At 73.8% G+C, this 111,385-nt stretch carries 98 protein-coding genes and 5 pseudogenes (1 of these 103 only partly in view); 46 read left to right on the forward strand and 57 right to left on the reverse strand.

Translation table 11 applies throughout. The features are described 5' to 3' along the window. Nucleotides 1–477, forward strand: the 3' portion of a protein-coding gene (locus ACF9IK_RS26680; protein ID WP_395296630.1) for an RNA polymerase sigma factor. The gene continues 111 nt to the left of window position 1, outside the view; the window shows 477 of its 588 coding nt (coding positions 112–588); its start codon lies beyond the left edge, outside the window; its stop codon occupies nt 475–477. A gap of 577 nt (nt 478–1,054) precedes the next feature. Here the strand turns inward: ACF9IK_RS26680 and ACF9IK_RS26685 are convergent. The 3 genes and pseudogenes from ACF9IK_RS26685 to ACF9IK_RS26695 form a co-directional block, all read right to left on the reverse strand. Continuing rightward, nucleotides 1,055–1,777: pseudogene (locus tag ACF9IK_RS26685) on the reverse strand (class I SAM-dependent methyltransferase); the annotation flags it as partial. Between the two features lie 434 nt (nt 1,778–2,211). Further along, entirely contained in the window at nt 2,212–2,415 is a 204-nt protein-coding gene (locus ACF9IK_RS26690) for a DUF397 domain-containing protein (RefSeq protein WP_395296631.1), read from the reverse strand. After that, nucleotides 2,412–3,266 carry a helix-turn-helix domain-containing protein gene (locus ACF9IK_RS26695; RefSeq protein ID WP_395296632.1) on the reverse strand — a complete coding sequence of 285 codons (855 nt, stop codon included), beginning with the start codon at nt 3,264–3,266 and terminating at the stop codon, nt 2,412–2,414. Before ACF9IK_RS26695 ends, ACF9IK_RS26690 begins: the two co-directional genes overlap by 4 nt. A 258-nt stretch (nt 3,267–3,524) precedes the next feature. On the opposite strand from ACF9IK_RS26695, the gene ACF9IK_RS26700 reads away from it, so the two are divergent. The 3 genes from ACF9IK_RS26700 to ACF9IK_RS26710 are packed head-to-tail and all read left to right on the forward strand — an operon-like array spanning nt 3,525 to nt 4,413. After that, entirely contained in the window at nt 3,525–3,977 is a 453-nt protein-coding gene (locus tag ACF9IK_RS26700) for an ATP-binding protein (RefSeq protein ID WP_395296633.1), read from the forward strand. After that, nucleotides 3,974–4,261: a hypothetical protein gene (locus ACF9IK_RS26705; protein WP_395296634.1), complete on the forward strand. Its 288-nt coding sequence runs from the start codon at nt 3,974–3,976 to the stop codon at nt 4,259–4,261. Before ACF9IK_RS26700 ends, ACF9IK_RS26705 begins: the two co-directional genes overlap by 4 nt. After that, nucleotides 4,261–4,413, forward strand: a complete 153-nt coding sequence (locus tag ACF9IK_RS26710; protein ID WP_395296635.1) for a hypothetical protein — start codon at nt 4,261–4,263, stop codon at nt 4,411–4,413. Before ACF9IK_RS26705 ends, ACF9IK_RS26710 begins: the two co-directional genes overlap by 1 nt. A 172-nt stretch (nt 4,414–4,585) precedes the next feature. Here ACF9IK_RS26710 and ACF9IK_RS26715 read toward each other — a convergent pair whose 3' ends face one another. Then, complete coding sequence (locus tag ACF9IK_RS26715) at nt 4,586–4,861, reverse strand: helix-turn-helix domain-containing protein (protein ID WP_395298692.1); 276 nt, start codon at nt 4,859–4,861, stop codon at nt 4,586–4,588. A gap of 61 nt (nt 4,862–4,922) precedes the next feature. Between ACF9IK_RS26715 and map the strand changes: the two genes are divergently transcribed. Beyond that, nucleotides 4,923–5,690 carry a type I methionyl aminopeptidase gene (map, locus tag ACF9IK_RS26720; protein ID WP_395296636.1) on the forward strand — a complete coding sequence of 256 codons (768 nt, stop codon included), beginning with the start codon at nt 4,923–4,925 and terminating at the stop codon, nt 5,688–5,690. Nucleotides 5,691–6,057: 367 nt separating this feature from the next. Further along, nucleotides 6,058–6,582 (forward strand): GNAT family N-acetyltransferase, encoded by a 525-nt coding sequence (locus ACF9IK_RS26725; protein ID WP_395296637.1) that lies wholly within the window; start codon nt 6,058–6,060, stop codon nt 6,580–6,582. A gap of 34 nt (nt 6,583–6,616) precedes the next feature. On the opposite strand, the gene ACF9IK_RS26730 is transcribed toward ACF9IK_RS26725, so the two are convergent. The 3 genes from ACF9IK_RS26730 to soxR form a co-directional block, all read right to left on the reverse strand. After that, nucleotides 6,617–7,120, reverse strand: coding sequence for a cupredoxin domain-containing protein (locus ACF9IK_RS26730; RefSeq protein WP_395296638.1), 504 nt, complete (start codon nt 7,118–7,120; stop codon nt 6,617–6,619). A gap of 129 nt (nt 7,121–7,249) precedes the next feature. Further along, complete coding sequence (locus tag ACF9IK_RS26735; protein WP_395296639.1) at nt 7,250–7,963, reverse strand: SDR family oxidoreductase; 714 nt, start codon at nt 7,961–7,963, stop codon at nt 7,250–7,252. 172 nt (nt 7,964–8,135) lie between these two features. Then, on the reverse strand, nt 8,136–8,672 hold the full coding sequence (soxR, locus tag ACF9IK_RS26740) for a redox-sensitive transcriptional activator SoxR (protein ID WP_395296640.1): 537 nt from the start codon (nt 8,670–8,672) through the stop codon (nt 8,136–8,138). Between the two features lie 56 nt (nt 8,673–8,728). Here soxR and ACF9IK_RS26745 point away from each other — a divergent pair, with 56 nt between their 5' ends. Both ACF9IK_RS26745 and ACF9IK_RS26750 read left to right on the forward strand, forming a co-directional pair. Then, the gene (locus tag ACF9IK_RS26745) at nt 8,729–9,430 is read left to right on the forward strand and encodes a transketolase (RefSeq protein ID WP_395296641.1); all 702 of its coding nucleotides are present in this window, start codon (nt 8,729–8,731) and stop codon (nt 9,428–9,430) included. 82 nt (nt 9,431–9,512) lie between these two features. Next, complete coding sequence (locus ACF9IK_RS26750; RefSeq protein WP_395296642.1) at nt 9,513–10,406, forward strand: transketolase family protein; 894 nt, start codon at nt 9,513–9,515, stop codon at nt 10,404–10,406. 112 nt (nt 10,407–10,518) lie between these two features. Here ACF9IK_RS26750 and treZ read toward each other — a convergent pair whose 3' ends face one another. The 3 genes from treZ to glgX all read right to left on the reverse strand — a co-directional run bounded on the left by treZ (nt 10,519) and on the right by glgX (nt 16,951). Beyond that, the gene (gene treZ / locus ACF9IK_RS26755) at nt 10,519–12,309 is read right to left on the reverse strand and encodes a malto-oligosyltrehalose trehalohydrolase (RefSeq protein WP_395296643.1); all 1,791 of its coding nucleotides are present in this window, start codon (nt 12,307–12,309) and stop codon (nt 10,519–10,521) included. Beyond that, nucleotides 12,306–14,744: a malto-oligosyltrehalose synthase gene (gene treY, locus ACF9IK_RS26760; protein ID WP_395296644.1), complete on the reverse strand. Its 2,439-nt coding sequence runs from the start codon at nt 14,742–14,744 to the stop codon at nt 12,306–12,308. The genes treZ and treY overlap by 4 nt, the downstream gene beginning before the upstream one ends. Nucleotides 14,745–14,815: 71 nt before the next feature. After that, nucleotides 14,816–16,951 carry a glycogen debranching protein GlgX gene (gene glgX / locus ACF9IK_RS26765; protein WP_395296645.1) on the reverse strand — a complete coding sequence of 712 codons (2,136 nt, stop codon included), beginning with the start codon at nt 16,949–16,951 and terminating at the stop codon, nt 14,816–14,818. Between the two features lie 474 nt (nt 16,952–17,425). Here glgX and ACF9IK_RS26770 point away from each other — a divergent pair, with 474 nt between their 5' ends. Continuing rightward, nucleotides 17,426–18,703, forward strand: a complete 1,278-nt coding sequence (locus ACF9IK_RS26770) for an SAV2148 family HEPN domain-containing protein (protein ID WP_395296646.1) — start codon at nt 17,426–17,428, stop codon at nt 18,701–18,703. A 125-nt stretch (nt 18,704–18,828) separates the two neighbouring features. Further along, entirely contained in the window at nt 18,829–19,530 is a 702-nt protein-coding gene (locus tag ACF9IK_RS26775; RefSeq protein WP_395296647.1) for an exonuclease domain-containing protein, read from the forward strand. 102 nt (nt 19,531–19,632) lie between these two features. On the opposite strand, the gene ACF9IK_RS26780 is transcribed toward ACF9IK_RS26775, so the two are convergent. The 3 genes from ACF9IK_RS26780 to ACF9IK_RS26790 form a co-directional block, all read right to left on the reverse strand. After that, complete coding sequence (locus ACF9IK_RS26780) at nt 19,633–20,697, reverse strand: polysaccharide deacetylase family protein (RefSeq protein WP_395296648.1); 1,065 nt, start codon at nt 20,695–20,697, stop codon at nt 19,633–19,635. Nucleotides 20,698–20,880: 183 nt separating this feature from the next. Further along, a complete protein-coding gene (locus ACF9IK_RS26785) occupies nt 20,881–21,774 on the reverse strand; it encodes a phosphotransferase enzyme family protein (RefSeq protein WP_395296649.1) in 894 nt (297 codons plus the stop codon). A gap of 130 nt (nt 21,775–21,904) precedes the next feature. After that, nucleotides 21,905–22,183: a hypothetical protein gene (locus tag ACF9IK_RS26790; RefSeq protein WP_395296650.1), complete on the reverse strand. Its 279-nt coding sequence runs from the start codon at nt 22,181–22,183 to the stop codon at nt 21,905–21,907. Between the two features lie 379 nt (nt 22,184–22,562). Between ACF9IK_RS26790 and ACF9IK_RS26795 the strand changes: the two genes are divergently transcribed. From ACF9IK_RS26795 to ACF9IK_RS26815, 5 genes are all read left to right on the forward strand, one after another. Continuing rightward, nucleotides 22,563–24,737, forward strand: coding sequence for an MMPL family transporter (locus ACF9IK_RS26795; protein WP_395296651.1), 2,175 nt, complete (start codon nt 22,563–22,565; stop codon nt 24,735–24,737). A 299-nt stretch (nt 24,738–25,036) separates the two neighbouring features. Beyond that, nucleotides 25,037–25,243 (forward strand): cold-shock protein, encoded by a 207-nt coding sequence (locus ACF9IK_RS26800; RefSeq protein ID WP_238740138.1) that lies wholly within the window; start codon nt 25,037–25,039, stop codon nt 25,241–25,243. A gap of 149 nt (nt 25,244–25,392) precedes the next feature. After that, on the forward strand, nt 25,393–27,039 hold the full coding sequence (locus ACF9IK_RS26805; protein WP_395296652.1) for a DEAD/DEAH box helicase: 1,647 nt from the start codon (nt 25,393–25,395) through the stop codon (nt 27,037–27,039). A 287-nt stretch (nt 27,040–27,326) separates the two neighbouring features. Next, nucleotides 27,327–28,052: a ricin-type beta-trefoil lectin domain protein gene (locus tag ACF9IK_RS26810; RefSeq protein ID WP_395296653.1), complete on the forward strand. Its 726-nt coding sequence runs from the start codon at nt 27,327–27,329 to the stop codon at nt 28,050–28,052. A 93-nt stretch (nt 28,053–28,145) separates the two neighbouring features. Next, on the forward strand, nt 28,146–28,910 hold the full coding sequence (locus tag ACF9IK_RS26815; RefSeq protein WP_395296654.1) for a ricin-type beta-trefoil lectin domain protein: 765 nt from the start codon (nt 28,146–28,148) through the stop codon (nt 28,908–28,910). Nucleotides 28,911–29,021: 111 nt separating this feature from the next. On the opposite strand, the gene ACF9IK_RS26820 is transcribed toward ACF9IK_RS26815, so the two are convergent. The 12 genes from ACF9IK_RS26820 to ACF9IK_RS26875 form a co-directional block, all read right to left on the reverse strand. Then, nucleotides 29,022–29,819, reverse strand: coding sequence for a sirohydrochlorin chelatase (locus ACF9IK_RS26820; protein WP_395296655.1), 798 nt, complete (start codon nt 29,817–29,819; stop codon nt 29,022–29,024). A gap of 10 nt (nt 29,820–29,829) precedes the next feature. Further along, nucleotides 29,830–30,738: an ABC transporter permease gene (locus ACF9IK_RS26825; RefSeq protein ID WP_395296656.1), complete on the reverse strand. Its 909-nt coding sequence runs from the start codon at nt 30,736–30,738 to the stop codon at nt 29,830–29,832. Continuing rightward, nucleotides 30,725–31,528 (reverse strand): ABC transporter ATP-binding protein, encoded by an 804-nt coding sequence (locus ACF9IK_RS26830; RefSeq protein WP_395296657.1) that lies wholly within the window; start codon nt 31,526–31,528, stop codon nt 30,725–30,727. The genes ACF9IK_RS26825 and ACF9IK_RS26830 overlap by 14 nt, the downstream gene beginning before the upstream one ends. A gap of 194 nt (nt 31,529–31,722) precedes the next feature. Further along, nucleotides 31,723–32,898, reverse strand: coding sequence for an aliphatic sulfonate ABC transporter substrate-binding protein (locus tag ACF9IK_RS26835; protein WP_395296658.1), 1,176 nt, complete (start codon nt 32,896–32,898; stop codon nt 31,723–31,725). A gap of 157 nt (nt 32,899–33,055) precedes the next feature. After that, complete coding sequence (locus ACF9IK_RS26840; protein WP_395296659.1) at nt 33,056–33,193, reverse strand: hypothetical protein; 138 nt, start codon at nt 33,191–33,193, stop codon at nt 33,056–33,058. Continuing rightward, a complete protein-coding gene (locus ACF9IK_RS26845) occupies nt 33,193–34,518 on the reverse strand; it encodes a sulfate adenylyltransferase subunit 1 (protein WP_395296660.1) in 1,326 nt (441 codons plus the stop codon). The genes ACF9IK_RS26840 and ACF9IK_RS26845 overlap by 1 nt, the downstream gene beginning before the upstream one ends. Then, nucleotides 34,519–35,457, reverse strand: a complete 939-nt coding sequence (cysD, locus tag ACF9IK_RS26850; RefSeq protein WP_395296661.1) for a sulfate adenylyltransferase subunit CysD — start codon at nt 35,455–35,457, stop codon at nt 34,519–34,521. Next, nucleotides 35,454–36,053, reverse strand: a complete 600-nt coding sequence (gene cysC, locus ACF9IK_RS26855) for an adenylyl-sulfate kinase (protein WP_395296662.1) — start codon at nt 36,051–36,053, stop codon at nt 35,454–35,456. The genes cysD and cysC overlap by 4 nt, the downstream gene beginning before the upstream one ends. A gap of 40 nt (nt 36,054–36,093) precedes the next feature. Then, nucleotides 36,094–36,795 carry a phosphoadenylyl-sulfate reductase gene (locus ACF9IK_RS26860; protein ID WP_395296663.1) on the reverse strand — a complete coding sequence of 234 codons (702 nt, stop codon included), beginning with the start codon at nt 36,793–36,795 and terminating at the stop codon, nt 36,094–36,096. Continuing rightward, nucleotides 36,776–36,955 carry a hypothetical protein gene (locus tag ACF9IK_RS26865; RefSeq protein WP_238740113.1) on the reverse strand — a complete coding sequence of 60 codons (180 nt, stop codon included), beginning with the start codon at nt 36,953–36,955 and terminating at the stop codon, nt 36,776–36,778. Before ACF9IK_RS26865 ends, ACF9IK_RS26860 begins: the two co-directional genes overlap by 20 nt. Further along, nucleotides 36,952–38,676 (reverse strand): nitrite/sulfite reductase, encoded by a 1,725-nt coding sequence (locus ACF9IK_RS26870; protein WP_395296664.1) that lies wholly within the window; start codon nt 38,674–38,676, stop codon nt 36,952–36,954. The genes ACF9IK_RS26865 and ACF9IK_RS26870 overlap by 4 nt, the downstream gene beginning before the upstream one ends. 198 nt (nt 38,677–38,874) lie before the next feature. After that, nucleotides 38,875–38,958 carry a putative leader peptide gene (locus ACF9IK_RS26875; RefSeq protein WP_310593185.1) on the reverse strand — a complete coding sequence of 28 codons (84 nt, stop codon included), beginning with the start codon at nt 38,956–38,958 and terminating at the stop codon, nt 38,875–38,877. Nucleotides 38,959–39,134: 176 nt separating this feature from the next. On the opposite strand from ACF9IK_RS26875, the gene ACF9IK_RS26880 reads away from it, so the two are divergent. After that, nucleotides 39,135–40,433: a YihY/virulence factor BrkB family protein gene (locus tag ACF9IK_RS26880; RefSeq protein WP_395296665.1), complete on the forward strand. Its 1,299-nt coding sequence runs from the start codon at nt 39,135–39,137 to the stop codon at nt 40,431–40,433. A gap of 348 nt (nt 40,434–40,781) precedes the next feature. Further along, nucleotides 40,782–41,921 (forward strand): ribosome small subunit-dependent GTPase A, encoded by a 1,140-nt coding sequence (gene rsgA, locus ACF9IK_RS26885; protein WP_395296666.1) that lies wholly within the window; start codon nt 40,782–40,784, stop codon nt 41,919–41,921. Between the two features lie 78 nt (nt 41,922–41,999). Here rsgA and ACF9IK_RS26890 read toward each other — a convergent pair whose 3' ends face one another. Next, on the reverse strand, nt 42,000–42,431 hold the full coding sequence (locus ACF9IK_RS26890; RefSeq protein ID WP_395298693.1) for an ASCH domain-containing protein: 432 nt from the start codon (nt 42,429–42,431) through the stop codon (nt 42,000–42,002). Nucleotides 42,432–42,723: 292 nt separating this feature from the next. Here ACF9IK_RS26890 and ACF9IK_RS26895 point away from each other — a divergent pair, with 292 nt between their 5' ends. Next, entirely contained in the window at nt 42,724–44,244 is a 1,521-nt protein-coding gene (locus tag ACF9IK_RS26895; protein WP_395296667.1) for a DNA-3-methyladenine glycosylase 2 family protein, read from the forward strand. Then, nucleotides 44,241–44,750, forward strand: coding sequence for a methylated-DNA--[protein]-cysteine S-methyltransferase (locus tag ACF9IK_RS26900; protein ID WP_395296668.1), 510 nt, complete (start codon nt 44,241–44,243; stop codon nt 44,748–44,750). Before ACF9IK_RS26895 ends, ACF9IK_RS26900 begins: the two co-directional genes overlap by 4 nt. A gap of 65 nt (nt 44,751–44,815) precedes the next feature. Here ACF9IK_RS26900 and ACF9IK_RS26905 read toward each other — a convergent pair whose 3' ends face one another. Next, nucleotides 44,816–45,331: a GNAT family N-acetyltransferase gene (locus ACF9IK_RS26905; RefSeq protein WP_395296669.1), complete on the reverse strand. Its 516-nt coding sequence runs from the start codon at nt 45,329–45,331 to the stop codon at nt 44,816–44,818. A 61-nt stretch (nt 45,332–45,392) separates the two neighbouring features. Then, nucleotides 45,393–45,941: a MarR family winged helix-turn-helix transcriptional regulator gene (locus tag ACF9IK_RS26910; protein WP_395296670.1), complete on the reverse strand. Its 549-nt coding sequence runs from the start codon at nt 45,939–45,941 to the stop codon at nt 45,393–45,395. 98 nt (nt 45,942–46,039) lie between these two features. Here ACF9IK_RS26910 and ACF9IK_RS26915 point away from each other — a divergent pair, with 98 nt between their 5' ends. Then, the gene (locus ACF9IK_RS26915) at nt 46,040–47,503 is read left to right on the forward strand and encodes an MFS transporter (protein WP_395296671.1); all 1,464 of its coding nucleotides are present in this window, start codon (nt 46,040–46,042) and stop codon (nt 47,501–47,503) included. A gap of 109 nt (nt 47,504–47,612) precedes the next feature. Here the strand turns inward: ACF9IK_RS26915 and ACF9IK_RS26920 are convergent, their stop codons facing one another. The 3 genes from ACF9IK_RS26920 to ACF9IK_RS26930 all read right to left on the reverse strand — a co-directional run bounded on the left by ACF9IK_RS26920 (nt 47,613) and on the right by ACF9IK_RS26930 (nt 49,625). Then, entirely contained in the window at nt 47,613–48,314 is a 702-nt protein-coding gene (locus tag ACF9IK_RS26920; protein WP_395296672.1) for a DUF305 domain-containing protein, read from the reverse strand. Next, nucleotides 48,311–48,973, reverse strand: a complete 663-nt coding sequence (locus ACF9IK_RS26925; protein ID WP_395296673.1) for a DUF3105 domain-containing protein — start codon at nt 48,971–48,973, stop codon at nt 48,311–48,313. Before ACF9IK_RS26925 ends, ACF9IK_RS26920 begins: the two co-directional genes overlap by 4 nt. A 133-nt stretch (nt 48,974–49,106) precedes the next feature. Further along, complete coding sequence (locus ACF9IK_RS26930) at nt 49,107–49,625, reverse strand: hypothetical protein (RefSeq protein WP_395296674.1); 519 nt, start codon at nt 49,623–49,625, stop codon at nt 49,107–49,109. Nucleotides 49,626–49,909: 284 nt separating this feature from the next. Here ACF9IK_RS26930 and ACF9IK_RS26935 point away from each other — a divergent pair, with 284 nt between their 5' ends. Next, nucleotides 49,910–51,466, forward strand: coding sequence for a hypothetical protein (locus ACF9IK_RS26935; protein ID WP_395296675.1), 1,557 nt, complete (start codon nt 49,910–49,912; stop codon nt 51,464–51,466). Nucleotides 51,467–51,500: 34 nt separating this feature from the next. Here the strand turns inward: ACF9IK_RS26935 and ACF9IK_RS26940 are convergent, their stop codons facing one another. The 4 genes from ACF9IK_RS26940 to ACF9IK_RS26955 all read right to left on the reverse strand — a co-directional run bounded on the left by ACF9IK_RS26940 (nt 51,501) and on the right by ACF9IK_RS26955 (nt 55,720). Beyond that, nucleotides 51,501–52,106, reverse strand: a complete 606-nt coding sequence (locus ACF9IK_RS26940; protein ID WP_395296676.1) for a TetR family transcriptional regulator C-terminal domain-containing protein — start codon at nt 52,104–52,106, stop codon at nt 51,501–51,503. 110 nt (nt 52,107–52,216) lie between these two features. Beyond that, a complete protein-coding gene (locus tag ACF9IK_RS26945; protein ID WP_395296677.1) occupies nt 52,217–53,260 on the reverse strand; it encodes an agmatine deiminase family protein in 1,044 nt (347 codons plus the stop codon). A 31-nt stretch (nt 53,261–53,291) separates the two neighbouring features. Next, entirely contained in the window at nt 53,292–55,013 is a 1,722-nt protein-coding gene (locus ACF9IK_RS26950) for an urease subunit alpha (RefSeq protein ID WP_395296678.1), read from the reverse strand. Beyond that, nucleotides 55,010–55,720 (reverse strand): urease subunit gamma, encoded by a 711-nt coding sequence (locus ACF9IK_RS26955; protein ID WP_395296679.1) that lies wholly within the window; start codon nt 55,718–55,720, stop codon nt 55,010–55,012. Before ACF9IK_RS26955 ends, ACF9IK_RS26950 begins: the two co-directional genes overlap by 4 nt. Nucleotides 55,721–56,228: 508 nt before the next feature. Between ACF9IK_RS26955 and ACF9IK_RS26960 the strand changes: the two genes are divergently transcribed. After that, a complete protein-coding gene (locus ACF9IK_RS26960; RefSeq protein ID WP_395296680.1) occupies nt 56,229–56,837 on the forward strand; it encodes an ATP-binding protein in 609 nt (202 codons plus the stop codon). Nucleotides 56,838–57,228: 391 nt separating this feature from the next. Continuing rightward, the gene (locus ACF9IK_RS26965; protein ID WP_395296681.1) at nt 57,229–59,409 is read left to right on the forward strand and encodes an ATP-binding SpoIIE family protein phosphatase; all 2,181 of its coding nucleotides are present in this window, start codon (nt 57,229–57,231) and stop codon (nt 59,407–59,409) included. 18 nt (nt 59,410–59,427) lie between these two features. Here the strand turns inward: ACF9IK_RS26965 and ACF9IK_RS26970 are convergent, their stop codons facing one another. The 5 genes from ACF9IK_RS26970 to ACF9IK_RS26990 form a co-directional block, all read right to left on the reverse strand. Continuing rightward, on the reverse strand, nt 59,428–60,462 hold the full coding sequence (locus ACF9IK_RS26970; protein WP_395296682.1) for a DUF2637 domain-containing protein: 1,035 nt from the start codon (nt 60,460–60,462) through the stop codon (nt 59,428–59,430). A 201-nt stretch (nt 60,463–60,663) separates the two neighbouring features. Continuing rightward, nucleotides 60,664–61,647: a (2Fe-2S)-binding protein gene (locus ACF9IK_RS26975; RefSeq protein ID WP_395296683.1), complete on the reverse strand. Its 984-nt coding sequence runs from the start codon at nt 61,645–61,647 to the stop codon at nt 60,664–60,666. A gap of 172 nt (nt 61,648–61,819) precedes the next feature. Beyond that, entirely contained in the window at nt 61,820–62,587 is a 768-nt protein-coding gene (locus ACF9IK_RS26980) for a hypothetical protein (RefSeq protein WP_395298694.1), read from the reverse strand. Between the two features lie 277 nt (nt 62,588–62,864). After that, a complete protein-coding gene (locus ACF9IK_RS26985; protein WP_395296684.1) occupies nt 62,865–63,734 on the reverse strand; it encodes a hypothetical protein in 870 nt (289 codons plus the stop codon). A gap of 189 nt (nt 63,735–63,923) precedes the next feature. Then, on the reverse strand, nt 63,924–64,565 hold the full coding sequence (locus ACF9IK_RS26990) for a nucleotidyltransferase family protein (RefSeq protein ID WP_395296685.1): 642 nt from the start codon (nt 64,563–64,565) through the stop codon (nt 63,924–63,926). A 145-nt stretch (nt 64,566–64,710) separates the two neighbouring features. On the opposite strand from ACF9IK_RS26990, the gene moaA reads away from it, so the two are divergent. Beyond that, a complete protein-coding gene (moaA, locus tag ACF9IK_RS26995) occupies nt 64,711–65,706 on the forward strand; it encodes a GTP 3',8-cyclase MoaA (RefSeq protein ID WP_395296686.1) in 996 nt (331 codons plus the stop codon). A 212-nt stretch (nt 65,707–65,918) separates the two neighbouring features. Further along, entirely contained in the window at nt 65,919–66,674 is a 756-nt protein-coding gene (locus ACF9IK_RS27000) for an HNH endonuclease family protein (RefSeq protein ID WP_395296687.1), read from the forward strand. Between the two features lie 263 nt (nt 66,675–66,937). Here ACF9IK_RS27000 and ACF9IK_RS27005 read toward each other — a convergent pair whose 3' ends face one another. Both ACF9IK_RS27005 and ACF9IK_RS27010 read right to left on the reverse strand, forming a co-directional pair. After that, nucleotides 66,938–69,334 carry a glycosyltransferase family 39 protein gene (locus tag ACF9IK_RS27005; protein ID WP_395296688.1) on the reverse strand — a complete coding sequence of 799 codons (2,397 nt, stop codon included), beginning with the start codon at nt 69,332–69,334 and terminating at the stop codon, nt 66,938–66,940. 130 nt (nt 69,335–69,464) lie between these two features. Further along, nucleotides 69,465–70,583 (reverse strand): alpha/beta hydrolase, encoded by a 1,119-nt coding sequence (locus tag ACF9IK_RS27010; RefSeq protein WP_395296689.1) that lies wholly within the window; start codon nt 70,581–70,583, stop codon nt 69,465–69,467. 166 nt (nt 70,584–70,749) lie between these two features. On the opposite strand from ACF9IK_RS27010, the gene ACF9IK_RS27015 reads away from it, so the two are divergent. The 6 genes and pseudogenes from ACF9IK_RS27015 to ACF9IK_RS27035 all read left to right on the forward strand — a co-directional run bounded on the left by ACF9IK_RS27015 (nt 70,750) and on the right by ACF9IK_RS27035 (nt 76,399). Continuing rightward, entirely contained in the window at nt 70,750–71,715 is a 966-nt protein-coding gene (locus ACF9IK_RS27015; RefSeq protein ID WP_395296690.1) for a hypothetical protein, read from the forward strand. Between the two features lie 561 nt (nt 71,716–72,276). After that, a pseudogene (locus ACF9IK_RS37070) lies at nt 72,277–72,714 on the forward strand (S1 family peptidase); the annotation flags it as partial. 204 nt (nt 72,715–72,918) lie between these two features. Beyond that, nucleotides 72,919–73,644: pseudogene (locus ACF9IK_RS37075) on the forward strand (putative Ig domain-containing protein); the annotation flags it as partial. 121 nt (nt 73,645–73,765) lie between these two features. After that, on the forward strand, nt 73,766–74,380 hold the full coding sequence (locus ACF9IK_RS27025; protein WP_395296692.1) for a SigE family RNA polymerase sigma factor: 615 nt from the start codon (nt 73,766–73,768) through the stop codon (nt 74,378–74,380). Continuing rightward, entirely contained in the window at nt 74,370–75,575 is a 1,206-nt protein-coding gene (locus tag ACF9IK_RS27030; protein ID WP_395296693.1) for a hypothetical protein, read from the forward strand. Before ACF9IK_RS27025 ends, ACF9IK_RS27030 begins: the two co-directional genes overlap by 11 nt. A 359-nt stretch (nt 75,576–75,934) precedes the next feature. Beyond that, on the forward strand, nt 75,935–76,399 hold the full coding sequence (locus ACF9IK_RS27035) for a WXG100 family type VII secretion target (RefSeq protein ID WP_395296694.1): 465 nt from the start codon (nt 75,935–75,937) through the stop codon (nt 76,397–76,399). Nucleotides 76,400–77,186: 787 nt separating this feature from the next. On the opposite strand, the gene ACF9IK_RS27040 is transcribed toward ACF9IK_RS27035, so the two are convergent. Together ACF9IK_RS27040 and ACF9IK_RS27045 are read right to left on the reverse strand one after the other, a co-directional pair. Beyond that, the gene (locus ACF9IK_RS27040; protein WP_395296695.1) at nt 77,187–79,115 is read right to left on the reverse strand and encodes a CocE/NonD family hydrolase; all 1,929 of its coding nucleotides are present in this window, start codon (nt 79,113–79,115) and stop codon (nt 77,187–77,189) included. A 158-nt stretch (nt 79,116–79,273) separates the two neighbouring features. After that, entirely contained in the window at nt 79,274–80,242 is a 969-nt protein-coding gene (locus ACF9IK_RS27045; RefSeq protein ID WP_395296696.1) for a hydrolase, read from the reverse strand. Between the two features lie 246 nt (nt 80,243–80,488). Here ACF9IK_RS27045 and ACF9IK_RS27050 point away from each other — a divergent pair, with 246 nt between their 5' ends. The 3 genes from ACF9IK_RS27050 (at nt 80,489) to ACF9IK_RS27060 (ending at nt 85,167) form a co-directional block, all read left to right on the forward strand. Next, entirely contained in the window at nt 80,489–81,589 is a 1,101-nt protein-coding gene (locus ACF9IK_RS27050; protein WP_395296697.1) for a HoxN/HupN/NixA family nickel/cobalt transporter, read from the forward strand. A gap of 713 nt (nt 81,590–82,302) precedes the next feature. Further along, nucleotides 82,303–82,989 (forward strand): helix-turn-helix transcriptional regulator, encoded by a 687-nt coding sequence (locus ACF9IK_RS27055; RefSeq protein ID WP_395298695.1) that lies wholly within the window; start codon nt 82,303–82,305, stop codon nt 82,987–82,989. Between the two features lie 312 nt (nt 82,990–83,301). Further along, nucleotides 83,302–85,167, forward strand: coding sequence for an endonuclease/exonuclease/phosphatase family protein (locus tag ACF9IK_RS27060; protein WP_395296698.1), 1,866 nt, complete (start codon nt 83,302–83,304; stop codon nt 85,165–85,167). A gap of 119 nt (nt 85,168–85,286) precedes the next feature. Here ACF9IK_RS27060 and ACF9IK_RS27065 read toward each other — a convergent pair whose 3' ends face one another. Continuing rightward, nucleotides 85,287–86,279: an SGNH/GDSL hydrolase family protein gene (locus ACF9IK_RS27065; protein WP_395296699.1), complete on the reverse strand. Its 993-nt coding sequence runs from the start codon at nt 86,277–86,279 to the stop codon at nt 85,287–85,289. Between the two features lie 316 nt (nt 86,280–86,595). Between ACF9IK_RS27065 and ACF9IK_RS27070 the strand changes: the two genes are divergently transcribed. Beyond that, on the forward strand, nt 86,596–88,251 hold the full coding sequence (locus tag ACF9IK_RS27070) for an FAD-binding dehydrogenase (RefSeq protein ID WP_395296700.1): 1,656 nt from the start codon (nt 86,596–86,598) through the stop codon (nt 88,249–88,251). A 63-nt stretch (nt 88,252–88,314) separates the two neighbouring features. On the opposite strand, the gene ACF9IK_RS27075 is transcribed toward ACF9IK_RS27070, so the two are convergent. Beyond that, the gene (locus tag ACF9IK_RS27075) at nt 88,315–88,665 is read right to left on the reverse strand and encodes an ArsR/SmtB family transcription factor (RefSeq protein ID WP_395296701.1); all 351 of its coding nucleotides are present in this window, start codon (nt 88,663–88,665) and stop codon (nt 88,315–88,317) included. A gap of 100 nt (nt 88,666–88,765) precedes the next feature. Here ACF9IK_RS27075 and ACF9IK_RS27080 point away from each other — a divergent pair, with 100 nt between their 5' ends. Beyond that, nucleotides 88,766–90,754: a heavy metal translocating P-type ATPase gene (locus tag ACF9IK_RS27080; RefSeq protein ID WP_395296702.1), complete on the forward strand. Its 1,989-nt coding sequence runs from the start codon at nt 88,766–88,768 to the stop codon at nt 90,752–90,754. 4 nt (nt 90,755–90,758) lie between these two features. Continuing rightward, entirely contained in the window at nt 90,759–91,178 is a 420-nt protein-coding gene (locus ACF9IK_RS27085; protein WP_395296703.1) for a (2Fe-2S) ferredoxin domain-containing protein, read from the forward strand. A 280-nt stretch (nt 91,179–91,458) separates the two neighbouring features. Here the strand turns inward: ACF9IK_RS27085 and ACF9IK_RS27090 are convergent, their stop codons facing one another. Further along, nucleotides 91,459–91,641 carry a helix-turn-helix domain-containing protein gene (locus tag ACF9IK_RS27090; protein ID WP_395296704.1) on the reverse strand — a complete coding sequence of 61 codons (183 nt, stop codon included), beginning with the start codon at nt 91,639–91,641 and terminating at the stop codon, nt 91,459–91,461. Between the two features lie 113 nt (nt 91,642–91,754). On the opposite strand from ACF9IK_RS27090, the gene ACF9IK_RS27095 reads away from it, so the two are divergent. Both ACF9IK_RS27095 and ACF9IK_RS27100 read left to right on the forward strand, forming a co-directional pair. Next, complete coding sequence (locus tag ACF9IK_RS27095) at nt 91,755–92,006, forward strand: hypothetical protein (RefSeq protein WP_395296705.1); 252 nt, start codon at nt 91,755–91,757, stop codon at nt 92,004–92,006. A 242-nt stretch (nt 92,007–92,248) separates the two neighbouring features. Next, entirely contained in the window at nt 92,249–93,916 is a 1,668-nt protein-coding gene (locus ACF9IK_RS27100; RefSeq protein ID WP_395296706.1) for a fibronectin type III domain-containing protein, read from the forward strand. Between the two features lie 54 nt (nt 93,917–93,970). On the opposite strand, the gene ACF9IK_RS27105 is transcribed toward ACF9IK_RS27100, so the two are convergent. Together ACF9IK_RS27105 and ACF9IK_RS27110 are read right to left on the reverse strand one after the other, a co-directional pair. After that, nucleotides 93,971–94,303 carry a YnfA family protein gene (locus ACF9IK_RS27105; RefSeq protein WP_395296707.1) on the reverse strand — a complete coding sequence of 111 codons (333 nt, stop codon included), beginning with the start codon at nt 94,301–94,303 and terminating at the stop codon, nt 93,971–93,973. Nucleotides 94,304–94,396: 93 nt separating this feature from the next. Next, nucleotides 94,397–95,611, reverse strand: a complete 1,215-nt coding sequence (locus ACF9IK_RS27110; protein ID WP_395296708.1) for a pyridoxal phosphate-dependent aminotransferase — start codon at nt 95,609–95,611, stop codon at nt 94,397–94,399. A gap of 121 nt (nt 95,612–95,732) precedes the next feature. On the opposite strand from ACF9IK_RS27110, the pseudogene ACF9IK_RS27115 reads away from it, so the two are divergent. Then, nucleotides 95,733–96,122 (forward strand): annotated as a pseudogene (locus ACF9IK_RS27115) (winged helix-turn-helix transcriptional regulator); the annotation flags it as partial. Between the two features lie 71 nt (nt 96,123–96,193). After that, a complete protein-coding gene (locus ACF9IK_RS27120; RefSeq protein WP_395296709.1) occupies nt 96,194–97,018 on the forward strand; it encodes an SGNH/GDSL hydrolase family protein in 825 nt (274 codons plus the stop codon). Nucleotides 97,019–97,257: 239 nt separating this feature from the next. Here the strand turns inward: ACF9IK_RS27120 and ACF9IK_RS27125 are convergent, their stop codons facing one another. Next, nucleotides 97,258–98,928 (reverse strand): DUF2079 domain-containing protein, encoded by a 1,671-nt coding sequence (locus tag ACF9IK_RS27125; protein ID WP_395296710.1) that lies wholly within the window; start codon nt 98,926–98,928, stop codon nt 97,258–97,260. Nucleotides 98,929–99,135: 207 nt separating this feature from the next. Here ACF9IK_RS27125 and ACF9IK_RS27130 point away from each other — a divergent pair. Further along, nucleotides 99,136–99,945, forward strand: a pseudogene (locus ACF9IK_RS27130) (pentapeptide repeat-containing protein); the annotation flags it as partial. Nucleotides 99,946–100,206: 261 nt separating this feature from the next. On the opposite strand, the gene ACF9IK_RS27135 reads toward ACF9IK_RS27130, so the two are convergent. Both ACF9IK_RS27135 and ACF9IK_RS27140 read right to left on the reverse strand, forming a co-directional pair. Then, nucleotides 100,207–100,938, reverse strand: coding sequence for a tyrosine-protein phosphatase (locus ACF9IK_RS27135; protein ID WP_395296711.1), 732 nt, complete (start codon nt 100,936–100,938; stop codon nt 100,207–100,209). A 79-nt stretch (nt 100,939–101,017) separates the two neighbouring features. Then, the gene (locus tag ACF9IK_RS27140) at nt 101,018–101,380 is read right to left on the reverse strand and encodes an ArsR/SmtB family transcription factor (RefSeq protein ID WP_395296712.1); all 363 of its coding nucleotides are present in this window, start codon (nt 101,378–101,380) and stop codon (nt 101,018–101,020) included. 213 nt (nt 101,381–101,593) lie between these two features. Here ACF9IK_RS27140 and ACF9IK_RS27145 point away from each other — a divergent pair, with 213 nt between their 5' ends. After that, nucleotides 101,594–102,589, forward strand: a complete 996-nt coding sequence (locus tag ACF9IK_RS27145) for a zinc-dependent alcohol dehydrogenase family protein (RefSeq protein ID WP_395296713.1) — start codon at nt 101,594–101,596, stop codon at nt 102,587–102,589. A 46-nt stretch (nt 102,590–102,635) separates the two neighbouring features. Here the strand turns inward: ACF9IK_RS27145 and ACF9IK_RS27150 are convergent, their stop codons facing one another. After that, nucleotides 102,636–103,532 (reverse strand): aminoglycoside phosphotransferase family protein, encoded by an 897-nt coding sequence (locus ACF9IK_RS27150; RefSeq protein WP_395296714.1) that lies wholly within the window; start codon nt 103,530–103,532, stop codon nt 102,636–102,638. Between the two features lie 63 nt (nt 103,533–103,595). Here ACF9IK_RS27150 and ACF9IK_RS27155 point away from each other — a divergent pair, with 63 nt between their 5' ends. Together ACF9IK_RS27155 and ACF9IK_RS27160 are read left to right on the forward strand one after the other, a co-directional pair. Further along, nucleotides 103,596–104,183, forward strand: a complete 588-nt coding sequence (locus ACF9IK_RS27155; RefSeq protein ID WP_395296715.1) for a hypothetical protein — start codon at nt 103,596–103,598, stop codon at nt 104,181–104,183. A gap of 107 nt (nt 104,184–104,290) precedes the next feature. Then, complete coding sequence (locus ACF9IK_RS27160; protein WP_395296716.1) at nt 104,291–106,732, forward strand: Tex family protein; 2,442 nt, start codon at nt 104,291–104,293, stop codon at nt 106,730–106,732. Nucleotides 106,733–106,810: 78 nt separating this feature from the next. Here the strand turns inward: ACF9IK_RS27160 and ACF9IK_RS27165 are convergent, their stop codons facing one another. The 4 genes from ACF9IK_RS27165 to ACF9IK_RS27180 form a co-directional block, all read right to left on the reverse strand. After that, nucleotides 106,811–107,239: an SHOCT domain-containing protein gene (locus tag ACF9IK_RS27165; RefSeq protein ID WP_395296717.1), complete on the reverse strand. Its 429-nt coding sequence runs from the start codon at nt 107,237–107,239 to the stop codon at nt 106,811–106,813. Between the two features lie 190 nt (nt 107,240–107,429). Beyond that, entirely contained in the window at nt 107,430–108,014 is a 585-nt protein-coding gene (locus ACF9IK_RS27170) for an NUDIX hydrolase (protein WP_395296718.1), read from the reverse strand. After that, the gene (locus ACF9IK_RS27175) at nt 108,011–109,171 is read right to left on the reverse strand and encodes a type III polyketide synthase (RefSeq protein ID WP_395296719.1); all 1,161 of its coding nucleotides are present in this window, start codon (nt 109,169–109,171) and stop codon (nt 108,011–108,013) included. Before ACF9IK_RS27175 ends, ACF9IK_RS27170 begins: the two co-directional genes overlap by 4 nt. A gap of 104 nt (nt 109,172–109,275) precedes the next feature. Continuing rightward, nucleotides 109,276–110,481: a cytochrome P450 gene (locus ACF9IK_RS27180; protein WP_395296720.1), complete on the reverse strand. Its 1,206-nt coding sequence runs from the start codon at nt 110,479–110,481 to the stop codon at nt 109,276–109,278. Between the two features lie 310 nt (nt 110,482–110,791). Here ACF9IK_RS27180 and ACF9IK_RS27185 point away from each other — a divergent pair, with 310 nt between their 5' ends. Beyond that, a complete protein-coding gene (locus ACF9IK_RS27185; RefSeq protein WP_395296721.1) occupies nt 110,792–111,355 on the forward strand; it encodes a hypothetical protein in 564 nt (187 codons plus the stop codon). Nucleotides 111,356–111,385 lie beyond the last annotated feature (30 nt).

Genomic DNA, 111,385 nt, shown 5'->3' on the forward strand with positions numbered 1-111,385 from the left:
CTCCGCGAGATGACGCCCGATGAGCAGGTGGCCGAGAACGTCGCGGCCAGGGCCTGCATGGTCGTGATCAACGAGGTCCGCAAGGGGACGGTGTTCCACCGGCCGGTGATCGCCTACGCCACCACCGTGGCGCGTCGGATGGCCATCGACCACTGGCGGTCGGCGGCCGTCCGCCGGGAGGAGCCCGTCGCCGAGGTCCCCGAGGGGAGCCGGCACGCGACGGCCCGCGACCCCGATCCCGACGCCGCGAACCCCGGTGCGCGGCTGGAGTTCGAGGAGCTGATGCGGATCGTCCGCAAGGCCATCGACGACGAGCGCCAGGCGCGGATCTGGGAGCTCCACCACATCTGGCTGTGGAAGGGCTCCGAGATCGCCGAGGCCCTCCGGATCTCCCCCTCCACGGTCTCCCGCGAGCTGAAGCGGGCGGACGAGAAGGCCCGGGCGGCTCCGATTCCGTTCCCCCGCAGAGAGCGCTGACTGGCTGGTCCGTGTCTAGGGTCCGCGGTCCGGCCGGGTGGCCGGCCCGCGGACCCAGGTCGGGGCCACAGCCTCGAATGCCGGCGGAGTGATGTGCGTTCGTCCGCTGCAACGGGCGAGCGTGGGAGGTTCTCGAACGCCGGCACATTCATGGGAAAGGACTGATTCATGCAGGACTTCGAGCGGCCGTCGCGGGGGATGCGGCCGCAGGACCAGTGGGGGAAGGAGGGGATCGACGTGCTCGACGACTGGGACGCGCGCTACGCCATGCTGTCCGCCGGTGCCGACGCGCTCGGCGACCCCCTCGGCGAACACGCCGGTGATCTCTCGATGTGGGACGTGCCGTGGTCCGCCACGGAGACGGGAGGGACTCCGTGAGGACCGTCGAGCGTCGAACGAGGTGCGGCCGGCGGAGGGCCGAGCCGAAGACCGGCCTACTGTTCGTGCTGCTGGTGTGCGAGGTGCTGCAACTCGCGGCGGTTGCCTCGGTGCTGTTCGGGCTGCGGGGCAGGCCGAGGTTCCCCGCCCGGCCGGAGGCGGGCCCGGCAGCTCCCGTGCCCCTACGGGTGTGAGCGCGAGGGCGTCGGAACAGCGCGGTGAGCAGCACCGGGATGCCGAAGAGCGGCGAGTCGGCCGGCTGCGGCTCCATCGGGCGGATCTCGATCTCGGTGAAGTCCGAGAAGAGGTGGCGCAGTTCGTCGGGCGAGTAGGCGAGGCCGCCGTCCAGCCGGCCGTTGCGGTAGAGCTCTTCGTCGGGGAGTTCGCTGCCCATCGCCCCGGTGGCGAAGGTGTTGACGACGAGGTGGCCGCCGGGCGCCAGGACGCGGTTCAGCAGGGCGAGGTAGCTGATCCGGCGGTGGGGCGGGAGGTGGTGGAGGCAGCCCGAGTCGTAGACCAGGTCGTAGTGGGCGTGCGGGAGTTCGACGTCGAAGATGTTCCCGCAGTGGAAGCGGACGGTGGCGCCGGCCTCCCGGGCCCGTTCCTCGGCCCAGGCGACGGCGGTGGGGGAGAGGTCGACGGCGTCGACGTCGAAGCCGAGCGAGGCGAGGTGGATCGCGTTGCGGCCGGGCCCGGCCCCGAGGTCCAGGGCACGGCCGGGGGAGGGGAGAAGGCCGCGGTCGAGGTAGGAGACGAGGTTCTCGTCGGGCTTGGGGACGAAGAACGGGCGGTCGGAGGACCGGTCGGCGTAGAAGGTGTCCCACCAGCCGGCGGCGTTCTCCGTCCAGCGGTCGGCTTCGGGGAGGAAGAGCCGGTCGAGGAGGTCGAGGACGTCCTCGGTGGTACGGATGTCGCGATGCATTCACAGCCCCCTGTACGGCGGACGGTCGGGGTGTCCGCTGATCTCAATGCTAGTGATCGGGAGCGGGGAAAGCGCTGGTCAGCGGCGGTGCTGAGTATCGCGACGGGGGGCCGTGGAGCCCCCTGTGTGGGGTGCGGGAGCCGCCCCTCCGAGGGGTGTACGGGGGAGCCGCCCGGCCCCCGTGCAGGCCCGGTCCGGGCCCCTTGCGGGTGGCGGCGGGGTCCTGGTCCCGGGCGTTCCGGATAACGCTTCCACTACGAAGGCCGCGGGACTTCACCGGAGGGGTCGACCAGTCGGCCGGCCGCGAGCAGGGTGTCGTGTTCGCCGGGGAGAGGGTGGTCCCGGTTGTGGTCATCGGTGCGTGGTTCTCGGCAACGGGCCGAGCTCGGGGTGGGCTTGGCCCCGTCGGGCGATCGCCTGACGGGGCCAAGAGGTCAGCCCGTGAGCTCCCCCGCGCGGATGGAAGCGACGAAGGAGCGCCAGGCATCCGCGGTGAAGGTGAGCGCGGGCCCGTTGGGGTCCTTGCTGTCTCGGACGGGGACTATCTCGGTGTATCCATCGGCCACTTCGATGCAGTCGCCGTCGCCATTGCTGTGGGTGCTCTTCCGCCAGTGGGCACCATGGAAGTCCTGCTTCATTTGCTGTACTCCTCCGCGACCTTCCTCAACCATGAGATCGACCTCTCCGGTTGAGCTGATGACGCCATGAGTCGATGGAATATGTCCTCATGGCGGGAAATCTCGGACTGCTGCTCGATGTAGGTCTTGCTGGTCGTCGACTCGGAGTAGACCACGCTGCCTGGGATGTCACTGAACGACAGGATCGAGAATGACGACCCCATGGCGGCATGCGCGCCGGCCGAGAACGGTAGGACTTGGACCGTGACGTTCGGGCGAGACTCGGCAACCGCTGCGATGTGATGCAACTGCTCGGCCATGCCGGACTGATCTCCTACCGGCCGACGCGCGACTGCCTCGCCGATGATCGCCCAGATCTGCGGCGCGTCAGGGCGATCGAGGATGCGCTGTCGCTCCATGCGGAGCGCCAATCTGAGCTCTACCTCCTCCGAGGACTCCGTTGGCTTCATGGCGCGGATGACGTTGCGCGCGTAGTTCTCGGTCTGAAGGAGTCCTGGCACCAGCTCACATTGGAAGGTTGCGATCCTCGTGGCGTCCGCCTCGAAGCCCACGTAGGCACGGAATCGCTCCGGAATGGCATCGCCGTATGCGTGCCACCAGCCTTGCTGGCGGCTCTGCCTGGTCAGGCTGAGGAAGTGCTTCACCTCTTCGGGTGAACTGACGCCGTAGTGAGCCAGCAGTTTGGCCGCGTCCCGCTCCTGAAGCGGGACCTGGCCGCTCTCAATCCGGCTCAGCTTGGAAGCGGACCAACCGAGCGCAGCTGCCACATCCTTGGCGTTCAGCTCGCGCGAGGTGCGCAACTTGCCGAGCTCGCCGCCGAGCCTACGCCGCAGCACGGTCGGACTGCCCACGCGTCACACCCCCTTGCTGGTTGGTTCCTTGCATAGTGTGCCACCCCCTCTGGGGGTCAACCCCCGCTAGAGATCATGCAATTGCTTGACGGAAGCGGTTGCATGCAATTGCCCGATGAGGGCATGCTACTCGCAGTAGCTCGACGGATCGTCTGAGTGATCGCGATGGCCACTCGCTGGGCACTCCCATGCCTCTGCCCGGCCGTCATCCCCCGCCAACTCGCCTTCTCCTCACTGCGCCTGGAAGGTGGCTCCCCCGTGCCCGAAATCGCCGACTCGGCCCCCGATCCCATCCCCGTCGTCCGGGTCGAACACTGGCTGTTGCGTAGCCGGAGATCGCCCGGTGAGGCCCGCCGACACCTCGGAGCACTCCTCGCGGGCGCCCCGGCCGCTCAGCAGTTCGCCGACATCGGACTCCTGCTCGTCTCCGAGCTCGTCACCAACGCCGTCGTGCACGGCACGCCCATCGGCAACAAGGTGCTCCTCGTGGTCGACCTCGCGCCCGCCCGCCTCCGGATCGAGGTGCACGACGCCCGGGGTGACCGGGAGCCCGTCCTCCGAACCGCCGGCAAGGACGACGAATCCGGCCGCGGGCTGGTCCTCGTCAAGTCCCTCGCGCACCGCTGGGGTTGCTGCCCTCGCCTCGGCATCGGGAAGATCGTCTGGGCCGAAGTCGGCTCCAGCGCCACCCCCGCGGAGCGTGCCGCATGAGGGAGGACCGCCTCGTCACCGCCGAGATCACCGGCGGCATCCTGCCCCCGACGACCTACGCGCTCCTCCCCGAGGCCCTTGACTCCCTCTGGGGTGCCCTCCGGTTCCGCCCCATCGGCAGACCGCAGTGGCAGTGGTTCGAGCGCTACCTCACCGGCCCCTCCGCCGACCGGTTCGTCGCCGGGTACCTCGACCGCACCGGCCCGCTCGACCTCCCCGTCGTCCTCCCCGGGGCCGTCCACCACCTGCGCCTCCGCTGGACCGCCCCGGAGGCCGACCGGTGATGCGCCCGCCCCGCCTCCGATGGGTCGTCGTGGTCCGCCTCCTGCGGGCCGAACGCCGCCGTCTCGAAGCCGAGTCGGCCGAGGCCCTCCCCGGGGCGTCGGCCCGCATCCGCCGCCGCGTCCTGGCGGCCCTCGCCGACGACCTCCGCTGAGCAGCGCCGGGTCCGGGCGTAGGAAGTCGACCGGATCGACTTCCTGCGCCCGGACCCCCGGTGCCGGCCACGCGGTCGGCTCTCGAAGTCCTTCGGGGGGTTGGCCTGAGAAGTCCACATCGTCCCGCGCCAGGGACATCCGGTTCTCAGCCGGATGCCGCCCGCTCGACGGTCACGCCGACATGGCCTGGTCGCCGCCTTCGGCGTCTTCCGCACAGGCGGCGGCGAGGTCGTCCAGAGACAGGTTCAGTGCGTGGGCCAGGGCTGCCACGGTGAAGAAGGCCGGGGTCGGGGCCCGGCCGGTTTCGATCTTGCGGAGCGTTTCGGCGGACACCCCGGCGGCGGCTGCCACGTCGACCATGCTGCGGTCGCCGCGGGCCTGGCGGAGCAGGATCCCGAAGCGCTGTCCGCGTTGCCGCTCTTGCGGACTCAAAGGAACTCTCACCATGCCTGTGATACTAATACCGGTATAAGTATTGGGTAGCGTCGCATCGCAGGGGGTCGCGCACATGGTGGAGATCAAGACCGACACGGCACTGGAGGCGATGCGAGAAGCCGGACGCGTCGTGGCCCACGCACTCGCAGCCGCCCGCGCGGCGGCAGCCGTGGGGGTTCGCCTGCGAGAGCTCGACGAAGCGGCCCGCGCCGTTCTCACCAAGGCCGGAGCACGTTCTCCGTTCCTGGGCTATCAGCCCTCCTTCGCCCCGATCCCCTTCCCCGCTGTGATCTGCGCGTCCGTGAACGACGCAATCGCGCACGGCATCCCCGACGGCTACCGCCTGCGCGACGGCGACCTGGTCGGCATCGACTGCGGAGCCGAACTCGACGGCTGGACCGGCGACGCCGCGATCAGCTTCACCGTCGGCACCCCTCGCCCCGCCGACCTCGAACTCATCGCCGCCACCCAGCGGGCCCTGGACGCGGGCATCGCCGCCGCCACCGTCGGCCACCGGATCGGCGACATCTCCCACGCCATCGGCGCGGTCGCCCGCAGGGCCGACTGCGGCATGCCGGCCGACTTCGGCGGCCACGGCATCGGCCGCCAGATGCACGAGGACCCCCACCTCCCCAACCGCGGACGACCGGGCCGCGGCTTTCCCCTGCGCCACGGCCTCACCCTCGCCATCGAACCCATGCTCATGGCCGGGGGGCGCAACGACTACTACACCGACCCCGACGGATGGACCCTGCGCACGATCGACGGCAGCCGAGCCGCCCACATCGAACACACCATCGCCGTCACCGAGGACGGCCCCCGCATCCTCACCCTGCCCTGACCTCGGATCCGCTCCCACCCGGCAGATCGCCTCACCAGGGCGTTTCCGAACGCTGTCATGGTCTGCACCCCGCACGCGACTCCCGGGCGAACCGGATCGAGATCTTCTCCTCGATCGTCCAGCGCAAGGTCGTCTCGCCCGGCGACTTCACGGGCCTCGGCGAGGTCCGGGATCGGCTCCGAGCATTCGGGGACCGCCACGACGCCACGGCACAGCCGTTCCGGCGGAGGTTCACCGCCTCCGAGCCGGACGAACTGCTGGCCCGGTTCGACCGACGCGCAATCCGGCGGCAGGAGGAATCCCTCGCCCGTCCGGCCGCGTGATCAACCCCTGAAGGGCTTCGGGCGTCGACCGCTAGGGTGACTCGATGACTGATCATCAGGTATCCCTCCGTCCCGTCTCCGAAGCCGACTTGGCGCTACTCGAAGCCCTCGTCCAGGACCCGGAGGCCGTCGGGCCACTGCAGTGGTACGGCTGGTCGGACCCCGGGCGGCTGCGGCGCAAGTGGGCGGAGAACGGGCTGCTGGGGGCGGAGCAGTCCCACCTGGCGGTGGCCGACGACGGCGTGTTCCGCGGCTTCGTCGCCTGGCGGCGCCGGGCCGTGGTGCCGGCCGCGCCGTACTGGAGCATCGGCATCCAGCTGACCCCCGATGCGCGTGGCCGGGGCATCGGCACGGCAGCCCAACGGCTGCTGGTGGACTACCTGTTCGCACACTCGCCGGCGGTGCGCCTGGAGGCCGACACCGAGACCACCAACCCGGCCGAGCAGCGTGCCCTGGAGAAGTGCGGCTTCACCCGCGAGGGCGTGCAGCGCAGTCTGGTGTTCCGCGACGGCGAGTGGCGCGACATCGTCCGCTACAGTCTGCTCCGCTCGGACCCGCGCCCGGCCTGATCCGGCTCGGGCCGGGCGCCGGCGGCCCGCCGCCCTACTGGACGACCAGCGTGCCCGTCATGGTCGGGTGGATGTCGCAGTGGTAGGCGTACGAGCCGGGGGCGGAGGGCGCGGTGATCGTCGCCGACTGCCCCTGCTCCAGCAGCCCGGTGTCGAACTCCTTGTCGATGGCCGTGAGCGTGTGCCCGGTGCTGTCCTGGTTGGTGACGGTGATCTTCGCTCCCGGCGCCACCGTGAAGGTGGCGGGGTGGAAGAGGAAGTTCTTGATCGTCACGGTGACCTGCCCCGCGGTGGGGGCGCCGGTGGCCGTCCCCGTGGCCGTCGGGGATGCCGCCGCGGTCGGCGACGGCGAGGACGACGGAGTGGAGGCCGGCGACGGCGACGAGGCCGACGACGGGCCGGCGCTCGCGGTGCCGGCCGGGTTCTTCGGCTCGCCGCCCCCGTCGGAGGAGCACCCGGCGGCGCCGAGCAGGAACAGGGCCGCGGCGCCGACGGCGAGTGCGGTCCGGCGGGGGCCGGGAGGACGGACGGTGAACATGCTGCTCCAGCCTTGCTGCCTGCGGCGACGCGCCCACGCTAGACCGTCCCGGGCCGTCCGCCGGGCAACCGGGACCGAGGGTCACCCGAACGCCGGAGCGGCGCCCGCCCCGGCCCGTCAGCCCCGGCGCTACCAGGGCAGCGGCCGCCCGTGGCGGAAGAAGCCGCCGGTGGGGCCCGAGTCGGGCAGCGTGGCCGCCCAGACGACACCGGCGCCGCCTTCCTCCACCGGTGCGCCGCCGGCGCCGCCCATGTCGGTGGCGATCCAGCCCGGACAGACCGCGTTGACCAGGATCCGCTCCGCCCGCAGTTCGTCGGCGAGCTTGCGGGTGAGTGCGTTGAGGGCGGCCTTCGAGACGCCGTACGCGGGTGTCCCGCCGCCCATGCTCGCCAGTGAGCCGGACTCACTGGAGACGTTGACCACCCGCGCGCGGGCGGAGCGGCGCAGCAGCGGGAGGAACACCTGGGTGGTGCGCCAGGCGCCGAAGAGGTTGGTCTCCAGGGTGTGGCGCACCTCGTCGAGATCGACGTCGATGGCGCGGGCGGCGGTGTCGTAGTTGATCGCGGCGTTGTTGACGAGGGTGTCGAGCCGGCCGAACTCCGCCTCGACGGAGCGGGCGAGGGCGTGGAGTCCGTCTCCGTCGGTCACGTCCAGCCGGCGGGGCAGGACGGCGCCCGCAGGCCCGGCGGGCCCGGAGAGTTCGGCGGCGGTGCGCTCGGCGTCCTCCCGTCGCCGGGCGCAGAGCAGCACGGTGTGGCCGAGGCCGGCCAGCCGGCGGGCGGTCTCCCGGCCGATCCCCCGGTTGGCGCCCGTGACCAGCGATACCGGTGCGTCGGTGCTCAAGGCGTTCTCCTCCTGCCGTCCCGGCGCCGGCGGTTCCGGCTCCGTCCCGGCAGGCTATGCCGCCGGCGAAGCCCCCGGACCGGTCCGGGGAGGTGGGTGGACTGCGACCTCGGGCGTAGTCCGCCGAACGGGGTAGCCGCCGGCGGGGGTCGGCGTCGGCGCCGCCCGGCGTTCAGCGCCCGCCGACGTCGCCGGCCTCCGCCGGCGCCTGCTCGGGGCCGGAGGTCGACCCGGGGGCGAGCAGGTACCGCGCGCCGGGGCCGGCTTCGCCGGCGCGGTCGCCGGCGTTGTAGAGGGCGCAGCGGTTGAGCGACAGGCAGCCGCAGCCGATGCAGCCGGTGAGCTTGGCCTTCAGTCGCTCCAGTTCGGCGATCTGCTCGTCGATCCGGTTCTGCCAGGACGCCGCGACGCCGTCCCACTCGGTCCCGCTGGGGGCGCGGTGCTCGGGCAGCCGGTCCAGGGCGACCCTGGCCTCGTCGAGTGAGAGGCCGACGCGCTGGGCGGCCCGGACGAAGGCGACCCGGCGCAGCGTGCCGCGGGTGTAGCGGCGCTGGCCGCCGGTGGTGCGGGTGGCGTGGATCAGGCCGAGCTTCTCGTAGTAGCGCAGGGCCGAGGCGGCGAGGCCGCTGCGGTCGGCGAGTTGGCCGATGGTGAGCAGATCGTGGCGGCTGGGGCCGGCCGGCTGCTCGGGGGCGGTGGGCGCGGTCATGGAGGCCACTGTAGCCGCTTGACTTAAAGTCGACTTCAAGTTGCACCATCGACGGCATGACGACGACGATCCCCGGCGGAACCGGCTTCAGCGACCTCCCCGCCCTGATGGGCCTGATGACCGGCGACGAGAAGCACGGCCCCGCCGCCACCTCCACGCTGGACGCCCTCTGGGTGCTCTACGACCGCGTGCTCCGCGTCACCCCGGACACCGCCGAGGACCAGGGCCGGGACCGGTTCCTGCTCTCCAAGGGCCACGGTCCGATGGCGTACTACGCAGTCCTGGCCGCCAAGGGTTTCATCGACCGGGAGGCGCTGACCGGCTTCGGCGCCTACGACTCGCCGCTCGGCCACCACCCCGACCGGACGCTCGTCCGCGGGGTGGAGATCGGCTCCGGCTCGCTGGGGCACGGGCTGCCGCTGGCGGTCGGCACCGCGCTCGGGCTGCGGGCCCAGGGACTGAGCGAGCCGGCGGTCTGGGTGCTGCTCGGGGACGCGGAGTTCGACGAGGGCTCCAACCACGAGGCGGTCGCCTTCGCCGGAGCCGCCGGCCTGGAGCGGCTGCACGTCGTCGTCATCGACAACTCCTCGGCCACGCACGGCTGGCGGGGCGGGATCGCGGCGCGCTTCGCCGCCGAGGGCTGGTCGACCGCCACGGTGGACGGCCGCGACCACGAGGCGCTCCACGCGGCGTTCACCGTCGCCCACCCGGGCCGCCCGCACGCCGTGGTGGCCCGGGTCGAGCCCAAGAACGCCTGAGCACCGGCCGTCCGCCCCCCGCTGCCCGCATCAGGGCCGGCACCGACCACCGAACGCCACTGAAAGGCAACGGACTTCACCGATGGACACCATGCGCGAGCGCTTCCTCGACGTCACCACCCGCCTGCTCGACGACGACCCCCGGCTGGCCGTGGTGCTCGCCGACATCAGTGCGGCCGGCTTCACCACCGCCGCCGCGCGGCACCCCGACCGGGTGGTCAACGTCGGCATCCGCGAGCAACTGCTGATCGGCGCGGCCGGCGGCCTGGCGCTCAGCGGGATGCGCCCGCTCGCCCACACCTTCGCCAGCTTCCTGGTCGAACGGCCCTTCGAGCAGATCAAGCTGGACCTGGTCCACCAGGGCGTCGGCGCCGTCCTGGTGAGCGCAGCCGGCTCCTACGACTGGCCGGCCGGCGGCCGGACCCACATGGCGCCGGGCGACGTCGCCTTGCTGGACACCCTGCCGGACTGGACGGTCCACGTGCCCGGCCACCCGGACGAGGCGGAGCTGCTGCTGCGCCACGCCGTGGCCGACGGCGACCGCAACGTCTACGTGCGGCTCTCCGCGCACCAGAACACCGCCGCCGTGCCGGTCGAAGCCGGGCGGTTCACCATCGTGCGCGAGGGCGTCGGGGGTGTGGTGCTCGCCGTCGGCCCGATGCTGGACGCCGTGCTGGCGGCCACCGAGGGGCTGAACGTGACCGTACTGTACGCGGCCACCGTGCGGCCGTTCGACCGGGCCGGCCTGCGCGCGGCCGTCGGCGGCCGGGCGGACGTGGTGCTGGTCGAGCCCTACCTGGCCGGGACGTCCGCCAACGAGGCGCACGCCGCGCTGAACGACCGGCCGCACCGGGTGCTCGCCCTCGGCGTGCCGCGCGAGGAGCACCGGCACTACGGCTCGATCCCCGAGCACCTGGCCGCCTACGGGCTGGACGCCGTCTCGCTGCGGGAGCGGATCGGCACCTTCTTCTGGTGAGGCCCGGGAGCCCGGCGCGGCCCGGGAGCCCGGTGCGGCCCGGGAGCCCGGTGAGGGACCGCCCCGGCGGGGGACGGAACCCGGCGAGGCGCGGGCGCCGGCGCCGCGCGCCTCACACCGTGACGACCGCCACCGACTCCGCCGCCAGCCGCACCGACGAGCCGTCGAGCGCGCACTCCCCGAACGAGGCCGCCACCTCCCGGCCCGGCGCCCCCAGCGGGAGCGCCGCCGGCCCGTCGCCCAGGTTGACCGCCACCCGGTACGGCCCCCGGTGCACCACCAGCCACCGCGCCGCCTCGTCGAACTCCACCCGGACGGCCGCCAGGTCGGGATCGGCCAGCGCCGCCCGCTCGCGCCGCAGCCGGATCAACCTCCGGTACCAGTCGAGCAGTGCGGAGTGCGGGGCGCGCCACGGCTCGGTCCAGTCGAGGACCGAGCGCAGCACGGTGGCCGGCTCCTGCGGGTCCGGCACGGTCTCCGCCTGCCAGCCGTGCTCCGCGAACTCCCGCCGCCGGCCCCGGCGGACGGCCTCGGCGAGGGCCGGGTCGGTGTGGTCGGTGAAGTACTGCCAGGGAGTGGCCGCGCCCCACTCCTCGCCCATGAAGAGCATCGGGGTGAACGGAGAGGTGAGCACCAGGGCCGCGCCGCAGGCGAGTTGTCCGGCCGACAGCACGGCGGAGATCCGGTCCCCGAGCGCCCGGTTGCCGACCTGGTCGTGGGTCTGCAGGTAGCCCAGCAGCCGGTGGCCGCTGCCCGGCGGGAAGGGCCGCCCGTGGCGGCGGCCGCGGAAGGAGGACCAGGTGTCGTCGTGGAAGAAGCCGCGGGTGAGCGTCTTGGCCACGGCGGCCAGCGGGGCGCGCGCGAAGTCGCCGTAGTAGCCCTGGGATTCGCCGGTCAGCGCGGCGTGCAGGGCGTGGTGGAAGTCGTCGCTCCACTGCGCGGTGATCCCCTGGCCGCCGGCCCCGCGCGGGGCGGTGGTGCGGGGCGTGTTGAGGTCGGACTCGGCGATCAGGAACAGTGGCCGGTTGGTGGCCACGGCCAACCGCTCGACCTCGGTCGAGAGTTCCTCCAGGAAGTGGACGGCGCGGTCGTCGGCGAGGGCGTGCACGGCGTCGAGGCGCAGGCCGTCGATCCGGTAGTCGCGCAGCCAGGAGAGCGCGCTGCCGAGCAGGTAGGCGCGCACCTCGTCGGAGCCGGGGGCGTCCAGGTTGACCGCCGAGCCCCACGGGGTGTGGTACCGGTCGGTGAAGTACGGCCCGTACGCGGGGAGGTAGTTGCCGGAGGGGCCGAGGTGGTTGTGCACCACGTCCAGGACGACGCCGAGGCCCTTGCGGTGCGCGGCGTCGACGAAGCGCTTCAGGCCGTCGGGCCCGCCGTACGGCTCGTGCACGGCCCAGAGCGAGACCCCGTCGTACCCCCAGCCGTGCTTGCCGGGGAACGGGCAGACCGGCATCAGCTCGACCAGGTCCACCCCCAACTCGACCAGGTGGTCGAGGTGTTCGGTGGCGGCGTCGAAGGTGCCGGCGGCGGTGAAGGTGCCGATGTGCAGCTCGTAGAGGACGGCCCCGGGCAGCGGCCGGCCGCGCCAGCCGGTGCGGGACCAGCGGAACGCGGCGTGGTCCACCGGGCGGCTGGGACCGTCCGGCCCGTGCGGCTGGCGGGGCGAGCGCGGGTCGGGCAGCGGCGGGCCGCCGTCCAGCCGGAACGCGTAGTCCCCGGCCGGGGCCTCGCCCCGCCACCAGCCGGCCCGTGCGGTGTCCCGGGCCAGCGGGTGCCGGTTGCCGTCGACCTCCACCTCGACCTGCTCGGCGGCCGCCGGGGCCCACACCTCGTAGTGGCGCGGTGCGCCGGCCGGGGGCCGTGCCTGCCGCGGCCCGGCCGCGCGTTCCTCGTGGCCCGTCATGCCCCGCCCCTCCTGGTCAGCAGTGCCACCGGGTGCACCGCCAGCAGCTCGGCCACCGGCACCTCGCCGGCGGCGAAGCGCCGCCGGGTCAGCGTGTCCGTCCACATGCTGCCGGCCGGCAGCGTCAGGGCGGTGTCCCGCCAGCCGCCGGCCCGCTCCAGGCCGTACGGGAGCCGGGTGACCGCGGTGACCACGTCCTGGCCGCGGGCGAAGGCGAGCAGGTGGCCGGCGGCCGGGCCGGCGGCGGTGAGCGGGCGGTAGGCGCCCAGCGGCCGGGACCGGCGCAGGTGCAGCGCGGTGGTGGTGAGGTGCAGCTTCTCGCGGGCCGGGTCGTCCGGCCGGGGCGTCGCCGAGTCGGTCAGCCGGACGGCGAGCGCGCCGAGGTCCACCACGCCCCGGTTGTCCGGGTCGACCAGGGTGTGCAGCGGCTCCTCGCTGCCCTGGTAGAGGTCCGGCACCCCCGGCACGGTGAGGTGCAGCAGGGCGGCGGCCAGCGTGTTGGCACGGGCGTGCGGGGCGATCGCCCGGACGTACCCCTCGATCCGGGGCAGCAGGCCCGGGTTCCCGTAGACAGCGCGGGCCCGCTCGGCGAGCGCCTGCTCGTAGCGGTCGTCGGGGGTCGTCCACGAGGTGCGCAGCTTGGCCTCGCGGGCGGCCTTGAGCAGGGCCCGGACCAGCCGGTCCGGGGTGATCGGCCAGGCCGCGACCATGGTCTGCCAGAGCAGCCAGTCGCCCTCCCGGTCGCCGCCGGGGCCGGCGGCGGTGGACCAGGCGGTGGCCTCGGCGGCCCAGGGGTCCGGCTGTTCGGCGAGCACGGCCAGCCGGGCCCGGGCGTCGGCGCTGCGCTTGGTGTCGTGGGTGGAGAGCACGGTCATGGTGGCTGGCCAGTGCCGCTCGACGTAGTGGCACCAGGCGTGGAAGTCCTCCGGGGGCAGGCCCGGGCGGGCGGGGTCGCCGCCGACCTCGTTCAGGCCGATGAGGGCGTTCCACCGGTAGAAGGCGGTGTCCTCGACGCCCTTGGCGGCGACGGCGGCGGCGGTCTGGGCGAACCGCACGCAGAACTCGTCCTTCTCCGCGCCGCGCCCGAGCCGGCCGAGGGCGAGTCCGGCCACCAGCCGGTCGGTGGGGTCGCCGGAGCCGTCCAGGGCCGCCCGGAGCTGCTCCTGCGAGGCCGCTGGCGCCGGCTCGCCCGGCCGGACGTAGGGGCGGTACGCCGGGTACCCGGTGAGCACCCGCTGCAGGGCCGCGCGCAGCTGCCAGGGCGCGTGGTCGGCGTGCGCGGGGTCGGCGGCGCCGATCCGCACCGCGAGCCGGACCAGCCGGTCCACCTCGGCGGCCAGCTCGCCGAGCGGCGCGGTCATGTCGGCCCGCCCGCGCCGGGCCGCGGCCACGGCCGGGTGCGGGTCGGCGCAGGGCTCGCCGGCGGCCGCGCCGGAGACGAAGCGTTCGTAGTGGCCGGCCAGCCGGCAGGCGCCCGAGTGATCGGTGAGGACGCCGTCGATCCGGTGCAGCGCGTCGTACCCGGTGGTCCCGGCGCAGGGCCAGTCGGTGGGCAGCCGCTCGTCGCCGGTGAGGATCTTCTCGACCACGGTGTAGGCGCCGCCGGTGGCGTCGGCGAGCCGGGTGAGGTAGCCGCGGGGGTCGGCGAGGCCGTCGGGGTGGTCGATCCGGAAGCCGTCAAGGACGCCGTCCGCGTGCAGGCGCAGCAGTACGCCGTGCGTGGCCTCGAAGACCTCGGGGAGCTCCACCCGGACGGCGATCAGCTCGTTGACGGTGAAGAACCGCCGGTAGTTCAGCTCGGTGCGGGCCAGCCGCCACCAGGCGAGCCGGTACCACTGGCGGGCGAGCAGCTCGGGCAGCGGGAGGCCGGTGGTGCCGGGCCGCAACGGGAGGACGTGGTCGTGGTAGCGGAGCCGCTCGCCGTCGACGACGAGGTCGCCGAGGACGGCGCCGAGCCGGTCGCCGAGCAGCGGCAGCAGCACCCGCCCGCGGTCGGGGGCGTCGGTCGGGCCGGGCTGGGCCGTCCAGTCGATGTCGAACCAGCGCGCGTAGGGCGAGTCCGGACCGTCCCGCAGGACGTTCCAGAGCGGCCGGTTGAGCTGTTCGGGGACGGGGACGGCCATGTGGTTGGGCACCACGTCGGCGATCAGCCGCAGGCCGCGCCGGTGGGCCGCGTCGGCCAGCTCGCGCAGCGCCGGCTCGCCGCCGAGCTGCTCGCTGATCCGGCCGTGGTCGACGGTGTCGTAGCCGTGGGTGGAGCCGGGGGCGGCCTCCAGCAGCGGGGAGAGGTGCAGGTGCGAGACCCCGAGGGCGGCCAGGTAGGGCACGGCGGCGGTGGCGTCGCGGAGGGTGAAGCCGGGCTGGAGCTGGAGGCGGTAGGTGGCGGAGGGGACAGCGGCCGGGCGGGGCTGCGCGGGCTCGGCGGCGGAGGTCATGTGTCCATGAGTACCCGCGCGAGCCCGCGGCCAAGACCCGTTGCTGATCCGAACAGGTGACCGGGGTGCGGTCACGCGGGCCGCTGCAGCACCATGAGCGAGCGGTCGGCGAGCCAGAGCGTGTCCCCGGCCTTCACCCGGGCGCCGGTCCCCGGGGCGGGCAGCCGGGGCAGGGTGGTGTCGACCACCACCTGCCACTCCTGGCCGTGGTCGGTGGGGGCGGTGAACTCCAGCGGCTCGAAGTGGGCGTTGAACATCAGCAGGAAGGAGTCGTCGACGATCCGCCCGCCGCGCCGGTCCGGCTCGGAGATGGCGTAGCCGTTGAGGAAGACGGTGAGCGACTTGGCGTAGCTGGCGCCCCAGTTGCGCTTGGTCATCTCCTCCCCGCCCGGGGTGAACCAGGCGATGTCGGTGAGGTCCTCGGAGCCACCGGCGGCGGCGGGGCGGCCGGAGACCGGGCGGCCGTGGAAGAAGCGGCGGCGCCGGAACACGGGGTGGTCGCGGCGGAGCCAGATCATCCCCTGGGTGAACTCCAGCAGCCGGGCCTCCGGGCCGTCGCCCTCCGGCCAGTGCACCCAGGTGAGTTCGTTGTCCTGGCAGTAGGCGTTGTTGTTGCCGAGCTGGGTGCGGCCGAGCTCGTCGCCGTGCGAGAGCATCGGCACGCCCTGGGAGAGCATCAGGGTGGCGATCAGGTTCCGCTGCTGGCGGGCGCGCAGCTCCTCGACGGCCGGGTCGGCGCTCGGGCCCTCGGCGCCGCAGTTCCAGGAGCGGTTGAAGGACTCGCCGTCGCGGTTGTCCTCGCCGTTGGCCGCGTTGCGCTTCTCGTTGTAGGAGACCAGGTCGCGCAGGGTGAAGCCGTCGTGGCAGGTGACGAAGTTGATCGAGGCGATCGGCCGGCGGCCGTCGTCCTGGTAGAGGTCGGAGGAGCCGGTGAGCCGGGAGCCGAACTCGGCCAGGGTGGCGTTCTCTCCGCGCCACAGGTCGCGGACGGTGTCCCGGTACATGCCGTTCCACTCCGTCCACAGCGGAGGGAAGTTGCCCACCTGGTAGCCGCCCTCGCCGAGGTCCCAGGGCTCGGCGATCAGCTTGGCCTGGGAGACCACCGGGTCCTGCTGGACCAGGTCGAAGAACGAGGAGAGCCGGTCGACCTCGTGGAACTGCCGGGCCAGGGTGGCCGCGAGGTCGAAGCGGAAGCCGTCGACGTGCATCTCGGTGACCCAGTAGCGCAGCGAGTCCATGATCAGCTGGAGCACGTGCGGGCTGCGCATCAGCAGGCTGTTGCCGGTGCCGGTGGTGTCCTCGTAGAACCGCTGGTCCTGGGCGAGCCGGTAGTACGAGACGTTGTCGAGGCCGCGCAGCGAGAGTGTGGGGCCGAGGTGGTTGCCCTCGGCGGTGTGGTTGTAGACGACGTCCAGGATCACCTCGATGCCGGCCGCGTGCAGCGCCTTGACCATCGACTTGAACTCCTGGACCTGCTGGCCCCGGTCGCCGGTGGAGGAGTAGGACGAGTGCGGGGCGAAGAAGCCGATCGTGTTGTAGCCCCAGTAGTTGGCCAGGCCGAGGTCGCGCAGCCGGTGGTCGCGGACGAACTGGTGCACCGGCATCAGCTCGATCGCGGTGACGCCGAGTTTGGCCAGGTGCTCGATGACCGCGGGGTGGGCCAGGCCGGCGTAGGTGCCGCGGATCTCCTCGGGGATGCCCGGGTGGAGTCTGGTGAGGCCCTTCACGTGCGCCTCGTAGACGACCGTGCGGTGGTAGTCGGTGCGCGGCGGCCGGTCGGTGCCCCAGTCGAAGTAGGGGTTGATCACCACCGAGTGCATGGTGTGCGGGGCGGAGTCGAGGTCGTTGCGGCGCTCGGGGGCGCCGAAGTGGTAGCCGTAGACGGACTCGTCCCAGTCGATGTGGCCGCTCATCGCCTTGGCGTACGGGTCCAGCAGCAGCTTGGCGCTGTTGTGCCGCTGGCCCAGGCCCGGGTTGTAGGGGCCGTGGACCCGGAAGCCGTAGCGCTGCCCGGGCTGGACACCGGGCAGGTAGGCGTGCCGGACGAAGGCGTCCGTCTCGCGCAGTTCGACGGCCGTCTCCGAGCCGTCCTCGGCGAGCAGGCAGAGCTCGATCCGGTCGGCGCTCTCCGAGAACACCGCGAAGTTGGTTCCGGCCCCGTCGTAGGTGGCACCGAGGGGATAGGGCTTCCCAGGCCAGACCTGCATCTGTCCCCAACTTCCTTGTGTAGAAGGAAAACTGACATGTAGTCCGACAATCAGCCCGGACCCCGACGCTCTCTTCCCGGCCGGGCGGCCGGGCATGTGCGGCGGTCGCGCGCCGTGACGCACGGCACAGTCCGCATACTCCCCGACGCTTTCCCCGGTGGCGGGGCCATTCGGCGCGTGTTCGCCCGAACGGGTGTCCGGCAGCGGTCGGGCGCCCGGTCCGGCGGCGGCCGACACCTGCTCCTGCGCCCGGTCCGGCGGCGGTCCGCGGCGGTCTGGCAGGCCCGGCGGGGCCTGCGGGGCGGACGGGACGGCCGGGGCCCGCGGACGTCCCTCGGCCAACCGGCTGCGGGCGGCTCGCGGCGGGCAGTACCCTTGATCGTCAGGCCGCCCCCGCGCTCGTGGCGATCCATCAGAAGACCGAGACCCAAGACCGACAGCAGTAGCTCCAGCAGGAACCAGGTGAGGTGGCGCATGGTGTACCCCGCCGGCGGCCGTGGCGGTGGGCCGGGCGGCCCCGACCGGGGCAGCGGCCGCAGCGAGGCGCCGACCGTCGTCATGCGCCCCGCCCTGACCGGCCGCGCGGTGGTGCCCGCCCAGGGCGGTCCGGTCGAGATACCCGCCCTGGCCTGGTCCGGCACCGAGTGGGAGGACGCCTACCAGCGCGTCCGCCTCTCCGGGCGGGCCTACGTCTGGCTCAACCTGGTGGAGCAGCGGCTGCGCTCGCTCGTCGACGAGGTGCTGTACCCCATCTACGCACCCGCCCACGGCGAGGACTGGGTCACCGCCGCGGCCGGCCCCGCCGGCGAGGAGTGGGCCCACCGGGCCGGCGCCGTCCGCGAGGTCAGCCGCCGCAAGGGCTACCTGCTCGACCCGGCCGACGACGACCCGCTGGTCTTCCTCACCTTGCCCCAGCTGCGCGAGCTGATGGTCCAGCACTGGCCCTGCTTCGAGCCCTACCTGGCCGACCGCCGCGAGATCGAGCTGGCGCTCGACGAACTGGAGGTCGCCCGGCAGGTCGTCTCCCGCAACCGCGTCCTCACCCCGACGGTCCTCGCCCAGACCGAGCGCGCCGCGGCCCGGCTGCTCGCCGTCCTGGACGGCGGCGCCGGCGGCGTGCCCGCCGATGTGGTCGAGTCCCTGGTCGCGGGCCGGTACGCGGACGTCGTCGCGGTGCACCCCGACCGGGTCCGGCTCCAGCGCGACCTTCCCGTGGAGGACCTGCTGGACGGCGCCCGCCGGCTGGACGCGCTCGGCATCGGCCTCGGCATGCTCTGCCAGAACTACACCGGCAAGCGGCTGGTCCGGCTGGCCGGCGACGGGTGCCGGGTCCGGCTGCTCTTCCTCAACCCGGCCAGCAGCGCCGTCCGCCGCCGCGAGCGCGAACTCGGCCTCGGGCGCGGCGAACTGGCCCGCTCGATCGAGATGAACATCATGCACGTCCGCCGGGTCCGGGCCCGGCTGCGGGACCAGGGCGGCTTCGAGATCCGGGTCTTCGACGAGACCCCGCGCTTCACCGCCTACCTGGTCGAGGGCGCCCGCCCGGCCGGCCCTGCCGGCGGCCTCCGCCGCCAGAGCCGCGACCTCGGCGTCGTCCAGCCCTACCTGCGCCGCGCCCGCGGCATGGAGTCGCCCGCGCTCGTCCTGCGCGGCGGCGCCGGCCAGGAGCCGGGCGGCACCGACGCCGGGCTGCTGGAGGTCTACCGGGAGGAGTTCGAAGGGGTCTGGGGGGACTCCCGGCCGGTGTCCTGACGCCCCCGGCCGGCCCGGCCGTGGCCCACCGGGGTCGGCCCCGGCCCGCCCCAGCGGCGGCATTGTCGGTGGGCCGGGCGATGATAGGGGCTGTTTCGACCAGCAGGACGGAAGGACACACCCCCATGAGCTGGTGGCAGCAGCCACTGGTCGGCTTCGACCTGGAGACCACGGGCACCGACCCGGCCGTGGACCGCATCGTCACGGCCGCCCTCGTGGACACCCTCGGAGCCCGCCGGCTGAGTGCCACCGGATGGCTGCTCGACCCGGGCGTCCCGATCCCCGCCGAGGCCGCGGCGATCCACGGCATCGGCGACGACACCGCCCGCAGCAAGGGCCGCCCGGCCAAGGAGGCGGTGGACGAGATAGCCGCCGCGCTCTGCGAGCGGCTGGCCGCCGGCCGCCCGGTGGTCGCCTTCAACGCCCCCTTCGACCTCTCGCTGCTCGACGCCGAGCTGCACCGCCACGGGCTCGCCCCGCTCGCCGAGCGGCTCGGCGGGCCGGTCGCGCCGGTGCTCGACGCCTTGGTCATCGACCGGGCCGTCGACAAGTACCGCAAGGGCTCGCGCACCCTGCAACGGGTCTGCGAGGTCTACGGCGTCGAACTGACCGACGCCCACGAGGCCGGCAGTGACGCCCTCGCCGCCGTCCGGGTCGCCGTCGCGCTCGCCGAGCGCTATCCGGACCGGGTCGGCGCCGTCCCGCTCGCCGAACTGCACGCCCGGCAGATCGACTGGTACCGGGACTGGGCCCAGGGCCTGGAGTCCTGGCTGCGCCGCGGCAAGGATCCGCAGGCCGTCGTCGACCCGCGCTGGCCGCTGCGCTGACCGACCGCGCGGGCGGGCGCCCGGCGGTGCTCCGGCGGTGCTCCGCCGCCGGGGCGAGGAAGCGGCGGGGGAGGGGCGAGGGGACCGGCGGCGCCGGGCGGATCACCCGGCCGGGAAGTCGAACCGGTACCCCTGGGCGACCAGCCAGGGGAGCAGTTGCTTCAGCGCGGCGACGGTCTGGCTGCGGTCTCCGCCGCCGTCGTGCAGCAGGACCACGCCGCCGGGGCGGAGCTGGCTCTGCACCGAGGCGACGATCGACGCCGCGCCCGGGCGGGACCAGTCACGCGGGTCCACCGACCAGCCGAGCGGGCGCAGGCCGAGACCGGCGGCGATCCGCTGGTTGTCGGCGGTGAACCCGCCGCCGGGGGCGCGGAACCAGGAGACCCGGGTGCCCGGCCCGCCGGCCCGGACGATCTGCTCCTCGGCGTGGGCGATCTCGTAGCCGGCCCGGTCGTGCGAGAGCGCGGCGAACGGCTGCGGGTGGTCCACGCTGTGGTCGCAGAGCCGGTGCCCCGCCGCGATGATCCGCCTGACCAGGGCGGGGTTGGCGGCGGCCTGCTGGCCGATCTGGCAGAAGGTCGCCCTGGCGCCGTACTGGGCGAGCAGGTCCAGCACCTGGCCGGTGGCCGGGCCGGGGCCGTCGTCGAAGGTGAGCGCGACCGTGCGGCCGCCGGACGCGGTGGAGCGGACCACCGAGGTGGCGCCGCCGTTCGCGGGCGGTGGTGACGGGGCCGGGGTCGCCGTGGGCGGCCGGGTGGCCGGCCCCGTGGTCGGGGTCGGTGAGTGGGCCGGCGGCTTGGCGGCGCTCGGGGCCGGCGGCTTGGGCGTGGTGGGCTTCGGCGCAGCCGCGGCCGAAGTGGTGGGTGCGGTGGGTGCGGTGGGTGCGGTGGGCGGGGCCGGTGTGCCCGGCCCGGAGCCGGCCGGGTCCGGGGACGAAGGCCTGCCGGTGGGTGCGGCGGACGGACCGGTGGGCGTCGGACCGGTGGGTGTCGGACCGGTGGGCCTCGACACGGCGGTGACGCGGGGCTGCGGCTGCAGCGCCCCGTTGGCGGTGCCGCAGGCAGCCAGGCCGAGGGCGGCGGCCACGACGGCGCAGCTCGCGGTCAGGGTGCGCCGACGGCGCCGGGCGGGCGGTGAGGTGCGGGGGGAGGTGGCGTGCGACGGCATGGCGGCGGCTCCCGGATGCGGCGGTGGGTCCGATCCCTCGGTCAGGCCCGGTTTCAGGCTGACTGTCAGACAGGACGCCGATCGGATCACGCCCGGTTGCGGTCCACAAGGGCGTGGCTCACCGCGCGGCCCCGTCGTTCCCGCCGGCACCCCGGGTCCCTGGTCCGCGGTCCCCGCCCGGGGTCAGAAGGGGTACCAGCGCACGTCCGTCGCGCCCGCGCGCAGCGACTCCACCCGGCGGCGGAACTCGGCCAGCGCGGCCGGGTTGCCCGGCGCCTGCTGCGCCACCCAGGAGGCGCTCGCCGTCTCACGGGCGCCCCGCAGCACCGCGAAGCCGGGCCACTCGCGGACGTCCCAGCCGTAGCTTTCGGTGAACGCCCGGTACTCCTCGGCCGGGACGCCGTACCGGTCGTGGCTGAGCGCGAGCACCACCAGGTCGTGCTCGCGCAGGTCGTGCGCCGCGTTCTCCACGTCCAGCAGGACGGGCCCCTCCGGGCCGACGTGGACGTTGCGCGGCAGCGCGTCGCCGTGGATCACCCCGGCCGGCAGCTGCGGGACGAGGTCGGGCAGCGCGGCGGCGAAGGCGTCCCGGCGGTGGCGCAGGAAGGCGGCGTCGGCAGGGTCGACGTGGCCCTCGGCGGAGGCCAGCCAGCGCTCGACCGGGGCGAGCAGGTCGCGCCGCTCCAGCGGGAAGGGCGGCAGCGGCAACCGGTGCAGGGCGCGCAGCAGCGGCGCGAGGTCGGCGGGCCGGGCGGGCCGGACGGCCGGCGCCAGCCGGTGCCAGAAGGTGACGGGGTGTCCGTGGGCGAGCTGCGGCTCGGACGCGACGGCTTCGTACGGGCGGACCGCCGGGATGCCCCGGCCGGCCAGCCAGTGGGCGACGGTGAGTTCGTGGTGGGCCCGGTCGTACAGCTCCGGGCCGCGGCCGACCTTGGCCACCACGGCCGGGTCGCCGAGGTCGAAGACGGCGTTCTCGCCGAGGGCGAGCAGCCTGGCGTCACCGGGGCCGGGCAGGCCGGCGGACTCGCAGGCGTGGGCGAGCAGCAGCCGGGCCCGGCCCTCGTCGAAGGGGAGCATGGGGGAGTCCGTTCGTGGTGGCGGCCGGGGCGTCGACCGGGGGTGTCGACCGGTGATCATTGTGGCAAACGCGGTCCGGGACCCGCGTGAAGCGGGCCCCGCCGGGTGTGCGGGACGGACTGCCGTAGCGTCATATACCGTGCCGTTGATACCCGGTGACACCCGGTGGCGCCGGACGGCGGTGCAGGGCCGTGGCGGCGCCGACCGGCGGGGAGGGCCTGCCGTGGGAGAGGTCGGGCGGCCGGTGCAGCCGGGCCGGCAGGCGGCGGTCGCGCTCGCCGGGCAGGGGCGTCGCCGAGGGCGGCGGCACCGCGCGGACGACGGTCGCGTCGATCGGCACGGCCGCCGCCGGGCCGCAGCCCATCCGGTCCATCGCCTGTGCGGAGAGGGGGCCGACGACCGCGAACACCGCCCCACCCGGCGCCTGCCCAGGGGCGCGGGGTGGGGTTTCCCCTACCCGGCGACCCTGACTTTCTCCTCCGCCGGTCCGGGGCCTGACTCCACCCTGAGGGGGAGATGTCTCCACCCACAGCACGAGGTGAGAAGGCTGGTCGGCGGGCGAAGATGATGCGGGGCCGCCGCTCGGCGTCCCCGGGGGGATTCGGCCTGCGGGGTTAATGACTTGCCGGGCGGCTAGCAAGTTCTCGTAGGATGATGCCCCAACAACACTTACCTGCCGACCGGCTAGGGGCGGGGGCGCCGTCGCCGTGCCGTCATGCCGGTCCATCCGTCGCCCGACCCCGTCCCCCGAGGGCTGCGGTGAACCATGCCCAGGAGGCATCACGAGCATGTTCCACCGACTAGGACACTTCGTCGTCCGTCGCGCCTGGTGGGTGATCGCCGCGTGGGTGGTCGCGATGATCGCGATCGCCGCGAGCGCGCCGAAGATCACCGCGCAGACCGACGAGGCCGCCTTCCTCCCGAAGCACTACGAGTCGATCCAGGCTGCGCAGGTGCAGGAGAAGGCCTTCCCTGCCAGCTTCACACCCTCGGCGCTCGCTCTGTTCGAGCGCAACGACGGCGCCCCGATGGGCGACGCGGACAAGGCCGCGATGGCCAAGATCGTCCAGGGCCTCACCGACAAGAGCATCGAGCACGTCGAGAAGATCGTCCCGGTCAGCGAGCAGTCGACCTCCAAGGACGGCAAGTACGCGCTGGCGCCGATCGCCATCGACAAGACGACCCAGCAGTCCGAGGCCTTCGGCGAGACCGCCAAGAAGCTGCGCGAGGAGGGCAAGGCGCTCACCTCGGGCACCGACCTGAAGTTCCAGCTCGGTGGCGCCGCCGCCCAGCAGCTGGACCAGAAGGAGGCCTCCGGTGCGGCCGACGCGATCATCGCGCTGAGCAGCGTGGTCCTGGTCGCGATCATCGTCGGCATCATCTTCCGGAGCATCCTCGCCGGCATCCTGCCGGTCCTGCTCTCGCTGGCCGTCGCCATGCCGACGTCCAACGGCCTGATCGCCTACGCCACCAAGGCCTTCGACCTGGAGAGCACGCCGATCCTGTCGGCCATCCTGATCGTCGTCGTGCTCGGTGTCGGGACGGACTACTTCCTCTTCCTGGCGTTCCGCTACCGCGAGCGGCTGCGGGCCGGTGACGACCGCAAGGAGGCCGTGGCCAACGCGGTCGGCCGGGTCGGCGAGGCGATCGCCTCGGCCGCCGGTGCGGTCACCGTCGCCTTCGCGGCGCTGATCCTCTCCAGCCTCGGCATGTTCAAGGCCCTCGGCCCGGCGCTGGCCATCGCGGTCGTCGTCACCGCGTTCGCCTCGGTCACCCTGGCCCCGGCCGTCCTCGCGGTCATCCCGGCGCGCGGCGTCTTCTGGCCCGGCAAGAAGTGGATGACGGAGCCGGGCAACGCCCGCTTCGCCGCGCTGGGCCGCATGGTCCAGAAGCGCCCCGCCATGGTCGCCATCGCCTCCGGCGGCGTGCTGGTGGCCCTGACCGCCGGCGCCGTTAACTACAACGGCACCTTCGACCTCGCGGGCAGCTCCATGCCCAAGGAGAAGGAGTCGATGGTCGTCCAGGACAAGCTGGTCAACGGCTTCTCCGCGGGCGCCGCCGACCCGACGCACATCTACCTCTCCACCTCCGGTGGGGGCAAGCTCGACGAGAGCAAGTTCGACGGCTACGTCGCCAAGCTCGGCGCCGTCCCCGGAGTGGCCAGCGCGGCGCCGAAGCCGCAGGTCAGCCAGGACGGCTCGACCGCGGACTTCACCGTCCTGCTCAAGAACGAGCCGTCCAGCAACGACGCGATCGACACCGTCACCGAGCTGCGCGAGGTCGCCCACGCACAGGCTCCGGCCGGCACCGAGGCCAAGGTCGGCGGCATCACCGCGATCTACAAGGACATCAACCTGGCGATGAGCCACGACTACAAGCTGGTGTTCCCGGTCGCAGGCCTGCTGATCCTGCTCATCCTGGGCCTCCAGCTGCGCAGCGTGGTCGCCCCGTGGTACCTCATGGCCTCGGTCGGCCTCGGCTTCACCGCCACCCTCGGCTCCTCGACCCTGCTGTTCCAGAACATCAAGGGCGAGCACGGCATGATGTTCATGCTGCCGATCCTCATCTACCTCTTCGTGGTGGCGATCGGCACCGACTACAACATCCTGATCATCGCCCGTCTGCGCGAGGAGGCCCGCGAGGGCCGCAACCCGCGCGAGGCGGCCCGCGAGGCCGTGCGCCACGGCGGTCCGACCGTCGCGGCGGCCGGCTTCATCCTGGCGGTGTCGTTCGCGACCTTCATGCTCGCGGGCAACATCTTCATGCTGGAGTTCGGCTTCGCCATGGCCTTCGGCATCTTCCTGGCGGCCTTCGTGATGGCGATGTTCTTCACCCCGGCGCTCACCGCGCTGGTCGGCCGTGCCGCCTGGTGGCCCGGCCACGGCGACACCGGCGGCCACGACAGCGGCCCGGCGCCGCTGGCCGGCTCGCACGGCGTCCCGGAGCCGGCCGGACGGCGCTGACCGTCCCCGTGCGCCGCAGGCAGGCAGGCGGCGTTCGCTTCGGCGGACGCCGCCTGCCCCGTTCCTGGATCCTGCAAACGTGACGTGCTCGGTGGAAATCCCCCGGTCAACCGGGGTGGTGGCGTGCTACAGTCGAAGCAGTTGCAGTTTTGGTTCCCATGAACGTTTGTGTGCGCCTGCTGGTTCCAACCAACAGGCGCATTTGTTTTGTCCGGTGTTTCAGTCTCCGGATGGGGATCGCGGCTACTTGGGGTCCACGAGGTGTGGGCCCTGATGCCCCAGTTTTTGAGGAGACGGTTATGGCTACCGGCACCGTGAAGTGGTTCAACAGCGAAAAGGGCTTCGGCTTCATCGAGCAGGACGGTGGCGGCGCCGACGTGTTCGCCCACTACTCGAACATCCAGGCTCAGGGCTTCCGTGAGCTGGTCGAGGGCCAGAAGGTCGAGTTCGACGTCACCCAGGGCCAGAAGGGCCCGCAGGCCGAGAACATCACCATCATCGGCTGACGTCAGCCTCCCAGCTGACTCGCGCGGCGAGGGCCCGCACCGCACGGTGCGGGCCCTCGCCCATGCCGCCGAACGGCCGGGGCGGCGCACTCCACTCCGACGGCCGACCAGCCCGCACCGGGCTGTGCCCACCACCGGACGGAGACTCCGTGACCACCCCTGCCCGCCCGTCGCGCGACGGCGACCGCACCCGCAAGCCCCGTAGCCGCGGCGGCGCCGCCCGCACCGCCGGGGGCGCCCGTACCGACGGCCCCCGCACCCCCCGGCGCAGCACCCCGCGTGCCGCCTCCCAGGCGCCCGCCGACTTCACCGTCGTCGAGGGCACCCCGGCCCGCCCGCCGGCCGCGAGCTTCGCCGAGCTCGACCTCCCCAAGGGCATCCTCGGAGCGCTGACCCGTGAGGGCGTCACCGAGCCGTTCCCGATCCAGGCCGCCACGCTGCCGGACTCCATCGCGGGCCGTGACGTTCTCGGCCGCGGCCGCACGGGCTCCGGCAAGACCCTCGCCTTCGGCCTGCCGCTGCTCGCCCGCACCGCGGGCCGGCGTGCCGACGCCCGGCACCCGCTGGCGCTCGTCCTCACCCCGACCCGCGAGCTGGCCCAGCAGGTCACCGAGGCGCTCACCCCGTACGCGACCGCCGTCAACCTGCGGATCGCCACCGTCGTCGGCGGCATGTCCATCACCCGGCAGGCCAACGCGGTGCGCCGCGGCGCCGAGGTGCTGGTGGCCACCCCGGGCCGACTGGACGACCTGATCAACCGCGGCGACGTGCGGCTCTCCGACGTGGCGATCACCGTCCTGGACGAGGCCGACCAGATGGCCGACATGGGCTTCCTGCCGCAGGTCACCAAGCTGCTGGAGCAGGTCGCCGAGGGCGGGCAGCGGATGCTCTTCTCCGCCACCCTGGACCGCAACGTCGACCGCCTGGTCAAGCGCTTCCTGACCGACCCGGTCACCCACTCGGTGGACCCGTCGGCCGGCGCGGTGACCACGATGGACCACCACCTGCTCCAGCTGGAGCCCGCCGACAAGGCGTCCGCCACCGCGCACATCGCCTCCCGCGAAGGCCGGCTGATCATGTTCGTGCACACCAAGCACGGCGCCGACCGTCTCGCCAAACAGCTGCTCGCCAACGGCGTGAAGGCCGCCGCCCTGCACGGCGGCAAGTCCCAGCCGCAGCGCAACCGGGTGCTCGACCAGTTCCGCGACGGCCACGTCACCGCGCTGATCGCCACCAACGTCGCCGCCCGCGGCATCCACATCGACGGCCTCGACCTGGTCGTCAACGTCGACCCGCCGATCGACCACAAGGACTACCTCCACCGCGGCGGCCGCACCGCCCGGGCGGGGGAGTCCGGCACCGTCGTCACCCTGGTCCTGCCCGAGCAGCGGCGTGAGGTCAACCGCCTGATGACGGTGGCCGGCATCCGCCCCACCACCACCAAGATCCGCCCGGGTGACGCCGAGCTCGCCCGGATCACGGGTGCCCGCACCCCGAGCGGCGTGCCCGTCACGCTGGCCGCGCCGGTGCAGGCTTCGGCCGCCGAGGCCAAGCCCGAGGCCAAGGCCGGCGCCCCGCGCCGCCGCCCCGGCAAGCGCTCCGGGCTGCCCGCCGACGTCGACATGAGCGGCAACCCGCGCCGCCCCCGTCCCAAGTCGCGCACCGGCGGTGCCCAGGGCGAGCGGCACCAGGCGGCCGGCTTCATCGGCCGCTCCTCGGGCCGCGCCAAGCCCGGCAGCGGCTCCAAGTCCGGCTCCAACTACGGCACCGGCCGCCAGCGCCGCAAGGCCGACTAGGTCCTGCCCGAGGTCCGACCACGGCCCGGCTCCCCCCGCTGCGGGGAGCCGGGCCGTGTGCATTCCGGCCGGATCGGCTGCCTGTCCGGCCTGCCCGGCTGTGCGCCGCGCCGCGTCCTGCGCCTTCCGTCCGTGGACGCACCGGTGGCGTGATCTCCACCCCGCCCCGTTGACCGTGAACACGCCACACCCGAGACTTTCACGCGGCCTGCACAACTGTCGCACCGTCATCACGGTTCACGGACAGGCGGGTCGACCGGTTCACCGTCTCCGGAAGGACCTTCCCGATGCGTCGCACCGCTGCCCTGTTCTCCGGCGCCGCCCTGCTCGGCGCGGCCGCCGTCTTCGCCGCACCAGCCGCCGACGCCCAGGCCGCCGGGGGGTGTTACGCCTACACCGGCGGCTGGAACGCCTACGGCGCCTGCTCCGGCATCGACCCGCTGCAGACCTGGTACGTCACCGCCACCTGCCAGTACTGGAACGCCGACCACACGGTGCAGTTCTCCCGGCCCGTCAACGGCTTCGTGGTGGCCGGGGACGGCACGTCGGTCGCCTCCTGCGGGATCAACGACACCGTGCTCTTCCCGCGCGTCGTCTACGCCGGCCGGCTGCCCACCCAGCCCGCCGGCCCGGTCGGCCAGATCACCGGCTACGCGGACAAGTGCGTCGACGTGAAGGGCGCCAGCAGCTCCGACCGCACGCCGGTCCAGATCTACGACTGCAACGGCACCAACGCCCAGCAGTGGAAGATCGCCACCGACGGCACGATCCGTGCCCTCAACAAGTGCCTGGACGTCGCCGGCGGCAACACCGCCAACGGGACCAAGGTCCAGCTGTACTCCTGCAACGGGACCGGCGCCCAGCAGTGGCGGGTCCGGGCCGACGGTTCGATCCTCAACCCGCAGTCCGGCCGTTGCCTGGACGACCTGGGCTTCTCCACCGCCAACGGCAACCAGCTCGGCATCTGGGACTGCAACGGCGCCGCCAACCAGGTCTGGCAAGTCCCCTCCTGACCGGCTCGCCCGGTCCCCGGGCCTGCCCAGTCCCGACCGGACCGGCGGACGAGCCGTCCGGGCCACCTCACGTCTTCCCCCAGGAGCCTCCCCATGCGCCGTACCGCCGCCCTGTTCGCCACCGCCCTGCTCGCGGGGGCCGCCGCGCTCACCGCGCCCGCCGCCGGTGCCGCCGAGGCCCCCGCCCCCGCGGCCGCACCGTCCGCGCTGTCCGCCGTGACCGTCCCGGGTCCGGGCGGCGTCGGGAGCTGCTCCCAGTCCGGTCCCTCCGCCACCTGCACCGGCCTCGACCCCATGCAGACCTGGAGCGTCGGGGGCACCTGCGCGACCTGGGACTTCAACACCAACATGTACACCTTCTCGCAGGCGTGGAGCGGCACGGTCAGGGGTGACGGCACCGCCTCCGCGACCTGCTTCGGCATGGGCATGTGGTGGGGCGGCGGCGTCTCCTTCGGACCTGCCGTCCCGGCCGGCCCGGTCGGGCAGGTCACCGGCTTCGCGGGCAAGTGCCTGGACGTGCGCGGCGGCAGCATGGCCAACAAGACGCCCACCCAGATCTGGGACTGCCTCGGCAACGTCAACCAGCGGTGGAAGATCGGCACCGACGGCACGATCCGCGCCGTCGGCGTCTGCCTGGACATCTGGGACGGCCGCACCGGCAACGGCACCCAGGTGCACACCGGCCCCTGCAACGGCAACATCGCCCAGCAGTGGTGGGTCCGGGGCGACGGCGCGATCGTCAACACCAAGTCCGGCCGCTGCCTGGACGTCCGGGCCTTCGACAGCACCAACGGCAACATCGTGCAGATCTGGGACTGCAACGGCACCGCGAACCAGATCTGGCACCTGCCCGTCTGATGCGGATCCGACCGCCCGGACCCGACGGCGCGGCAACGCCCGGTCCCCCTCGCCCGAGCGGAGACCGGGCCCGTGCGGTACCCCGGGACGCCGGACGGCCCGCCGGGATGATCAGGCGGTCAGGGCGGGGGCCGCTGTTACCGCCCGCCGGGCCCGGTCGTAGCGGGCGAGGAGGAGGGTGGCGACCTCGGGGGCGGAACCGAGGACGTCGGCGAGGAGGTCGGCGGAGTCGGCGGCGGCCTCGGCGATGCGGTCGGGGAGGCGGCCCGGGGCGAGCAGGTAGGGGGAGACGGCCACCTCGGCGGCGCCGGCGCGGCGCAGGGCTGCGACGGCGTCCGGGACGCGGGGGCCGGCGGCGGAGGCGTAGGCGACCTCGACGCCGGCCCAGCCGCGGGTGCGGCGCCACTCGGCGGCGGCCGCGCGGGTGGCGGCGTCGGCGGCCGGGTCGGAGGAGCCGGCCGCGGCGAGGACGACCCCGGTGCGGGCCCGGACGGCGGGTGAGCCGAGGTCGAGCCCGGCCTCGGCGAGCCGCCGGTCCAGCGCGGCGAGCAGCAGCGGCGAGGGCCCGAGCACGTCGGCGACCGGGAGGGCCGAACCGCAGGCCCGCAGCGCCGCGGGGATGTCGTGCTTGGCGTGGAAGGCCCGGTTGAGCAGGAGCGGCACGGCGACGGCTGAGGCGTCGGCCTCCGCGAGCCGGGCGGCCACCCGGGGGATCCGCGGTGCGCAGTGGTCGAGGTAGGCGGTGGCCACCTCCAGCCCGGGGCGCAGCGCGCGGACCCGCTCGACCAGGGCGGCGACCGTCGCGGCGTGCCGGGCGTCGCGGCTGCCGTGGGCGATCAGCAGCAGGGCGGGGCTGCCCGCCGCCTCGGGGGTGGCGGGGGCGGCGGTCAGCCGGTGGCCTTCGGACACGGGAGCCGCCTCACTTGACGGCGGCCAGCAGGCCGCGGTTGCGCAGGACCCGGCGCTCGACCGGGGTGAACACCAGCAGCTCGATGGCGATGCCGACGAAGAGGATGAGCAGGATGCCGAGCAGCACCCCCGCCATGTCGGAGAACTCGCGCTGGTTCTCCAGGTAGCGGCCGAGACCGAGGCCCAGGTCGGGGGAGGAGGCGACCAGCTCGGCGGCCATCAGCGAGCGCCAGGAGAAGGCCCAGCCCTGCTTGAGGCCGGCCAGGTAGCCGGGCAGCGCGGCCGGCAGCAGGACGTGCCGGGCGCCGTTCAGGCCGGTGGCGCCGATGGTGCGGCCGGCCCGCAGGAACAGCGGCGGCACCTGGTCGATGCCGGCCACCAGGCCGTTGGCGATGGACGGGACGGCGCCGAGCAGGATCACCGCGTACATCATCGAGTCGTTGATGCCGAGCCAGATGACGGCGGCCGGCACCCAGGCGACCGAGGGCAGTGACTGGAGGCCGGAGAGCACCGGCCCGAGCGCGGCCCGGACCGGCCGGACCCGGGCGACCAGCAGGCCGATCGGGGTGCCGATGGCGAGCGCGACCAGGAAGCCGGACAGGCCGCGCCAGACACTGGTCCAGATGATCGAGAACAGCGTGCCCGCGGTCCAGAGGTCCTCGGCGGCGTGCCAGACGTCGAGCGGGCTGGGCAGCTTGTAGTCGCTGGTCAGGTGCAGGCTGTAGGCGCCCTGCCAGAGGGCGAGCACCAGGACGGCGCCGAGCAGCGGCGGCAGGGCCTTCTGCCGCAGTGCCTCGGCGAGCGAGCGGCGCGGTGCGGAGACGGCGTCCAGCGCGTCCAGGCCGGCGCCGACGTCGGCGGTGTCCGCACCGGCGGCCGCCGACGTCGGCGCGGCGGGGACGGTGTCAGTGCTGGCCATGGCGGCGGATCTCCCCACGCAGTTCTTCGGTGATCTCGATGGACAGGTCGGCGACGCCGGCGGACTCGATCCGGCGCGGCTGCGGCAGGTCGATCCGCCACTCCCTGGCGACCCGGCCGGGGCGGGAGGAGAGCAGCACCACGCGCTGGGCGAGCCGGACGGCCTCCCGCACGTTGTGGGTGACGAACAGGACGGAGAGCCTGCGCTCGGCCCAGATCCGGGTGATCTCGTCGTGCAGGACGTCCCGGGTGATGGCGTCGAGGGCCGCGAAGGGCTCGTCCATCAGCAGCACCGAGCCGCCCTGGGCGAGAGCGCGGGCCATCGCCACGCGCTGGCGCATGCCGCCGGAGAGCTCGTGCACGCGCTTGCCGTAGGAGCCGGCGAGGCGGACCAGTTCGAGCAGGCGCTCGGCCTCGGCCCGGCGCTCCGTGCGCGGGACGCCGGCGAGCTTGAGGGCGAGTTCGATGTTCTTGCCGGCCGTGAGCCAGGGGAACAGTGCGTGCTCCTGGAACATCAGCGCGGGGCGCCCCCCGGGCACCTCGATCGTGCCCGCGGTGGGCCGGTCGAGGCCGGCGACCAGGTTGAGCAGGGTGGACTTGCCGCAGCCCGAGGCTCCGAGCAGCGTGACGAACTCGCCGGGCGCGACGTCCAGGGTGATGTCGTCCAGCACGTGGGTCTGCGCGCCGGCGCGCCCGAAGGACTTGTGCACGTGCGAGATCCGGACGGCGGGCGGGCCGTCCAGGGCCTCGGTGCGCGGGGCGTCTTCCGTGGTGGTCAGTGCCGGGGTCATGGGCACCTCCTGCAGGAGTGGTCAGGGCCCCCTCCGGCCGGTCGGCGGGGCCGGAGGGAGGGTGGCGAAGTCGGGTACCGGGGTCCGGCCCCCGCCCGTCCCGTAGTTGGGGCATCGATCGGGCATCGACCGGGCGGGCGGGGTGCCGGACCGCGGGGCTTGGCCGCGGTGGCGCGGGGCCGCCGCGGGCGGGGCTACCTGCGGCCGAGTCCGGCGTCCGCCACCGGGCTCCGGCCCGTGGCCGCGAGCACCTTGTTGAGCAGGGTCAGGTCGTAGATCCCGTTCAGGTTCGGCTTCTTGAGCAGGCCGACGGCGACGGCATGGTCGGCCTCGGCCTGGAGCGTGCCGGCCAGCGGGTCGTCCAGGAAGTCGATGTCGGCCCAGGCCGGGTCGAGGACGGCCGGTTCCAGGGCGTTGCCGGCCTCCTTCCTGATGGCCTCGTTGGCGTCGGCCTTGGCCTTCTCCGGGTTGGCCTCGATGAAGGCGTTGGCGGCCACCGAGCCGCGCAGCACCGCCTCCACCACGTCCGGGTGCTCGCTGAGGAACCTCTGCGAGACGACGATGTTGGTGATCACGAACTTCTCGTCCGGCCAGAGGTCCTTCTCGTCGAGCAGGACCTTCGCGCCGAGGGCGACCAGCTTGGAGGCGGTCGGCTCGGGCACCCAGGCGCCGTCGATCGATCCCTGCTTGTAGGCGTCCGGGGTGACCTTGTTGTCCGAGCGGACCACGGAGACGTCGCCGGCGCCGGACTGGGCGTCGACCTTGTAGCCCTTGCCGGCCAGGTAGTCGAGCAGCGCCACGTCCTGCGTGTTGCCCAGCTGCGGGGTGGCGATCTTCTTGCCCCTGAGGTCGTCCGGGGAGGCGACCTTGTCCGGGTCGGCCACCAGCTTGACCCCGCCGGAGGCCGAGCCGCCGATGATCTTCAGCGACTTGCCCTCGGACCTGGTGTAGCCGTTGATCGCGGGGGAGGGGCCGATCCAGCCGATGTCGATGGAACCGGCGTTCAGCGCCTCGATCTCGGCCGGGCCCGCGTTGAAGACCTGGGTCTTGAGCCGGGTGCCGCCGAGCTCCTTCTGGAAGAGACCCTCCTGCAGCCCGACCAGCGCCGTGCCGTGGGTCAGGTTGGCGAAGTAGCCGATCTTCACGGTGTCGGCGGAGAGCTTCGCGCCGGACGCCCCCGGAGGCGAACCCCCGGCGGCGGAGTCGGACGTCTTGTCCGCGCTCTTCGAGCCGTAGCCGCAGGCGGAGAGCAGTGTCACGGCGGTCAGGCCGGCCAGGGCGGCCGCGGTGGTGCGTCCGATCCGGCCGGCGGCCGGGCGTGCCGGGGCGGGTGGGGCGGAGGCGTGCGGGAGGGGCCGGTTCGGTGCCATGGCAGGGGTCCTGTTCACGGACGGACCGTCAGAAGGCGGTCTCGGGAGGGAAGTCGGTCAAGGTGGCGCTTGCGGCATCGGGGGACGCCGGGCAAGCCGGGTCGGCGCTGCTGTTCCGGTGGGGACGGACAGCGGCCGGCCCGGTGACAGGGCGTTCTCAGCCCTGCCGGCCCACACATCGGACCAGACCGCCCTGGCCGCTGCCGAGGACGCCTCCCCCGGACTTCGTCCGGGGGTGCCCCCATCCGATGCGGCCGCCTTCCTTGTCCATGCCCGAGAACGCCTCGATGGGCATCAGACCCAGTCCTCCTCGTCGGGTGCCTCCGGAGCGCCGGTGCGTACGGTGTCGAAGGCCTCGCCCGCCATGCCGGCGGTGAGGGTGGTGCCGTCGGCCGGGTCGATCAGGAGGAAGGAGCCGGTGCGGCGGTTGTCGGAGTAGGCGTCGAGGGCCAGCGGTTCGGCGGTGCGCAGCACGACGTGGCCGATGTCGTTGACGTTCAGTCCGTGGGTGCCGGGGCGTTGTTCGAGGGTGTCGATGTCGATGCGGTAGGAGATGTCCTTGACGAGGGCGCGCACCGTGCGGGTGGTGTGCTTGAGGAGCACTTTGTCGCCGGTGCGCAGGGGGCGCTCGTTGAGGTGGCTGACGGTGGCTTCGATGTCCTTGGTCGGTCGGGGGGCGGGGTCGGCGGCGATGAGGTCGCCGCGGGAGATGTCGATGTCGTCGGCGAGGCGGATGGTGACGGACTGGGGGGCCCAGGCGATGTCCGTCTTCTGGCCGAGGGCGTCGATGTCGGTGACGGTGGTGGTGTGGCCGGAGGGCAGGACGGTGACGGTGTCGCCGACGCGCAGGACGCCGGAGGCCAGCTGGCCGGCGTAGCCGCGGTAGTCGGGGTGTTCCTCGGTCTGCGGGCGGATGACGTACTGGACGGGGAAGCGGGCCGGTTCGGCGGTGGGGTCGCTGCCGACCGGGACGGTCTCCAGGTGTTCCAGCAGGGTCGGGCCGCCGTACCAGTCCATGTGGGCGGAGGGTTCGACGACGTTGTCGCCGGCGAGGGCGGAGATCGGCACCGCTACCACGTCGTTGATGCCGAGGGAGGCGGCGTAGGCGGTGAACTCGGCGGCGATGGCGGCGAAGACGGGCTCGGCGTAGTCGACGAGGTCCATCTTGTTGACGGCGAGGACGACGTGGGGCACGCGTAGCAGGGCGGCGACGGCGGCGTGCCGGCGGGTCTGCTCGACGACGCCGTTGCGGGCGTCGATCAGGACGACGGCGAGTTCGGCGGTGGAGGCGCCGGTCACCATGTTGCGGGTGTACTGCACGTGGCCGGGGGTGTCGGCGAGGATGAACCGGCGTCGGGGGGTGGCGAAGTAGCGGTAGGCGACGTCGATGGTGATGCCCTGCTCGCGCTCGGCGCGCAGGCCGTCGGTGAGCAGCGCGAGGTCGGGTGTCTGCTGGCCGCGGCCCAGGGAGGCGCGTTCGACGGCCTCCAGTTGGTCGGCGAGGACGGACTTGGAGTCGTGGAGCAGGCGGCCGACCAGGGTGGACTTGCCGTCGTCGACGGATCCGGCGGTGGCGAAGCGCAGCAGGGAGGTGGCGCTGGTCTCGGTGGTGGTGCTCATTTAGAAGTACCCCTCGCGCTTGCGGTCTTCCATCGCGGCCTCGGACAGTTTGTCGTCGGCGCGGGTGGCGCCGCGCTCGGTGAGGCGGCTGGCGGCGATCTCGGTGATGACGGCCTGGATGGTGGTGGCGTGGGAGTCGACGGCGCCGGTGCAGGACATGTCGCCGACGGTGCGGTAGCGGATCATGCGGCGCTGGACCGGCTCGTCGTCCTTGGGGCCGCCCCACTCGCCGGCGGTCAGCCACATGCCGGCCCGGGAGAAGACGTCGCGCTCGTGCGCGTAGTAGATCTCCGGGAGTGCGATGCCTTCGCGTTCGATGTACTGCCAGACGTCGAGCTCGGTCCAGTTGGAGAGCGGGAAGACCCGGACGTGTTCGCCGGCGGCGTGGCGGCCGTTGTAGAGGGACCAGAGCTCGGGGCGCTGGCGGCGCGGGTCCCAGGCGCCGAACTCGTCGCGCAGGGAGAAGACGCGCTCCTTGGCGCGGGCCTTCTCCTCGTCGCGGCGGCCGCCGCCGAAGACGGCGTCGAAGCGGTTGTTCTCGATGGCGTCGAGCAGTGGGACGGTCTGCAGGGGGTTGCGGGTGCCGTCGGGGCGTTCGCGCAGCCGGCCGTCGTCGATGAAGTCCTGGACGTGGGCGACGTGCAGGCGCAGGCCGTGCTCGGCCACGACGCGGTCGCGGTAGGCGATGACCTCGGGGAAGTTGTGGCCGGTGTCGACGTGCAGCAGGGAGAACGGGATCGACGCGGGGGCGAAGGCCTTGAGCGCCAGGTGCAGCATGACGATGGAGTCCTTGCCGCCGGAGAAGAGGATCACGGGGCGCTCGAACTCCCCCGCGACCTCGCGGAAGACGTGTACCGACTCGGCCTCCAGCGCGTCCAGGTGGGACAGCGTGAAGGGGCTGTCGTCGGTGCGCACGGGACGGTTGGTCGCGGTGGTCATGCGAGTCCCCTCTCGGTCAGGAAGGCGTGCAGCTCGGCGGCGGAGTCGGCCACGTCGCGGTCCTGGGTCTGGATCCGCAGCTCCGGGTCGGCGGGGGCCTCGTACGGGTCGTCCACGCCGGTCAGGCCGGAGATCTCGCCGGCCGCCTGCTTCGCGTACAGGCCCTTGACGTCGCGTTCGGCGCAGAGCCCGACGGGGGTGGCGACGTGGATCTCCAGGAACGCGGTGTCGTTGGCGGCGTGCCGGGCGCGGACCGCGGCACGGGAGTCGGCGTAGGGGGCGATCACCGGGGCGAGCACCTTGACCCCGTGGGCGGCCAGCTTCTCCGCGACGAAGCCGATCCGGGTGACGTTGGTGTGCCGGTCCTCGCGGGTGAAGCCGAGGCCCTTGGAGAGGAACTCGCGGATCTCGTCGCCGTCCAGGACCTCGACCTTGTGGCCCTCGGCGCGCAGCCGCCCGGCCAGCGCGAAGGCCAGGGTGGTCTTGCCCGCGCTGGGCAGCCCGGTCAGCCACACGGTGGCACCGCGCTCGCAGGGGGCGGCCGCGGGGGCCGCCTCTGCGGCTCCGTCGGCGGCCGGGGTGTGGACTGTCGTCACGGTGGGGTCTCCAGGAGGGGGTGGGGGGATCGGCGGGGGATCAGAGGTGGATGCCGCACTCGGTCTTGCCGGAGCCGGACCAGCGGCCGGCCCGGGCGTCCTCGCCCTCGGCCGGCTTGCGGGTGCAGGACAGCGGCGAGCAGCCGATGGAGGTGTAGCCCTCCCACAGCAGCGGGTTGAGCAGCACCCCGTGGGCGGCGACGTAGGCGTCGACGTCCTCCTGCGTCCACCGGGCGATCGGGGCGATCTTGACCTTGCGGCGCTTCGGGTCCCAGGAAACCACCGGGGTGTTCGCCCGGGTGGGGGACTCGTCGCGGCGCAGCCCGGTGGCCCAGGCGTCGTAGCCGCCGAGTCCGCGGTTCAGCGGCTCGACCTTCCGCAGCGAGCAGCAGAGGTCCGGGTCGCGGTCGTGCAGGTTCGGCCCGTACTCGGCGTCCTGCTCGGCCACGGTCAGCCGCGGCGTGAGGGTGATGACGTTGACCGGCATGGTCGCCGCCACCGCGTCCCGGGTGCCGATGGTTTCCGCGAAGTGGTAGCCGGTGTCCAGGAACACCACGTCCACGCCGGGCAGCACCGAGGAGGCGAGGTGGGCGACGACGGCGTCCTCCATCGAGGAGGTGACGCAGAACCGCCTGCCGAACGTGTCGGCGGCCCACTGCAGGATCTCCTGCGGGGTCGCCTCCTCCAGCTCGCGGCCGGCCTTCTCCGCCGCCGCACGGTGGTCAGTCGTCGTGCCGGTCACGTGGCGTACCCCCGTTGGTCGGTGACAGCAGGCCGAGGAACTTCAGCTGGAAGGCGCGGCGGCAGCCGTGGCACTCCCAGGCGCCGTGCCCGGCCTCGGACGGGCGCAGGTCCTCGTCCCCGCAGTACGGGCAGAAGAACGGTGCCGCTCTTTCGCTCATGACAGCTGCTCCTCGTCGGCCCGGGCCGCCCACTGGGCGAAGCGCTCGCCCTCGGCGCGGCCGGCCCGGTAGCGGGTCAGCACGCGCTCGACGTAGTCGGGCAGGCCGTCCTTGGTGACCTTGAGGCCGCGGACCTTGCGGCCGAAGCCGGCCTCCAGCCCGAGCGCGCCGCCCAGGTGGACCTGGTAACCCTCGACCTGGTCGCCGTTCTCGTCGGTGACCAGCTGGCCCTTGAGACCGATGTCGGCGACCTGGATCCGGGCGCAGGCGTTCGGGCAGCCGTTGATGTTGATGGTGAGCGGCTCGTCGAAGTCCGGGAGGCGTTCCTCCAGCTCGTCGATGAGCGTGCGGCCGCGCTCCTTGGTCTCGACGATGGCGAGCTTGCAGTACTCGATGCCGGTGCAGGCCATGGTGCCGCGGCGGAACGGTGACGGGTTGACCCGCAGGTCCAGCGCCTCCAGGCCGGCCACCAGCGACTCGACCCGGTCCTCGGCGATGTCGAGGACGAGCATCTTCTGCTCGGCGGTGGTGCGCAGGCGGTCGCTGCCGTGCTCGGCGGCGAGGTCGGCGATCTGCCCGAGCAGCTTGCCGTTGACCCGGCCCACCCGCGGGGCGAAGCCGACGTAGTACCGGCCGTCCTTCTGCCGGTGCACGCCGACGTGGTCGCGCCAGCGGCCGCTGGGCTCCTCCGGCGCGGGGCCGTCGACCAGCGGGTACTTGAGGTACTCGTCCTCCAGTACCTGACGGAACTTCTCCGGGCCCCAGTCGGCGACCAGGAACTTCAGCCGGGCGCGGTTGCGCAGGCGGCGGTAGCCGTAGTCGCGGAAGATGCCGATCACGCCGCCGTAGACGTCCGCGACCTCGTCCAGCGGGACCCAGGCGCCCAGGCGCACCCCGAGCTTCGGGTTGGTCGAGAGGCCGCCGCCGACCCAGAGGTCGAAGCCGGGGCCGTGCTCCGGGTGGTTCACGCCGACGAAGGCGACGTCGTTGATCTCGTGCGCGACGTCCAGCAGCGGGGAGCCGGAGACGGCGGACTTGAACTTGCGCGGCAGGTTGGAGAACTCGGGGTTGCCGATGAAGCGGCGGTAGATCTCCTCGATGGCGGGGGTGCCGTCGACGATCTCGTCCTCGGCGATACCGGCCACCGGGGAGCCCAGGATGACGCGCGGGGTGTCGCCGCAGGCCTCGGTGGTGGAGAGGCCGACGGCCTCCAGCTTCTGCCAGATCGCCGGGACGTCCTCGATCCGGATCCAGTGGTACTGGACGTTCTGGCGGTCGGTCAGGTCGGCGGTGCCGCGGCCGTACAGCTCGGAGACCTCGGCGATCGCCCGGAGCTGGGCGACGGTCAGCCGGCCGCCGTCGACGCGGACGCGGAGCATGAAGAACTCGGCGTCCAGCTCGTGCGGCTCCAGGATCGCGGTCTTGCCGCCGTCGATGCCCTCCTTGCGCTGGGTGTAGAGACCCCACCAGCGCATCCGGCCGCGCAGGTCCGCCGGGTCGATCGAGTCGAAGCCGCGGTGCGCGTAGATCGTCTCAATGCGTGTCCGCACATTGAGACCGTCGTCGTCCTTCTTGAACTGCTCGTTGGCGTTCAGCGGAGTGAAGTGGCCCATGCCCCACTGGCCCTCACCGCGGTGGCGGGTCGCCTTGCGGGCCGCGGCGGGGCGGCGCGCGGCGGTGCCGTCGGCCGTGGGCTCGGCGGTCTCGGGAGTGGTGGCCATGGTGAAGTCCTTCGGGGCAGGTGGCTCTGACGCCGGGTTGGTCGCGGTGCGTGCTCGGCGGTGCGGTGCTGCTGTGACCTGCTGGTTTCTCAGGGCCGGGAGAGCAGTGACCGAGGCCGGGCGGGCGCCTGCGCATCCGCTTCGGCGGTTGCGGCGAGGGGGGTGGGCGCCGGGTGCGGTGGGTGTCGCGGGGTGGGCTCAGGTCACCGGACAGATGGCGCTGGACACGCGAAGGAGATCGACGTGGAGTCGACCTACCAGGGTGGTTCCGGCGCTTGGCATGGCAAGAGATTCGCACGGCGCATGACTCGCGGTCCACTAACGTCCGTATTGTGGACGCACTGGTTTCGCATCCCGAGACGATCGAGCGTTCCCGCCGCTCCCCGCTTCCGCCCCACTGTCGCCGCTCGGCGGTCCGGAGATCAAGGGACCGGCCCCGGCCCGATAACGTTGGGCCTGTGCAAGCAGCAGGCGAGACGACGAGACCGAACCCCGAGCGGCCCTCCCGTCGTCGGGGCAGGGGCTCCCGGCGGGCGGCCAAGCAGGTCACCTGGCGCAGTACCGCCTGGGCCCTGGTCAAGGACACCACCAACACCTGCGTCGAGTACCGGGTCACCGGGCTCGCCGCCGAGGCGGCGTTCTTCACCCTGCTCTCCATCCCCCCGCTGCTGCTCTGCCTGGCCGGAACGCTCGGCTATCTGGACGACTTCGTCGGCGCCGGCACCATCGACTCGCTGCGGCAGGACATCCTCAAGGCCTCCGGGACCGTCCTCACCGACTCGTCGGTCAAGGCGGTCGTGGTCCCGCTGCTGGACGACGTCTTCAACCACCGGCGGCCGGACCTCGTCTCGCTCGGCTTCCTGCTCTCGCTCTGGTCGGGCTCGCGCGCGCTCTACATCTTCATCGACACCATCACGGTGATGTACGGGCTCGACGGCAAGCGCGGCATCGTCAAGACCCGGACGATGTCGCTCGGCCTCTACCTCGGCGCGCTGGTGATCGGCTCGCTGGTGCTGCCGCTGCTGCTGGCCGGCCCCGGACTGGTGCAGAACGCGGTGGGCGTCGGCCTCGCGTCCGTGGTCAACGCCTTCTACTGGCCGGTCGCGATCCTGCTGCTGATCGTCTCCCTCACCACGCTCTACCACCTGGCCGTGCCGGTCTCCACCCCGTGGCGCGAGGACATCCCCGGCGCCCTGGTGGCCCTGGTCGTCCTGGTCTTCTGCAGCGTGGGGCTCCGGTTCTACCTGGTGAGCTCGGTCGAGGGCCGCTCGGCGTACGGCTCGCTGGCCGCGCCGGTGGCCGTGCTGCTGTGGATCTTCGTGGTCGCGCTCGCGGTGCTGATCGGCGCCGCGATGAACGCCGCCATAGACCGCCGCTGGCCCACGCTGGAGACCGCCGACGCGCGCGCCGAGAACGAGCGCGCCCACGAGGAGGCGGCCGCCGCCGTGGTCCGTGAGGTGGCCGCCCGGCGCGCCGTCGAGCGGGCCCGCCGGGCGCGCGAGCTGGGTCTCGCGGAGGGCGCCGAGGAGGAGTACTGGGAGGACGAGGGCGAGGACGTCGACGCACCCTCGGAGTACCCGGAGCGCTGGGCCGACGTGCTGGCCGCCGACAACGTGCGGGCCCGGCTCACCACGCGCGGCGGCCCGCACCACCGGCCGACCCCGCCGCCGCCCGACAGCGACCGGCCGACCGCGCCGCCGCCGGAGCGTCCGCTGCCCGGACCCCCGCCCCGGCCGCCGTGGGACCAGCGGCGCTGAGGCGGGGGTCCGCGTCCGCGGGGGTGTCCGGTCCGTGGACGGCCGGCTCGCGGTGACGGGGCCCGTGGCCCCGCTTCGGGCCTTGGCCGGGGGAACCCGCGGGTGAAAAACCGGTTGGCAGGGCCGGAGCGGCTCGCTACGGTCTGATCAGTCCGGTTCGAAGGGCCGCCGTTCTCGCGGCCCGTGGAGAGAAGCAGGAGGTGGGCCCGATGACTGTCACGGTCCTCACGGCTGCCCTGGGCAGCGCTCGCACCCACCTCTCCCTCCCGGCCGCAGGCTGACGCCGCTCCTCTGGCGCGCGCAGCCGCAGCCCGGCGGGATCACATTCCTCCCGAAGGGCCCACTGCGTTGTTCGACGCTGCCTCCGTTCCGTCCTCCCCCGTCTCCTCTTCTTCTTCCTCCCTGCTCGACACTCCGGGTTCCCCGCTGGCCGCCTACGGCTGGACGGACGAGCTCGCGGAGCAGTTCGCCCCGTTCGCCGAGGCCGGGCTGACGCCGGCCCGCGTCGTCCGGGTGGACCGCGGCCAGTGCGACGCCGTCCTGGTCGACCCGGGGACCGGTGAGCTGTGCACCGTCCGCGCCGACACCCGCCCGGTCGCGGACGCCGACATGATCAACTGCGCGTGCACCGGCGACTGGGCGGCCGTCGACCTCGCGGCCCGGCCGATGACGGCCGTCGCCGCGCTGCTGCCGCGCTCCACCGCGATCATCCGCAAGGTGGCCGGCAAGCGGTCCGACGGCCAGATCCTGGCCGCCAACGTCGACACCGTGCTGATCGCCGCCTCGCTCGCCGCCGAGCCGGACCTCGGCCGGATCGAGCGCTTCCTGGCGCTGGCGTGGGAGTCCGGCGCCGAACCGGTGGTCGTCCTCACCAAGGCCGACCTGGTCCACGACGCGGAGTTCATCCGCGCCGACGTCGAGGCCGCCGCCCCCGGTGTCACCGTGCTCGTGGTCAGCGCCGAGACCGGCGAGGGGGTGGACGCGCTGCGCGCCTGCATCCCCGGCACCACCGCGTTCATCGGCCAGTCCGGCGTCGGAAAGTCGACCCTCACCAACGTCCTCGCCGGTGCCGAGGTGATGGCCGTCCAGCAGGCCCGCGCGGTGGACCAGAAGGGCCGCCACACCACGACCGCCCGCGAGCTGACCGCGCTGCCCGGCGGCGGGGTGCTGATCGACACGCCCGGCCTGCGCGAGGTGGGCCTCTACGGCGGCGAGGGGGTGGCCCTGGCCTTCGCCGACATCGCGGAGCTGGCCGAGTCCTGCCGCTTCCACGACTGCGGGCACGCGAGCGAGCCCGGCTGCGCGGTGCAGGAGGCGCTGGCCGACGGCACGCTGCCGGAGCGTCGGATGGAGAGCTACCGCAAGCTCCAGCGCGAGAACGACTGGATCGCCTCCCGCTCGGACGCCCGGCTCGCCACGGCCCGGGTGAAGAAGTGGAAGGCCGTCACCAAGTCGATGCGCGCCGCGGGCGGCACCGTGAAGTGGTGACGCCCGGCCGGCCGTCCTGCTGACGCCCGGACCGCTCCGCCCCGGACGCCGTCCGGGCCGGAGCGGTCCGGGCGTGCATCACCGCTGGTCGCCGGCCGGCTCCCGGCGCAGGTCGGCCACCAGCCGGAACCGCTCCAGGACGACCGGCGTCCCGTCGTGCACCGTGAAGTCCGGGTCGCCCAGCGCGGACCGCATCTGCGGACCGTGCCAGAACCCCTCGTGGACCCTCCGCCACTCGGCCACCGTCGTGTAGCCCTCGCCCTCGTCGAGCGCGTGCTGCAGGTCGACCTCGGCCAGTGCCACGACCCGGACCTCCGTCGTCTCGGTCACGGCCACCACCGTGCCGTCCGAGTCGACCACCGCGGAGGGTACCCCGACCTGCGGCAGCGGCTCGTTCTCGTGCTCGTAGTCGGCGACCAGGCCGGTGGTGCTGGTCTTCGCACCGCTCAGCACCGCCGCGACCAGCTGATCGCGCAGCGGTCCGGGGAAGGCGAACTCCTCGATCCGCATCGCGGACACCCGGGGGTCGTCCGGACCGGTGTACGGCTGCACGTTCAGCTGCTCGCTCATGAGGCTCCTGTCCGGACGGCGGCCGGTCTGCCGCGAAGGGGGCGCCGCTGGTGGTGGGGCGCCACCGGGAGGTGGACGCCGGCCAGCGTATCCGCCGGCCCGGGCCGACGGCGCGCGGTTTTCCGCCCCGCTCCCCGGGCGGCCGCACGACCCGCGGGGCCGCCTTCCGCCGCTCACGCCCACGTCCGATTTCCGCCAGTCGGCCGGTCGCGGGTGCCGCAGACTGGACAGCGTGATCGACGACGACATCCGGTACCGAGCAGTGGACAGCCGCGACGCCCGCTTCGACGGCGTCTTCTTCACGGCCGTCACCTCGACCGGCATCTACTGCCGACCGAGCTGCCCCGCCGTGACCCCCAAACGTGCCAACTGCACCTTCTACCCCAGCGCGGCCGCCGCCCAGGGCGCCGGATTCCGCGCCTGCCGCCGCTGCCGCCCGGACTCGGTGCCCGGCTCACCGGAGTGGAACCACCGCGCCGACCTGGTCGGCCGCGCCATGCGGCTGATCGGCGACGGCCTGGTCGACCGCGAGGGCGTCGCCGGGCTCGCCCAGCGCCTCGGCTACAGCGCCCGGCAGCTCCAGCGCCAGCTCACCGCCGAACTCGGTGCCGGGCCGATCGCACTGGCCCGCGCCCGCCGGGCCCAGACCGCCAGGCTGCTGCTGCAGACCACCGAACTGCCGATCACCGAGATCGCCTTCGCGGCCGGCTTCGCCTCCGTCCGGCAGTTCAACGACACCGTCCGCGAGGTCTACGACCGCACCCCGAGCGGGCTGCGCGCCGAGGTCGCCGCCGGCCGGCGCAGCGCCACCCCGGCCGGCGGCCTCACGCTGCGCCTCGCCTACCGGGGCGCCCTGGACAGCGACCACCTGATCGGCTTCCTGGCGCTGCGGGCCGTCCCCGGCGTCGAGGAGATCGTCCCCGGCACGCGCCCCGGCGTCCGCACCTACCGGCGGACCCTCGCGCTGCCGTACGGGCACGGCATCGCCGAGGTCGACGGACTCGCGCCGGGGGACCCGTGCACCCGCGGCTGGCTGGACTGCCGCCTGTTCCTCGCCGACCTGCGCGACCTCCCGACCGCCGTCCAGCGGCTGCGCATCCTGTTCGACCTGGACGCCGACCCGGACGCGGTGGACGAGCAGCTCGGCGCCGACCCGCTGCTCGGCGCGCTGGTGGGCGGCCGGCCGGGCCTTCGCTCGCCCGGCCACGTCGACCCGCACGAGCTGGCCGTCCGCGCCGTGCTCGGCCAGCAGATCAGCGTCGGCGCCGCCCGCACCCTGGCCGGCCGGCTCGCCGAGAAGTACGGCACCGCGCTGCCCGAGCCCGACGGCGGGCTGCGGCTGCTCTTCCCGACCGCCGCCGCCCTGGCGGTGGCCGACCCCGAGGACTTCGCCATGCCGGCCGCCCGCCGGAAGGCGCTCACCGGCCTCTGCGCAGCTCTCGCCGAGGGCATCGTCCGCCTGGACGGCGGCGTCGACCGGGAGGAGGCGGCGGCCCAGCTGCTGGCCCTGCCCGGCATCGGCCCGTGGACCGTCGGCTACCTGCGGATGCGGGCGCTCGCCGACCCGGACGTCTTCCTGCCGAGTGACGTCGGCGTCCGCCACGGCCTCACCGCACTCGGCGCCCCGGGCGACCCGAAGTCCGCCGCCCGCGTCGCCGAGGCCTGGGCACCCTGGCGTTCCTACGCCGTGCACCGGCTCTGGGCGGGCGCCACCACTGACATCAGCACCGGAACGGAGAACATCCGAGCATGAGCACCACCGTCTTCACCTTCATGGAGAGCCCCTTCGGCCGCCTGCTGCTGAGCGGCGTCCGGCCGGCGGAGGGCGGACCGGCCGCCCTGGCCACGGTCACCGCCCCGGGCCAGAAGTACGCGCTGGCCGAGCCCGCGGACGACTGGGTCCACGATCCGGACGCACTCGCCGAGCCCGTCGCGCAGCTCACCGAGTACTTCGCCGGCAAGCGCACCACCTTCGACCTCCCGCTGGCGCCGGCCGGCACCGACTTCCGGCAGAGGATCTGGGCAGCCCTGGACGACATCCCGTACGGCGAGACGGTCACCTACGGTCGGCTGGCAGCCCTCGCCGGCGCCGCACCGCAGGCCGTCCGCGCCGTCGGCGGCGCGGTGGGCGCCAACCCGCTGCTCATCGTCCGGCCCTGCCACCGCGTGGTCGGCGCCAACGGCGCGCTGACCGGCTTCGCGGCCGGGGTCGACCGCAAGCGCTGGCTGCTGGACCTGGAGAGCGGCGCGCTGTTCTGAGCCGCCGGCCTTCCGCGGCCCCGGGCGGGCCGGCCCCGGACGGCCGGACGGGCCCGGGGCGCCTCCTAAGTGCTCGGCGTGAGATCGACGCGCCAGTCGTGGCTGCGCATCCACCGGCCGGAGGGGAACTCGAAGTCGGTCTCGCCGACCAGGGTGAAGCCGGCCTTGCGGCAGACCGTGTTGGAGGCGGGGTTGTCCACCGACGGGAAGGCGTGCAGGTGCCGGAACCGGGCCGCCGTACGTGCCTCGGCCACCGCGGCGCGGGCGGCGGCGACCGCGATGCCCCGGCCCTGGTGCTCGGGGAGGACGTTCCACCCCATCTCGTGGACGCGCTCGCCCTGCCAGGTGCGGGTGCCGTAGCCGACCGTGCCGACCGGTTCGGCCTCCCCGGCGAGGACGATGCGGAACATGCACCCCAGGCCGGACGGGACGAAGTCCAGGTAGCGCTGGTGGCGTACGAGCAACTGCTCCTCGGTCTCCGGGCCGCCGACGTGCTTCTTCATCCCCGGGGTGTTCACCCGGCGCAGCAGCGCGAGGTCGGCGTCCGTCCAGGGCTCGATGTGGATCTGTGCGGCGGTCATGCCGGGACGCTAGTCGGAGCCGTCGCCCGGCGGACACCGAATTTCGCCGCCCGGCGGCGGACTACTCGGGGCCGGTCGGGCGGGCCAGGGCGCGGGCCAGGCTGTCCAGTGCGGGCAGCGCCTGCATGACGGCCTCGCGGTCGGCGGGGGAGAGGGTGCCGAGCGCGGTCGCGATGCGGCGCTCGTGGGCGTGCTGCCAGTCGTCCAGCTGGCGCCGTCCGGCCGGGGTGAGGGCGATCCGGGCGGTGCGGCGGTCGCCGGGGTCGGCCTGGCGGTCGACGAAGCCGGCCTCCAGCAGTTTGCCGACCAGGCCGCTGACGGTGTTCGGGGCGAGCCGCTGGCGGTCCGCGAGCTCGCCGACCCGCAGCGGGGCGGCGGCGAGCGTCTGGAGGAGTTCGACCTGCGCCATCGGCAGGGACTCCCACGGGTAGTCGGTGCGGATGCTGCTGCGCAGGGCGCGGCGCAGCCGGGTGACCACGTCGGTCAGCCGCCGGGCGCGCTCCAGCGCCGTGGGCGCGAGGTCCGCCGGGGCCTCCTCGCCCGCCCGGTCCTCGGCGGTTTCGGCGGCGGGGTCGGCGGCGGGGTCGGGTACGGACGGCGACGGCGACATGGCGGACAGCGTATCGCCTGGTGGCGGCCGCCCCGCGAGCCGGTCTGGCGCCGATCAGATCGTAGAGAGAACATATCTGTATCCGATATATTTCTCGTATGGACACCGCCGCCCTCGCCTCCCGGCTGCTCACCGAGCGTCCCCGGCCGCACCGCGTGGCCCGGTGGCGGTACGCCCACTGGCTGGCGGTCGGCACGGTCTGCCTCGGGGCGTTCCTGGGGCAGCTGACGGCGAGCATCACGGCGCTCGTCTTCCCCGCCCTCGGGCGGCACTTCGACGCGGGCTTCGCCTCCGTCGAGTGGGTCGCGCTCGCCTACCTGCTGGTGCTGGTGGCCCTGTTGGCCCCGATCGGCCGGCTCTCCGACCTGGTCGGGCGAAAGACCGTGTACCTCGGCGGCTTCGCCGTCTTCGCGCTGGCCTCGCTCGGCGCCGGGTTGGCCGGGGGCCTCTGGGCGCTGGTGGCCTTCCGGGCGGTCCAGGCCGTCGGCGGCGCGATGATGCAGGCCAACAGCGTAGCGCTGGTGGCGCGCGGGGTTCCCGGGCACGCGATGCGGAGGGCACTGGGCGTGCAGGCGGCCGCGCAGGGCCTCGGCCTGGCGCTCGGGCCGAGCCTGGGCGGCCTGCTGGTGGAGCACGCCTCCTGGCGCTGGGTGTTCTGGATCAACGTGCCGATCGGCGTGCTGGGCATCCTGGCGGGCTGGTTCCTGCTGCCCTGCACCCGCCCCGAGGGCGTGCCGGGCCCCCGGGTCCGGGCGAGGGCGCACGGCGGCGGCCACTTCGACCTGGCCGGACTGCTCCTGCTCACCGGGGCGACCAGCGCGCTGCTGCTGGCCCTCTCCGCCTCCTCCGGCCTGCCGCTGCCCGGCTGGGCGGTGGCCGTGCTGCTGCTCGCCGCGGTGGTGTGCGCGCTCGGGCTGGTCCGGCAGGAGCGGCGCGCGGCCCGGCCGATCCTGGCACCGGGCCTGGTGAACACCCCCGGGGTGCGGTCCGGCCTGGTGGTCTCGCTGATCGGCTACCTGCTGCTGTTCTGCCCGCTGGTGCTGGCCCCCGTCCTGCTCGCCGGGGCCGGTGTGCCGACGTCCCGGGTCGGCCTGGTGGTGACGCTGCTGCCCGCCGCGTTCGCGGTCGCGGCCACCGCCGGCGGCGCGATGCTGCCCCGGGTCTGGTCGGACCTGGCCCGCTGCCGGCTGGGCGCGGCCGTCGCGGGCGCGGGGCTCCTGCTCTTCGCCCTGCTGCCGGCCGGCGGTGCGGGGGCGGGTGCCGCGGGGGTGGGCGGTCTTCTGCCGGTCGCCGTCGCGCTGGCGATCGCCGGCTGGGGGCTGGGCCTGCTGCTGCCCGCCAACAACGCGCTGGTGATGGGGGCGATCCCGGCGGAGTGCTCGGCGGTCGGCGGCGGCATGGTCAACATGGCCCGGAGCCTCGGCACGGCCCTCGGTACCGCGCTGCCCGTGCTCGGCGTCCACCTGGCGGGCGCGGCGACCGGTGGGCGGGCCGTGCTGCTCGCGCTGGCCGCGGTCGCGGGCCTCGCGGTGGCGGTGGCCCGCCCGGCCCGGCGCCGCTGAGCCCGGCTGCGGTGCCGCTCGGTCCGTCCGCGGCCGCGGACGGACCGAGCGGGAAACCGAACCGGGGTGCGGCGGACGGTCGAGCCGTCCGCCGCCCCCGGCCGAGCCGTCAGGAGGCGGGGACGCCCGGGGCGGCGCCGCGCTCCTTGAGCATGTCGGTGATCAGCTGGATCTCCGAGATCTGCCCGTTCACCATCGACTGCGCGAGCCGCTTCTCGGTCTCGTTCTTCGCCATGTCGACGTAGCCCTGGGCCATCTCGACCCCGCCCTTGTGGTGCTCCAGCATCAGCTGCAGGTAGTACACCTCGGCCTCGCGGCCGCTGAGCGAGCGCAGCTTGCCGAGCTGGGTGTTGGTGGCCATGCCGGGCATCAGCGAGCCGTCGTGCGCCTCGTAGGTGTGGTGCATGTTCATCCACACCATCGGCTTGGCCGCGGAGTGCTGCGAGAGCCCCCACTGGTCGAGCCAGCCCATCATCATCCCGCGCTGGTTGGCCTGGGTGTTGATGATGTCGAAGGCGAGGGTGCGGACCGGCTCGTCGCTCGTCCGGTCCCGGACGATGAACGACAGGTCGACGGCCTGCTGGTGGTGGGTCGCCATGTCGCGGGCGAACCCGGCCTCGGGGGAGTCGTCCGCCGGCACGCTGAGCGCCGACGAACCCGAGGCGGACGTCCCACCGGCCACCAGGGCAGGTATGCCGAGGGCGAGGGCGAGCGAGGCGGCCAGCACGGCCGGCCACCACAGTCGCCGACGGGAGGACGCCCGGGGCGCCTCGCCGTCCTCCTCCACGGGGATCACCGAGTCCGCGGTCACATCGACCCCATGGTGCAGGACGCGCCCGGCTCCTGGGTCTGCTGGCCCTGCACGTACTTGGTGAAGAAGGCGTTCACCCGGGGGTCACTGGCGCTGTCCACGACCAGCTGGGTGCTCCAGGCGCTGAGGGTGATGGTGCCCTTCTCGTCCGGGTACGGGCTCATCAGCGAGTACGGGGTGGCCTGCACCTTGTCGGAGAGGGCCTTGATGTCGTCGGGGGTGGCCTTGTCGTTGTAGGTCACCCAGACCGCTCCGTGCTCCAGCGAGTGGACGGCGCGCTCGTTCTCGACCGGCTGGTCGTAGACGTGGCCCATGCAGTCCAGCCAGACCGCGTTGTGGTCGCCGCCGACCGGCGGCGTCTGCGGGTAGGTGACCTTCTCCTTGACGTGGTTGCGGCTCAGGTCGCCGAAGGTCTGCACGCCGTCGATCGGCGCGCTGGCGGCGGCCTCCTTGGCCTTCTTGTCCTTGTTGGCGTCCATCACGATCCAGGTGCCGGTGGCGATCGCACCGATCACCAGGACGCCGACGACGACCGAGGCGATGATCTTGTTGCGGCGGTCACGGCGCTGCTCGGCGGCGCGGAGCTCGGCGATTCTGGCGCGGCGGTCGCCGGCGGCCTTGCCGCCGGGCTTGTTCGACTGCTTGGAGGCGGAACCCATGCGGTGTCCTTGTCCCCGCCGCGCGCTCGTGGCGCGGCGGTCTGAAGAGGGGGCGGAGGGGCGGATCCGTCGGTGGTGCCCGTCGTGCCGGCCGCTCGGGCGGGCAGGGGGGAGGACCGGCGGTGGGTTCCGCTCAGGACCGGTGTACTTGGAGTTCGTGCAGGTCGGGCGCCGGATGCGGACCGTCCAGCAGCCCGGTCGGCACCACCCGGGGCAGGGCCTCGGGCAGCTCGGTGCCGGGCGTCACGGCGGGCTGGGGCTGCGGCGGCGGGTTGGGGAGCTGGGCGTCCTGCCCGCAGTACGGGTGGCCGGAGCAGCCGTTGTCGCGGCGCGGCGGCTCGCCGTCGGCGGAGCACAGCGTCCGGTGCCGCGGACCCTCGGCGTGCCGGCCGTCGGCGCGGGATCGGTCGGTGCGCGGGCCCGCGTGGTGCGGCGGTGCGCCGTCCGGGCCGTCCGCGGTGGGACCGCCCACGGGGGTCGTCGGGGCCGCCGGAACCGGGGCGGAACGGTCGGCCGGGACGGCCGAGGCCTGGCCCGCGCACGGCAGCGCCGTCAGCAGCGCGACCAGCAGCAGGACCAACAGCGCACCCACCGGGCGGCCCGCGAGCGCGGCCCTCCCCGGTCGGGGCGAGCTGGGGGCCGACGCGGTCATGCGCACATTTAATCAGCCGAACGAGTGAAGCGATGCCCCTCCTCAGACCCCATTTTCGGCACTCGACGGGGGCGAACACCCCCGTAAACGCCCTGGCCGGGGCAGTTCCGGCAAGCACGGACGGAACGGAACCGGAACGCGGGGCGAATCCGGTGACCCGGATCATCCGATCAGTGCACGGTTTGTCGCCGAAAGCCGGACAGGGCCGTTTGCACTTGGAGACAATGACGCGAGTCCGGCCCCGCCGGGGGCGGCGCGACCACGGACCGACCAGGAGCCGCCAGATGACCACGACGGGTGCACCCGCACAGCCCCACCGGCCGGACGACAGCTGGTGGGACGCGGTCTACGAAGGGCCGGCGGGCACCCTCCCGGACACTCCGGGCGCGGCGGCGGGGGAGGGCAGCGTCGACGACTGGTTCGAGACGGCCGCCGGGCTGATCGGACCGCAGCGCACGGGTGCGTCGGCGGACGCGGCGGTAGTGGCGTCGGCGGAGGTTCGGGCGGAGGCGGTGGCCTCGCCGGGCGGGGACGGTCCGGCCGGTGACGCGCTGCTGGAGCGGGACAGCATCGACGACTGGTTCGACACCGCGGTCGGCGTGATCGGACCCGAGTATGCGGGTGAGCATGCCGGGACGCACAAGTTCCCGGCACCCGCCTGGGCCGACGCCACCCGCGAGCCGGAGCCGATGGCGGTCGAGCCTCAGCCGGAGCCGGAGCCGGAGCCGGAGCCGGAGCCGGAGCCGGTTGCCGAAGCCGTGCCCGGTCCCGGTCCCGTCCTGCAGAAGACGCCGGAGCCGGAGCCGGAGCCCGAGCCGGAGCCCGAGGCAGTGTCGGAGCCCGCCCCCGAGCCGGCGGACGAAGCGGAGCCGGCACCCGAAACCGCCCCCGCCGTGCCGTCCGCGCCCCGCCCCACCGCCGGGCGTTCCCCGCTCGCCGCGGGCGGGCCCGCGATGCCGCACGTCGGTGAGCGCCCGCCCACGTACGGGCCCGAGCCCACCGCCGTGCCGGAGGCGGACCCCGGCGCGCTCGGCGCCGTCGTGCCGGACACCGTGCTGGAGGGCGCGCAGTACGGCAGCGCGATCCTGCGCGCCGTCTCCGTCCGAGGTGACTCCGCCCGCTACCGGGGGGAGCCCCGGCGGGACACGCTGCTGGTGACCAGGTTCGGCGAGGCCCCCGACGGACTGCTGCTGGCCGCGATCGGGGGCTTCGACCGGACCGGCGGTGACGAGGCGGCTCCCGAGGCGGTCGCCACCGCCACGGCCGAGGCCTGCCGTCAGCTCGCCGGCGCGATCGGACGGAGCCGGGCCGGGCTGGCCGCCGACCTGCGGTCCGGTGCGCGCGACCGGCTCCGGTACGGCCTGCAGCGCCTCGCCACCAGCGCCGTCGCCCCGCTGCGGGCGCTCGCGCCCCGGCCGGAGGAGGAGGGCGTGCCGTCCCCCGCCGCGCTGCACTGCCTGCTGGTCTCGCTCGATCCGTCGGCCTCCTACCGGGTGGCCTTCGGAGTCGGTCCGGGCGGGCTCTACCTGCTGCGCTCCGGCCACTGGATCGACGCGTACGCGGCGCGGCTGCTGCACCACCCGGACGGCCAGCCGCCGGTCCCGGAGGCCCCGCGGCCGTTCCGGTTCCGGATGGTCCCCGCGACGCCGGGCGACATCCTGCTGCTCTGCGCTCCGGGCCTGGCCCGGCCGATCGCGGAGGAGCCGGCTGTCGCCCACTTCCTGTCCACCCACTGGGCGCACCCGCACCCGCCGGGCACCGTGGACTTCCTCCGCCAGGTGCAGGTCCGCGCCAAGGGCTACGCCGACGACCGCACCGCGGCCGCCGTCTGGACCGAGTGAGGGCCGGGCCCCAGGGCCCGGTGGCGTGAGGCCGTCAGCCCTCGGCGCCGAGCAGCGCGCCGCAGGCCGACTCGGCCAGTGCGAGGGCCCGGGTGCGCCGGGCGCCCGGGAGACCGAGGGCCAGCGGGACGGCGAGGCCGTCGAGCAGGGCGCGGATCTGGGCGGCGCGCTCGGCGGCGATGCCGGGGGTGAAGCGGCCGGACGCGGCGCCCTCGTCGAGCAGGGCGACGAGGTCGGCGTCCCACGGGGCCTCGATCTCCAGCTGCCCCTGTCGGAGCTCCTCGCTGGCGGGGGAGCGGCCCCATACCTCGACCCAGAGGATCCAGCGCGGGTCGCCGGGGCCCTCGGGCAGGTAGAGCCGGGTGTACTCGGAGAGCCGGTCCCAGACGTCGCGGCCGCCGTCGGCCAGGGCGGCGCGGCGGCGGCTGCCGAGCTGGTCCTCGCTCCAACGCAGCGTCTCCAGCAGCAACTGGTCCTTGCTGCCGAAGTAGTACAGCAGGTGCCCGGCGCTCATCTGGAGCTGCTTGCCGAGGCCGGCCATGGTGAGCTTCGCGAGCCCGTGTTCGGCGATCGCGGCACGCGCGGTGGCGAAGACCTCCTCGCGGGGGCGCGCCGGGCGGCGCGGGCGGGGGTCCGCCATCTGCTGTTCTCCTCTGTGCCGCTGGGGCCCACACCGTAGCGGCCGTGGCCCGGCCGGCCGCCCACGGAGGCGGCGGCCGGCCGAGCCCCGGCCGGTCGGGCCGGTACGGGTCAGGCCTGCGGCTGCTGCTGGGTGATGCAGTGGATGCCGCCCCCGTTGGCGAAGATCTCGCGGGCGTCGACCAGCTCGACGGTCCGGCCCGGGTAGGCCTTCTCCAGGATGGCCTTGGCCTCCTGGTCGCGCGGGTCGGCGAAGGCGCAGAGGATCACGGCGCCGTTGGCCACGTAGTGGTTGATGTAGGAGTAGTCGACCGGCTCGTCCTCCTCGTCCAGCAGGACGGTGGGGGCGGGCAGTTCGATCACCTCCAGGGCGCGGCCCCGGGCGTCGGTCGAGGCGCGCAGGATCGCCACCAGTTCCTTGCACACCTCGTGGTCCGGGTGGGCCGGGTCCGGCTGGACGTGGGCGACCACGACGCCCGGGCGGACGAAGGAGGCGACGATGTCGATGTGGCCGCGGGTGCCGAACTCGTCGTAGTCGCGGGTGAGTCCGCGCGGCAGCCAGATCGCCTTGGTGGTGCCGAGGAAGGCGTGCAGCTCGGCCTCGACCTCCTCGCGGGTCCAGTCGGAGTTCCGGCCCTCGCCGAGCTGGACGGTGTCGGTGACGAGCACGGTGCCCTCGCCGTCGACGTGGATGCCGCCGCCCTCGTTGATCAGCCGGGAGGCGAAGCGCCGGACGCCGGTCAGCTCGGTGATGTGCTCGGCGATGTGCTGGTCGTTGTCCCAGCGGGCCCAGCCCTGGGCGCCCCACCCGTTGAAGATCCAGTCGGCGGCGGCCAGGCCGCCCTTGCCGTCGATCAGGAACGACGGGCCGATGTCGCGCATCCACGCGTCGTCCAGCGGGCGCTCGACGATCTCGACCTGCTCGGCGACGTACTTCCGGGCCTCCTCGGTCTCGCCGGTGTTGACCACCAGGGTGACCGGCTCGTACCGGACGATCGTGTTGGCGACCGCGGCCCAGGCCTCGCGGCCGGCGTGCAGGTGCTCGGCGCTGTCGAAGGTCGGGTTGGCGGTCGGGAAGGCCATCCAGGTGCGGTCGTGCGGGTGCCACTCGGCGGGCATCCGGTAGCCGAGCGAGGCGGGGGTGGGGGTGGTCATCGTGGCTTCCTAGCGGGGAGGTGAGGGCGGGTCAGAGGAAGTAGAGGCGGCTGAGCGAGACGCTGTCGGCCGGCTCGGAGCGCAGCGGTTCGCCGTCCAGCGAGACCAGGCCGGTCTCGGTGACCTCGACGTTGCCGATCCGGGCGTTGCGCACCATGTCGCGCGGGCCGATGCCGCGGGTGTTGCGGACGCCGACGCGGCGGCGCCGGGTCGGCATGCCGTCGGCCGGCCGGTCCAGGTAGGCGCCGTCGGCGGCGGCCTGGGCGACGAAGGCCACCGAGATGTCGGCGGCGGTGGCGCCGTGGGCGCCGAACTGGGGCCCGAGGACGAGGGGTTCGCAGCGGTCGGTGGAGGCGTTGGGGTCCCCGACGACGCCGTAGGCGGGGAAGCCGGCCTTCAGTACCAGCTGCGGCTTGGCGCCGAAGTGGTCCGGGCGCCAGAGCACGATGTCGGCGAGCTTGCCGATCTCGATGGAACCCACCTCGTGGGCCAGACCGTGGGCGATGGCGGGGTTGATGGTGAGCTTGGCGATGTAGCGCAGGACGCGTTCGTTGTCGTCGCCGGCCTCGGTGGTGCCGTAGGAGCCGGTGCCGTCCAGCGGGCCGAGTTCGGCCTTCATCTTCCCGGCCATGGCGAAGGTGCGCCGCACGGTCTCGCCGGCGCGGCCCATGCCCTGGGCGTCGGAGGAGGTGATGCCGATGGCCCCGAGGTCGTGCAGGACGTCCTCGGCGCCCATGGTGCCGGCGCGGATCCGGTCGCGGGCCATGGCGGCGTCACCGGGCAGGTCGACCTTGAGGTCGTGCGCGGAGACGATCATGCCGAAGTGCTCGCCGAGGGCGTCGCGGCCGAACGGCAGCGTCGGGTTGGTGGAGGAGCCGATGACGTTGGGGACGCCGGCCATCTTGAGGACGTTGGGGACGTGTCCGCCGCCGCAGCCCTCGATGTGGAAGGCGTGGATGGTGCGGCCGTCGAGGACCTTGAGGGTGTCCTCGACGGAGAGGCACTCGTTGAGGCCGTCGGTGTGCAGCGCGACCTGGACGTCGTACTCCTCCGCGACCCGCAGGGCGGTGTCCAGCGCCCGGGTGTGGGCGCCCATGTCCTCGTGGACCTTGAAGCCGGAGGCGCCGCCATCGGCGAGGGCCTCGACCAGCGGTGCCGCGTCGGAGGACGAGCCGCGGCCGAGGAAGCCGATGTTGACCGGCCAGGCGTCGAAGGCGTTGAAGGCGTGGCGCAGGGCCCAGGGGGAGTTGACGCCGACGCCCCAGACCGGGCCGAACTCCTGGCCGATGATCGTGGTGACGCCGGAGGCGAGCGAGGCCTCCATGATCCGCGGCGAGAGCAGGTGGACGTGGGTGTCGATGGCGCCGGCGGTGGCGATCAGCCCCTCGCCCGAGACGATCGTGGTGCCGGTGCCGACGACCACGTCGACGCCGTCGAGGGTGTCGGGGTTGCCGGCCCGGCCGATGGAGGCGATCCGGCCGTCGACGAGACCGATCGAGGTCTTGCGGACGCCCTGGACCGCGTCGATCACCAGCACGTTGCTGATCACCACGTCGCAGGTGTCGCGGACGGCGGCGGGCTTGAGGTGCAGGCCGTCGCGGGCGGTCTTGCCGAAGCCGGCCAGGAACTCGTCGCCCGGCGCCTGGGAGTCCGACTCCACCCGGACGATCAGCCCGGAGTCGCCCAGCCGGATCCGGTCCCCGGCCCGCGGCCCGTGCACGGAGATGTAGTCGTGGGGGGTGATCGCGGTCATGACGGGACCTCCGCGTCGTCGAAGCCGGTCAGGTAGCCGGTCGCGCGGGCCTTCGCCAGCGCGGCCTCCTTGGCGCCGGGCGCGTCCAGCGGGCCGTCCACCAGGCCGGCGAAGCCGATCGCGACCCGCGCACCGCCGATCGGCACCAGGCCGACCTCGACGGTGGCGCCCGGGTCGAAGCGCACCGAGGAGCCGGCCGGCACCGCGAGGTGGGTGCCGTAGGCGGCGGCGCGGTCGAAGGCCAGCCGCGGGTTGGCCTCGAAGAAGTGGAAGTGCGAGGTGACCGAGATCGGCACCTCGGAGGTGTTGTGGACGGGCAGGACGACCGTCTCCTCCACCGGGTCGTAACCGGCGCCCTCGCCGATCAGCGCGCCGCCGGGGGCCTCGTCGCCGAGCGAGCCGGCGCCCTTGAACGGGTCGTTGACCACGGCCAGCCGGGTGCCGTCCTCGAAGACCGCCTCGACCTGGACGACGGTCACCACGTCGGGGACGCCGGGGAGGACGTCGTCGGCGGTCAGGACGGAGCGGCCGGCCTCGATGGCCTCGGCGAGGCGCCGGCCGTCGCGGGCGGCTTCGCAGACGGTGTCCGCGATCAGGGCGTGCGCCTCGGGGATGTTCAGGCGGACGCCTCGGGCGCGGCGGGCGCGGGCCAGCTCGGCTGCCGTGAAGATCAGCAGCCGGTCCCGCTCGGTGGGGGTCAGTCGCACGGTTCCTCGCTCGCGGTCGCCGGGGGAGGGTGGGAGGTGGATCAAGTTAGAACGGCGTTCAAATGTCTCGGGTCATTGAACCCGGACCCGGCCGCCCTGTCCAGCGTTGCCCGTCCCGGAGTGTTCGGCTCGCCGGGCGCCGCCATCGGGTTCCCGGCGCCGGTAACGGTTCGGCGCGCGCCCGGCGTGCCTGGTGGCGCGGGCCCCCGGGGGGAATGCGCGGGGCGCCCGGAACGGCGGCCGGGGGCCCGGCGGGAGCGGGCCGGCCGGGTGCTCCCGGGTGGCCGGAAGACCTCGAAAATCGGCCGGTACGCTTCGCAAACCTGTCCGGCATCGCCAGTTGGATCACGGGAGCCGTCCCGTGCCCCCTTCACCTCGGGTGATCGCACGCACACTGTTGCAAACGCCGAAAGCTGGGCATGAGGATGATGGTCAGAACGAGGGGGCCACCCGGTCGGCGGGGGGACCGGATTTGTAGGTCCCGGATTGAGGGCGGGGGCATGTATTGATGGACGGTCAGTCGCGATTCCCGCGGCAGCGGACGGGTTCGGGGGACGTTTTCCGTCCGCGGGCCCAAGGGGGTGCGTCGGGTCTCCCCGGCGCGACCGGTACGACCGGTGCGACCGGTGCGACCGGTGCCGCCGGCCAGGCCGGCCAGTTCGGTGCGGCCGGTACGACCGGCGCGGGGGGTCAGGCCCAGGCGGCCGGCACCCCGGCCCCGGGCTGCGCCCTGCACCGCCGGCTCCACCTGGCACTCGACCCGGCCGACCTGGTCGCGGTCGGCGCGGTCCGCCACCGGCTGCGCTCCGCGCTCAGCCGCTGGGGGGTGCCGGAGCTGGCCGACACGGCCGAGCTGCTCTCCTCCGAGCTGGTCACCAACGCCCTGTTGCACACCGGCCGGGGCGCGGTCTTCGAGGCGGTGCTCGGGGCCGACCTGCGACTGCGGATCGAGGTGCAGGACAGCGCCGCCAGGCTGCCGGGCCGCCGCCGCGACCCGGACGCGGAGTACGCCACGTCGGGGCGCGGGCTGATGCTGGTCGAGGCGCTGGCCGACGACTGGGGGGTCCAGCTGCGCGGCGACGGCAAGGTCACCTGGTTCGAGCTGGCCACGCCGTAGTCCTTCGCACCGGTCCCCGGGTCCCCGACCCCCGGCTCCGGGGCGGAGTGTCCGGAAGGCCCGGGATTTCGGCTGGTTCGCCGACGAACCTGGGGTCGAAGGGCCGCCCGGACGGAAGATTTCCGGCCCGTTGCCATTGCCGCTCGGCCGAACATTGGCCAGGATGGTGGGAATGTGTGCCCACGTGCGCGAAGCAGCGGGGAAAGCCCACCTCGACTGACCACCGCAGGTCGGCACCGTCCGATCCAGCACACCCATCACACCGCCACGCGGTCCGGCCGGACGACCGGAGCGGACCCGCCACGGCAGCGGCAGGAGCAGTATGCCCACAGAGCCCGAGTCCCCGGGGCCGGCGCTTCCTCCCGGCTCGTCCACGGCCGGGTCGGGGCGGGTGAGACCCCCTGCCCAGGCGGTGCGCCGGCACGCGCTGCGGTCGGCGCCGAGTCTGGCGGCCGGGCGGCTGGCACCGATGCTCTCGGGCGGCCTGCCGGTCGCCTCGGGCGACTCCACGCCGGACTGGCTGGAGCCGGCGATGGCCGCCAACGGCATCGGCTCCTTCGACTGGGACATCCGCCGCGACGTCCTGGAGGGCGACCAGCGGGCCTGCACGATCGTCGGCCTGGACGGTGCGGACAAGACCGACTTCGACCGGACCTCGGCCTCCTTCCTGGCCCTGCTGCACCCCGAGGACGCGCCCGTGGTGCGCCGCCGGGTCGAGCGCGCGGTGGCCGAGCTCGGCCAGTGCGGCGCCTACTACCGAACGGTCGGGCCGAACGGGACGACGCGCGCGGTCCGCTTCCGCGGCCGGGTCCTCGCGGACGCCTTCGGCCGCGCCTCCCGGATGGTCGGCTTCGTCTGGGACGCCACCGTCGAACTGCACAAGCGCGACCGCGCCGACCGGATGGCCCTGCTGCGCGAGGAGCGCTCGCGGTTCATCAAGGAGGCCGCCCGAGCCCTCTCCGAGGCCGTCACCGTGCGTGACGTCGCCCGGGTCTTCACCGAGCTGCCGCTGCCCGGCCTGCCCCCGGACGGCCTGGTGCTGGCCTCCTTCGAGGCCGGCCGGGTGCAGATCCTCGGCGCCACCGGCTACCGGCCGGAGGAGCTCGCCTTCTGGGACCGATCGGTACTGCCCCCCGCCCACCCGGCGGCCGAGGCGCTGCGCAACCGTGCCCCCGTCTTCATCGCCAGCCGTGAGGAGTACCACGAGCGCCTCCCCGAGGTGTGGACGCCGAACAGCCGCACCGGCCGTTCCTCCTGGGCCTTCCTGCCCCTGGTGGCCAGCGGGCGGGCGATCGGCGTCTGCCTGGTCAGCTTCGACGACGACCGCGAGCTCGACGCCGACGAGCGCACCCTGCTCTCCACCCTGGGCGGCCTGGTCGCGCAGTCGCTGGCCCGAGCCCGCCTGCACGACGCCGAGCACGAGCTGGCGGCCGGTCTGCAGCGGGTGATGCTGCCGCGCACCGTCCCCTCGGTGCCGGGCGTCACCACCGCCGTCCGCTACCTCGCGGCCGGCTCCGGCCTGCAGATCGGCGGCGACTGGTACGACGTGGTGCCGCTGCCCGGCGGGCACGTCGGGCTGGTGATCGGCGACGTCCAGGGGCACGACGTGCACGCCGCCGGGATCATGGGCCAGCTGCGGATCGCGCTGCGCGCCTACGCCGCCGAGGGCCACCCGCCGGCCGCCGTGATGGCCCGGGCCTCGCGCTTCCTCGCCGACCTGGACACCGACCACTTCGCCACCTGCACCTACGCCGAGGTGAACGTCGACTACGGCGTGGTCTACGCCGTCCGGGCCGGCCACCTGGACCCGGTGGTCCGCCGCGCAGACGGCTCCACCACCGTGGTGCCGGTCGCCGGAGGGCTGCCGCTGGGCATCGCCCCGGACGAGGAGTACCGCGTCACCCGGTTCAGCCTGGACCCGGGCGAGACGGTGGTGCTCTGCACCGACGGCCTGGTCGAGGCCCGCGGCATGGACCTCGACGAGGGCGTCGCCCGCCTCACCGCGGTGCTCTCCCACCCGCTCGCCGCGCGTGACGAGGGTGGCCACGACCCGCTGGAGGACCTCGCCGACCGGATCGCCTCGCAGGCCGCCGACTCCAGCGAGCGCGAGGACGACATAGCGCTGCTGCTGCTCCGCTGGGACGGGCCGGAGGGCGGCCTGGCCGCCCAGCAGCTGCGCCGCCGGATCGGTCAGGCCGATCTGGCCCGGATCGCCGAGGTACGGGCCGAGCTGCGCGACGCGCTGCGCCGCTGGGGCGTGGCCGAGCTGATCGACACCGCCGAGCTGCTCTCCTCCGAGCTGGTCACCAACGCGATCCGGCACACCGACCGGGACGCCATGTTCACCGCCCGGCTCTACCGGGAGGTGGACGGCGACGGCGGCCGGGCCCGGCTGCGGGTCGAGGTGGAGGACGAGTCCGACCTCTGGCCGACCCGCCGGACGCCGGGGGAGCAGGCCTCCTCCGGCCGCGGGCTGATGCTGGTCGAGGCACTGGCGGACGGCTGGGGCGTGGAGCCGCGCGGCTCGGGCAAGCGGATGTGGTTCGAGCTCACGGCCGCGCCCGCCGCCTGACCGGCCCCGGCGGCCGGCTCAGCCGAACTGCTGCTCCAGGTCCTTCAGCTTGCGCTCCAGCGAGTCGAGCCGGGGCAGCGTCACGGTGTCCTCCTCCATGGTGAGGTCGATGGTGCGCCGCTCCGGACGGGCCGGCAGCCCGGGCTGCGCCACGGTGCCCTCGGCGGGGCCCGGCGGCTCGGCGGCGGGCCGGTCCGCCGCCGGGCCGCCGGCTATCGCGGGCTCCTGGCCGGACTCCAGCTGCCGGGTCGCGCCGCGCTGGCGCCAGACGCTGTTCGTGCGGTTGATGGCGCGGATCTCGGCCCGCTCGCGGCGCCCGGCCAGCCTGCGGCGCTCCTTCTCCCGGGCCTGCTCCCGCTTGTCCTCGCGGACCTCGTCGACCGCCTCGTCCAGGCTGCGGACGCCCTCCAGGAGCATCAGCGACCAGGCCGCGTAGGTCTCGCGCGGGGCGCGCAGCCAGCGGACGATCCGGATCTGCGGCAGCGGGCGGGGGACCAGCCCCTGCTCCCGCAGCGCGGCCCGGCGGGTCTGCTTGAGCGCGCGGTCGAACAGCACGGCCGCCGAGAGCGACATCCCCGCGAAGAACTGCGGGGCGCCGGCGTGGCCGAAGCCGCGCGGCGCGTGCACCCAGTTGAACCAGGCCGACGCGCCCGCGAACAGCCAGACCAGCAGGCGCGAGCCGAGCGCGGCGTCGCCGTGGCTGGCCTCCCGGACGGCGAGCACGGAGCAGAACATCGCCGCACCGTCGAGGCCGAACGGGACGAGGTACTCCCAGCCCCCGGAGAGGCCGAGGTTCTGCACCCCGAAGCCGACCAGGCCGTGGAACGAGAGCGCGGCCGCGACCGCGGCGCAGCAGAACAGCAGCGTGTACGAGGCCGCACCGTACAGGGACTCCTTGTGGCGGCGGCGCTCCTCGGAGCGCTCCCAGGAATCCGTGCCGCCCGATCCGGTGGTGCCTCCCCGGCCCCGGGCCAGGGCGACCAGGAGGGCGGTGACCAGCAGCACGGCAACGCCGGTGACGGCCCAACCGAGCGGTATGTCGGACAATTTCATCGCCTGCACCAGCCTCGCTTTCCTGCGTCGTGATGGCGGGGACCATCATGGCGGATGCTCGGCTCCCGAATGGCTGATTCGCCGTCAATGCGCTGAGGAGGGGGATTTCTGATGTGGGAGAAGTCGCATTGTCTGACAATTTCGGGGCGGGAATTCGCCGGAATTCCGGGCCCGACGGGTCCGCCCGAGAGCGGAATCCGGTCAACCTCGCGTGACGCGGGGGCAGCCGCCGCACATCGCCCCGGGCCGGACGGTGTAAACGAGGCAGCAGCTGGCCCGGGCGCGCTCCGGCACCGCGGTGTCCGGACACGCCGGGGCGCCCGGACGGGTGGGAGCGCCCGGACGCGCGGGTGCGTCCGGCCGCGCCGGGCAGAAGCCCACGCCGGGCGTGAACGGCGCGACCGACGGGCGCGGCGTGGACGGCGCGCCCCCGGGGCACGCCGCAGGCTCCGGGGTGAGCAGTGCGGTGAGCTCGCTGCGGGCCCGCTCCTCCTCCCCGAGCAGCCTCCCGACGTACCAGAGGCCCTCCACGGTCGCGTCCGTCGCCATCGCCCAGAGCGTGCGGGGGCTGCGCCGCACCTCCGGGCGGAAGGCGGCCAGCACCGGGGTCAGGAAGTCGGCCAGCGCCGTGCGCAGCCCGGCGGCCAGCGCGGGCCCGTCGGTCGCCGGGCGGGCGCCGGGCAGGCCGGCCGCCGGGTCGTCGGACAGGCAGCGGAAGGCGCCCGGGCGGGCCGTCAGTTCACCGGTGCGGCGGCGGGCCGAGACGTCCCCCGGCGTCAGCAGCGGCACCCGGCGCTCCAGGAACCACGGCAGGGTGAACAGCAGCGCGACGGCCCAGGTGAGCCGGTGCAGGCCGAAGCCGGCCGCCACGTCGGGGCGTAGTGGCCGCCCGTACCGGGCCACGGCCTGGCGGGCGTCGTGGTCGATCAGTTCGCGCAGCGCCTCCGGGCGGGCGACCAGGTCGGTGCCGGTGAGCCAGCCGTTGCCGGTGCGCGGGGGCCCGCGGTGCACCCGGAGGGCGGGGAGCAGTTCGCCGAGCCGGCGGTAGCTCGCGGCACAGGGCTGCGGGAGGCCGGCCGCGGCGGGTACGGCGGCCGCGGCAGGTGCAGGTGCAGGCGCCGCGTCGGGCGCGTCGGGTGCCGGGTCCCGCGGTGTGCGGCCGGGTCGGGCGCTGCTCACGGTCATGGTGCGGGCCCCATCGGGTCGACCGGAGCCCGTACCGGTCCGTCCGGCCCGTCCCGGGTGCGGGTGGCGGGCACCCGTGGCCGGGCCCGGCCGGGCGGGGCCTGGCGGAGCCCGGGAACGGCAAGGCGAACCCGGCCGAGGCACTGCTCTCCTCGGCCAGGTTAGGCTCACCTTAGCTGATGGTCCCCTGCGCCTCCCGTCCGATGCGCCCGTCCGGGGGAGCGCCCGGCGCGCGCGCCGCGCCCAGCTGGCGTGCGAGCCAGACCGGAACGCCTCCGAGCGCCTGCACCAGCCGCGCCGCCTCCGCCCGCATCCGGGCGGCCTCCTCCGGAGCGGAGACCTCGGCCAGGGCCGCCAGCGCGGGGGCCACCCCGACCGTGAAGCCGAGCTGTTCGCGCAACCGGAGCGAGGCGTCGAACCCCTCCCTGGCCCGGTCGCGGTCCCCGGCCGCCTGGGCCAGCGCGGCCAGGTGCCGCCAGGTGTAGGAGCGCAGCAGCTCGTCCCCGCGTTCGCCGGCGCCCTCGTGGGCCCGGCGGTAGGCGATCCAGGCCGCCGTCCGGTCGCGCAGCAGGTTCTCCGCGACCAGGCCGCGGCGGAAGTCCAGCAGCGGCCGGCCGGGTGCGTCCGGCGGCAGCAGCGCGGAGGTCCGGCCGAGCGCGGCCTGGGCCTCGTCGAGCCGGTCGCGTGAGCCGAGCACGCTGGCGACGTACGCCAGGAACCCGCGGGCGCAGGCGGCGGCCGCGCGCTCCTCCGGCCCGGTGGCCAGGGCCTCCGCGAGGCGCAGCGCCTGCTCCGCGGCGGTCCAGTGGGCGGCAGTGAACAGGCACTGTTCGATGAGGAGTTCGGCCCGGCCGAGGGCGGTGGCCGGATCGACCTCGGCGGCCGGCCGTAACAGCTCGGCGGCCTCCTGCCAGCACGCCCGGGACCGCAGCCGCCACACGGTGTCCCCCGGCCCCTGGGGTGCCGCCCGCCCGCGCCCGTCCGGTCCGAATCCGTCCTGCCCGCGCCCGTCCTGTCCGGTCCGGCCGTCCGGGTCCCAACCGTGCTCCGACAACGCCACCTCCTTGTGCGCGCCATCCAGCAGGACGCGGACCCAAGGACCGCGCCGTGGCGGCAATTCAACACGGGGGTGAGCTTGTGCACCAGATCACGAGCGCAGGTTGTTGCGCCCGGCGGCGGAATGATCTATCGGGCGGCGGGGCACGGACCCCCTGAGGTCAGGACGTCCAGCCGGTCTCCATCAGGGCCTCGGCGGCGCCGTTGGCGGGCTGCGGCACACCGGCCAGGTCCAGGCTGAACAGGGCGACCAGCAGTTGCTCGCCGCGGACCGTGGCCTGGTGGGAGTAGCCGGCCAGGGTGAACATCGCGGCCGCCATCTCCTCGGCGTGCAGCGTCTGCAGCCAGAGGCACTCCACCGACTTCACGTCGGCCGGCTCGGTCCAGGTGTCCACCTGGGCGACCATGCGACCACCCAACAGGGTGACGCCGTCCCGCTCCTGGGCCTCCGTCAGCTCCAGGTCGTCGAAGCCGAGCCACTCCAGGTAGCGGGCGGCGGTGAACACCGCGTCCTGCGAGGTGCGCACCGGGTGCGGGCGGAAGGGCGCCCGCCGGCGCCACGGCGTGGCCGCGGCGCCGGACCCGCCGGGCGGGGCGGGGACGGGCGCGTTCAGCGGGTGGGCGGGGTGCGGCCGGGAGGGCTGCGGTCCCGCGCTGCCGAGCGGGGCGGCGGCGCCGAGTTGTCCGGTGGTGCCGCCGCCGAGGCGGGTGGTGCGGTCGACCGGTAGCCGGACGGTGGCGCCGCAGTTGCAGGTGAACTCGGGCTGCGGCCACTGATCGGACCGACCGCAGTGCGGGCAGCGCATGTTCAGCCAGGAATCCTCCCAGGAGCGGAACCGCACCTGCACCGGCACACCGCCGCGCAGCAGCGGCACCTTGAGCGAGGCACCGCACGGGCACGGCAGCGACGGCGGCTCGTACAGGTGCTCGCGGCGGCAGGCGGGACAGCGGATCGCCCGGGCGCCGGCGGCCGGCCCGGGCCCGTACGGTGCGGAGTCGCGGCCGGTGAAGTCGTCGGGCAGTCCGGACATCGCGAGCACCGTCCGTTCGAGTCGGGGTGGAAGGACGTGACCCATGCTCCCCGAAACCGGGGAGTAGCGGCGCGGAATGGGGCAATCCTCAGGGACAGATCAGGGGTGTGCGGCCGATTCCTCGCCGGGGAGGAGGAGACCGGGGCACATCGAACGGGGGAGCGGGCGCCGGTCGGCCCGCCGCCCGGTTCAGCCCGCCGACCAGCGCGCCAGGTCGGCGGGGGTGTCGAGGTCGTCCGGGACGGCGACATCGGCGCACTCCACCAGCGCGATCTCGTCGGCGTGCGCCGCGAGGAGCACCCGCGCGCCGGAGTCACCGGTGGCGCCCGCCGCCGCCTCGGCGAAGTACCGGGCGCCGATCAGCACCGGGTGCCCCCGCCGCCCGCCGTACGCGGCCGCGGCCAGCTCGGCGCCCGCCCGGTGCGCGGCCAGCAGCCGGGTCACCGCGGCCGGGGTGACGCCGGGCGTGTCCACCAGCATCACCAGCGCGGCGGAGGCCTCCGGCGGCAGCGCGGCCAGCCCGGAGCGCAGCGAGGAGCCCATGCCGCCGGCCCAGTCCGGGTTGGCGACCAGCCGGCAGCCCGGCAGGTGCGCGGTGGAGCGGACCTGCTCGCGGGCGGCGCCCAGGACCACCGTCACCGTCGCGCAGCCGCCGGCCCGGACCACCGCCGCGGCGTGCTCCACCAGCGGCCGGCCCCCGTACCGCACCAGCGCCTTGGGACGCCCGCCGAGCCTGCGTCCGCCGCCGGCGGCGAGCACGAGGGCGGCCACCGGGGCGGCCTCGGCGGCGGGGGCGGGCCGGTCGGGGACGGGCCGGTCACTGCTCTGCATGGGCCCAGCCTGCCCGGCCGGCGGGCCCGGCGCAGCCGTACGAAGCCACAGTTGGACGAACACACAAGTCAGACCCGCAGGTGGCGGCGGTCCCCCGGTGGTTCGGCCGCTGGATCTCCGGGCCGACTGCCCCTGTACTGAGGCGATGAACACCGCACCGCGCCCGCTGCTGGACCGCTTCGGCAGGGTCCACACCGACCTGCGGGTCTCGCTCACCGACCGCTGCAACCTGCGCTGCACCTACTGCATGCCGGCGGAGGGCCTCGACTGGCTCCCCAAGGCCGAGGTGCTCGGCGACGACGAGGTGGTCCGGCTGGTGCGGATCGCCGTCCAGCGGCTGGGCATCGCCGCGGTCCGGCTGACCGGCGGCGAACCGCTGCTGCGGCGCGGCCTGCCGGATCTGGTCGGCCGGATCACCGCGCTCGGCCCCGAGGTCTCGCTGACCACCAACGGCATCGGGCTGGCCCGGACGGCCACGGCGCTCAAGGCGGCCGGGCTGCACCGGGTGAACGTCAGCCTCGACACCCTGCGCCCCGAGCGGTACGCGGAGATCACCCGCCGGGACCGGATCGCCGACGTCTTCGCCGGCCTGGCCGCCGCGCAGACCGCCGGCCTCGCGCCGGTGAAGGTGAACGCGGTGCCGGTGCGCGGGGTCAACGACGACGAGCTCGTCCCCCTCGTCGAGTTCGCCGCCGAGCGCGGCTACCGGATGCGGTTCATCGAGTCCATGCCGCTGGACGCCCAGGGTGCCTGGGACCGGGGCCGGATGATCACCGCCGACGAGATCCTCGCCGTGCTCGGCGCCCGCTGGGACCTCGTCCCGGTCGGCCGGCACGGGAACGCCCCCGCCGAGGAGTGGCGGATCGCCGGCACCGACACCGTGATCGGTGTGATCGCCTCAGTCACCCGCCCGTTCTGCGGCGGCTGCGACCGCGTCCGGCTCACCGCCGACGGCCAGCTGCGCAACTGCCTGTTCGCGACGGAGGAATCCGATCTGCGAGCGCTGCTGCGCGGCGGTGCCGACGACGACCGGATCGAGCAGGCCTGGCGCGCGACCATCGCCCGCAAGGGCCCCGGCCACGACATCAACTCGGCCGACTTCGTCCAGCCGGACCGGCCCATGTCGGCGATCGGAGGGTAGGTCCCGGGGACGCCACGACCCGCCACGTCGGTCGGCGGCGGGTGCAGGGCCGCTCCGCGGGGCGGCCCGCGACGCCGCGCGACATTGCGTGGCGGGGCGCCGGGTGTGAGCTTCGACATGCTCGAACGCACCGCGCTGCGCCGCCTTGACGCGGTGTGGGGCGGCTGGTCTGCTGGTCTGCCGTCAGCCACCCCCCACTCCGGGAGTCCTCCGTGCCCGCCCGCCGAACCGCGGTGTCCGCCGCCGCCGTCCTCCTCATATCCACCGTGGCGCTGGCCGGTTGCTCCGGTGGCGCCAAGAAGTCCGCCGCGGGCGCCGCGGCAGCCGGCGGGAGCGTCGGCACCAGCCCGCTGCAGAACCCCGACGGCACCAAGCCCGGTCTGGCGCCACTGACTTCGCCGGACGACCGGAAGGCCGGCCGGGACCTCATCGCCAAGGTCGCCACCGCCGCCGTCGGCTCCAAGGACGGCTACGACCGCAACGAGTTCGGCCCGGCCTGGACCGACAACGTGGACGGCGTGCCTGGCGGCCACAACAACTGCGACACCCGCAACGACCTGCTGGCCCGGGACGGCCGTGCGGTCGAGCGCAAGGACGGCTCGGCCTGCGTGGTGACCGCGATGACCATCGACGACCCGTACACCGGCAAGACCGTCCAGTGGACCAAGCAGCAGGCGTCGAAGATCCAGATCGATCACGTGATGCCGCTCTCCTACGACTGGCAGATGGGCGCCTCCCGGTGGGACAAGGCCAAGCGCGTCCAGATCGCCAACGACCCGCTCAACCTCATCCCGGCCGACGGATCGCAGAACGCCGCCAAGGGCGACTCCGGCCCGGCCACCTGGCTGCCGGCCGACACCGCCGTCCGTTGCGCCTACGCGGTCCGCTTCGCCCAGGTCTCCCTGAAGTACCGGCTCCCGGTCACCGAGGCCGACAAGAAGGCCATGCTGCAGCAGTGCGACGGTTGACGACTCGGTTGATGAATCGTTTCACCGCTGCCGCTCGACCGCTGCCCGTCGTGTCCAGGGTCCGCCGCGTCCGCCCTGCCCGGCTGCCCTGACAGGGGCGACGTCACCATCGTCGTGGTCGGCCCGGCCCGGCCCGGCCCGGCCCGGCCCGGTGACGGCGCGCGTCAGGGCGCGTCTTCGCGCCACGGGCGTCCGGGCACCGTGACGCGCGAGGGGCGCACCGCGGCCGGTGGCCGGGGTGCGCCCCTTCGGAGTGCGACCGGTCAGGAGGACGGCGGCCGGCTCAGGTCGTAGAAGGTCGAGCCGCCGACCGTCTCCGCGGTGTAGTGGCTCGTCACCCACGCCTCGATCTGGGCGGTCTGCGTCTCCTGGGACCCGCCGTCGGCGCCGGCGCCGCCGCCCCCACGGCGAGAGCCGCCGCCGATGAACCAGTGCACCTTGCCCTCCTTCACGTACTGCTGGAAGGCGCTCAGACTCAGCGACGGGTCGCTGCTGTTGAAGCCGCCGAGGGCCATCACCGGTTCGCCGGAGGCGAGCTGGTAGCTGGCGGCGTTCTGCGAGCCGCTGGTGGCGGCGGCCCAGGTGTAGCGGTCGGCGTCCTGCCGCAGGGCGGCGGCGGCCTCGTCGCTCACCTTGGCGCCGTTCAGCAGCCCGCCGAAGCCGCCGGGGCCGCCCGTCCCTTCGAAGACCCCGCCGCTCTGGCCGGTGCCGGGGGCGCCGCCGGGGGCACGGCCGTTCCGGCCGTCCTGCGGCATGCCGCCACCGCGACCGTCCGGCCGGCCCTGGCCGTCCTGGGTCCCCTGGCCGTCCTGGCCGTTCGGAGCGCCCTGGCCGTTGGGGAAGCCCTGGCCGTTCGGAGCGCCCTGGCCGGGAACGAAGGCCCGGCCGTTGACGGAGAACGCCGGCCCCCCGCCCGGTCCGCCCGGTCCGCCCGGTCCGCCCGGTCCGCCCGGTCCGCCCGGACCGCGGCCGCCCGGGCCGAAGGAACCGCCCTGCACCGCCGGACCGGCCGTCACGATCGAGCCGGTGTGCGGCGTGTTGACGGTGTCCAGCGCGTACGCCGCCGGGCCGCCGAGCGCCGCCGCCAGACCGACCAGGCCGACCACGGTGGCGAGCCTGGCCGCCAGCCGCCCGGCCAGCAGCAGCGCCGCGGCCGCGGTCAGCCCGCCGACCAGCACCGCCCAGCGCAGCCAGGGCAGGAAGTCGGCGCTGCGCCCGAGCAGCACGTAGGACCAGACCGCCGTGACGGCGAGCGTGACCGCCAGCACCGCGGCGTACGGGAGCCGGCGCCGGGCCCGCCAGAGCCCGTCGACGCCCATGCCGACCAGCGCCGCGACGGCGGGGGCCAGCGCCACCGTGTAGTACTGGTGGAAGATGCCGGACATGAAGCTGAACGTGAGCGCGGTGCAGACGAGCCAGCCGCCCCAGACCAGGAAGGCCGCCCGTGCGGTGTCCGTCCGGCTGTGACGCCGGGTGGCCCAGAGACCGACCAGCAGGAGGATCAGCGCGGCCGGCATCAGCCAGGCGATCTGCCCGCCGATGTCGCCGTCGAACAGCCGGGTGATCCCGGTCTCGCCCCAGCCGCCCATGCCCCGGCCGGCGCCGGCCGGCGCCTCCGCCCCGGTCGGCAGGTGGCCGCCGCCGCCCACGCTGCCGGTCTCGTCGCCGTTGAGGCGCCCGATCCCGTTGTAGCCGAAGGTGAGCGAGAGGAAGCTGTTGTCCTGCGAGCCGCCGACGTAGGGTCGGGCCGAGGCCGGCACCAGCTCGACGATCGCCACCCACCAGCCGCCCGCGACCACCATGGCCAGTCCGGCGACGAGCAGTTGGCGCACCCGGCGCCAGAGGCCGGTCGGTGCGGCCACCAGGTAGACCAGCGCGAAGGCCGGCAGCACCAGGAAGGCCTGGAGGGTCTTGGTGAGGAAGGCCAGCCCGAACATCACGCCGGTGAACACCAGCCAGCGGGTGCCCGCCGCCTCGATCGCCCGCACCAGCCCGTACGCGGCCAGGGTCAGCAGCAGGACGAGCAGTGCGTCCGGGTTGTTGAAGCGGAACATCAGCGCCGCCACCGGGGTCAGCGCCAGCGCGGCGCCCGCCAGCAGCCCGCCGAGCGGGGAGAAACGGCGGCGCACCGTCGCGTACAGGGTGGCCACGGTGGCGACCGCCATCAGCGCCTGCGGGGCCAGCACCGACCAGGAGGAGAGGCCGAAGATCCGGGCGGCGAGCGCCATCGGCCAGAGCGAGAGCGGGGGCTTGTCGACGGTGATGAAGTTCCCGGCGTCGGAGGAGCCGTAGAAGAAGGCCTTCCAGCTCTGGCTGCCGGCCTGGGCGGCGGCGGAGTAGAAGGAGTTGGCCCAGCCGGATGCGCTCAGGCCCCAGAGGTAGAGGACGGCGGTCGCGGCGAGCAGGGCCAGCAGGGCGGGCCGGACCCAGCGCGGGTCGTCGGCCCGGCCCCGCCACGCGCGGGCCGGGAGGGTGCGCAGCCGGCCGGCCCAGGAGGACGGGCCGCCGGGGCCGGCGGGCGGCAGCGGGTACTCCGGGAAGAGCGGCCCGGCGGCCGGCTCCCGACGTTCGGGCGCGGGCTGCGGCACCTCGGGCGGCGGGTAGTTCGACGCCTCGGGCCACGGGTCCCCGGCCGGCGGGGTGAAGCTGGTCGTGGTCATGGGCGCTACGCTCGGCCTCCCGGCTGAGAGGAGCGTGAGACGCGGGTATGAGCCGCCTGTGATCTCCCGAGGCCCGGACCGGCCCGGAGACGGGCTCAGGGCCGCGGCCGCGGGCCCGGCCGCTCCAGGCTCAGGCGGCCTGCGGCATCGTCAGGTGCCTGCCCAGCCACTCCAGCGCGGGCGGGATCTCCCTGGTCCAGGTGTGGAAGTTGTGGCCGCCGGTGTCCAGGGTGATGGTGGACAGCTTGGTCGGCGCCTTGAACGCCTTCACCATGTCCTGGGTGGCCGCGTAGTTGTTCTCGTCGTACGCGGTGGCCAGCAGCAGCGAGACGGGCGCGGCCGGCTTGTTCTGCAGTCGCCAGAGCAGGTCGTTCTCCTGCTTCAGCTGCGGGCTGCCGCCGAACAGGTCGCCGGTGGTCTCGTCGGTCGGCGCGGTGTAGTAGCCGGAGAGCGAGACGGCGGCCCGGTAGGCGTCCGGCTTGCGCAGCGCGAACTTGAGCGCGCAGTAGCCGCCGGTGGAGTTGCCGATCACGGCGCGCGAGGCGGCGTCGGTGCCGATGCGGTACTCGCCGGCGAGCGCCTTGGGCAGGTCGCTGGTGAAGAACGTCTCCACCTGGGGGCCGTTGGGGACGTCGACGCACTCGGTGTCCCGGTTGCCGACGAGGGTCGGACGCATCATCACCAGGACGGTGGGCGGCAGCTTCTTCTGCTCGATCGCCTCCAGGGCGGAGGCCGGGTACTGCATCAGCGAGATCAGCTTCTCCGGCGTGCCCGGGTAGCCGGCCAGCACCAGTGCCATCGGGAACCTCTGCTTGGCGTACTCCGGCTGGAAGTACTGCGGCGGCAGGTAGACGAAGCCGTCGGTGCTCAGGCCGGTGGTGGCCCCTTTGACGTCGACCTTGTGGATCAGGCCGACGCGCTCCGGGTTGGAGCCCTGCTGCGCGTAGAACCTCTGCTCGCCGATGATGGCGACGGCGGCGTTCGGCTGGTGGTCGACCACCGTGCCCGGCCCGCCGTTGGTGCCGAGCAGGTCGGTCCAGGAACTGTAGAAGCCGAAGTAGCCGTTGGCGATCAGGCCCATTGCGACCAGCACCGAGATCTGGGTGGCGAGGAAGGCGCCGATCCTGCCGAGCCACGCCTTCCAGCTCCGCCCGCCGAATCTCGGCCAGAGCCACATCGTGGCGGCGAAGACGCCGATCGCGACGACGGAGGCGATGATCTGGAGGGGGAGTCCCGTAAGCCTGAGCACGAGCCGATCGTAGTTGACGGTGGATGACGTCCCATGCGCCCCGTCATGTGCCCCGCATACGCCTCCGTGCGCCGCCTGTACGCCCTGTTGACCGCGTCCCACCGGCTCGGGATCATGGCGGCGGGGAATGCACGGAGCGTGCAGGAGAGATCACCGGGGGAAGCGGATGAGGTCCTTCACCAAGGCCGGCCTGGCGGCCGGAGCTGCGCTGCTGTTGGCGGCGTGCTCCAGTGGCGGGTCCGGGGGCTCGGACGCCTTCGGCCTGGGCCAGGGGAAGAGCGACGCGGCGACCACGGTCGCGACCCCGACCGCCACCCGGACGCCCACACCGACGCCGACGCCGACCAGGCCGCCGTACGGCCCGGTCCTGACCGGCCAGATCGACAAGGTGAACGCCGCCCTCGGCAAGCTCAACCCGTCCGCCAGTCTCGACGCCTTCTCCACCTCCGTGGGGGAGGCCGCCACCGCCGTCCGGTCGGCCGCCACCGGCCTGGACTACGCCGATGAGCCCGCCACCGTCACCACCGCCCGGCGCCAGCTGGTGATCGCGCTCAACCAGTTGGCCACCGACCTGGACTCGGCCAAGAGCGGGATCAAGCGCAAGAGCTACTGCACCCCCGGCGCGGCGCTCGCGAAGATCGGCCAGTCCGCCGGCCTGAAGGGCATTCCGCCGGTCCTCCAGCAGATGGCCGCCGCCGGGTACCCGACGACGTACAACGCCCCGGAGACCGGCCAGTTGCAGGCCCGCTCGCTGGGCAACGGGACGATGGTCCGTGCGGGTCGGCTCAAGGGCGAGGGCGTGCTCAACGTCGACAACGGCGGCAGCTCCGACGCCGTGGTCTCGCTCGCGCAGAACGGCAGGTCGATTCACTCGGTCTACGTCGGCAAGGGCAGGAAGGCGTCCATCGAGGGCGTCGAGGACGGCACCTACGACGTCTACTTCTCCGGCGGCATCGACTGGGACCCGTCGCTCAAGACGTTCACCCAGAGCTGCGACTTCAGCAAGTTCGACGACACCATGGCCTTCGAGACCGGCCGCACCTACACCTCGTGGTCGATCACGCTGCAGCCGGCGGTCGGCGGCAACGCCAAGACCAGCGACGTGGACGAGGACACCTTCCCGGAGCCGTAGCCGGGCCCTCGCGCAGTCGGGCTGACGCGTCATCAACTAGGCAGTGCCCAGCGAGCCGTTGTGTGCCGCTCGCGTCCCGAGGGGTCGGCGGACGGGCGCCCGGGGGCCCGGGCGGTCGGTGCGGCGCGGACCGCGGAGCTGATGGCGAGGTGGATCCGGCAGGTTCCTGCACGGGTGACGGGTTTCGCCATCTCCCTTGTCAGGTAGGGATATTCGTGATGGCGGAGATGGTCGGCCGCCGTCGTGACGGTGGTGCGCGGGGCGGAATCAAGGGCGCGAGTTCTGTCGGCATGGTTGACGCATTGAAGTGGTCATGGCACTTTCATGCGGCGCGGGCGTCCGCGAACGGTCGTACGCCTGCAATCCCCCACAAGGAGAGCCATGTTGAAGAGACTTGCCGCCCTGGCCGGCGCCGGAGCGGTCGTCGCAGGTGGCCTGACCCTGGCCGCGACCCCCGCCCAGGCGGTCCAGGCCGGCGACCTGACGTCCACCATCGCGCTGAGCAACTGCTCGGCCTCGCTGGTGCGCTACCCCTCCTCGGTCGACACCGACCGGGCGATGATGCTCACCAACGGCCACTGCCTGCCGACCATGCCGGCGTCCGGCGTGGTCATCCAGAACCAGACCGCCAGCCGCAGCGGCACGCTGCTGAACGCCTCCGGCGGCTCGCTCGGCACCGTCCAGGCCGACAAGGTGCTGTACGCGACGATGACCGGCACCGACGTCGCCCTGTACCAACTGACCGACACCTTCGGGTCGATCGGTTCGAAGTACGGCGCGACGGCGCTGACGATCAGTGACACCCACCCGGTCGACGGCTCGGCGATGTTCATACCGTCCTCGTACTGGAAGCAGGTGTGGAACTGCTCGATCAACGGCTTCGTCCCCACGCTGCGCGAGGACGAGTGGACCTGGCACGACTCGATCCGCTACAGCTCGGGCTGCAACACCACGCACGGCACGTCCGGTTCGCCGATCGTCGACGCCGCCACCAAGAAGATCGTCGGCATCAACAACACCGGTAACGACGACGGCGCGATGTGCACCCTCAACAACCCGTGCGAGGTGGCCGCCGACGGTACCACCAAGGTCGTCAAGGGCCAGAGCTACGGTCAGCAGACCTACTGGTTCACCACCTGCCTCGGCAACGGCCGCGTGATCGACCTCAACGTCAGCGGCTGCCTGCTCACCAAGCCGGCCGGCAGCGGCGCGGTCTCGGTGACCAACCCGGGCAACCAGACCACTGCGGTGAACGGCTCGGCCAACCTCCAGATCTCGGCCAGCGGGGGCACCGCCCCGCTCAGCTACTCGGCCACCGGCCTGCCCACCGGCCTGTCGATCAACGCCTCCACCGGCGTGATCACCGGCACGCCGACCACCGTCGGCACCTCCAACGTCACCGTGACCGCGAAGGACGCCGCGAACAAGACCGGGACCACCAGCTTCACCTGGACGGTCACCGACACCAGCAGCACCTGCACGCCGGCGCAGCTGCTCGGCAACGCGGGCTTCGAGTCGGGCGCGGCCACGCCGTGGACGGCCACCAGCGGCGTCGTCGACGGCGGCTCCTCGCAGGCCCCGCACAGCGGTTCGTGGAAGGCGTGGCTGAACGGCTACGGCTCGACCCACACGGACAGCCTCTCCCAGACGGTGACCATCCCGTCCGGCTGCAAGGCCACCCTCAGCTTCTACCTGCACATCGACACCGGTGAGTCCGGCTCGACCGCGTACGACAAGCTGACCGTGACCGTCAACGGCACCGCGCTGAAGACCTACTCCAACGTGGACGCCGCCGCCGGCTACCAGCTGCGCACCTTCGACCTGTCGGCCTACGCCGGCCAGTCGGTCACGCTGAAGTTCAACGGCACCGAGGACTACTCGCTGCAGACGAGCTTCGTGATCGACGACACCTCGATCACCACCAGCTGACGCACACGCGGTGTGCGTTCGGGCCGCCGTGCGGCGGCCGCCGGGTCGCCGACGCGCGCCCCGTGGAAAGATCCTCTTCCACCGCAGCCACATGACGGCGGGTCGACTGCGTTAAAAGGGCATGGACCACTCAACGAGCGCGGAACAGCTGGCCGAGCCGGTGCCGCCCGACTTCCCGGCCTTCGCCGTCTCGCGGGGCCGACACCTGTTGCGCACCGCCTTCCTGCTCACCGGCGGCGACGCCCACCTGGCCGAGGACCTCGTCCAGGAGGCGCTCGGGCGCATCTTCGTGAAGTGGCGCCGGATATCCCGCCTGGACAACCCGAGCGGCTACGCCCAGACCGTGCTGGTGAACACGTTCCTGTCGTACCGGCGGCGGCGCAGCAGCTCGGAGCGGGTGACCGACACCCTCCCGGACATCGCGGTGGACGGCCCGGACCCGGCGCTGCGGCTGACCCTGCTGCGCGCCCTCGGTGAGCTCCCGGCGCAGGACCGCGCGGTACTCGTGCTGCGGTTCTGGGAGGACCGCAGCGTCGAGGAGACCGCCGCGGCGCTGCGGCTGAGCAGTACGGCCGTGCGCTCGCGCAGCAGCCGCGCGCTGGCCCGGATGCGCGCCACCCTCGGCGAGAGCCTCGGCGACGGCGGGGAGGCCGCCGGCGGCAGTAGCGGCGGCACCGGCGGCCGCGCGACAACGGATCCCACTGACAGGAAGGCGGTGCTCGGCCGTGTCCTTTGAGGACGAATTCGCCCAGGCCCTGCGCGGCGCCGTGGCGCTCGCGCCCGAACCGGCGCTGCACACCCTCGCAGGCGCCGCGGAGCGCCGCGGCCGGCGGCGGCGCAGCCAGCGGCGTGCCCTGGCGGTCGGCGGGCTGGCCGCCGTGCTGGTGGTCGCCGTGAGCCTCACCACCCTCGTCGGAGGCTCGCACGCGGTCCATCCGGCCACCGAGCCGGTACGGCCGATGACCGCCGAGGAGTCGATCGACCTGTTCACCTCGCTGCTGCCGCCGGGGAAGGCCCGGGTGCTGGCCGCGGGGACGCCCGGCGAGGGCGCAACGAACGGCGATCGGTACCAGACCGGCGGCACGCTCCTGTTCGACGACGGCAAGGGGGAGAGCCTCATCTCCTACGCCGTCAGCCGCACCGAGCTCACTCCGGAGGCGGGCGCCGTCTGCATGGACGGTTTCAGCGAACCCCAGGAGTCCTGTGAACGCACCGTCGCCACCGACGGCTCCGCACTGGTGGTCGACAAGCTGAAGGACCGGAACTCCGACAGCCACCGCGAGTGGCGCGCGACCTGGGCGGCGCCGGACGGCCGACAGGTGGCGATCACCGAGCACAACGGGCAGCCGGCCACGCCCAACCGGGAGAGCCCGCCGCTCGACGCCGAGCAGCTGCGCGCCCTGGTGACCGCGCCGGCCTGGGAGCGGCTCTTCGACGCCCTGCCGGCGCGGGAGAACGCGCCCAAGCCGTTGACACCCGAGCCCGGTCCGAAGGCGGAGGAACTGCTGGCGGCGCTCGTCCCGCTGCTCCCTCCGGGCGCCGTGCCGTCCGGTCAGGACGGCCGGAACGGACCGCACCTCACGGTGACGTACGAGGGGCGCACCAGCATGCTCTCGGTGTGCGTCACCGCTCCGGGTGTGCGGGGCATCGAGGACAAGGAGTACGCCGAGACGGAGGGCTCGGGGGGCCCGCTGGCGGTCCGGGAACGCCGGCCGGACGGCAGCACCGTCGTCACCGACATGGGCGGGAACGGCAAGACGGCGGTCGACCCGATCCTGCGCTGGTCGGCGGCGGTCCACTACGCCGACGGTCGGGCCGTCGCGATCGACGAGTGGAACGGGGAGAACGGCTACACCTTCCGCCCGGGCACCCCGGCGCTCAGCCTCGACCAGCTCAAGGCCATCGCCACCGCCCCGGCCTGGCGGCACTGACCCGGGCGCCCGCACTGCCGCACAGGGGACGGCGGTGCGGGCCCCGACGGCGCCGCGCCACCCGCCCTCGCCGCCGTCCTACCCGTCCCGTGAAGCCGCCGGGGCCGAGGCCGCGCGGACGGCGCGTGCCCGATGCACCGTAGGGGCTCCGGTGGGCGCATCGCCTCAAGAGTCGCTCAACTACCGTACGGGCGGCGCGGGCCTGCGGAAGGGTCGTGTACCGGCGACAGGTCACGGTCAAATCCTCGCCGGTGGTGGAGTCCGTTCGGATCCGCGTACCGGAGATTTCGCGTCCGACTCGGGGGGAACCTCGCGCGCGATCCGTGCCGGCCTTGAATTCACGTTTGCGGGGCGGGTGGATGGTCGATCTGGACGTCGAGCGGCAGATGAATCCGTGGCTCTTCGACAGCTCCGGGAACCTGACGGAGGCGGCAAGGAAGCAGTTCCCCGATCTGGCGGCCGCCGTGTCCGGGGCCCCGGCTCCCGGCTGGGCACCGGCCGCTCCAGGCACGCCGGGTCCGGTGGGTGTGACCGTGAAGGTCAGCCCCGAGGCCCTGCGGCGGGCGGCGGGCAACGTCGGAACCTTGCGGGAGAAGTTCTCCCAGGCCTGCGGTAAGCCGTTCGACCGTCTGTACGAGACGACGCAGGACGTGCCGCAGGACTGGGCGGTGGTGGGGGCGCTGAACACCGCCCGCGAGGTCTGGGACGCCCAGGTCAAATCGTTGGGGGAGTTGTTGGGGCGCGTCGGGGAGAACCTGACCGCCACCGCGGACTCCCATGCGCGTGCCGAGCAGCTGAACGCGCAGAACTTCGGGAAGAACTGAGGTTTCGCCATGGTCGGGTTCAGGGAGTTGAGGTACGCGGCGCTCGCAGGTGTCGAGTCGAGAGCGAGTGCCTTCGAGGCGCTGGTCCGTAGCTGGGAGTTCTCCTCCGAACTCACGGGCGATGTGATCGTTCCCCTGCAGGGATCGGGATGGCGAGGCCCGGCTGCGGAGCAGGCGGCCGGAGCAATTGCGAAGGTCCGTACCGAGATCGAAGCAGCATTCGAGGAGGCGACCGGCCTCGCCAAGGTCCTGCGTGACGCGCATACTGAACTCGCTGGCGCCCAGGCGGATTTGAAGGCGGCTATCAAGTCCGCCACCGATCAGGGGATGGCGGTGGACGACGCTGGCGCTGTCAACTGGCCACCAGCGACGAGTGAGGCGGACAGGAACGACCCGGACTACGCCAACAGCTACCGACAGCGGGCGTCGAACGTGGCCGACGCGATCGCGAGAGCGGTGGCCCGGCCGCCCCTACCTGGAGATCGCCACGGGGGCGGACGACCGGTCGACCGACCCGCAATCGCCGCAGGCCCGCCAGGCCCTCATCGACATCGCCCTGAAGTTGGCGAAGGCCGCCGCCGTCGGCTATCCCTGCAGCAACCCGGTGCGTTTCCCGGCGAAGGCGCCCACAGCTCCGACGGTCTGGCCGCCGCGGGAGATCCACAGCGAGGCGCCCGTCCGAGACGGCTGTCGGTGGGTAGCGCCCTGCCAGGTGTTGCCCGGATCCGCGCAGCACCTCGCGGAGCACCACGATGGCGGAGAGATCGCGGCTCGCCGGGGAGTCCCGCTACGCGCCCTTCCGCGGGATGCGGTGCTGCCAGTCGCGGGTGAAGACGGTGTTGCCGGCTTCGAGGGCGGTCAGGTGGGTGTGGGCGAGGAAGTGGGTGGCGGTGCAGCGGAGTTCGGTGCGGGTGTGGATGGTGACGTCCCAGCCGATGGCCGGGCGTTCGAGCCGGACGCTGTGGTCGGTGCGGGCCTGGGCGCTGAGCGGGGCGCCGGTGAGGACGCGGTAGGCGGTGACGGTGTGCTCGTCGCGGACCAGGCCGTCGGGGTGGGTGCGGGTGCCGTCGCTGGCGGGCGAGAGCTCGGTGCGCCACTCGTGCCGGCCGATGTCGTGGACGGTGAGGCGCTCCGGGCGGGCGGTGAGGGGTTCGGTGGTGTGGAGCGGCGGGGGCAGCGGGAGGGTGGGGGAGGCGAAGGCGACGGGCTCGGCGCCGGAGTCCGCGGCCAGGTGGCGCACCGGGAGCGTGAGGGTGCTGTGCGAGGGGTCGAGGCCGAAGCCGGCGGGCTCGGGGTCGGGCCAGAGCCACGGCCAGTAGGTGGACGAGAGCGCGAGCCGCAGGCGGTGGCCGGCCGGTACGGTGTGGCCGGCGGCGGCGAGCTCGACGGCGGCGTCCGGCGTCGGCTCCCCGGCCGGGGGCGCGGCCAGTGCGCCGCGCGTGACCAGTGTGGACGTGCCGTCCGGGGCGACGTCGCAGAGCCGGGCGACGATCAGGCCGGCGCCCGCCCCGGGGCGCAGCCGCAGCTGCAGGGACGGCACGCCGAGCAGTTCGAGCGGCTCCGGCAGCGGCAGGGAGTCGAAGCAGACCGAGCGCCCGTCCTCCTCGCGCTGGTCCGGCGGCAGGTCGGCGGGGCGGCCGAGCGGGACGTACGCGCCGGCGTTGAGGCCGGTGTGCTGCGGTGAGCGGACCTGGACGTAGCGGTCGTCGGAGGCGGTGCCCGCGGTGCGCAGCGGGCCGTCGAGGCCGTAGTGGATGTCGCGGACGTCGGGGGAGGGCCAGGCCTCCTCACCGGTCCAGCGGCCGCTGATCCAGCTGCGCAGGACGGGGGTCTTGAGGGCGCCGCCGTCGACGTCCCGGAGCCAGTGGTCCCACCACCGCAGCGTCTCCGGCAGGACCTCGTCGGGCAGCCCGTGCGGCCAGGGGCCGAGCACGGCGCGGACCGGGACGGGGCCGGAGGAGAGCAGCCCGAGGACGGCGGAGCAGGACGGGTCGCCCCAGCCGGCGACGGCGAAGGTGGGGACGGCGGCGGTGCCGGGCGGCTCCGCGGGCGCCGGCTCCCCGGCTGCGGCGGCGAGCCGCTGCGCGAAGGAGGGCTCCAGCGACTCCAGTCGCTCCCGCCACATCCGCTCCCAGTCGTCGCCGACGTACTGGGGGTCCGGTGGGCGGGCCGCGTCGGCGAGCCCGGCGGTGGCGCGGACGTGCAGGTCGGCGGCCGGGACGGCGCCGCCGAGAAGGTCGCCGACCTCCGGGCAGGCGGCGACCACGGCGTGGACGGCGTCCGGGGCGCGGGCGGCCAGTCGCAGGGCGGTGCGCCCGGCGGCGCCGGTGCCGAGCAGGCCGATCCGGCCACTGCACCAGGGCTGGGCGGCCAGCCAGGTGAGGACCTCGGCGCCGTCCGCCGCCTCGCCGTCCGCCGACTCGCCCGCCGAGGACGGCTCGCCGGTGTGGGCGGGCCGGCCGCCGGAGTTGCCGTGACCGCGGGCGTCGACCCGGAGGCAGGCGTAGCCGTGGCCGGCGTACCAGGGGTGGCGGCGGGCGTCGTCGGTGGCGGTCCAGTCGGTGAGGCGGCCGGCGGAGTACTCCAGCACGGCGGGCACCGGTCCGTCGGCCGCCGGGCGCCAGAGCCGGGCGCGGAGCCCGGTGCCGTCGGAGAGGGGGATGCGCAGGTCCTCGCGGGTGGTGCGGAAGGGGTACGAGGGGGTCGGGTGCGACATGGCGGCTCCCAGCGGTCCCGGTCGGCGGGCCCGTGGGGCGGGGTGGCGGGAGCGGCCCCGCGCCGCGGGCGTCAGCATTCCGACCCTAGGGGAGGAGGCCGATGCTGTCCTGGCGAGCCCGGTCCGGACCGGGCCCGCCAGGACGGCGGGGCCCGCCGTCAGGCCTTGCTGAGCCACGCCGTGGCGTTCAGCGCCAGGGCGGCGTTGGTGCCGGCCGGGTCGTTCCAGCCGTTGAACAGGTTGTTGCCCGGCTGCCCGGTGCCGTCGTCGGCCGGGGAGCTGTCGCCCCAGACCGCGACCCGGCCGGAGCCGTAGGCGCTGGTGGCGAAGAAGGCGCCGTTGGTGCCGCTGTAGCCGGTCCGGTAGACGAGGCCCTTGACGTTCGGGTTGTCGGCCGGCTTGAGGGTGAAGGTGGTGCCGGAGCGCAGGATCGAGCCGGTGACGGTGCCGAACGGGCCGTGCAGCACCGGGTTGGCGGCGTCGTTGATCGCGCGCGGGTTGTCGGTGGAGATGTTCTTGACGTCGACCGAGATCCCGAACGGGTCGTTGTTGTTGACGCCGTTGTTGGTGAACAGGTCGTTGATGATCGCGGGGGAGTCCCAGCCGTCGTTGTTGCGGTCGCTCCGGGTGTGGTCCGAGATCAGGAAGAGCCCGCCGCCGTTCTGCACGAAGCGGATCAGCGCGGCCTTCTCGGCGGCGCTGAACCGGATGTTCGGCTCGGGGATCACGAAGGTGTCGAACTTGGCGAGGTCCAGCGCGGCGCCGGTGCCGTAGCTGATGGTGGAGCCGGCCGGGAGGGTCTTGAGGCTGTACTGGCCGGTCTTCTGCAGGGCGACGCCCCACGCGGAGAGCGCGCCGGTCCAGCTCTTCTCGGTGGTGGGGTTGGCGTTCTGGGCGAGGGGGTCGGGCTGGGCGGTGGAGATGATCCAGTCGGCGTTGCCGGCGGTCTCGCCCTTGCTGTTGTCGAACAGCACCCGGTGGGGGGTGGCGCTCAGGGCGGCGGAGGTGGCTGCGGTGGGGGCGCCGCCGGCGGTCGGGGCGGCGGACGCGGTGGGGGCCAGCGTGGTCAGGCCGGCCGCGAGCAGGGCCGACGAGGCCAGTGCGGCAGCCGTTCGAATGCGGTTCATGTGCCGTTCCTCCGTGGGGAGTTGAGGGGTGCGGCGCCGATTATTCGCGCGTAGAAGTCGAGTATCCGCGCGTAGACGGACCGCCGAAAGGCTCCGGAGGTTACGGGCGTTTGTACGGTTCATGACGAGTGTGGCGGTGTGGTCGAGTGGTGAAGGTGACCGGCTCGTAATTGCGCATGACTTGCAAGTACTTCCATCCTGGGGCAAAGATGGCCCAGCTCGAAAGGCCCAGGAAAGGACGAAACGATGACCGGCCCCCGCTGGCGCGACCGGCTCACCCGTGAGGAATGGATCCGCCTGGCCGGCATGGGCGGCTTCATCCTCGCGCTGCACGTGATCGGCTGGTTCACGCTGCTCGCGGTCATCGCGCCCGAGCACTACGACGTGGGCGGCCAGGTCTTCGGTGCGGGCATGGGGCTCACCGCCTACACCCTCGGCATGCGGCACGCCTTCGACGCGGACCACATCGCCGCCATCGACAACACCACCCGCAAACTGATGGGCCAGGGCAAGCGGCCGCTGTCGGTCGGCTTCTGGTTCTCGCTCGGCCACTCCTCCATCGTCTTCGGCCTCTGCGCCCTGCTCGCCTTCGGCATCAAGTCGCTCGCCGGGCAGCTGGAGGCCGACGACTCCACCCTGCACGAGGCGACCGGTCTGATCGGCGTCACCGTCTCCGGGACGTTCCTGCTCGCGCTCGGCCTGATCAACCTGGGGGCCTTCAACGGCATCCTCAAGGTGTTCCGCAAGATGCGCGAGGGCGAGTTCGACGAGGCCGAGCTGGAGGAGCAGCTGGAGAAGCGAGGCCTGATGAACCGCATCCTCGGGCGGGTGACCAAGGCCGTCACCAAGTCCTGGCACATGTACCCGGTAGGCCTGCTCTTCGGGCTCGGCTTCGACACCGCCACCGAGGTCTCGCTGCTGGTACTGGCGGGCGGCGCGGCGGCCTTCCAGCTGCCCTGGTACGCGCTGCTCGTGCTGCCGGTCCTGTTCGCGGCGGGGATGAGCCTGCTGGACACCATCGACGGCTCGTTCATGAACTTCGCCTACGAGTGGGCGTTCTCCAAGCCGGTCCGCAAGATCTACTACAACCTGACCGTGACCGGGCTCTCCGTGGTGGTCGCCCTCGTCATCGGCTCGATCGAGCTGATCGGGCTGCTCGGCGAGAAGCTGGACGTCACCAGCGGCCCGGTCGCCTGGATCGGCGAGCTGGACCTCAACTTCGTCGGCTACACCATCGTCGGCCTCTTCGTGCTCACCTGGGCTGCGGCGATCGCCTACTGGAAGCTCGGCAACGTCGAGGAGAAGTGGTCCGCCGGACTGGCCGCGGGGGCCGAGAAGGCCGAGTAGCCCGACCGGGCGGGCAAGGCGGGCAAGGCGGGCAAGGCGGGGCGGCTCGCGCGGGGTCCCGTCGTGGATGTGCCGGGCGGGTTCGGGGCGGGCGGCCGACGTGAATCGGCCACGTTTGCGAACGGGCGGGATCGGTGGAAACCCGCACGGAAGACCGCCCCCTCCGCCCGTCGGCGCGGAGGGGGTGACCGGGGCGGGGCAGGCGGCCGGGGGCGGGTCGGTGGAGGGTCCGGGGGCGGGCGGGGCCGGTCCCGGCGGCCGCCCGGAGTCCCGGCCGCCCCTCGACGTCCCGGCCGATCGGTCCCGGGGCGGCGGTGCCGGCGCGTGGGGTGTCCCGGCCGGTGCCGGGAGAGCCGGTGCCGGGAGATCCTTCCGGTACCGACGCGCCGGCGGGAGGGGAGGCTGCGGGCAGCGGCAGGACAGGCGGCTTGCCGCACCCCCCGAGGGGCCGGTTCGGCGACGCCGGGAGCGCGGCGTTGCGCCCCGGGAGCACGGCGTTGCGTCCCGGGAGCACGGCGTTGCGCCCCGGGAGCACGGCGGCGCGGGATGCGCGAGTGGCTGGATCACGCGCCCGCTTCGAGCGCCGACCCCGCGTCAAACCGCGTGACCGGATCATGCCTTGTCGTGCCGCCCCCCCGGCGGCATGATCGGGACCGGCGGACCGACCGGACATTCCCTCACATCCCTCCACGACGATTCAGGGGTCGTTGAACGTGCTGGAACTGCTGGGGCTGGACTCCGTCGCCGAAGCCGTCTACCGGGGGATGCTGACCGACCCCGAAGGCGGCGTCCCCGAACTCTGTGCACGCCTGCGGCTCCCCGAGTTCGCCGTGCGCGAGGCCCTGGACCGGCTCGCCGACCTCACCCTGCTGCGCGCCTCCCGGGCGCGCCCCGGCGCGCTTCGGCCGGTCAGCCCGGAGCGCGGGCTGAGGCTGCTGCTGCGCAGGCAGGAGGAGGAACTCGCCCGAAGACAGCAGGAGTTGGCCGCCTCCAAGGCGGCCGTCGCGCGTGCCGTCGCCGAGTACGCGACGCTGCGCACCGGCAGTCTGGTGGACGGTGGCGAGCGGCTGGTCGGCCTGGACGCGATCCAGGCCAAGCTGGAGGCGCTGACCGCCCGGCTCGCCGACGAGCGCCTGGCCGTGCTGCCCGGCGGTGCGCAGTCCGCCGCGAGCCCGGCCTCCTCCCGGCCGCTGGACGAGGGCGCCGGGACCGGCCTGAGCGCCGGCGAGCGCGAGCTGCTGCGGCTGCTCTCCACCGGCCTCACCGACGACGCGGCGGCCAAGCGGCTCGGCATCTCGGTCCGGACGGTGCGCCGGCAGATGGCCGCGCTGATGGGGCGTCTCGACGCGGCCAGTCGTTTCGAGGCCGGCCTGAAGGTGGCTCAGCGTGGCTGGCTGTAGGGCCTGATCTGCGGAAATGGGCTGTAACCGGGCAATGGGGCTGTAGCCAACCTCACAGTGTGGTCTTTCACTCCTGCGGCGGAATCAAAAGTTCACCGCCGAGGTCTTGTCGCGCCATTTTCTACGCGCGTATCTTCTAGCGCTGCGGGGGGCGTTCCGGCTCCCGTGCTGCCTTCTACGCGGGTAGCGCACCATTTGCGCCTACCTGACCCACCCTCACGGTCCCCCGGCCCCACGCCGGACGGACGTCATGTGCCACCCCCACCGCCTGCCACGGCCACGCCGGCCGGCAGAACGAAGGAGTCCTTCCCGGTGACCACGCCCTCCGCCTCCCGCCGCCCGCGTCGTGCGCTGCTGCGCGCGACCCTCGTCCCGGCCGGCCTGGCTGCCTCGCTGGTGCTCGTCCCGCTGCCGACGGCCTCCGCCGAGACCGCCGCCGGGCCGACCGAGCCCGGCAGCCTGCGCATCCACGACATCCAGGGCGGCACCCGGATATCGCCGCAGGCCGGCAAGACCGTCACCGGCGTGCCCGGCATCGTCACCGGCGTTCGCGCGTACGGCTCCAAGGGCTTCTGGATCCAGGACCCGAACCCGGACGCGGACCCGGCCACCAGCGAGGGCGTCTTCGTCTACACCGGCGGCGCGCCGACCGTCAAGGTGGGCGACTCGGTGCTGGTCAGCGGCAAGGTGACGGAGTACTACCCGAACTTCGGCGGCGGCTCGCAGTCGCTCACCGAGATCAGCTCCCCGGCCGTCACGGTGCTCTCCTCGGGCAACCCGCTGCCCGCGCCGGTCGTGGTGGACACCCGCAACATCCCGGGCACCTACACCCCGCGGACCCCGGCCGGCGCCACCACCATCGAGGGCCTCGCGCTGAACCCGGAGAAGTACACCCTGGACTTCTACGAGTCGCTGGAGGGCATGCTCGTCGAGGTCAAGGACGTCCGGGTGATCCAGGCGACCGACAAGTACAACGAGCTCTGGGTCGCCGCCGACAAGCAGGACCAGAAGAGCAAGCGCGGCGGCGTGCTCTACGAGTCCTACGCCGAGCCCAACGTCGGCCGCCTGATGGTGCAGCAGCAGGCGCCGGTCGCGCAGCAGCCGTTCCCGGTCGCGAACGTCGGCGACGTGCTGACCGGTACCACCAGCGGCCCGCTCGACTACAACCAGTTCGGCGGCTACACCCTGGTGGCCGGCACTCTCGGCGCGGTCCAGGACAACCACCTGCAGCGCGAGGTGACCGCCGCGGCCACCGACCGCGAGCTGACCATCGCCACCTACAACGTCGAGAACCTGGCCCCGGGCAACCCGGACGGCAAGTTCGCCGAGCTGGCCCAGGCCGTCGTCACCAACCTGCGCTCGCCCGACGTCGTCGCCCTGGAGGAGATCCAGGACAACAACGGTGCCAAGAACGACGGCACCGTGGACGCGAGCCAGACCGTGGCCAAGTTCATCGCCGCGATCAAGGCGGCCGGCGGCCCGGCGTACGAGTGGCGCGGGATCGACCCGGAGAACGGCAAGGACGGCGGCCAGCCCGGCGGCAACATCCGCCAGGTGTTCCTGTTCAACCCGCAGCGGGTCTCCTTCACCGACATTCCCGGCGGCGACGCCACCACCGCGGTGGACGTGGCCGGCACCGGCGCGGCCGCCGCGCTGACCGCCTCGCCCGGCCGGATCTCCCCGGCCGACGAGGCCTGGGCCGACAGCCGCAAGCCGCTGGTGGGCCAGTTCTCCTTCCGCGGCAAGAAGGTCTTCGTCATCGCCAACCACTTCAACAGCAAGGGTGGCGACCAGAGCATCGACAGCCGGTTCCAGGCGCCGACCCGCAGCTCCGAGGTGCAGCGGATCAAGCAGGCGACGGTCGAGCAGGCCTTCGTGGCCAAGCTGCTGGCCGCCGACAAGGAGGCCAAGGTGGTCTCGCTCGGCGACTTCAACGACTACCAGTTCTCGCCCGCGCTGGCCACGCTCACCAAGGACGGCGTCCTGCGCGACCTGGTGAACGAGCTGCCGGAGAAGGAGCAGTACTCGTACGTCTACCAGGGCAACTCGCAGGTGCTGGACCACATCCTGGTCAGCCCCGAGGTCGGGTACGCCAAGTACGACGTGGTGCACATCAACAGCGAGTTCGCCCGGCAGGCGAGCGACCACGACCCGCAGGTGGTCCGCATCAAGCCGTGACGCCCTTCGGGGCGTGACCGAGGGGGCGGTGACCGGGGTCCGGTCACCGCCCCCTCGGGGTCTTCGGAGGCGGGCGGCGGGCACCGCCCGGCCGCCGCAGGGCCGTCGGTGACGGCCGGCTACCGCAGCGCGGCGAGCACCGCGTCCGCCATCACCTTCTCGCCGGTGGCGTTCGGGTGGAACGGGACGGCGGGGGAGCCGGGCAGCGCGCCCTCGATCCACCGGTCGCCCGAGCAGACGTCGTGCCCGGCGGTCGGGGTCGCGGTGTCCACGAAAGTGGCGCCGTTGGCGGCGGCGGTGGACTTCAGCATCGCGTTGAGCTTGCCCAGCACGCCGTGCAGGTACGGGACGTCGCCCGGGGCGATCGGCTGGCGGAAGACGCAGGACGCGCCGTCGGCCGGCAGGACGGACGGGTAGCCGACCAGCAGCACCCTGGCGTTCGGGGCCTTGGCGTGGATCCGCTTCAGCACGTCGTCGACCTGCGGGCGGGCCGCCTCGATCCGGTCGGCCAGGTCGTCGTTGCCGTACTGCCAGGACCAGCTGGACCAGTCCCAGTAGCCGTGGTGGAAGACGTCCTTGCAGGGGGTGCCGAACGGGTTGACCACTGCGCCGGCGATGCAGGTGGCGACGAGGTCGCCGAGCCCGAGGTCGGTGACGCCGAGGTCGTTGCCGCCGATGCCCAGGGTCACCAGGTCGGTGTCGGGGGTGACGGCGTCCAGCTGCGGGTCGTTGACCCGGATGAACGCGTCGTACTGGGCGTGCGTCATCGCCTTCACCTTGGCGGCCGCACAGGTGACGTCCGTGTAGTTCGCGGCCTTGAGCGCAGCGGCCACCAGGTGGCCGTAGTTGCGGTCCGAGCGCAGGCAGAGGCCGGCCGACTGGCCGGGTACACCGGCGCCGGCGGCGTAGGAGTCGCCGAGCGCGACGTAGTGCCGGGGCGCGGGGGTGGCGGCCTGTGCGCTGGTGGAGGTCAGCGCGAGCGCGGCGCCCAGCGCGGCGGCGCCGAGCAGGACGGACTTCCGGGACTTCCGGGGGGTCCGGGAGTCCGGCGCGGAGTTCCGGGCGGGGTGGGGGCCTGGGGCGGTGCGGAGTTTCCGGGCAGGGCGGAGCACGGTTCCTCCTGGGGGAGAGAAACGACGGTGGGTGGGGGGTCGTGCCAGCCGCGGCCACAGCTACTCACAGGTAAGTTACTTCCAGGTTTCGCGGGCGTCCATGCCTTCTGCCGAAATTTCCGAAATTCCGTCAGGCGGTATTTCGGATTTCGCTCCACGGTGTATCGGAGGTATTTCCGGTACGCAGTGGAGCGAAATTGCCGCCGGGTCCGGTTACCGGCCGGTTGACTGGCCGTCGGCACAGGCCGCAGTATCGGGCGCACGCCGCAGTATCGGGCGCACACCGCACTGCCGGAGCACCGATGGAGGATCCCGCATGGCCCTGGACGCCGACGTCATCGTCATCGGAGCCGGACTCGCGGGACTCGCCGCGACCGCCGAACTCGCCGACGCCGGACGGAAGGTGGTCCTGCTCGACCAGGAGCCGGCGGCCTCGTTCGGCGGCCAGGCGCACTGGTCCTTCGGCGGCCTCTTCCTGGTCGACTCCCCCGAGCAGCGCCGGATGCGCATCCGCGACTCGCACGCGCTCGCCTGGCAGGACTGGCTCGGAACGGCCGGCTTCGACCGCACCGAGGACGCCTGGCCCCGCCGCTGGGCCGAGGCGTACGTCGCCTTCGCGGCCGGCGAGAAGCGGGCCTGGCTGCGGGATATGGGCGTCCGGTTCTTTCCGGTCGTCGGCTGGGCCGAGCGCGGCGGCCTGCATGCCGACGGTCCCGGCAACTCCGTGCCGCGCTTCCACATCACCTGGGGCACCGGCCCCGGACTGCTCGAACCCTTCGTCCGCCGGGTCCGCGACGCCGTCCGGCGTGGCCTGGTCGACCTGCGCTTCCGCCACCGCGTCACCGGGCTGTCCGCCACGGCCGGGGTCACCGACACGGTGAGCGGCGAGGTGCTGGTGCCCAGCCCGGCGGGGCGCGGCGAGGCCAGCTCGCGCGAGGTGGCCGGCCACTTCGAGCTGCGTGCCCAGGCCGTGGTCATCACCTCCGGCGGCATCGGCGGCAACCACGACCTCGTCCGCAAGTCCTGGCCGGCCCGGCTCGGCACCCCGCCGGAGCGGCTGCTCTCCGGCGTTCCCGCGCACGTGGACGGACTGATGCTGGGCATCGCCGGCGAAGCCGGGGCCAGCCTGATCAACGGCGACCGGATGTGGCACTACACCGAGGGCATAGGGAACTGGGACCCGATCTGGGCCCGGCACGGCATCCGCATCCTGCCCGGCCCCTCCTCGCTCTGGCTCGACGCCCGCGGCCGCCGGCTGCCCGTCCCCCTCTTCCCCGGCTTCGACACCCTCGGCACCCTGGAGCACATCCGCTCCACCGGGTACGACCACACCTGGTTCGTGCTGAGCCAGAAGATCATCGAGAAGGAGTTCACCCTCTCCGGCTCCGAGCAGAACCCCGACCTCACCGGCCGCTCGGTGCGCGGCGTCCTCGGCCGGGCGCTGCCCGGCGCCCCCGGTCCGGTCCGGGCCCACCTGCGACACGGGCCGGACTTCGTGGTCGCGAGCAACCTCGGGGACCTCGTCCGGGGGATGAACGCCAAGACCCGCGAGCCGCTGATCGATCCGGACGACCTGCGCCGCACCGTCGAGGCCCGGGACCGGCAGCTGGCCAACCCCTTCGCCAAGGACCTCCAGGTCACCGCGATCCACGGCGCCCGCCGCTACCTCGGCGACAGGCTGATCCGGACCGCGGCGCCGCACCGGATCCTCGACCCGGCCGCGGCCCCGCTGATCGCCGTCCGGCTGGGCATCCTCACCCGCAAGTCGCTCGGTGGGCTGGAGACCGATCTCTCGGCCCGCGTCCTGCGGCCCGGTGGCGAGGTGCTGGAGGGCGTCTACGCGGCGGGCGAGGCGGCGGGCTTCGGTGGCGGCGGGGTGCACGGCTACCGCTCGTTGGAGGGGACGTTCCTCGGCGGCTGCCTGTTCTCCGGGCGGACGGCGGGCCGGGCGGCGGCGGCCGCGACGGCGTAGCGTCCGGCGGGTGCCCGCGGGTCAGGACCCGTCGCCCGGGGCCGGTCGGTCAGCGGGCGTCGGTCAGCGTTCGTCGGTCAGGCCGAGGCGCAGGTGGTCGACGTGGTAGACCGCGTGGTCCAGCAGCGCGGCGACGTGGTCGTCGTGCAGGGAGTAGACCACCGAGCGGCCGTGGCGCTCGCCGACGACCAGGCCGAGGTTGCGCAGCAGGCGCAGCTGGTGGGAGCAGGCGGACTGCTCCATGCCGACGGCGTCGGCGAGTTCGGTGGCGGCCCGCGGCCCCTCCCGGAGCTGGGCGAGTATCAGCAGGCGGGAGGGGGTGGCGAGGGCCTGGAGGGTGTTCGCCACCTTGGCCGCGTTGGAGGCGTCCAGGCGCATCTGCGGCACGGCGTTCTCGGGGGCTGCGTGTCCCATGGGGGAATCCTACGGGGCCGGTCCGCGGCCGCTCCGGACGAAGGTCGCAGTGCGATCAACATATGAAAGCTTGTTCATATGTTCCTGTATGGTGGCGTCCATGCCCGCCACCCCTGCGTCCAGTGCCCTGCTCACCCGGCCCCCCGCACCCGCGGTCCCCGCGCCACCGCGACCGCGCCGCACCCGGGTGCTGGCCCTGCCGGAGGCGCGCTGGGCGGCCGTGGCCACCGCCGCCTTCCTGGCCGCGCTCGCGGTCCAGCTGCTCGGCGGCCCGGGCTGGGCCGCCGGCGCGCTGTACGCCGCCGCCTACCTGGCGGGCGGCTGGGAGCCGGCCCTCGCCGGGGTGGCTGCCCTGCGCACGCGGACCCTCGACGTCGATCTGCTGATGGTGGTCGCCGCGCTGGGCGCCGCGGCGATCGGCGAGGTGGTGGACGGCGCCCTGCTGATCGTGATCTTCGCGACCAGCGGCGCCCTGGAGGCGCTCGCCACGGCCCGCACCGCCGACTCCGTCCGCGGCCTGCTCGACCTCGCCCCCGCCACCGCGACCCGGCTGCGCGAGGAGGGCGGCGAGGAGACCGTCCCCACCGCGGAGCTGGCCGTCGGCGACGTCGTGCTGATCCGACCCGGCGAGCGGGTCGGCGCCGACGGGACGGTCCTGGACGGTGCGAGCGAGGTCGACCAGTCCACCGTCACCGGCGAGCCGCTGCCCGCCGCCAAGGCGGTCGGCGACGAGGTGTACGCCGGAACGCTCAACGGCTCCGGCGCGCTGCGGGTACGGGTCGGCCGGGACGCCGCCGACACGGTGATCGCCCGGATCGTCGCCCTGGTGGCGGAGGCCTCCGAAACCAAGGCGCCCACCCAGCTCTTCGTCGAGCGGATCGAGCAGCGCTACGCCGCCGGGCTGGTGACGGCCACCCTGCTGCTCTTCGCCGTCCCGCTCGCGCTCGGCGCCGAACCGGACGGCGCCCTGCTGCGCGCCATGACCTTCATGATCGTCGCTTCGCCGTGCGCGGTGGTGCTGGCCACCATGCCGCCCCTGCTCTGCGCCATCGCCAACGCCGGCAGGCACGGCGTGCTGGTCAAGTCGGCGGTGGTGATGGAGCGTCTCGGGCAGGTCGACGCCGTCGCCCTGGACAAGACCGGCACCCTCACCGAGGGCACGCCCGAGGTCACCGAGCTGCGCCCGCTCGACGGGGTGACGGAGGAGCACCTGCTCGCCCATGCGGCCGCCGCCGAGTACGCCTCCGAGCATCCGCTGGGCCGGGCCGTGGTCGCCGCCGCCCGCCGCCGCGGCCTGCCGCTCCCGGCGGCCGAGGGCTTCACCGCCACCCCCGGCGTCGGGGTGCGGGCGCTGGTGGGCGGATCGGTGGTCGCGGTGGGCGCGCCCGGCCCGCACCGCTCCCGGGGGCCGGCCGCCGCCCCGGTCGCCGAGCTGGAGGAGGCCGGCCGGACGGTGGTCGTGGTGCTGTGCGACGGCGAGCCGGTCGGGGTGCTGGGGCTCGCCGACCGGCCGCGCGCGCAGGCCGCCGCGGCGGTGCGCGCACTGGCGGCGCTGACCCGGCGTCCGCCGGTGCTGCTCACCGGCGACAACCCGCGCGCCGCCGCCAGGCTGGCCCGCGAGGTCGGCCTGACCGACGTCCGGGGCGGACTGCTGCCGCACCACAAGCTGGCCGCGGTGCGCGACCTCGCCGCCGGCGGCCACCGGGTGCTGATGGTCGGTGACGGGGTCAACGACGCGCCCGCGTTGGCCGCCGCGCACAGCGGCGTCGCGATGGGCCGGGTCGGCGCTGACCTCGCACTGGAGACCGCCGACGCCGTCGTCGTGCGGGACGAACCGGTCGCCGTCCCGGCCGCGGTGTCGCTCTCCCGGCGGGCGCGGCGCCTGGTCGTGCAGAACCTGGTGATCGCCGGGACCTGCATCGCGGTGCTGGTGGTCTGGGACCTGGCCGGTACGCTGCCGTTGCCGCTCGGCGTCGCCGGGCACGAGGGTTCCACCGTGATCGTCGGCCTCAACGGCCTGCGGCTGCTGCGCGAAAGGGCGTGGCGGCGGGCCCTGCCGCACGAGGCCCTGGGCCGGGAGGAGAGCTGAACCGATGAGCCGTCGGGACCGGGACCGTGAGCGGGACCAGACGCGTGGACGGGCCGGAGCCCCGGTGACCGTCACCGTCTGCCGGGGCTGCTGCTGCGGCACCCAGGAGAAGCACCCGGGCGTGGACCACGCCGGGCAGTTCGAGCGGCTGCGCGAGGCGGTCGGTTCGGCGGGCACCGTCCGGGCGGTGAAGTGCCTGGACGCGTGCGCGCACTCCAACGTGGTGGTGGTCGGCCCCTCCAGCGAGGGCCGCGCGGCCGGCGGCCGCCCGGTCTGGCTCGGCTGGGTGCTGGAGGACGACATGGTCGGGGAGATAGCCGAATGGGTGCACGCCGGCGGCCCCGGCCTCGCCGACCCGCCGGGCCTGCTCGACCTCCAGCTGATCAGCGTCTCCCGGCGGGTCCGGGACGGCCTCCCCGGCTGACCGGGGCCGCCTCGCGGACCACCGGCGGCCGCCGTCCGACCCGGCCCGGCCGGCGGGCCGGGGCACTACCATTTCCTGGGGCGCCCCGGCTCGGGGGGAATCACGACTTGACTTCCCTCCCCTCGTCCACGAGGGGACTCCCATCGGCCCACGGCCGACCGCCGCTTGCGCGGCGCGCCTCGCGACGCGGATGTTCCTGATTCCTCGCCGACCGCACCCGAGAGGACTCGGAATGGCTGACATCAGCTCCACACGGACATCGCCCGAGTGCTCCAGGGGGTCAGCGCACCGCCTCGGGCTCCTCGTACGAGGCGGATCCCCTCGTGCCGACGTGCCGGGCACGGCGGTCGGAGAGAGTCCCGTTCCACACCAGGCGCACACACCCGACCGTGCGACGCAGCACGGCCGCCTGCCCGGAGTCCGGGTGGGCCCGGTACTTGTACGCCATTCTCGCGGTGGTCACCTTACAGGAACTGCAATCATGTGCAGGACGTCTGACGGCATGTCGATGAATCACGTTCTCGGAGTCCACATTCCTCCCCGATCTGAGGGTCGGGGCGTCATTCGGAGGATCAGGTGACCACGGTCTGCCGCATCTGCGCGGGCACCGGCCGCACCGCCGGCCTCAGCTGCCGCACCTGCCAGGGCACCGGAACCACCGAGGTCGGCGGCGGGGGCGGCAACTGCTTCCTCTGCGACGGCACCGGCGTCTACGTCCGCTACCGGGTCGACGCGGCCGGCGCCAAGCACGCCTACCGCGACGAGATCTGCCGCACCTGCGACGGCACCGGCAACCGTGCGGCCTCCACCTGGGACGAGATCGCCTGACCCGGCGTCCGTGCGGTTCCCGCCGCCCGCTGGCCGCCTGCCGCCCGCTCGCCGCCCGCCGTTCCCGCCGCCCGACGGTGCCTCAGGTTCCCGGTCGCGGCGGACGATCGGGCCGCGACCGGTCCCGGGCGGGCGGCTTTGCCGGGGCATGGTCGAACATTGGTGCTCGACCGACCGGCGCGCCGGGGCTCGTTCACCGTACGTCCGTGTCCGGTCAACTCGCCGGTGGAAGAGTCCCGTCCATGGATATCCCCAACATGGGCGTGCCCGCGAAGCTCGCCGACCGCATGGGCATGGCCGAGCAGCACGAGTACCTGCGGGCCCGCTTCTCCCGCCGCCGGATGCTGCGGGCCGGTGCCGTCGGCGTCGGCGCCCTCGCGGTGGGCGGTGCGCCGGGCAGCGGCACCGCGACCGCCGTCCCGGCGTCCCCCCGGCTGCTGACCGGCGGCACCGCCGACGGCGTCGACGGCGCCCTGGTCGCCCCGATCGGCCGTCACCTCGCCTTCGGCCCCGAGCCGGACACCCAGTTCCGGGTCTCCTGGCAGGTGCCGGCCCAGGTCAAGAGGCCGTTCCTGCGCTTCGGCAGGCACCCGTGGGACCTCGGCCACAAGGTCCAGGCCGAGGTGCGCGCCCTGCACACCCCGGCGCTGACCCCGACCGGCCGACCGGTCGACCAGTACTACCTGCACGTGGCGCTGGAGGACCTCCAGCCCGACACCACGTACTACTACGGCGTCGGCCACCAGGGCTTCGACCCCGCCTCGCAGCAGGCGATCTCCACCCTGAGCACCTTCCGCACCGCCCCCTCGCGCGACCACCGCTGGGGCAAGGTCTACGAGCCGTTCACCTTCACCGCCTTCGGCGACCAGGGCGTCAGCTCCCACGCGGCCGGCAACGACCACGTCATCCTGGCCCAGGACCCGGCGTTCCACCTGCACGCCGGCGACATCTGCTACGCCGACCCGGCCGGCTCCGGCCAGGACTCCGACAGGTCGGTCTACGACGCCCGCACGTGGGACGCCTTCCTGGTGCAGACCGAGACGGTGGCCGCGAAGGTGCCGTGGATGGTCTCCTACGGCAACCACGACATGGAGGCCTGGTACTCGCACAACGGCTACGGCGGTGAGAACACCCGCTTCTACCTGCCCGACAACGGCCCCGACCCGCGGACCGTCCCGGGCGTCTACAGCTTCCGGTACAAGAACGTCGGCGTCGTCTCCCTGGACGCCAACGACGTCTCCTACGAGATCCCGGCCAACCTGGGCATCTCGGCGGGCAGGCAGACCAGGTGGCTGCAGCGCACGCTCAAGGACCTGCGCAGCGACGAGACCATCGACTTCGTCGTGGTCTTCTTCCACCACTGCGCCTTCTCCACCACGCACCAGCACGCCTCCGAGGGCGGTGTCCGCGAGGCCTGGGTCCCGCTGTTCGAGAAGTACCGGGTCGACCTGGTGATCAACGGTCACAACCACGTCTACGAGCGCACCGACGCGATCCTCGGCAACAAGGTCGCCAAGGCGGTGCCCAGCGGCGCCACCGTCGAGCCGGCCACGGACGGCGTGGTGTACGTGACGGCGGGCGCGGCCGGCCGCAGCCTGTACCGCTTCGACGCCCCGGACACCTACGAGGGCCACGAGAACCGTCTCGACTCGGTGGACACCTACTACTTCGCCAAGGGCGGCGGCAAGGTGGCCGAGAAGGTCGAGTGGTCGCGGGTCCGCTACACCGGCTACTCGTTCATCAAGGTCGACGTGACCCCCGCCCACGTGGGGGCGAAGTCGGCCATGAAGGTGACCGCGCTCGCCGAGGACGGCACGCAGGTGGACCACTACACGATCCTGCGCACGGTCGGCGAGGGCTGGGAGGGCGACCGCGACGACGACGGCGAGGGCGGCGGCTGGGGCTGGTAGCCCGCCCCGCGCGGCGATCCCCGCGGACCCCGGTGCTCAACGCCGAGCAGTGGTTCAGCGCCGGGGTCCGTACATGATCACCGAGACCCCGGCGAGGCAGACCAGTGCCCCGAGGACGTCGTAGCGGGTCGGACGGAAGCCGTCCACCAGCACGCCCCAGAGCAGCGATCCCGCCACGAAGACGCCGCCGTAGGCGGCCAGCACCCGGCCGAACTGGCTGTCCGGTTGGTGGGCCGCGGCGAAGCCGTACCCGCCGAGGGCGACCACCCCCAGCCCGGCCAGCCACCACGGCCGGGACTCGCGCACGCTCTGCCAGATCAGCCAGCAGCCGCCGATCTCGGCGAGGGCGGCGAGGGCGAACAGGACGGCGGAGCGCAGGACGGTCATGGTCGCCAAGCCTACGGACGGCCGACCACGGGCCGTGCCTCCGGGACGTACGGGCCGTCCCCGCGGTTCGGCCCGCGATCCTCCGGGACCGGGTCAGACCTGGCGGTAGGTGGCGAGGAAGCGCCCGATCCGGTTGATCGCCGTCTCCAGGTCGTCGGCCCGGGGGAGGGTGACGAAGCGGAAGTGGTCCGGGCGGGGCCAGTTGAAGCCGGTGCCCTGGACGACGTGGATCTTCTCCCGGAGGAGCAGGTCCAGCACGAACTGCTCGTCGTCGACGATCCGGTGCACCGCCGGGTCGAGCTTGGCGAACGCGTACAGCGCGCCCTTGGGCCTGACGCAGCTGACGCCCGGGATCTCGTTCAGCGCCTTGTAGGCCACGTCGCGCTGCTCGGTGAGCCGGCCGCCGGGCAGCACCAGGTCCTGGATGGACTGGTGGCCGCCGAGCGCGGCCTGCACCGCGTACTGGGCCGGGACGTTGGGGCAGAGCCGCATGCCGGAGAGCATGGTGAGGCCCTCCAGGTAGTCGGCGGCGTGCTGCTTCGGCCCGGAGACGACCAGCCAGCCGCTGCGGAAGCCGGCCACCCGGTAGGACTTGGAGAGGCCGTTGAAGGTGAGGGTGAGCACGTCGTCGGCGAGCGCGGCGAGGCAGTGGTGCTCGGTGCCGTCGTAGAGGATCTTGTCGTAGATCTCGTCGGCCAGGACCATCAGCCCGTGTCGGCGGGCGAGGTCGAGGATGCCCTCCAGCAGCTCCTTCGGATAGACCGCGCCGGTGGGGTTGTTGGGATTGATGACGACGATGGCCTTGGTCCGGGCGGTGATCTTGGCGGCGATGTCGTCGAGGTCGGGGTACCACTCCGCCTCCTCGTCGCACACGTAGTGCACCGCCTTGCCGCCGGCCAGCCGGACCACGGCCGTCCAGAGCGGGTAGTCCGGCATCGGGACGAGTACCTCGTCGCCGTCGTCCACCAGCGCGGTGACGGCCATCTGGATCAGCTCGGAGACGCCGTTGCCGAGGAAGACGTCGTTGACGGCGACCCCGGGGACGCCGCGCTGCTGGTAGTACTGCACGACTGCGCGGCGGGCCGGCAGGATGCCGCGGGAGTCGCTGTAGCCGTGTGCGTTGGGGAGGTTGCGGATGATGTCCTGGACGATCTCCTCCGGCGCCTCGAAGCCGAACGTGGCCGGATTGCCGGTGTTCAGCCGGAGCACGCTGTGCCCGGCCTCCTCCAGCGCGTTGGCGCGGTCGACCACCGGGCCGCGGATCTCGTAGCACACGTCCTTCAGCTTGTTGGACTGCCGAAACTCCATCTGTGGCCTCCCGACCGTCGCCCGCCGTCGCTGCTGCGCGCCGACCGGCACGCCGTCCTGGTTGCTTTGTTCTACCAAGTAACCACTTGGAAAGTCCAACCTTTTGGCTATGCTGATCCACATGTCACGCCGAAGCTACGAGCAGTACTGCGCCGTCGCCCGCGCCCTGGACGCGGTGGGGGAGCGCTGGAGCCTCCTGATCGTCCGTGAACTCCTGGCCGGTCCGCGCCGCTACACCGATCTGCACGCCGACCTGCCCGGCGTGTCCACCGACATCCTCGCGGCGCGGCTCAAGCAGTTGGAGGGCGAGGGCCTGGTGCTGCGCCGGCGGCTCGAACGGCCGGCCAACGCCACGGTCTACGAGCTCACCGAGCGCGGGGCGGCGCTCCGTCAGGTGATCGAGGCCCTCGGCGCGTGGGGCCTGCCGTCGCTCGGCGAGCAGCGGCCCACCGACGCCGTCCGGGCCCACTGGGTGACCGCGCCGGCCGCGCCGGCGGCGGGCGGGGCCGGCTAGGCGTGTGGCGGGACGCGCCGCCGGGTGGCCGCGGGCCCGCCGGGCCCTGCGCGTACGATCGTCGGGCCATGGAGAACACTGCGGAGAACAGCGCGCGCACCGCGCCCACCAGGTACACCGGCTACGCCAGTTACGTCGCCCTCGGGGACTCCTTCACCGAGGGCATGTGCGACGACGTCCTGCCCGACGGCCAGTTCCGCGGCTGGGCCGACCGGGTCGCCGGGAGACTCGCCGCCGAGCAGCCCGGCGGCGGCTTCCGCTACGCGAACCTCGCCGTCCGCGGCAAGCTCATCGGCCAGATCCACGACGAGCAGCTCACGCCCGCCGTCGCCATGGGCGCCGAGCTGGTCACCCTGGCCGGCGGGCTCAACGACGTCCTGCGGCCGCGCTGCGACATCGCCCGCGTCGAGGAGCTGCTCGGCCGCTCGGCGGCCGCGCTGCGCGCCACCGGTGCCACCGTGGTGATGTTCACCAGCACCGACCCGACCCGCCGGATGGCGGGCAGCGCCCGGCTGCTCCCGGCCATCCTGCGGATGAAGGCCTTCGTGCACGAGCTCGGCCAGGACCCGGGCATCGCGGTGGTCGACCTGTTCTCCGCGCCCTGCTTCGACGACCGCCGGCTCTGGGCCGACGACCGCCTGCACCTCTCGCCCGAGGGCCACCGCCGGGTCGCCGAGGCGGTGCTGGAGGCGCTCGGCCGCCCGGCCGGCTTCGACTGGCGCGCCCCGCTGCCGACCGCCGCCCCGCCGAGCCGCGGCGGGAAGCTGGCCGCCGACGCCCGCTGGGTCCGCACCCACCTCGGCCCGTGGATCGGCCGCCGCGTCACCGGCCGTTCCTCCGGTGACGGCCGCCCGCCGAAGCGCCCGGAGCTCGCCCCGTACCCGGGTGCGTGAGCCCTTCGGACCCGGTCCGGGTTCCCTGTGGTGGGCACCTGACGGGACGTCGTCGGGATGCGGGGGCTCCGCCGTCGGCGCGGTCGGGCGGCGGCGTCGAAGGAGCGGGCGGTCCGTGTGCCTCGCCCGGCCCTCGCCGTGCCTGACGGTCCGGCCCGGCCGGAGCAGCGGGATCCACGGGCCCGGCGACCCCTCTCGGCCCGAGCCCGAGCGCGGGCTGGTCCGGGTGACGGGGTCCGTCAGCCGCGGAAGAGGTTGTGTCCCACGTCGCTCGGCACCTCGTCCTGGTACGGGGTGCCGTCCGGGCCGGGTACGTGTTCGCCGGGGACCGGCTCGGAGCCCTCGCGGTGCAGCAGCACCACACCGTCCTCGGACCAGACCTGCCGGTAGCCGTGCGCCAGCAGCAGCTCGATCCGGGCCGCCTGCTCGCGGTCGGTCTTGAACGGGAACGCCCGCTTGTCGGAGCGGATCAGGACGTACTCGCGCCCGCGCGGCTTCTCGTCCACCAGGACGACGTCGGTCCGCGCGGAGAGCCGGGGCGCGGCCTGGTTGTCCGCCTCGACGCTCGCGCCGTCCGGGATCCGTTCGGCGCCGCGGAGCAGCGCCGCCTCACTCGGCTTCGGCTGCCAGTAGGCCGGGACGAACAGGTTGGCCGCTCCGAGCGGCAGCGCGGCCGCGACCGTCACGGCGGCCGCCGCCACCCCGAGCCGCAGGGTGCGTCCGCTCGTGTGCCGGCGGCCCAGCACCTCCACCGCCGCGACCAGCAGGATCGGCCAGAGGAACGCGTCGTAGTGGCGGGCGATCGACCAGTGGTTCGGATTGCTGGAGAGCACCCGCTCGGCCAGCAGCGGCACGGCGCAGAGCACCGTCGCCGAGCGGAGCGGGAGGGCGAACAGGGTGCCGAAGATCCAGAGCAGCAGCAGCGGCTTCAACGGGGCGTCGACGAGGGTGGAGACGAGGACGGTCGGGTCCCGGAGGATGTGGGCGAGGGCGTCGCCGCCGTCCGTGCCGAGCGACTGGTAGTTCCAGTAGTAGCCCGGCGCACCGCCCATCGCCGGGATCAGCAGGCCGATCGCGAGGGCCGAGGCGAGCGGCCCGCCGAGCAGCAGGCCGAGGCCCCAGCGAACGGTCTGCCGGCGCCGGCCCGGGTCGCCGTCCCGGCGGCCCCGCAGGATCAGCACCAGCCCGTACGCCCCGACCGCCAGCCCCAGGTCCTCCTTGGTGCAGCAGAGCAGCAGCCCGGCCAGCGCCGCCGTGCCGTGGCGGCGGGCCATGCCGCGCTCCAGCATCAGCAGGGTGAGCGGGACGGCGAAGGCCACCTCGTGGAACCCGCCGCGCGAGGCCACCAGCAGCGGCCAGCCCAGCCCGTACGCGAGCCCCGCCAGGTCGGCGGCGCGGCGGGCGGTGCGCGGCTCGGCGTCGGCGAAGCAGCGGGCCGCCACCCGGCGGATCAGCGGCACGCCGGCCGCGAAGCAGAGCGCCTGTCCGATGAGCAGGGAGCGCGGGTCGTCCCAGAGCCAGTAGAGCGGCGCCATCAGCGCGATCACCGGGGAGAAGTGGTCGCCGAGGAGCGAGAAGTCCGCCGGGAACTCGTGGTGGAAGCTCTTCAGCGAGGAGACCGGCAGGCCGAAGTGCGCGTAGCCGCGCACGCCCTGGTCGAAGATGCCGAGGTCGAAGCCGCCGAGCTGGAGGGCGGTCCACTGCTGGAAGGCGATGCCGAGGCAGACCGCGAAGCAGAGCAGGGTGAGGACGGCGGTGCGGGCACGGGGGGAGAGCCGCAGGGTCTCGGCGGGTGTGCCCGCGGTGCCCGCGGTGGTCGCGGTGGCGGGTGTGGCAGGGGGGTACCCGGTGCCCGGGGCTCCGGTCGGGTCCTCGATGTCCGGGTACGGCGTCACGTCGTGCCGGGACATGCCTGCTCTCCTCCAGCGGTTCGGTCGATCGGGTCGCTCCGGTGCTCCCGATCCCGTGCGGACCCGGACGGCACCGGCCGACCACACTAACCGACTGCCGCGACCGGCCCTCCGGTTCCCGCGGCCGCCCGGGCCCGGCCCCGGCCGGGCGTCCGTCTCGGTACGCTCTACCACGCACCATCGCGTCGTACGGAGGACAGGAACACAGTGACCGCGCCCGATCCCACGCCCGTCAGCCTGGTGTCCGACTGCGGGAGCTGCTTCGGGCTCTGCTGCGTCGCGCTGCCGTTCGCCGCGGGCGCCGACTTCGCCGTCGACAAGTCGGCCGGCACCCCCTGCCGCAACCTGCAGACCGACTTCAGCTGCGGCATCCACGCCCGGCTGCGCGACAGCGGGTTCCAGGGCTGCACGGTGTACGACTGCTTCGGCGCCGGCCAGCGGGTGTCCCAGGTCACCTACGGCGGCCGGAGCTGGCGAGAGGAGCCGCCGGGCACGTCCCGGATCTTCGAGGTGTTCCCGGTGGTCCGGCAGCTGCACGAACTGCTCCGGCACCTCACCGAGGCGCTCTCCCTCACGCCCGCCCGCCCGGTCCACGCCGAGCTGCGCCGTGCGCTGGCCGAGACCGACCGGCTCGCCGCAGGCACCCCGGAGGAGGTCCTCGCGGTGGACGTGCCCGCGCACCGGCAGGCCGTCGCCGAGCTGCTGCTGAAGGCGAGCGAGCTGGTCCGGGCCGGCGTCCCGCGCCGTCGTGAGCACCGGGGCGCCGACCTGTTCGGCGCCCGCCTGCGCGGTGCGGACCTGCGCGGGGCCAACCTGCGCGGGGCCCTGCTGGTGGCGGCCGACCTCGCCGGTGCGGACCTGCGCCTCGCCGACCTGATCGGCGCCGACCTCCGGGACGCGAACGTGGCCGGGGCCGACCTCACCGACGCGCTCTTCCTCACCCAGGCGCAGCTCGACGCGGCCCGCGGCGATGCGACCACGCGCCTACCGGCCGGGCTGACCCGCCCCGCGCACTGGCCGGAAGCGGCCCCGGCCGGCCCGGCGGCGGGATCGGTCGGCGGTACGGGCGCGGGCCGGTCCGCTGATCGGCGTTCCGGCGGTGGTGCGTCCGGGGGCGGCCGCCGGGCCGGCCGGGGGCAGAGCGGGTCCGCGAGCGGCCGCGGGCAGGCCCGGGACGGGCGCGGCGGGGGCCGTCCGCGCAGGCCCGGCCGGGGCTGACCCGGCTCTCGGCGGGAGCCTGCCGCGCGGGAGTCGGCCCGGCCGACTCCCGCGCAGGGCCTATGCCGAGAGCAGGCGGGCGTGCAGCCGGCCGATCAGCTCCTCGTCGAACCCCAGAGCGTCGGTGGCGTAGGCGCGGACCGATCCGTGGGCGGCCGCCAGGTCGGCGAGCGTGAGCCGGATCACCTGCTCGGGTGCCCGGCCGTACGACGGCCAGCGCAGCGTCCGCCCCGGGTTGGCGGCGTGCCAGTCGGCGACCAGGCGTGCGGTGACCAGCTCGGTGAGCGCGAAGTCGGCCGCGACGTCGTCCTCCGCGACCCCGAGCAGGGTGAGCACCAGGGCGGCGATCAGCCCGGTGCGGTCCTTGCCCGAGGCGCAGTGGAACACCACCGGCCGGTCGGCCGCGGCGATCAGCTCCAGGACCTGCCGGATCTCCGTGACACCGTCCGCGGCCACCTCCGCGAACCGGTCCGCGAGGTAGCGCCAGGGGTCGACGTCCGGGTCGATCTCCGCCTGGTTGTAGGGCCGGTGCTCGATGGACAGGTTGTGGTAGGCCACGCCCGCCAGCTCGGGGATCCGGCCCCTGCGGGCGATCTCCCACGGGTAGCGCAGGTCGATCACGGTCCCGATGCCGAGCGCCCGGAACCGCTCCAGGTCGGCGGGCGTGGCGAGCTTGCCGAGCGAGTCCGACCGGTACAGCAGGCCCCGGCGGACCGCCCGCTCGCCGGCGCCCCGGTACCCGCCGAGGTCGCGGAAGTTGAACGGGCCGTCGAAGATCGGATGACGTGTCATATCCGCACCCTAGAGGCTGCGTCCAGTCGCCGGGCCGGGAGCGGGAAGTCGGGCCTGCGGACCTCCCGCTCCGGGGGACTCAGCGCTGTTCGGGTGCGCCCACGACGGCCCCGAGCAGGCCCGGGAAGGCCTCGTCGAACTCCTCCGCGCGCAGCGCGTTCATCCGGGAGGTGCCGACGTAGTACTGCCGGATCAGCCCGGCCTCGCGCAGCACGTGGAAGTGGTGGGTGGCCGTGGACTTGCTGACCGGCAGGTCGATCGCGCCGCAGGCGAGGTCGCGGGGTGCGGCGTGCAGTTCACGGACGATCAGCCGGCGGACCGGGTCCACCAGGGCCTCCATGGCCTGCTGGAGTCCGACCGTCCGGACGTCGGGGTGCGGAGGGACGCGGTCCCGGCCGGTCCGCCGCGGTGGTGCCGCCGTCGGGTTCGCCTTCGTCGCCACGGGTGTTGCCGTTCCTGATGTCGCCGTCATCGTCCCGTCGTCCTCCCTGAGTGCCGTCTTCCCGTGGCCATCGTACGGCGCGGGCCGAAGTATGGCGATGGTCGAAGTATGCCGGGCGTCGAAGTTTGACAGCATCCGTACTTTGGGGTTGAGTCGGTTCCGTCGGCGCGGCCCTCCGGGCCGATTTCACCGTTGGGGAAGGGGAGTTGAACGATGGTCAGGACGGTGCGGTTCCACGGACTGGGCGGGCCCGAGGTGTTGCGGCTGGAGGAGGCCGGGATCGGCGAGCCCGGCCCGGGCGAGCTGCTGATCCGGGTCGACGCGATCGGCCTCAACCGGGCCGAGGTGCTCTTCCGCAGCGGCCGGTACATCGAACCGGTACGGGAGTTCCCTGCACGGCTCGGCGCCGAGGCCGCGGGGGCGGTCGAGGCGGTCGGCGAGGGTGTCGCGGGGTTCGCCGTCGGTGACGCGGTCAGCGTGGTGCCGGCCTTCTCGATGAACGACTACGCCGTCTACGCCGAGCGTGCGATCGTCCCCGCGCGGGCCGTCCTGCACCGGCCCGAGGGGCTCGACGCGGTCGGCGGCGCGGCGGTCTGGATGCCGTACGTGACCGCGTACGGCGCGCTGGTGGACGCCGGCCGGCTGCGCGCCGGGGACGCCGTGGTGGTCACCGCCGCCTCCAGCAGCGTGGGCCTGGCGGCCATCCAGATCGCCAACCGGGTCGGCGCGGTGCCGATCGCGACGACCCGTACGGCGGCCAAGCGGGACGCGCTGCTGAAGGCCGGCGCGGCCGAGGTGGTGGTCACGGCCGAGGAGGACGTCGCCGGGCGGGTGGCGGCCCTGACCGGCGGGCGCGGCGCGGAGTTCGTCTTCGACGCGGTCTCCGGCCCGGGGGTGTCGGAGCTGCTGGGCGCGCTGGCCCCGGGGGGCACGCTCTTCGTGTACGGCGAGCTGAGCGGGCGGGAGGGGCTGCTGCCGCCGCTGGCCCTGCTGGCCGGGCGCAGCATCCGCGGCTACACCCTGCACGAGGTCACCCGCGACCGCGAGAGCCTGGCCCGGGCGGAGGCGTTCGTCGCCTCCGGCCTGCGGAGCGGGGCGTTCGCACCCGTCGTGGACCGGGTGTTCGGGCTGGCGGAGATCGCCGAGGCCCACCGGTACATGGAGGCCGGCGAGCAGGTCGGCAAGATCGTGGTCACCGTGGACCACTGACGCCCGGGGCGGTCGTGTGGCGGGCGGGCCCCGCCCGTGGCGGTGCTCAGACGCTCCGGTCGGCCAGCACCTCGCGGATCACGTGGCGCGCGTTGGCGGCGAGCGCCGGGTCGGTCGAGCGGTAGTAGGGGAGCTGGATCAGCGCTATGGACAGCGCCCAGGCCCGTCCGCGCTCCCAGGCGGCGTCGTCGGCGGCGAGGGCGGCGCGGAAGGCCGGGCGGGCCCCGGCCGGGAGCAGGTTCCACGCGGCGATCAGGTCCACGGTCGGGTCGCCGACCCCCATCGCGCCGAAGTCCAGGACGGCGCTGAGCCGTTGGCCCGCCAGCAGCAGGTTGCCGGGGGAGAGCTCGCCGTGCATCCAGGCCGGTCCGCCGCGGTGTTCCGGGAGGCGGAGTGCCTTCTCCCACAGCGCCGTTGCCGCCGCGGTGTCGATCGTCCCGTGCAGCCGGCCGATCGCCGCCCGGGTGGGCGCGTCCCGCGCGGCCAGCGGCACCCCGCGTGCGGCCGGCGGGCCGTCGGAAGGGTCGACCGCGCGCAGGGCGTTGACGAACCCGGCCAGGTCGTGGGCGAGTCGGAGGGGCGCGGCGAGCGCGTCGACGACCGGGTTGGCGCCGTTGAGCCAGCGCAGCACCGACCACTCCCACGGGTAGCCGGCGGAGGGCCGCCCGGCCGCCAGCGGCACGGGTATGGGCCGCGGCAGGCGCGGTGCGAGCCGTGGCAGCCAGTGCCGTTCGCGTTCGACGCCCGCCGAGGCCCACGCCACCCGGGGCAGCCGGACGGCGAGTTCGGTGCCGAGCCGGAACATGGCGTGGTCCGCCCCGGAGGCGGCGACCGGCGAGAGCGGCAGGTTCCGCCACTGCGGGAACTGGGCGGCCACCAGCCGTCGTACCAGGGTCGCGTCGATGTCCGGTTCGTCGTCATGCATCCTGACGGCAGCGCACATGCCCGGCACTGTACCGCCGGGATCGCGCCGATCGGCCGGATTTCGAACACTGGGGAGGATGCCGTGGCGGCCAAGTGGGACCGTTGGGTCATGTGGGGGGCGCTCGGTGGTGCGGGGGCGCTGATGGTCGCCGCCGTCACCGGCCGGGTGAACAGCCGGTCGGGTGGGCTGCTGATCCTGCGGGAGTGGCTGGACCGGCCGTTGCTGTTCGGGACGCTGGCGCTGGCTTTGTTCCTCGTGGCGCTGGTCTCCTCGCGCGGGAAGGTCTGGGCGCGCAGCGTGCTCGGCGCCGTGGCGGTGACGCTGGCGGTGGGCGCGGTGCCGCTCTGGTTCCTGTCCGGCGCCCTCTCGGACGACCACCGGACGACCCGCAACGAGGCGGCACCCGGCCGGCCGGACCGCAGACTGGTGGTGCAGGAGGACACGGCGGGATTCGGACCGGACCCGCTCTTCTGGGTCTACCTCGACGAGGGCACGGGCCTCGGCACGCGCCGGTGGGACGTCGCGTACGTCGACGGCGACGCCAACGGCATCAAGGAGCTCGGCTGGGCCGCTCCGGACCAGCTCCGCCTGGTGACTGAGCAGGGGACCCATCTGATCCGCATCGCCGGGAACGGCAGGCCGGACCGCACGGTCGAGGACCGGCACTGAGCCGACCGCGCACGCCCCGCCCCGCCGTGGCGGGGCGGGGGCGTCGTCGGCACCTGCCAGAATGCCGGGGTAGGGGAACAGCAACTGTGGAGAAGGTGACCGGCTTCGTGACCACGCCAGTCGAACAGGTGGCCCAGCAGGCGCAGCAGGCGATCGAGCGGAAGATCGCCGAGGAGCTGGGCGTCCGCACGGGCCAGGTGAAGGCGGCCGTCGAGCTGCTGGACGGCGGCGCGACCGTGCCGTTCGTGGCCCGCTACCGTAAGGAGGTCACCGGCTCGCTCGACGACGCGCAGCTGCGCACCCTGGAGGAGCGGCTGCGCTACCTGCGCGAGTTGGAGGAGCGCCGCACCGCCGTCCTGGAGTCGATCGAGGCGCAGGGCAAGCTGGACGACGCGCTGCGGCAGCAGATCCTCGCGGCCGACTCCAAGGCCCGGCTGGAGGACATCTACCTCCCGTACAAGCCGAAGCGGCGCACCAAGGCGCAGATCGCCCGGGAGGCCGGCCTGGAGCCGCTGGCCGACACGCTGCTCGGCGACCCGACGCAGGACCCGGCCGCGCTGGCCGCCGGTTACCTCAACGAGGCGGTGGCCGACCAGGCCGCCGCGCTGGAGGGCGCGCGGGCCATCCTGGTCGAGCGCTTCGGCGAGGACGCGGACCTGGTCGGTTCGCTGCGCGAGCGGATGTGGACGCGCGGCCGGCTGGTCGCCACCGTCCGTGACGGCAAGGAGCAGGACGGCGCCAAGTTCGCCGACTACTTCGACTTCGCCGAGCCGTACACCAAGCTCCCCTCGCACCGGATCCTGGCGATGCTGCGCGGCGAGAAGGAGGAGGTGCTCGACCTCGAACTCTCCCCGTACGACGGTGAGGAGGCCGGTGACCTCCCCGGGGAGAACGACTACGAGCAGCGGATCGCCGCCCGCTTCGGCATCGCCGACCACGGCCGCCCGGCCGACAAGTGGCTCGGCGACACCGTCCGCTGGGCCTGGCGCACCCGCGTCCTGGTCCGGCTCGGCATCGACCTGCGCGGCCGGCTGCGCCAGGAGGCCGAGGACGAGGCGGTGCGCGTCTTCGCCGCCAACCTGCGCGACCTGCTGCTCGCCGCGCCCGCCGGCACCCGCGCCACCATGGGCCTCGACCCGGGCTTCCGCACCGGCGTGAAGGTCGCGGTCGTCGACGCCACCGGCAAGGTGGTGGCCCACGACACGATCTACCCGCACCAGCCCGCCAACAAGTGGGACGCCGCACTGGCCACCCTGGCCGCGCTGGCGAAGCGGCACGCCGTCGACCTGGTCGCGATCGGCAACGGCACCGCCTCCCGGGAGACGGACAAGCTGGCCGAGGACCTCATCAAGCGCCACCCGGAGCTGAAGCTCACCAAGGCGATGGTCAGCGAGGCCGGCGCCTCGGTCTACTCGGCCTCCGCGTTCGCCTCCCAGGAGCTGCCCGACCTGGACGTGTCGATCCGCGGCGCGGTCTCGATCGCCCGTCGGCTGCAGGACCCGCTGGCCGAGCTGGTCAAGATCGATCCCAAGTCGATCGGCGTCGGCCAGTACCAGCACGACCTGAGCGAGGTGAAGCTCTCCCGCTCGCTCGACGCGGTGGTCGAGGACTGCGTGAACGCGGTCGGGGTGGACGTCAACACCGCCTCCGCGCCGCTGCTCACCCGGGTCTCCGGCATCACCGGGACACTGGCCGACAACATCGTCGCGCACCGCGACGCCAACGGCCCGTTCCGCACCCGCAAGGAGCTCAAGGGCGTGGCCCGGCTCGGTCCGAAGGCCTTCGAGCAGTGCGCCGGCTTCCTGCGCATCCCGGACGGGGACGACCCGCTGGACGCCTCCAGCGTGCACCCGGAGGCGTACCCGGTGGTGCGCCGGATCCTCGCCACCACCGGCGGGGAACTGCGGCAGCTGATCGGCAACAGCGGCGCGCTGCGGGCGCTGAAGCCCGGGGACTTCGCCGATGACACCTTCGGCATCCCGACCGTCACCGACATCCTCGGCGAGCTGGACAAGCCGGGCCGCGACCCGCGCCCGGCGTTCCGCACCGCGACCTTCAAGGAGGGTGTCGACAAGATCGGCGACCTGGAGGTCGGCATGGTCCTGGAGGGCGTGGTCACCAACGTCGCGGCCTTCGGGGCCTTCGTCGACGTGGGCGTCCACCAGGACGGCCTGGTGCACGTCTCGGCGCTGTCGAGGAACTTCGTCAAGGATCCGCGCGAGGTGGTCAAGCCCGGCGACATCGTCACCGTGCGGGTGACGCAGGTGGACGTGCCGCGCAAGCGGATCGGGCTGACGCTGCGACTGGACGACGAGGTCGGGCGCCCGGGCGGCGGCCGCGACCGCTCCGGTGAGCGCGGGGGCGACCGGGGCGGGCGGCAGGCGCGCCCGCCGCGGCAGGACCGGCGCGGTTCCGGCGGCGGCTCGGGCCCGGGCGGTCAGGCCGCTCCGGCCAACAGCGCCATGGCGGACGCCCTGCGCCGGGCCGGCCTGGCCGGCGGCGGTGCGGGCTCCGGCTCCGAGGGCGGCCGCCGCTCCGGACGGCGCTGACCGGCCGAGGCGGCGCGGCGGGCCGGTGGACGTGCTGTCCACCGGCCCGCCGCCGTTGCGGCCCGGGCGCGGGCCAGGTCAGGTCAGGAGCTTGTCCTTGGCCTTCTGGTACTCCTCCTCGCTGATGGCGCCGCTGGCTTTGAGGTCGGCCAGCTTGGCCAGGTCCTCGACGTGGCTGCGCCCGCCACCGCCACCCCCGGTGCCCGCGCCCTGCGCGGGCGTCTCGGTGGCCGCGTCGCGGATGTAGGCCTTGAAGGCGGCCTCGTTGCGCTGGGCCTGGGCGACGTCCCGCTCGCCCATCGATCTGCCGCGTGCGATGACGTAGGCGAGCACACCGATCAGCGGGATCAGGATCACCAGGATCAGCCAGCCCGCCTTGCCCCAGCCGCTGAGGTCGTGGCTGCGGAAGATGTCCGTGATGATCTTGAACAGCAGGAAGAACCAGAGGATCCAGAGGAAGAGCTCCAGCATCGTCCAGAAGATGTTCAGCAGCGGGTAGTTGTCCATGACGCTCCTGTCGGTGCGGACTCGAATTCGAACCGAGTTCACATGAGTCTTACCACCGCATATCGGACAATGCGCTCTGCTGTTCGGCCATCCCGGTGGTCTTCGGCACCGCTGGGAATACCGCGCGGGCGGCCCACCGGGCGGTTGCGCGGCCGGCCCGCCGCGGCCCGTGTCGGCCGGCCCGTCGGGATCAGCCCGCCGCGGCCCGCTGCCGCAGCTCGACCGCCAGCCCGATCAGCTCGCCCCACCACGCGTCGCGGCCGCCCACGAGCAGGCGCTGCGCCTCGGCCGGCTCGACCGCCCGCACCTCGACGACCTGCTCGCCGTCCTCCGGGTTGGTCGGGGCGGACTCCACCGCCACTTCCGCCCAGCCCCAGAGCCAGGCCTTCTCGGGGTGCGGCTGCCACGGCCGGTACGGCTCCGGCAGGTCGGTGACGCAGCGGTGCGCGCCCAGCCAGGCCGGCTCGCCGAGCAGCCGGGCGCCGGCCTCCTCGCGCAGCTCCCGGACCAGGCAGGACTCGATCGACTCGCCGTGCTCCCGGGTGCCGCCCGGCAGGAACCAGTGGTCGCGCTCGTCCCGGCAGAGCACGACGTGCCCCTCGGAGAACCCCACCAGGTGGATGTTGGTGATCAGTCCGTCCGGCGGCAGTGCGAGCGAGAAGCGCGCGTCGTAGCGGCCCCAGGACCAGTACTGCGGCGCGTGCAACGCGGGGAACCGCGCGGCCAGTTCGGCCGCTCTGGCGGTGGTGTCCGGTCGGTCGGTGGTGTCCGTCATCCCGTGATCGTAGTGCCGGCCCGGCGGCGCGCGGGGGCGTCCGGGCCGGCGAGGGTGAGACCGTCGTCGTCGTGGCTGCGCAGACGGTGCGGAATCGCGGTCCGCAGCGGGGCGTCGACCCAACTGCCCAGCGCGATCTCGGCGGTGATGCCCGGACCGAAGCCGGCGATCAGGCCCTGGGTGCCGTCGGCGACCGAGCCCTCCTCGAACAGCCGGGCCAGCGCGTCGAAGACCACCGCACTGGCGATGTTGCCGCGCTCGGTGAGGGTGGCCCGGCTGAACCGGAAGGCGGCCGGTGCCAACTCCAGGAAGCGGCAGAGGTCGTCCAGGATGCGCGGACCGCCGGCGTGCACGATGTAGAAGCCCAGCCCGGAGGCGCTCCAGCCGTGCTCGGCGGCCAGCGTGCGCAGGGCGGGGGCGAGCATCTCCATGGTGCCGGGGACGCGCTTGTCGAGCTGGAAGTGGAAGCCGGTGTCCTTGACGCCGTAGGAGATCCAGTCCTCGGTGTCCGGCACCAGGTGCGAGCCGTTGCGCTCGATCCGCACGCCGGTGCCGCCGCGGCCGCGCACCACGGCGGCGGCGACCGCGTCCCCGAACAGGCCGTTGGAGAGCAGCGAGCCGACGCCGAGGTCGGTCGGCTGGTAGCAGAGCGAGCAGAACTCGCAGGCCACGATCAGCACGTTGGCGCCGGGGTAGGCGCGGCAGAAGTCGTGCGCCCGGTTGACCGCGGCGCCGCCGGCCGCACAGCCGAGCTGGGCGATCGGCACCTGGCGGGTGTCGGGGCGGAAGCCCATGGTGTTGATCAGCCACGCCGTCAGCGAGGGCATCATGAAGCCGGTGCAGGAGACGTAGACGATCAGGTCGATCTCCCGGGCGGACAGCTCCGCGTACCCGAGGGCGCGCCCGACCACCTCGGGGACACGTCGCTTGGCCTCCCGCTCGTAGACCGCGTTGCGGGTGGTGAAGCCGGGGTGCCGCAGCGTCTCGTCGATCGGCTGGACCAGGTGCCGGGTGAGCACCCCGGTGTTCTCGATCAGCCGCAGCGCCAGAGGGAGTTGCGGGTGGTCCGCGTGCAGGGTGCGGGCCAGGTCGAGGGTCTGGTCGAGGGTGATGACGTGTTCGGGTACGGCGATGGCGGGTCGGCAGAGTGTTGCCATGGGCGGAGGTCTCCCCTGGTGGCCCGCGCCGGTGGGGTGGGCGGCGCGGGCGGTGGCCTACGGGTGTGTCGGGCGGGCGCCGGGACGGCGCGGCGGGACGGCGGTCACCAGGCGACCGGCAGGGTTCGCGGGTAGCGCCAGATCGAGCCCGTCCGCCAGTCCAGATCCGCAGGCGGCACGGCGAGTCGCAGCCCGGGGAAGCGCCGCAGCAGTGTGCCGACGGCGACCTGGAGCTCCATCCGGGCCAGGTGGGCGCCGGCGCAGTGGTGGGTGCCGTAGCCGAAGGCCATGTGGGTGGCCGTGCCGCGGTCGAGGTCCAGCTCGTCGGGCCGCTCGAACGCCGCCGGATCGCGGTTGGCGGCCAGGTAGGAGACGTGCACGGCGTCGCCCGCCCGGATCGACACCCCGCCCAGCTCGACGTCCTCGGTGGCGACCCGGGCGATGCCGACGCCCTGCCGGAACGGGATGAAGCGGAGCAGCTCCTCGATCGCGCGCGGCAGCTCTTCGGGCCGGGCCCGGAGTCCGGCCAGCTGCTCGGGGTGGGTGAGCAGGGTGTAGGCGATGTTGCCGATCTGGTAGGTGCTGGTGTCGTGGCCGGTGACCAGCAGCACCATGGCCATGACGGCGAGCTCCTGGTCGTCCAGCAGCTCCTCCTCGTCCCGGGCGGTGGCGAGGGCGCTGATCAGGTCCTCGCCGGGCTCGCGGCGCCGGGCGGCGGTCAGCTCGGTGAAGTAGGCGCGCAGGGCGGCCTTGGCGCGCACCTGGCCGTCGCCGCTGCCCGGGCCCATCGCCATCATCGCGACGGCGTGGCCGCGGAGTTCGGCGCGGTCCTTTGCGGGGATGTCGAGCAGCTCGCAGATGGTGGTCATCGGGAGCCTGCTGGAGAGGTGGTGCACCAGGTCGGCCGGGGCGCCGTGCTCCTCCATGGCGTCCAGGTACGCGTCGACGGTGCGCTGCGTCCGCGGGCGCAGCTGCTCGACCTGCCGGTTGGTGAAGCCCTTGGCGACGAGCCGGCGCAGCCGGTTGTGGGCGGGCGGGTCCATCAGGTTGATCGCCTCGGCCTGGGCGATCGGTGCGGGCGTCATCCGGGGCAGGTCGCGGCCGATGCCGGCGGCCCGGCTGAACCGCCGGTCCGTGGTGACGACGCGGACGTCCTCGTACCGGGTGGCCAGCCAGGCCTCGCCCTCGCCGTGCGGCAGCCGGATCCTGGCGATCCGCTCCTCGGTCAGCAGCCGCTGGAGGAGGGGGTCGAACTCCAGGCCTTCGGTGTGGTCGAAGGGGCAGTCCCACACGGGGGCGGAGGAAGTCACGGGCTGATCCAGGTGGCCGGAGTCGGGTGCCGCCCGGACGTGGTTCGTACGGGCGCGGACGAGGCGATGTTCCCCCCTCCGGCGGCGGAAATCCCGATCGTGGGGATACTTCGCTCGATCGAGCGAGATAGCTGATTTTCTGCCGATATTCCCTGTGTCGGGCGGGAGTTGGCGGCGATCGGGCGGCGGGCCCGGGGCCGGAGCGGGATCGGCGCGGGACCCGCCGGGGGCGTGGTGCGGTCGGGGCGGGGCCGGTGCCGGCTGCGGAGCGGGTCAGAACCGGCAGGCGTTCGAGCGCGTCCGTCCTGGCGTGATCAAAGCTGTCCTCGGCACGATGCCGATGTTCTGGCCCGGGCTGCTCTGCTCGCTGGTGCCGGCCGCGCTGCTGAACCGGGTGGTCGGGCGGTGGCTGCGCGCGCACTGGGCGGTGGCGTTCGTCCTGCTGCTCGCCCTCGGCGGGCTGGTGACGCTGACCCTGCTGCCCGACGCCTGGGGACCGTTCTGGGCCCACCCCGGCCGTGCCGCGCGCCACTGCGACCTGACCGGCTTCGGCCTCCGGCCGCTGAGCGGGTTCACCATGGTCGAACCCGCCGGCCTGGACGCGGCGCCGTTCGTCCCGATCGGCCTGGCGGCGGCGCTCGCCGGCACCCGGGCCCGGGCCGCCGCGGTCCTGCTGGGCGCGACGGTGCTGCCCTTCGCGGTCGAGGCCGTCCAGTACGCGCTGCCCGGCATCGGCCACGCCTGCACCGCGCAGGACGTGCTGGACAGCCTGCTCGGCCTCGCCCTCGGTGCGGCGGCCGGTCTGCTGGCCGGGCCGGCCGCCCGGGCCGGGGTGCGCTCGCTGCGGGCGGGGGAGTTCCCGCCGCACCCATAGGGCTGCTCTATGGGGTCATAGGGCCGCCGC

This window comes from Kitasatospora hibisci, assembly GCF_043950205.1.
GTDB lineage: Bacteria > Actinomycetota > Actinomycetes > Streptomycetales > Streptomycetaceae > Kitasatospora > Kitasatospora hibisci.

Bases quoted from the DNA above. Each gene is read 5' to 3' on its own strand.
- ACF9IK_RS26690 (WP_395296631.1), bottom strand. From the start codon at position 2,415: ATGAAGCAGGACTTCCATGGTGCCCACTGGCGGAAGAGCACCCACAGC.
- ACF9IK_RS26705 (WP_395296634.1), top strand. From the start codon at position 3,974: ATGAGGGAGGACCGCCTCGTCACCGCCGAGATCACCGGCGGCATCCTG.
- ACF9IK_RS26710 (WP_395296635.1), top strand. From the start codon at position 4,261: ATGCGCCCGCCCCGCCTCCGATGGGTCGTCGTGGTCCGCCTCCTGCGG.
- ACF9IK_RS26715 (WP_395298692.1), bottom strand. From the start codon at position 4,861: ATGGTGAGAGTTCCTTTGAGTCCGCAAGAGCGGCAACGCGGACAGCGC.
- map (WP_395296636.1), top strand. From the start codon at position 4,923: ATGGTGGAGATCAAGACCGACACGGCACTGGAGGCGATGCGAGAAGCC.
- ACF9IK_RS26725 (WP_395296637.1), top strand. From the start codon at position 6,058: ATGACTGATCATCAGGTATCCCTCCGTCCCGTCTCCGAAGCCGACTTG.
- ACF9IK_RS26730 (WP_395296638.1), bottom strand. From the start codon at position 7,120: ATGTTCACCGTCCGTCCTCCCGGCCCCCGCCGGACCGCACTCGCCGTC.
- soxR (WP_395296640.1), bottom strand. From the start codon at position 8,672: ATGACCGCGCCCACCGCCCCCGAGCAGCCGGCCGGCCCCAGCCGCCAC.
- ACF9IK_RS26745 (WP_395296641.1), top strand. From the start codon at position 8,729: ATGACGACGACGATCCCCGGCGGAACCGGCTTCAGCGACCTCCCCGCC.
- ACF9IK_RS26750 (WP_395296642.1), top strand. From the start codon at position 9,513: ATGGACACCATGCGCGAGCGCTTCCTCGACGTCACCACCCGCCTGCTC.
- treZ (WP_395296643.1), bottom strand. From the start codon at position 12,309: ATGACGGGCCACGAGGAACGCGCGGCCGGGCCGCGGCAGGCACGGCCC.
- treY (WP_395296644.1), bottom strand. From the start codon at position 14,744: ATGACCTCCGCCGCCGAGCCCGCGCAGCCCCGCCCGGCCGCTGTCCCC.
- glgX (WP_395296645.1), bottom strand. From the start codon at position 16,951: ATGCAGGTCTGGCCTGGGAAGCCCTATCCCCTCGGTGCCACCTACGAC.
- ACF9IK_RS26770 (WP_395296646.1), top strand. From the start codon at position 17,426: ATGGTGTACCCCGCCGGCGGCCGTGGCGGTGGGCCGGGCGGCCCCGAC.
- ACF9IK_RS26775 (WP_395296647.1), top strand. From the start codon at position 18,829: ATGAGCTGGTGGCAGCAGCCACTGGTCGGCTTCGACCTGGAGACCACG.
- ACF9IK_RS26780 (WP_395296648.1), bottom strand. From the start codon at position 20,697: ATGCCGTCGCACGCCACCTCCCCCCGCACCTCACCGCCCGCCCGGCGC.
- ACF9IK_RS26785 (WP_395296649.1), bottom strand. From the start codon at position 21,774: ATGCTCCCCTTCGACGAGGGCCGGGCCCGGCTGCTGCTCGCCCACGCC.
- ACF9IK_RS26795 (WP_395296651.1), top strand. From the start codon at position 22,563: ATGTTCCACCGACTAGGACACTTCGTCGTCCGTCGCGCCTGGTGGGTG.
- ACF9IK_RS26800 (WP_238740138.1), top strand. From the start codon at position 25,037: ATGGCTACCGGCACCGTGAAGTGGTTCAACAGCGAAAAGGGCTTCGGC.
- ACF9IK_RS26810 (WP_395296653.1), top strand. From the start codon at position 27,327: ATGCGTCGCACCGCTGCCCTGTTCTCCGGCGCCGCCCTGCTCGGCGCG.
- ACF9IK_RS26815 (WP_395296654.1), top strand. From the start codon at position 28,146: ATGCGCCGTACCGCCGCCCTGTTCGCCACCGCCCTGCTCGCGGGGGCC.
- ACF9IK_RS26825 (WP_395296656.1), bottom strand. From the start codon at position 30,738: ATGGCCAGCACTGACACCGTCCCCGCCGCGCCGACGTCGGCGGCCGCC.
- ACF9IK_RS26830 (WP_395296657.1), bottom strand. From the start codon at position 31,528: ATGACCCCGGCACTGACCACCACGGAAGACGCCCCGCGCACCGAGGCC.
- ACF9IK_RS26835 (WP_395296658.1), bottom strand. From the start codon at position 32,898: ATGGCACCGAACCGGCCCCTCCCGCACGCCTCCGCCCCACCCGCCCCG.
- ACF9IK_RS26840 (WP_395296659.1), bottom strand. From the start codon at position 33,193: ATGCCCATCGAGGCGTTCTCGGGCATGGACAAGGAAGGCGGCCGCATC.
- ACF9IK_RS26845 (WP_395296660.1), bottom strand. From the start codon at position 34,518: ATGAGCACCACCACCGAGACCAGCGCCACCTCCCTGCTGCGCTTCGCC.
- cysD (WP_395296661.1), bottom strand. From the start codon at position 35,457: ATGACCACCGCGACCAACCGTCCCGTGCGCACCGACGACAGCCCCTTC.
- ACF9IK_RS26865 (WP_238740113.1), bottom strand. From the start codon at position 36,955: ATGAGCGAAAGAGCGGCACCGTTCTTCTGCCCGTACTGCGGGGACGAG.
- ACF9IK_RS26870 (WP_395296664.1), bottom strand. From the start codon at position 38,676: ATGGCCACCACTCCCGAGACCGCCGAGCCCACGGCCGACGGCACCGCC.
- ACF9IK_RS26875 (WP_310593185.1), bottom strand. From the start codon at position 38,958: ATGCCAAGCGCCGGAACCACCCTGGTAGGTCGACTCCACGTCGATCTC.
- ACF9IK_RS26890 (WP_395298693.1), bottom strand. From the start codon at position 42,431: ATGCGGATCGAGGAGTTCGCCTTCCCCGGACCGCTGCGCGATCAGCTG.
- ACF9IK_RS26900 (WP_395296668.1), top strand. From the start codon at position 44,241: ATGAGCACCACCGTCTTCACCTTCATGGAGAGCCCCTTCGGCCGCCTG.
- ACF9IK_RS26905 (WP_395296669.1), bottom strand. From the start codon at position 45,331: ATGACCGCCGCACAGATCCACATCGAGCCCTGGACGGACGCCGACCTC.
- ACF9IK_RS26910 (WP_395296670.1), bottom strand. From the start codon at position 45,941: ATGTCGCCGTCGCCGTCCGTACCCGACCCCGCCGCCGACCCCGCCGCC.
- ACF9IK_RS26915 (WP_395296671.1), top strand. From the start codon at position 46,040: ATGGACACCGCCGCCCTCGCCTCCCGGCTGCTCACCGAGCGTCCCCGG.
- ACF9IK_RS26925 (WP_395296673.1), bottom strand. From the start codon at position 48,973: ATGGGTTCCGCCTCCAAGCAGTCGAACAAGCCCGGCGGCAAGGCCGCC.
- ACF9IK_RS26930 (WP_395296674.1), bottom strand. From the start codon at position 49,625: ATGACCGCGTCGGCCCCCAGCTCGCCCCGACCGGGGAGGGCCGCGCTC.
- ACF9IK_RS26935 (WP_395296675.1), top strand. From the start codon at position 49,910: ATGACCACGACGGGTGCACCCGCACAGCCCCACCGGCCGGACGACAGC.
- ACF9IK_RS26940 (WP_395296676.1), bottom strand. From the start codon at position 52,106: ATGGCGGACCCCCGCCCGCGCCGCCCGGCGCGCCCCCGCGAGGAGGTC.
- ACF9IK_RS26945 (WP_395296677.1), bottom strand. From the start codon at position 53,260: ATGACCACCCCCACCCCCGCCTCGCTCGGCTACCGGATGCCCGCCGAG.
- ACF9IK_RS26950 (WP_395296678.1), bottom strand. From the start codon at position 55,013: ATGACCGCGATCACCCCCCACGACTACATCTCCGTGCACGGGCCGCGG.
- ACF9IK_RS26960 (WP_395296680.1), top strand. From the start codon at position 56,229: ATGGACGGTCAGTCGCGATTCCCGCGGCAGCGGACGGGTTCGGGGGAC.
- ACF9IK_RS26970 (WP_395296682.1), bottom strand. From the start codon at position 60,462: ATGAAATTGTCCGACATACCGCTCGGTTGGGCCGTCACCGGCGTTGCC.
- ACF9IK_RS26975 (WP_395296683.1), bottom strand. From the start codon at position 61,647: ATGACCGTGAGCAGCGCCCGACCCGGCCGCACACCGCGGGACCCGGCA.
- ACF9IK_RS26985 (WP_395296684.1), bottom strand. From the start codon at position 63,734: ATGTCCGGACTGCCCGACGACTTCACCGGCCGCGACTCCGCACCGTAC.
- ACF9IK_RS26990 (WP_395296685.1), bottom strand. From the start codon at position 64,565: ATGCAGAGCAGTGACCGGCCCGTCCCCGACCGGCCCGCCCCCGCCGCC.
- moaA (WP_395296686.1), top strand. From the start codon at position 64,711: ATGAACACCGCACCGCGCCCGCTGCTGGACCGCTTCGGCAGGGTCCAC.
- ACF9IK_RS27005 (WP_395296688.1), bottom strand. From the start codon at position 69,334: ATGACCACGACCAGCTTCACCCCGCCGGCCGGGGACCCGTGGCCCGAG.
- ACF9IK_RS27015 (WP_395296690.1), top strand. From the start codon at position 70,750: ATGAGGTCCTTCACCAAGGCCGGCCTGGCGGCCGGAGCTGCGCTGCTG.
- ACF9IK_RS27025 (WP_395296692.1), top strand. From the start codon at position 73,766: ATGGACCACTCAACGAGCGCGGAACAGCTGGCCGAGCCGGTGCCGCCC.
- ACF9IK_RS27035 (WP_395296694.1), top strand. From the start codon at position 75,935: ATGGTCGATCTGGACGTCGAGCGGCAGATGAATCCGTGGCTCTTCGAC.
- ACF9IK_RS27040 (WP_395296695.1), bottom strand. From the start codon at position 79,115: ATGTCGCACCCGACCCCCTCGTACCCCTTCCGCACCACCCGCGAGGAC.
- ACF9IK_RS27045 (WP_395296696.1), bottom strand. From the start codon at position 80,242: ATGAACCGCATTCGAACGGCTGCCGCACTGGCCTCGTCGGCCCTGCTC.
- ACF9IK_RS27050 (WP_395296697.1), top strand. From the start codon at position 80,489: ATGACCGGCCCCCGCTGGCGCGACCGGCTCACCCGTGAGGAATGGATC.
- ACF9IK_RS27070 (WP_395296700.1), top strand. From the start codon at position 86,596: ATGGCCCTGGACGCCGACGTCATCGTCATCGGAGCCGGACTCGCGGGA.
- ACF9IK_RS27075 (WP_395296701.1), bottom strand. From the start codon at position 88,665: ATGGGACACGCAGCCCCCGAGAACGCCGTGCCGCAGATGCGCCTGGAC.
- ACF9IK_RS27080 (WP_395296702.1), top strand. From the start codon at position 88,766: ATGCCCGCCACCCCTGCGTCCAGTGCCCTGCTCACCCGGCCCCCCGCA.
- ACF9IK_RS27085 (WP_395296703.1), top strand. From the start codon at position 90,759: ATGAGCCGTCGGGACCGGGACCGTGAGCGGGACCAGACGCGTGGACGG.
- ACF9IK_RS27100 (WP_395296706.1), top strand. From the start codon at position 92,249: ATGGATATCCCCAACATGGGCGTGCCCGCGAAGCTCGCCGACCGCATG.
- ACF9IK_RS27105 (WP_395296707.1), bottom strand. From the start codon at position 94,303: ATGACCGTCCTGCGCTCCGCCGTCCTGTTCGCCCTCGCCGCCCTCGCC.
- ACF9IK_RS27110 (WP_395296708.1), bottom strand. From the start codon at position 95,611: ATGGAGTTTCGGCAGTCCAACAAGCTGAAGGACGTGTGCTACGAGATC.
- ACF9IK_RS27120 (WP_395296709.1), top strand. From the start codon at position 96,194: ATGGAGAACACTGCGGAGAACAGCGCGCGCACCGCGCCCACCAGGTAC.
- ACF9IK_RS27125 (WP_395296710.1), bottom strand. From the start codon at position 98,928: ATGTCCCGGCACGACGTGACGCCGTACCCGGACATCGAGGACCCGACC.
- ACF9IK_RS27135 (WP_395296711.1), bottom strand. From the start codon at position 100,938: ATGACACGTCATCCGATCTTCGACGGCCCGTTCAACTTCCGCGACCTC.
- ACF9IK_RS27145 (WP_395296713.1), top strand. From the start codon at position 101,594: ATGGTCAGGACGGTGCGGTTCCACGGACTGGGCGGGCCCGAGGTGTTG.
- ACF9IK_RS27150 (WP_395296714.1), bottom strand. From the start codon at position 103,532: ATGTGCGCTGCCGTCAGGATGCATGACGACGAACCGGACATCGACGCG.
- ACF9IK_RS27165 (WP_395296717.1), bottom strand. From the start codon at position 107,239: ATGGACAACTACCCGCTGCTGAACATCTTCTGGACGATGCTGGAGCTC.
- ACF9IK_RS27170 (WP_395296718.1), bottom strand. From the start codon at position 108,014: ATGACGGACACCACCGACCGACCGGACACCACCGCCAGAGCGGCCGAA.
- ACF9IK_RS27175 (WP_395296719.1), bottom strand. From the start codon at position 109,171: ATGGCAACACTCTGCCGACCCGCCATCGCCGTACCCGAACACGTCATC.